This is a genomic window from Pedobacter sp. ASV1-7 (assembly GCF_040203335.1).
Lineage (GTDB): Bacteria > Bacteroidota > Bacteroidia > Sphingobacteriales > Sphingobacteriaceae > Pedobacter.
This window is the reverse complement of sequence record NZ_JBEHBV010000001.1, coordinates 230,686-346,028: the sequence shown is the minus strand read 5'-3', so window position 1 is coordinate 346,028 and position 115,343 is coordinate 230,686. Positions and strand designations below refer to the sequence as shown.

The following is a 115,343-nucleotide window of genomic DNA, read 5'->3' as shown; positions in this document are numbered from 1 at the left end:
CGCGGCATTAACTCTGGAACTATCTGTAATACTCACTTTTTTTTGTGCACCATATCCTACAACTACTACTTCATTCAAAGTTAAAGAATCTATACTTCTTGTTTGTAATGGTGCTGCTGCAACAGACAATGACTCAACAAAAGCCTTGCGTTTGACTGGATCAACAGAAACAACAGTTTCGTTTAGCTGATCCGCAGCCGCAGGGGGCAAGCTTGCCCTTGGTTTAACCCGTGCAGCATAACTGTTCGTTTTTGCCACTTTAACAGCTTTTTCAATTTCCTTTTCTCTTATTTCATCAGCAGATTCACTAGCTATAACTGGTGCAGATTGAACAGCAGGAGGCACAACTTCTGGTGTAACGGGCGCAATAGTCACATCAACCTTTTTAGCCCTGCCAGCCAACTCTTTCTGATAGTTATTTTCTTTCATCCAGAACATCACACTAACTGCTACAAACATAACCGCAGCAGCAGCAGCAATACTTAAGCGCTGCCAGGTAATTACGGAAGTCTTCTTAAAATTCTTATGTTCAGCAACCCTTTCATGCAATTGCTTCTGAAGTAAAGAAATAGACTGCAAAGAGCGTTTTGGCGATGCACTTAAACCCGCTAAGGCTTCTGCGACAAAAGGATCTTCTAAAGCTTCACGCTCAACTCTATTCATGGTTTTTGCATCAAGTTTACCATCAAGGTAATCCTCTAAAACGTCTATATCTAACCAATCTTTATTCACCGTTATTCTTTTCTATACAAATTTTAAGATTTCTTTTTCCGTTCTGAATATAACTCTTCACTTTCAACAACTCATAACCTGTGATATCTGCAACTTCCTTATAGCATTTTTCCTGCAAATAAAACAAGTCAACGCTCACGCGCTGCTCTTCCGTAAGTGTTTCCATACACTTTTCCATAACGGTTAGCTTCTTCTCTTTTGTATCATCAATATCAAGATGCACAAAATCTGTGTTTTCCACAAAAGTATCATCTATAGAAACCGTAGTATGTTTAGATTGTTTACGTAATGCCATTAAACAGTGGTTGCGCGTAAGTACATGAAGCCAACTTTTAAAATTCTGAACCTCATGAACCCTTAGCTTTAGTACAAGCTCCTCAAATATCTGCATTACCGCATCCTTACTTTGCTCCTCATCTTTCAAATAATTTAAGCAAACCCCAAAAACAAGGTGCATATACTTATTATAAAGTGTACCCAATACCTCCAGATTGCCACTACTCTTATAGTGTGCAATTAAAGCAGCATCATCCTGCTCCTGTTTAGCGCTATTATTTTTTATAAACTTCAATGGGTATTTAAGGCATAATCTGCTCAAGTATAAAAATATTTTCTGACACTGGTATGGAAATTCTTCAAAGCAGGCATCATTTGAAAAACAGAATGATTATGAAAAGATTATTGCTACCCTTAGTTCTACTCATATTTATGAGCTTCCAGGAAAGTCATGCTTCAGTGAAAGTAATTACCGGAACAGTTATAGACAAAATATCCAGACACCCCATCCCGGGAGTACAAGTCAGTACAAGGAACAGCAAAAAACATGTAGTAACCGATAAGGATGGAAAATATAGCATAACCATAGAAAATGAAAATAGCCAACTTAAGTTTACTTATATCGGTTACAAAACTCAGACTATAAAAATCGGCAACTCATTAATCATAAATATCGAGCTCGAAGCCACAAACCTTAGGCTTAAAGAAATGGTCATTAAAAGTCAGGAACCACAATATGAGATGCAAAAAGCAGATCCCGCCCAAAGATCTGCTCAAAACATAGTTATTAGGGGAATGTCTTCCGTGCATAAGGGTATTTATATCCAACAAAACACTGAAAGCTATGCAACAGTTAAAGAAAACGGCTTCCAAAACCCCTTCAAAAATCCATTATCAACTTTTTCCATTGATGTTGATGCAGCATCCTATAGTAATGTACGTCGCTTTATAAACAATGGCTCATTACCACCTAAAGATGCGGTAAGGGTAGAAGAGATGATCAATTATTTTGATTATGAATATCCACAACCCAAAGGAAATGCACCTGTAAACATTATAACAGAAATTTCAACAGCACCATGGAACACAAAGCATAAACTAGTACAAATCGGCTTGCAGGGCAAGAAAATTGCGACAGACAATCTTCCCGCCTCTAACCTTGTATTTCTAATTGATGTTTCCGGCTCTATGAATGTGCCAAACAAACTGCCTTTATTAGTTTCTTCTTTTAAACTTTTGGCCGATCAGCTTCGCGCTAAAGATAAAGTAGCTATAGTTGTTTATGCTGGAAGATCTGGATTAGTCCTTCCAGCTACGGCAGGCTCCGATAAATCAAAAATTAAAGAAGCCTTGAATGCCTTAAGTGCAGGTGGTTCAACAGCAGGTGGTGCTGGTATTGAACTTGCATATAAAGTGGCTGGACAAAACTTTATTAAAGGAGGAAACAACAGAGTCATTCTTGCTACAGATGGCGATTTTAATGTAGGAGCTTCAAGCGATAAAGACATGCAAACTTTGATTGAGGAAAAACGTAAAACAGGTATCTATTTAACCGTACTTGGTTACGGCATGGGCAATATAAAAGATAGCAAAATGGAAACACTGGCCAACAAAGGCAATGGAAATTATGCCTATATCGATAACATAAGTGAAGCCCGAAAAGTGTTAATCAACGAATTTGGCGGCACCTTGTTTACGATTGCAAAAGATGTCAAGTTACAGGTTGAATTTAATCCTGAAAAAGTACAGGCTTACCGTTTAGTTGGCTATGAAAATAGATTATTGGAAGACCGTGATTTTAATGACGACACAAAAGACGCTGGAGAAATGGGCTCTGGCCATACAGTAACTGCTTTATATGAAATAATCCCAACAGGTGTTAAAAGTAGTTTCGCAGGTACTATTGATGATTTAAAATATCAGGAAAACAAAAAAACCAAAACCAATGGCAATAGCAGGGAGATGTTAACTGTAAAACTAAGGTATAAAGATCCCAATGGCCATACCAGCAAAATGATACAGGAAGCCGTTGTTGATCGTTCTTCTCCTCTTATCAATACCAGTAATAACTTCCGATTTGCAGCAAGTGTTGCCGAATTTGGAATGTTAATCAGGCAGTCAGATTTTAAACAGAATGCTTCATTTGAGCGTGTTATACAAACAGCTTCGGGAGCAATGGGTAAGGATAAAGAAGGTTATCGTTCTGAATTTATTAAACTAGTAAAATCTGCCAGATTAATGGCCGGAGATTTGCTATCTTCGATCGAAAAATAACCAGCATACAAAATGAAACACATTAAACTTGCTTACACTACCTTTCTAGCTTGCTTACTGGCGATCAACTTACCGGCACAAGCTCAATTGAAAATTGGAGATATCTTTAAAAAAATAACTGGGAGTGGAACATCAGCAAGTGGAAACCCAAGCACATTAGAGATTGCTTCAGGTATTAAACAGGCGCTTGAAATAGGCACATCTCGTGGGGCAGATTTGCTTTCAGCAAAAGATGGATTTATGGGAAATATGGCTGTAAAAATCCTATTTCCTCCGGAGGCGCAAAAGGTAGAAAAGACACTTCGTAGCATTGGCATGGGCAAACTTGCCGACAATGTAATTTTGAGTCTGAACCGTGCAGCTGAAGATGCAGCAAAAGAAGCAAAGCCTATTTTTGTATCTGCAATTAAACAAATGACTATTACTGATGCAACCAACATATTATTAGGTAAACAAGATGCTGCAACCAATTATTTTAAAAGAGTAACTACAGCACAGCTGATGGAAAAGTTTAAACCAGTAATCAATACTAGTTTAGCAAAAGTTGGAGCAACGAAGTATTGGGGGGATGCAACTGGACAGTACAACAAACTTCCATTGGTAAAACCTCTAAATACAGATTTGTCAGATTACGTAGCACAAAAAGCTATTGACGGTATGTTTATACAGGTTGCACAAGAAGAACTTAAAATCCGAGATCAACTCGGAGCAAGGTCTACTCCTCTCTTACAAAAGGTGTTTGGTTACGCAGATAAGAATAAGTAAAATAAATAGTTTACTTTTATAGGGTAAATACTAACAACATAAAAGTATATTGGATTTTAAAGATTTTAATTTTAACCCTGAACTACTAGAAGGGTTATTAGCAATGGGGTTCCGTAATGCAACTCCAATCCAGCAACAGGCAATTCCACTTATCTCAGCTAAGAAAGATTTAATTGCCTGTGCACAGACGGGAACAGGAAAAACAGGGGCATACCTTCTGCCTATCATGAATATGATTGCAGGAACGGAAGAGCGTCATAATAACACATTGATATTAGCACCAACAAGAGAGCTTGCACAGCAGATAGACCTGCAGGTGGAAGCTCTTTCTTATTTCACAAATATAAGCTCACTAACCGTTTACGGTGGTGGTGATGGAATTGCTTATGAACAGCAAAAAAGATCAATGCGTGAGGGTGTCGATATTATTATCGCCACACCGGGACGCTTGATATCTCATCTTTCTTCCGGTGTTTTGAAACTTGATCAATTACAACACCTGGTACTTGACGAGGCTGACAGGATGTTGGACATGGGTTTTTACGATGACATTGTGAAAATTGTAAGTTACCTGCCAAAAGTAAGACAAACAGTAATGTTCTCTGCCACCATGCCTCCAAAAATCAGAAAGCTTGCTGCGAGCCTGTTGCATCACCCGGAACAAATCAGCCTTGCTATTTCGAAGCCTGCTGAGGGGATTTCACAACAGGTATACATGGTTCATGATGAACAAAAAGTCTCATTGCTTACCAGCCTGCTAAAAACAGATGAATATAAAAGCATTATAGTCTTTGCTTCTACTAAGGAAAAAGTTAAAAATCTTGGCAAAGTGTTTAGGAAATTGGGCCTAAAAGCAGAATCTTTCCACTCTGATCTTGGACAAAAAGAAAGGGAAGCCATCTTACTACAATTTAAAAACAGGCAATTGCCCATCATAATCGGGACTGATGTATTAAGCAGAGGTATTGATGTAGAGGGCATAGATCTGGTCGTTAACTTTGACGTTCCTCATGATGCAGAAGATTATGTTCACCGCATTGGACGTACAGCAAGAGCGGCGACTAAAGGTACTGCCATTACTTTGGTTAATCATAGGGATAAACGCAAACTGGCTCTTATTGAAAAGTTGATAGAGAAACAGATAGACAGGATGCCATTACCAGAACATATTGGCGAAGCTCCGATTGAGAAAGCGGGAGACTCAGCCGCATTAAAATCTGAGAAGAAGCCTGGCTCAGTTAAAGGAAAACCAAAACGCAAATTCTGGAAAAAGAAACCAAAAGCAGAATAAGATAAACGGGTTTCTGCGTATCTTTACTTTTATGCAAAACCTCCCTCCTTTAGCCGAACGTATGCGCCCACAGAATCTGGATGAGTATGTGGGGCAACAACATCTGGTAGGACCTGATGCAGTTTTAAGAAAGGCCATACAAAGTGGACAACTTCCGTCAATGATTTTTTGGGGGCCTCCAGGAGTTGGCAAAACAACACTTGCCTATATCATTTCCCAAACATTAGACCGTCCTTTCTTTAACCTTAGTGCAATTAACTCTGGAGTAAAAGACATTAGAGATGTGATAGATAGAGCAGCGGCACTTAAAGACAGCTTTATGGGTCTACCCATTTTATTTATTGATGAGATTCACCGCTTCAGCAAATCACAACAAGACAGCTTGCTTGGCGCTGTAGAAAGGGGCTTAGTAACATTGATCGGCGCTACTACTGAGAACCCATCCTTTGAAGTAATCTCAGCTTTACTATCCCGATGCCAGGTTTACATCTTAAAAGCATTGAATGAAGAAGACCTATCAGGGCTATTGCAAACGGCAATTAAAGAAGATGTTATTCTTAAAGAAAAGAAAATCAACATCAAAGAGCATGAGGCTTTAATTCGTTTATCTGGTGGGGACGCAAGGAAATTGCTAAATGTTTTAGAAATTGCTATCAATGGTATAGGTGGCAGCAAAATAACACTAACCAATGAAAGTGTGTTAGCTCATGCGCAGCAAAATCTAGCCTTATACGATAAAGCCGGGGAACAACATTACGACATCATCTCTGCATTTATAAAGTCCATCAGGGGCAGTGACCCTAATGGTGCAGTTTATTGGCTTGCCCGAATGATTGAAGGCGGTGAAGATCCATTGTTTATTGCTAGACGATTGGTTATACTCGCTTCTGAGGATATTGGGAATGCAAATCCAAATGCATTATTATTAGCAAATAATTGCTTTCAGGCTGTTAACGTAATCGGCTTTCCTGAATCAAGGATTATTTTATCTCAAGCTGTAACCTATATGGCTTCATCTGTAAAAAGTAATGCTGCTTACGAAGCGATAAATAAAGCGCAAATGTTGGTTAAGCAAACCGGAAACTTACCTGTCCCTTTACATATTCGCAATGCGCCCACTAAATTGATGAAGAACATTGGTTATGGGAAGGACTATAAGTATTCACATGGTTATGAAGGCAATTTTGCTCCACAGGAATACCTGCCAGAGGAATTAAGTGGAACTAAATTGTATGACCCAGGGAGTAATCCCGCTGAAGAAAAACTAAGAGAACAGCTGAGAAAAAACTGGAAAACCAAATACAACTACTAATTCTATAATATATGCTCGCAGTCTTTTTAGATCATCAATGGAAAGCTTTCTGGCGTTCAAGAAATAAAGGAAGCAGTATCGCTGCAAATATTTTTATTGGACTCGCTGTATTATATCTCCTTGTTTTGGCTATCGGTATTGGCGTAAGTATGGAAATAATTATTGAAAAAGTCTTTCCAGATAAAGATACCATCTCTGTATTTAATGGTTTTATACTTTACTATTTTGCGGTTGATTTTGTAATGCGCATGCAATTACAAGAATTACCAACATTGAGTGTCGCACCATATCTGCATTTAAAAATCTCAAGAAACAATCTGGTGAATTTTCTAAATATCCGCTCTTCATTTACTGCTTTTAATATTTTACCTCTATTTATATTTATTCCCTTTTGCTGTACCGCCATAGCTGATATTCATGGTTATTTTGCTGCTGTCATGTATATCGTTACCATATTATCCCTCTGCATATTTAATAATTATGCGGTCATGTATATCAAACGGCTAACTACCCTCAGTATTAAGGCAATCTTACTTGTTGTACTGGCTATTTCGACTTTAGCAGCAATGGAATATTTTAAAATCTTTTCTATCTCAGCAATATCAAATACTGTATTCGAAATTATTGCCTTATATCCCATAACTGGTTTTGCTTTTACCATTGCAGCAATACTTGTCCTGATGCTAAATAAGGCATACCTAAAAAGTAACATGTACATAGAAGAATTAAGTGCTGCCGAGGTAAAAAAAATGAGTACAGATTATCCTTTTCTGGACAGGTTTGGTCCTGTTGGAGTCTTAACAGCACTGGAGCTTAAACTTATTTTAAGACATAAAAGGACGCGTACTATGTTATTCATGACTCTATTTTTCCTGTTTTATGGCTTAATCTTTTACAGACAGGATCTAATAGAACAGGATAGAATAAATTCAATCATTTTTGCTGCAGTATTTATGACAGGTACTAGTATTTCTATGTATGGGCAGTTTATGTTTGGCTGGCAGGCAGCACATTTTGATGGTTTGATGGCGAATAAAATCAGCCTTAAGGATTTTATTACCTCAAAGCTTTTGTTCTTCACAGCAATATCTTCCATTGTAATGGTAATCACCTGCCTCTATGGACTCATCAGCTGGAAAGTATTGTACATTCAACTCGCTACGTATTTATATAATATTGGAATAGGTACCATAATCATTCTTTATTTTGCAACAAGAAATTCAAAAGCCATAGACTTAAATAAACGGGCAGCATTTAATAATCAGGGTGTGGGTGCTAGTCAGTTTATAATGGTAATCCCATACTTTGTGCTACCGTATGTGTTTTACTGGCCATTTTCTTATTATGGCCATCCTTATTGGGGTATAGCGTGTTTAGGCTTGGTCGGAATAATCTTCTTATCTACCAGAAACTTCTGGATAACATTCCTGGTTAAAGAATTGAATAAAAGAAAATATAAAATCGGAGAAGGATTTAGACAACGTTAACATTCAAGAACTTTAAAATATTAAGGCCTATAAAAAAATTATGATCTTAGAAATCTCAGACTTAAAAAAAGTTTACGGAAACAGAACAGTTGTCGACATTAGTGATTTAAAAATCAATGTTGGAGAGACAATTGGTCTTGTTGGTAATAATGGTGCTGGAAAAACCACACTATTCAGAATGCTACTCGATTTAATCCGACCTACTCATGGACATATATTATCAAAAGGGAAAGATGTGTCTATCCATGATGCATGGAAAGACTATACTGCTTCTTATCTGGATGAGGGTTTTTTAATAGACTACCTGACCCCGGAAGAGTATTTTATATTTATCGGTAGTTTACATAATCTAACTGCAGCACAAGTAATGGACTATCTGAAACAATATGAAGAGTTTTTTAATGGAGAAATCGTTAACAGAGGCAAATACATCCGGGATTTCTCAAAAGGTAATCAAAACAAAATTGGAATAGCCACTGCCATCATGCAAAAACCGGAGTTACTGATACTAGATGAACCATTTGCCAATTTAGACCCCACTACACAAATCCGCCTTATCACATTGATCAGATCACTAAAAACCGAACAGGCAATTACTACAATCATATCCAGTCACGATCTGAACCATGTTACCGATGTATGTGATAGAATTATTCTTTTAGAAAAGGGATTAATCATAAAAGATTTCAATAAAGACGAAAATACATTAGAAGAGTTAAAAGAATATTTTTCGGAATAAACTCAACGTGTCTAGAAAAACAGTCACACAAAAATCACACAACCTTAGTTTTGGGTCATTCTCGCATTAATCATAACCATTTTAAGGATTTCGCATCCCATATTTTCAAATCAACCGCTTTTTATACAGAAACAAAAAATCTTGGCATTAGGTTTGACTAATCGAATTTATAACAAATGAATACAATTATGATGACTTCAAAATTTAAAATAGCAACATTTAGTATAGCATTATCTCTTGGTGCGATGGCATTTCAAGGTTGTGATAGTTTAACAAAAACACAAAAAGGAGCAGGTATTGGTGCTGCTACGGGTGGTGTCATCGGTGCAATTATTGGCAAAAAAGCTGGTAATACTGCTGTTGGTGCTATTATTGGTGCTGCGGTTGGTGGTACTGCCGGTGGTTTTATCGGTAAAAGGATGGATAAACAAGCTGCAGAAATACAAAATGCTATTCCTAATGCAGAGGTAATCCGTGAGGGAGAAGGTATCATTGTTAAGTTTGATAGTGGTATTTTATTCGGTTTTGATAAATCTGACTTAACTGCTCAAGCCAAAACAAACGTTAAATCATTAGCTAGTTCGATTAACCAATACCCAGGAACAGATATTAAAGTAATTGGCCATACTGACAATAAAGGTACTGAGGCATACAATATGGGGCTTTCGGAAAGAAGAGCTGCAGCTGTTAAAGCTTATGCAGTTTCTCAAGGTGTACCAGCATCTCGTCTGATCACTTTAGGAAAGGGTTTTTCTGAGCCAATCGAAGATAATTCAACGGAAGCTGGAAGAGCTGCAAACCGTAGAGTTGAGGTAGTTATCGTTGCCAATGACCAATTGAAAAACGAAGCTAAGGCTCAAGGAAAATAATTCATCTTACTTACATCTACCTATAAAAATAAAAGCCCGTTGTACTAAGTACACGGGCTTTTTACATTTACAATTTGTGTATCTATGATCCGTAGATATCTTCGAAATAATGAATGGCAAGAGATTTTAACAATAACTCTTGTTCCATCATTGCAAAAGAGGGAACAGGTTTTACCAGTTTCCAATGGGGCCAACCATCCTGATCTAAGCCTTCCAGTTCATAGAATCCCATCTCGCTTAACAAGCGACAGGTAGCAATATGCATGAGTTCTTCCTTTTGACGTTTACTGTATTTGCCAGGTCCTTTACCAAGCTCCTGTACACCAATTAAAAACAGTACTACCTTCAAGTCAGGAACATCAGAGTCAAACTCCTGTGCTATCTTTTGTTGCAAAACTTTCCATTTTGCATGTGTTTCTGCAGGCTTCATGGTACAAAGATACAATTTCGAAGTCCAGCTTTGTGATAATAAATGAATGAGAATTGAAACCTTATTGCTAATTTTAGAGCTATGGAGAAAGCAATAGTAACAGGCTTATTGGCCTTTGGTATGTCGGGAAAAGTGTTTCATGCACCATTTATTGATGCACACCCCGGATTCAAATTTCATGCAGTATTAGAACGTAATCAGAAAAATGCAGCACAAGAATATCCAGGTGTAAAAAGCTATGATAGTTTTGATGAGTTGATTGCAGATCCAATAATAGAGCTCGTGATTGTGAACACACCAAATTTCACTCATGTTGATTATACCCGCAAATGTCTCCAGGCAGGAAAACATGTTTTGGTCGAAAAACCATTTACACCAACATCAGCAGAAGCAAAAGAACTATTTGACCTTGCTAGAAGTGTAGGAAAAAAGATCTTTATTTACCATAACAGAAGATGGGATAGTGATTGTACCTCTATTCAAAAAGTTGTTGAAAGTGGACAATTGGGCCAAATCAATGAAGTGCATTACAGATACGACCGCTATAGAAAAGCCATTGGCCCCAAAACCTTTAAAGAAGAACCAAATCCGGCAAGTGGTCTATTGTATGATCTTGGGCCTCATCTGTTAGACCAGGCAATCAGCCTGTTTGGCAAGCCGATCTCCTTCTATAAAGTACTTGGGAAACATAGAGAAAATACTAAGGTAGACGATTATTTCATGATACACCTGGCATATCCAAACGATCTGAATATTTTCCTAACTTCAAGTTTATTGGTAGCTGATCCACAAAAAGCATTTGTATTACATGGCTCTGCGGGTTCTTTTGTTAAAGGCCGCTCTGATGTTCAGGAAGAACAATTGCTAAAGGGCATGAAACTTAATAATCCAGTTTATGGAATAGAGCCGGTTGAAAGTAAAGGCCGCCTAACCATTATAGATGATCAGGGAAATCCTCAAGTGAGCTATGTAGACTCTGAAGATGGCAATTATATTGGATTGTTTGAAGCTGTTTATCAGGCTATCGTAAATGATGTCCCTTATCCGGTTACAGAAGATCAAATCATAACGCAATTAGAGATCCTTGAAGCATAGCCAATGCTTACTACTCTTATTTTACTCATTCCAATATTTATAATTATAGTTTATACTATTTTAAGAGCACGTACGCCCAAAATAGCTGCAATAATTTCACTCAGCGACCAGGAACGCGACCTGCTAATTAATCATGTCCAATATTATCAGCAGCTGAATGCTGCTGATAAACAAAAATTTGAACAAAGGATAGTTGCTTTTTTATCATATACGCGTATTGAAGGAGTCGGTACAATAGTTGAACCTTTAGATAGGATGCTAATTGCTTCCAGTGCCATTATACCAGTGTTTGGCTTTGAAGATTGGAAGTATAAAAATCTATCCACGGTACTTCTATACCCCGACACTTTTAACAAAGATTTTCAATTTGAGGGTACCGAGAGAAGTATTTTGGGAATGGTTGGTGAGGGATATATGAATGGTCAGATGATCTTATCGCGTGCAGCACTATTCCACGGATTTTCTAATGCCACAGATAAAGAAAATACAGCAATCCATGAATTTGTTCATCTGCTGGATAAATCAGATGGTTCAATTGACGGAGTACCAGACTACCTAATGAAACATGAATACACCATACCCTGGGTAAAAATGATTCATCAGGAAATGCAGAATATAGAAAATGGCAAATCGGACATTAATCCTTATGCAATTACAAATGAAGCTGAGTTTTTTGCTGTGGTGTCTGAATATTTTTTCGAAAAACCAACACAATTAAAAGCGAAACATCCAGAGTTATATGAGATCCTGTCAAAAACCTTTTTACAAGACCGGGCAAATAAATAGCTTACAAACTACCTAAAAGGGCAACACCAAACTCTGCTGGTATTTCAATATGCGGAATGTGTCCACAACCATCAAATTCAATAATTTTAGCGCCTGGAATTTTAGTAGCTGTTTGCTTCCCTAAAAACCTGTATTGACCATATAAAGCTTGCTGATCAGGGCTTAAAAAGCCTTTGCCCACAATCGTTTTATCTTCCTTTCCAATAAATAAAACAGTTGGCACCCTTACATTGATAAATTCATAAACAACTGGTTGCTCATATATCATCGTATAAGTCATCGCTGCAACCTTTGCTGCTCTTGGAAAATCTGCACTATTTGTAACTCCAGCAGCAATACGAACCAACTCCTCATACTCCGGCTTCCATACCGTGAAATAAGAGTTCTGGTAATACTTTCTTACACTTTCCGCTGTAGCTTTCAATTCATTTGAATACTGCTGCTCCGTGGAAACATAAGGTACAAATCTGCGATAATCCTCAAGTCCGATCGGATTCTCAAGCAGTAGTTTCTCAGTATGTTCCGGATACATCAATGCAAATCTTGTAGCCAACATCCCCCCCATTGAATGGCCCAATACACTGGCTTTCTGAATACCTAAAGCATCAAGCAACGCTTTATTCCATGCTGCCATCTGATGAAAGCTATAATGTATAAAAGGTTTAGATGATTTCCCAAAACCAATCTGATCTGGTACAATTACTCTGAACCCTCTTGAAGTTAAAGACTTTATTACTCCTGACCAGTAATAGCCTGCAAAATTTTTACCATGAAATAGCATTACTGTTCTGCCATTAGACAATTGAGTAGGTGCAACATCCATATAAGCCATCCGCACATCCTGCCCCTCAACAGAAATCGGGAAGTATTTTACCGGATAAGCATAAGGAACATTCTCTAATGTTATAGATAAGGTATCTGTTTTTTGTGCTAATACTGCTAAAGTAGACGTACAAATTACAAATAGAGCCAGGGTTATTCTTTTAATAAACATAGGTATTTTTTAAATCAATGATGATTTTTGAAAGATCTAAACTTACACATAATTTATATTTAGAGTGTAATTTAAACCAAAGATTACAATTAAAGCATCTAAAAAAAGAATATAAAATAAGATTTGTAAAGGGATGTAAACCGTTTAGAAAAGACATACATATAAGAGGGTGATAACAGGGTGACAACTATATAAATGACCCTGTTTGCACCCTGTTCAGATATAGTGTGATTCAATCGCTATTCAATACCTGAACAAGGACTAATTCTAGGATAAAGATCCTATAAAAATGGAACAGCAATACCAAAAGTAATATTGCGCCCTGGATTATAAATCCCCACTGGCTTATATCTGCTTAGATGATTGTAGTATACTTTATTTAATAGATTTTGACCCGTTATCCAAATGTTAAATGATCCTTTCTTAGTTGCAATACTTGTTCCAATACCAGCATCTAACAGCGTATAACCATTTGTTTGTGTTTCAAAATTATCAAATCTAGCCTGTTTAAAGGTATTGGTTATACCAACTTTAATGTAGCTATCTTCCAATCCTTTAATACTTGGCTCGAAACGTACCTCATTATTGATACTTGCTGCAGGAATAAAAGGTAAGGGCTTGTCTGTAGCACGATTAATTCCTTTAGTGTAAGAGAATGAATTTTCGAAATGCAGAGATTTTATCAAGTGAAAATCTACTGATGCCTCGCCACCTAGCAGGTCAGCATTGGTTTGAACATATCTATAAATGGGCAGTACATCAATACTCCCATCCTCATTTTCAAAAGGTTTTGTCTCGTCATTAAAATTACCTGCGTAAATATAATTAAAGATACGATTGGCATAAGCATTTAGGCCGAAACTTACATTTTCGCCTGTGTATTCTAAACCAAGATCAACCTGCATACTGGTTTCCTGCTTTAAATTACTATTCCCAATTTCATAACGGAAGGTTCCTTCATGCCTACCATTAGATGCTAACTCCGCAATATTCGGGGCTCTGAAACCAGAACCAACATTTCCCTTTATCACCAGTTCTTTTGCAATTTCAAAAGCAAAACCCATCGATCCTGAAAGGTTAGAAAACTTATTGTTAAAACTTGTAAAAATCTCTTCTCCCTCAAAGTTTAAAGCTTCACCATTCATCTTCTTATAGTCGTAACGCAAACCTGCATTAATAGCTCCTTTATTAAAACTACGTTTCAGATAAGCAAAAGCACCAATATTATTACTTGTATAATCAGGTATCAAGAATTCATCTCCCCTATTAGTATTGTTCTGATACATGCCCTGAACACCAACTGCCGGTTGCCACGGGCCTAAACTTGGGAAGTTATATTTTACATCATACGTATAGGATTTAAGGTTTAAATCTAAACCCGGTTCTTGCAGACTTTCTTCAAACTCTTTCCTTATGTTACTTTGATAAGCAAATACTGTTTTCAATTGTCCTTGCCCTAAAATGAAATTACTATTTAATGCAGTGCGATAGTGCGTAATATCCTGATATGGAAGGTCAAGCTTCCTCTTCCTGGCTTCAGACTGCGTAATCACATGACCATCCTCATTCAGGTAATCTCCATTTTGATCTGGCCCATCCTCTACCAAACCTACATTGGTATGAAAACGCGAGAAGGTAAGATGGGAGTAGCCCCAACTTTTATTTAAACCTAGCATGCCATTAAAATTAAGCTCATTAAATCCGGAATTTGGCACTGTAGTATCCTTGTAACCAAATCCATATGCATTCTTATAAGATACACGGCCACGATACACAAATCCATCATCGTTACCTTGCAACATCAAGGAAGAAGCAGTAAGGCCATTATTAGTACTATATGTGGAATTAAAGGTTCCATTATGTGCTCCTGGAGCAGGAACAAGATCGTCGATTACATTAATTACCCCACCAAGAGCATCGGATCCATAAAGTAAACTTGCAGGCCCCTTTAATATTTCTACCCTCGCAGCTGCAAATTGATCTACTTCTATACCGTGCTCATCACCCCATTGCTGGGATTCTTCTCTTGCACCATCAACCATAGTTAAGACCCTATTGTAACCTAATCCCCTAATAATAGGCTTAGAAATTGCTCCTCCGGTACTTACTTGTGATACCCCAGGGACTTTTGAAATGGCCTCAACCAAATTTGAACCTCCTGATTGTAATAAATTCGTTTTACCTATAGTAACAACTGATAAGCTGTTCGTTTTATTTTTTGAGCTAAATGGCGATCCAGTAATTACCACTTCTGCACTCTCAATTATAGAGGGATACAAGGAAATGGTCAGGCTAGTTTGTCCAGACAAATCAATCGCCTCGGAATGGGTTTTATAGCCAACAAAACGTACTTCTAGTAGGAATTTCCCCTTTGAAGGAATATTTTTCAGAATAAATTCACCTTGATTATTGGTCGTAGTATAAGCTTTTAAATCTGTAATGTAAATGGTTGCTCCACTTAGTGGATTATGTGTAGATGCATCGATGACTTTTCCACGTACCTCAGCAAGACTTGATGCTGAACTCATAAATGGAAAAAACAGAAACAATGCTATGTATAATAAAAGATGTGGTCTTTTCATTTGAAAAAAATTGTTTAAATGACATGACCGGCCCATAGATGTATATGGAACCGCCCTAATGATAATTAAGAATTAACAGGTAACACCCTGATATGAGATTTAAACAACAGGAGGACCGCGAAGCGCAAGATTGATTAGTCTTGTATATGAATTACTTACTTCGCCATAAAACTTTTGCACCGGCCTACTAATCAGATAAATCCGAAAATAGGATTTTGAAGTAGTATAATTTTTTTCGAAATGGGCTTCGCAGATTAAACAGTGATCTGTTTGTGTAGTAACATGGAGTTTATGTCCACAGTTCTTACTATTTAAGGAACAAGTATGTTCGTGAGTATGATGATCGTGATGATGAAATCCTCCAAAAGGAGTCAGTGCAATGGCAAATACCCATAGCAATAAAACCGAAATGATACGATGTATATATAATCTCCTTTTCTCCAATTCACTACAAAACTAATTAATTCTGTAAAAGTAGATTGATTTGATTTACAAGATTGCCTTTAAATGACTGCCGGTGGGGGAAAAATTTAGATTTTTTTAAAAAAAAGAGGAGCAACCGCCACAATTGCTCCCCTTATTTACCTAAAACTAAAAACTAATATTATGACAGTAAAAATGGCAAAAGGTTTCATCTCTAAAACCTTTTTTTGTCATTTGTAAATAATATTTTACAAACAAAAGATTAACGCCTTAATTGCTTCCTATTTAGTAGATTTAATAAAAAGGCCAAGATTATGAATAGCAACGAACAACTGATTCATCATTTCTACACCAGCTTTAAAAATAAAAATGTAAAGGCCATGCAAGACCTCTATGCTGAAAATGCTAGTTTTAACGACCCCATATTTACAAATTTAAATTCCCAAGAGGTAAAGTCTATGTGGGCAATGTTAATAAAGAATGGGAAAGATATGCGCCTTGAGTTTAAGGATATTAAAGGAGATCAAAATGGTGCGACAGCAGTTTGGGACGCATGGTATACTTTTTCTGCTACAGGCAAAAAAGTGCATAACCATATAAATGCATCATTCTTGATTGAAAATGGAAAAATAGTAAAACACAGAGATCACTTCAGTTTCTACCAATGGGCAAGTCAAGCCCTTGGCCTGACAGGGATATTACTGGGATGGACTAGCTTCCTTAGAAACAAAATCAGCACCACAGCGAAAAAAAATCTGCAAAGATATATGGATAAAGCTGGTTAATCGACTTTTAAAATTGCCACAATTTCATCGACTGATAACTTTTGTTGTTCCCCGCTATGCATATTCTTTAAAGTAAGCTGCCCAGTTTGCATTTCATCACTTCCAATTAATATTACATATGGGATATGCTTGTCATCTGCATAGCTCATTTGCTTTTTAAGCTTCGCTGATGACGGATATAACTCGGCAGCAATATTTGACACGCGTAACTGCTGTAAGATCGGCAGCGCGTATAATTCAGCCTCCTTATCAAAATTACTGATCAGCACCTTAGTTCCCGTAGCGACAGATTCAGGGAAAAGATTTAATTCCTGCAATACATCATAAATTCTATCAGCTCCAAAGGAAACACCTACACCAGTTAATCCTTTTAAACCAAACATACCAGTAAGGTCGTCATATCTACCACCGCCACCAATACTTCCCATAGTAGCTTCATTTGTTTTAACCTCAAAAATACAACCAGTATAATAGTTTAAACCACGAGCAAGGGTAATATCCAATTCTACATCTGGATTCAATGATTGATCTGCTTTCATCAGTTCTTTTACATATTCAAATACTGCTTCAATTTCTGATATACCTGTTAATCCAGTAACTGAAGTAGCCAGTACCATTTTTAAACTTGCTAACTTTTGTTCATTAGAACCTTCTAATAAAATAACTGGTTTTAACTTATCGATATCCTCAGCAGTAAAACCACGTTCCATCAATTCCTTGGTTACCCCATCCAAACCAATTTTATCAAGTTTATCAATGGCTACTGTCATGTCGATAATCAGTTCCGGTTTACCAATCACTTCAGCTATACCCGATAATATCTTACGGTTATTGATTTTAATGGTGAAATCTTTTAAACCCAGGTTACTTAAAGCCTCCTGATAAATTAAGATAAACTCAGCCTCGTTAAGTAAACTATCAGAACCTACTACATCCACATCACACTGATAAAACTCTCTGTAACGCCCCTTTTGAGGTCTATCGGCACGCCAAACCGGCTGCACCTGGAAACGTTTAAATGGAAGAGTAATATCATTCTGATGCATCACTACATAACGCGCAAAAGGTACAGTCAAATCATACCTTAAAGCTTTCTCACTAATGGAGGAAATCATGGCATTTGAATTAGCTTGGGCCAATAGATCTGGCTTTACCTTAGATAAGTAATCTCCACTATTCAGAATTTTAAATATCAATTTATCTCCTTCATCCCCATACTTCCCTGTTAGTGTGGAAAGGTTTTCCATTGACGGGGTCTGTATTTCGGCATAACCATATTTACGGAAAACCGTTTTAACAGTATCAAAAATAAAGTTACGTTTTACCATCTCCTGAGGGGAGAAATCTCTGGTTCCTTTTGCTAAAGAAGGTTTGATATTTGACATAAGCGCAAAAGTACAAAACTAAGACGCATAAAAAAAGGTTGTCTGCTTTACACAGACAACCTTTTATATATTTAATGTATTTTGATTAAACCAACAATCTAATTGGCTCTTCAAGTAATCCTTTTAAAGTTTGCAGGAAAGCAGCACCCGTAGCGCCATCAACCACACGGTGATCACAGCCCAGGCTTAACTTCATCACATTACCCGGAACAACAGCTCCGTTTTTAACAACTGGTATTTGTTGTATTGCACCTACTGATAAAATTGCACCATCAGGAGAGTTAATAATTGATGTAAACTCATCAATTCCAAACATACCTAAGTTAGAAACAGTGAAAGTAGAACCTTCCCAATCTGAAGGTTGTAACTTTTTAGCTTTTGCTTTTTGTCCGTATTCTTTAACTTCTGCAGAGATATGAGATAGTGATTTACCATCCGCAAAACGAACCACAGGAACCAATAAGCCATCTTCTACAGCCATTGCTACACCTATGTTTGTGTGCTCATTGAAGCGGATTTTATCACCTAACCATGAAGAGTTAACCGCTGGATGTTGTTTTAATGCAACTGCAACAGCTTTAATAATGATATCGTTGAATGAAACTTTAACTGGTGATACTGAATTGATAGCTGTACGTGCAGTCATTGCATTGTCCATATCAATACTAATATTTAAGTAGAAATGTGGAGCAGTAAACAAGCTTTCCGCTAAACGCTTGGCAATCACCTTACGCATTTGCGATACTGGTTTCTCAGTAAACCTTTCTTCACCTACGTATTGAGGAATAACAGGTGCAGCGCTTTGGGCCGGAGCGGCAGCAGCTGGAGCAGTAGCAGCGGCAGGTTTAAAGTTCTCGATATCTTTTTTAATGATACGACCACCATCTGCGCTACCAGCAACCTGTGCAAGGTCAATTCCTTTATCCTTCGCAATTCTTTTTGCTAATGGAGATGCTTTTACGCGATCGCCACTACCAGATGAAACAGGAGCCTCTTCATTAGCTACAGCAGCTTTTTCAACTATTGGAGCATCAGCACTCTTATCTGCAGCAGGTTTAGCCGGAGCATCACCTTGAGCAAGAATGCCACTTATATCTGTTCCTTCAGGGCCAACAATAGCGATAATGCCATTTACTTTAGCAGCCTGACCTTTTTCTACACCTATATGTAATAAAGTACCAGCAGCATAACCCATCACTTCCATAGTAGCCTTATCGGTTTCTACATCAGCCAGGATATCATCATCTTTAACTTTATCACCAACTTTCTTATGCCATTCAGCAATTACGCCTTCAGTCATGGTATCACTTAGCAAAGGCATACGTACTACTGTAACGCCCATTTTCTCAAGATCTGCTTCAGATAAAGCAGCACCAGCAGTTTCAGTTTTGCTTTCCGCAGGTTTCTCTACTGATTCAGCAACTTTTTCTTCTGTAACCGGAGCTGTTGCAGCACCTTCTTCAGCAGCTAAAGCAGCTTTATAATCTTCACCATCCTTACCTACAACAGCAATAATAGCATCAACAGGAACAGCTTTACCTTCTTCTACACCAATGTATAAAACGGTACCATCCCAATATGATTCTAAATCCATGGTCGCCTTATCGGTCTCCACTTCAGCCATTACATCGCCACTCTTAACTTTATCGCCAACTTTCTTATGCCATTTAGCCATCACACCTTCAGTCATGGTGTCGCTCATTTTGGGCATTCTAACTATTTCAGCCATTCTATAATATCTATTGAAATGCGTTCTTTAATTAATCTTTTACGTATGGATAATCCTGTTGCACATACACATCATTATATAATTCTGATGCATCAGGGAATGGAGATTCTTCAGCAAATTTCACCGCTTGATCAACAATATCCTTTACTTTAGCTTCAATTTCTTCAATCCAGGCCTGATCTGCATATTTCTCTTTCAGAACAACTTCTCTTACTGCCTCAATTGGATCCTGAGCTTTATATTCTTCTAACTCGTCTTTTGTACGATATTTAGCAGGGTCAGACATTGAATGTCCACGATATCTGTATGTTCTCATTTCAAGGAAAGTCGGACCTTCACCTGATCTTGCACGTTGAATAGCTTCGTCCATAGCATTGTGAACAGCAACCGGATCCATACCATCAACAGGAGCACATGGCATATCAAACCCTAAACCTATTTTGTAAATATCAGTCATGTTTGTAGTACGCTCTACAGAAGTTCCCATTGCGTAAAAGTTGTTCTCACAAACAAAAACTACAGGAAGCTTCCAAAGCATAGCCATATTAAATGCTTCATTTAAAGCACCCTGACGAACTGCTCCATCACCCATGTAACAAATATTTACTTTATCGGTACCTTTATATTTTTCAGCAAATGCAATACCAGCTCCCAATGGAATTTGTCCGCCAACAATACCATGTCCACCATAAAAATGGTGTTCCTTACTAAATATGTGCATTGAACCACCTTTTCCTTTCGAACAACCAGTTACCTTGCCATACATCTCTGCCATGATGCTGTCTGCACTTACACCCAAAGCCAGTGCATGAGCATGATCACGATAAGTAGTAATCATAGAGTCTCCTTGCTGCATTGCAGAAATAGCTCCTGCTACCACCGCTTCCTGACCGATATATAAATGACAAAATCCACGAATTTTTTGTTGTCCGTAAAGTTGACCGGTTTTCTCTTCGAACTTGCGCATCAGCAACATCGACTCAAACCACTTCAGATAGGTATCTTTATTTATTTCTACTGCACTCATTTTTTGGGTGTTGATTTTTTTACGAGAGCAAATCTACTTTTTTATTGCAATATATAGAAGTAATTGATGTAAAATGAACACTATGGTTACATTATTTAACAAGCATAATATAACCTCTAACAAGGTCAATATTAGCACATATTGTCAAGTTAACAAATTAAAAGCAAACGGATCATCTAGAATGCAATCATATGTTGCAGATAAAACCCCGCGAACAGAAAGTTATATGGCACCACATTTTAATCGCTAATTGTTAAAATGTTAATAACTTTCAATATAAATGTTTACACATTTGGATAACATTTGTAAAATGTATATGTTTGCCATCCAAACAATAAGCCCGTAGTGGTGTACGTTTAAGTGTAAGTGTTCAATACCCAAACTTAACAGTATAACATGATTAAAAAGTTTTTGTTTTCTACTTTAATTGGTCTGTGCAGCCTTACGGCACTCAATGCGCAGACAAAGACAAAAGAATCCAACAAATTAGCAGACCCTGATAATTTAGCTTCACAATACTTTTCTCAAGTTATGGGTGTTGCCGTAGATGCAACATCGAATGTAAAGTTGTATAAATTTATTTACGAATGGATTGGCACTCCTTACAGGTTTGGTGGAAATACTCAGAAAGGGATTGACTGTTCTGCTTTCACAAAAGCAATTTATGATAAAGTTTTCAACACTACCATATTACGTAATTCACGTGATATTTTTAGTATGGTTGATCCTTTACCTAAAGATGAGCTAAAAGAAGGTGACCTTGTATTCTTTAAAATAAAAAGCAGAAGCATTACGCATATCGGTATTTATCTTGGAGATAATCGTTTTGCTCACGCATCATCAAGCCGAGGTGTAGTAATCAGCAACTTAAATGAACCTTATTACTCAAGATATTTTTATAAAGGCGGCCGTATTTTAGACGGGGTTAAAGATGACCTGATCCAGGAATAGCTTCTTAACATTTAACCTTTAATAGTACCGGTCCTTCTAAGCTTTAGAAGGACTTTTTTTATCTCTACCGTAAAATGAAATCACCAATTACAACCCTTTTAATTGCCACAAGCCTCTTTATACAGCTTAGCTGTACCAATAATGCAGGCAGTGTACCAGTAAGAATCACACAAGAAGTACCAACCGATACATCCAAATTTAAAATACCGGATACCCTTTCAATTACAGCAGTTGGTGATATCATGATTGGATCTGCCTATCCTCAAAAAACTAACCTACCTCCTGATGATGGAGTGAACAGTTTTAAAAAGGTTGAATCATTTTTAAAAGGTGATATTGTATTTGGGAACCTTGAAGGTTGCTTTCTAAATAATGGGAAATCGACTAAATGTAAAGACCCCAACAGCAATAGCTGCTTTGCTTTCCGAATGCCTGAACGTTATGCTGGCATCATCAAGAGTGCAGGCTTTAATGTTTTGAGCATAGCAAATAATCATGTTGGTGATTTTGGCCTTGCCGGAAGAAACAAAACGGTAGCTATCCTGGATTCTTTAAATATTGTATATGCCGGACTACAGTCACATCCTTTTAATATTTTTGAAAAGGACAGTGTGAAATACGCTTTCTGTGCTTTTGCACCAAATGAAAACACCGTTTCTATTAATAAAGTAGATAGTGCAAAACAATTAGTAATGCGTTTAAAGGCTCAGGCTGATATTGTGATTGTTTCTTTTCATGGCGGTGCAGAGGGTGCAAAACATGAACATGTCCCAAAAAGAAAGGAAATCTTTTATGGAGAGAACCGCGGCGACGTGCATGCTTTTGCACATGCTGTAATTGATGCCGGAGCGGATGTCGTATTGGGTCATGGCCCACATGTAACAAGAGCTGTTGAAGTTTATAAAAACAAGTTTATTGCATATAGCCTTGGCAACTTTAATACTTATGGTATGTTTAGCCTGAAAGGCCCGAATGGGATTGCTCCTTTGTTACAACTTAAAATAAATAGTAAAGGAGATTTTCTGTTTGCCGACATTATTTCTGTAAAACAGGATAAGATTAACCGTTTGCAATTGGATCCTGAAAACGCTGCATTCCATAAAATTAAATTATTAACGAATACAGATTTCCCCGGACATCGTTTGGATTTCTCTGAAGCAAATCGAATCAAAGTAAAAGATTAAGAATTGTTTGTATCTTAAAGGACATATATTTTAAACCATAAACACATATCATGTATACAACTTACATAATTCTCTTTATTCTGCTGGTAATTTTATTGAGCTCATTTGTGACTGTTAAACAGGGAACAATTGCAGTAATTACCATTTTTGGTAAGTACAGAAGATTGTTAAGACCAGGCTTAAGCTTAAAGATACCACTTATAGAAATGATTCATTCCCGTATCTCTATACAAAACAGATCTGTGGAATTATCTTTTCAGGCAGTTACACAAGATCAGGCAAATGTATATTTTAAAGCGATGTTGCTTTATTCTGTAATCAACCATGACGAGGAAACCATTAAAAACGTAGCGTTTAAGTTTGTTGATTCAAACAACTTAATGCAAGCCCTCATCCGTACCATTGAAGGTTCAATCAGAGCTTATGTAGCCACCCAAAAGCAAGCGAATGTATTAGCACAACGCAATGAGATTGTGGAGCATGTAAAACACCAGATTGACCAGGTATTAGAGTCATGGGGTTACCACTTACAGGATCTGCAATTAAATGACATTACATTCGATGAAGAAATTATGAGGTCAATGAGCCGTGTTGTAGCTTCTAATAACTTAAAAGCGGCTGCAGAGAATGAAGGTCAGGCTTTATTAATCACTAAAACTAAAGGTGCAGAAGCTGATGGTAATGCTATTAAAATTGCGGCGGCAGCAGAACGTGAAGCAGCACAACTCCGGGGTCAGGGTATCGCTTTATTTAGAGCTGAAGTTGCTCATGGTATGACTAAAGCGGCTCAGGAAATGGAAGCTGCTGACCTGGACGTCTCTGTAATTCTATTTACGATGTGGACAGAATCTATCAAACAATTTGCTGAGAATAGCGAGGGCAATGTGATCTTCCTCGATGGTTCCACTGAAGGCATGAACAGAACCATGAAAGAAATGATGGCTATGCAGATGCAAAAAACTACAGACAACAAAAAACAGCAATAAGACGTTCAATAATTGCGACACAAAAAAAGGGGCGAAATCATTTACGATTAAGCCCTTTTTTTTATGTCTAACTATATTAAAATTCTGCCTTGGTCTTTACAACTACGTTCCCTTTAGTTTTTGTAAGATTCATCAGGTCTGCAATAATCTTCAGACTCTCATCTTGTATAAAATCGTAGTTTTCTTCCTTCTTAACTTTATCACCTTTCTTAATTGGAGCAAGTCCTCTGGAGGCTCTTAAAGTATTTATTTTAGCAAGATTCTTCGCTTCAACACTATCTCTTTCAGCTTTCAGCTTAACTTCATTTAAAGAAATTGAATTATCATCTCCACTTTTCTTAGCCTCAGCAAGGTCTTCTTGTAACATTTTATAATCCAAAGATTTATCCATTCTTTCATTATGCAATCTTACCAGATCTGCTTTAATTGGAGTAAGATTGGCAACTGGAGTAAAATTAGATTTTCTCACCTCATCCCAAGGTAAAGCCGAAGGCTCTGTGTCTTCACCTATTTTATCCATTGGATACAACGAAGGGAACTCAACATCAGGCATTACGCCTTTATGCTGCGTACTACTTCCTGTTACACGATAGAACTTAGCCATTGTCAGATTGATCTGTCCTAATTTAACTCCATTGTCCGTTTTAAGTGTTACACCTGCCTTGTTAACCAATGCAGCTAATCTTTGAAGAATAGATGGGTTAACCAACCTGTTCATGTCAATAGAAGACTGTACTGTTCCTTTACCATAAGTCTGTGTGCCCATAATAATTCCCCTTCCATAATCCTGAATTGCACCTGCAAAGATTTCAGAAGCAGATGCACTTAATCTATCTACCATTACGCCTAAAGGGCCACTCCATACTACTCCAGCATTATTATCTTCACTAACCTCTACATCTCCTTTAAGATCTTTTACTTGTACCACAGGTCCCTTGTCTATAAAGAGGCCGGTAAGATCGATGGCTTCAACTAAAGACCCACCGCCATTTGCACGAAGATCCATAACAATTGCGTCTACCTTATCTTTATTTTTAAGAGTATCTATCAACAATCTGACATCCCGGGTTGTACTCTTATAGTTAGGATCGCCGGCATTAGCCGCTTTAAAGTCAGCATAAAATGCGGGAACTGTTATTATGCCAATTTTATATGGCTTACCATCAGATAAAACTGTCTGAACTTTCTTTTTGGCCGATTGTTCTTCCATTACAATCTTCTCTCGGGTCAGCTCAACAATTACAGGTTTAGAAGACATCTCTTTTCCAGCTGGGATAATTTTCAAACGGACTTTAGTCCCTTTTGGCCCCTTAATTTTAGAGACTGAATTGTCAATTCTCCAACCAATGATATCTTCAAAATCAGCACTACCTTGTGCTACAGCAATAATTCTATCTCCAGCACTTAAAAGCTTACTTTTAAAAGCAGGCCCTCCAGGGATTACTTCTGCAATCTTTAATATTTCATTTTCCAGTTGAAGTTTAGCTCCAATTCCTTCAAAAGATCTGGCCATATCTTCATTAAAAGCCTGCGCATTACTTGGATTAAAATAGTTAGTATGCGGATCTATAGTCTCTGTAAAGGCATCCATAACAGTTTGAAAAACATCCTGACTATTTAGTTTTGAAGTCTGAGTTTGAAGAGCTCCATAACGCTTCGTCAACGTTTCAATGTTTTTGGCATCTGCTGTTCCAGCAATCTTAAGATTTACAAGGTCATATTTAACTCTTTTTTTCCAAAGGTTGTCCAACTCAGTTTTAGATTTAGCCCAAGGCATTTTCTCCCTATCAAAAACATAAGTGTCGTTAGCATTATAATTCTGCTTTGCCTTGATCTCTGTAGAAGCAAAACTTAAGAACTCATTATATCTTTTTAAATATACATTGAATATATAAAATGGGGCGTTTAGGTCTCCGATACGAAAATCATCATCCAAAGTAAATCTGAATTTTTCAAACTCCTTAATATCAGAAGCAAGGAAATAATTCTTATAAGGATCCAGTTCTTTGATATATTTATCTAATACCAAAGAAGAGATCGAGTCATTAACCTTAATCTTTTTATAATTATAATTCTCAATTAGCGCTACAATTTCTTTACATACGAGTGCCTGCTTTTCATCAGGGACAATATTACTTATACCCAGTACCATTGGCTGTGGTTTTGGGGAAGCATGGCAAGCAAGAACGGCGGCAGTAAAGGTTACCAGTAATATCTTTTTCAACATCTCTTTAACTATTTTAAAATCCATTTTTATATATAGCACTAATATGGTACCAATTTCAGAAATAAACAGAAAAGAGACAGTAATAATACTGTCTCTTTTCTGTAAACATACTAAAAGTTTTAATTTACTATAGTGTCAGTTATATTAAAAACTGTTTTAATATTCAATTTATTGTATTGAATATTATTTTTTAGCCATTGCTTTGGCAGGAATCTGAGCCCTGGCTTCTCTGATCTGATTTTTAAAGCGGCTTAGATTTGAAGATTTCGCTAACAACTCCGCCCTATTTATGTCTTTGATAGCTAATGTATATTCTTTTTTCTTTGTTTTTACTTGTGCTAATCCCAATATAGAATCGATATAGGCATTATTATCGCCAATCTGCTTAGCTAATATACCTTGTTGCGTATAAAACCATAACGATTGGGTTAGCTTGTCAGATGCAAAATATATTTTACCAAGCTGTGCATACGATTCCATTTGCCCTATTTTACTACCTATTTTTGAATAGTTTTTTAAGGCTACATTTAATGTTACCTGTTCTGCTTCCGAATAATGAGATAGTAAATAATGGACATTTGCCAGACGTAATAAGGCAGAACCATATTGAGTGAACCTTTTTGAACTATTGTACTCAAATGCTGCCTTTCCAAATAAGGTAATTGCATCATTCAAATCACCCCTTCGTTCATTTTTCTCCGCATCAGCAAAATAAACATCCCCTTCATTTATATTAGACGTAACAATATTTACCGCTCCATTATATGGAGGGGTTTCCTGGGACAAAAAAGGCCCGGTCTGACCTTTAGCCAGATTAAAAAAAAACAGGCTAATTACTAATAAGCAGATTTTGTTCATCCCCACAAAGATATAACAAATTTAGTCAAACGGCTGTATACTAAATAAAACGAAGAAAAATCAGACCTTACTTAAAGGCAAATAGCCAAGATGCAACACATCTTCATGGCCATTACTCAAAAAATCTATATGTATGCGAAATTTACTTTTAACTGTAGCGGGAAGTACATCTGCAATATCGAACAGGTCGTCGACATCAACACCATACTTATCATCAATATGAGAAACTGCACCCTCAAAACCTGTATGTTTATAAAAAGCAGTTTCCTTAGCCTTTTTACTCGCTTCACCTAAAGTATCGGCTACAACAAGCATTTTATAATGGAGCTCATCAAACTCGCCCTTCTTATAGCCTCCAAGGTTTATAAAGAACAATTTATTAGAATCAGCCTCTGAAGTTTGTTCAGAAGGCAGGATATTGAGACTGTATCCATCCACCATTGTAACCTCCCTCCAGGCATCAATATGTATTTTTCCTTTTGCCTCTGGCCAGAAAGCCGCAATATCATCTTTCAGCTCTACAATAGATCTACCTATTGCAAAAAACACATCATGTTGCTCGATATGCCTACCCGGAGGCTTACAACCAAGCAACATCATAAATAACTTAAATGGTGCTGTCTGCTCCATCTTCAACGATCATTTAAAATCCTCTATCAATTGTTTACACCTTTCTTCAATTTTCAAAAAAACCGGTTCAAACAAGCGGTCGTCGAAGTAAGGATCTGTAACTTCCATTTCATCTGATAAAAACAATCGTACTTTATTGCGTTGCTCATTATCAGCAGCCATACTTAATACATCCTTAAGGTTATTTTTATCCATTACCAGGATATGATCATAGAGTTCAAACATTGTTGTATTAAAGTGCCTCGCCCTTTGTTTTGAAATGTCATACCCAAAGTTCCTGGCTACCGCAATGCTCCTATGATCAGCAGGTTTATTTATATGCCAATCCCCGGTGCCGGCAGATGCAATCTCCCAGTTTAACTTTTCATCATTTACAAGATGCCTCATAATACCTTCGGCCAGTGGCGAGCGACAAATATTACCAAGACAAACCATTAGTATTTTCATCTGTATATAATTTGTTTTTCATTTGTGATGAAGCTATCAGATTTATTCACCCCAAGTGTGTTTTGAAAAATCATGATGGTTTCATTTTTTTATTTATAAATATCGTTAAGAATATTTGCCAAACAAATTCCACCTTTTAATAGTTGCTCATTTAATAGGTCTACAAAATCAAAATTGTATTTATAACTTAACCTCTCATCAGGTTTAATATTTGCATAGATACGATTACTAGCCTGGTAAGATCCATATACAAAATCTTTTAATGAACTACTTTTCCAGGTATTCAACTGGCTATCCGTTGGAAAGTTTATGGCATTGGCATATTCTGTATAACTTAACTGTTGATATGCAATCAGCGATTCATCCCAGACCCTATGCAGGTTAGACTTTTCTCCAAACCAAAGTACAGAAGCTCTATTTCCACCCAGATCTTCTTTCCTACCAGTATGCATCGGTTGATTTAAGTCTCCTACCAAATGAATAAGCAAACGCATAGCCAGTTTTTTCTGATCAGGCGTACTTTGTTTATTCTTTAAGATGGAAATCATCTCGGGAATCTTATTGTAAACATTGGCTTCTTTTTCAGTATCCAGTAAATCAAATATACCTTGTTTATCTAAACCCGCAGGTAGATTTACAAAATGCCAGCTATATAGATAATCGTATGCCGGATCGGATTTTATAAAATCGCCCCAGTTGCTTGCCATCGCCAGACTCTCGTTACCAAGTACTAACTTCACACCCTTTGCTGCTTTTCCAGTCAGGTGCTTTTCTGCAATTTGTCCGACTATACGATGCCCAAGCATCCCCCATGCACTGGCATTTAGGGGTAGATATAAAGCAATTGTTAAAGTAAGTACAACTTTATAACTCCTTTTAATTATTTTTCTCTTTACTTCCATTGACTATATAATATTTATAAAAACAGGCTGTACCACTCAATGACACAGCCTATTTTTATAACGCCTTAGGTTCACAAATTATATGTTCTTTTAGAACCAGATGGCACTCCCGCTGGTTTCCTAAACTTTCCAGATTCAATTGATCTGCTGATGAAGATTTGATATAAAAAATCTTTTCATATCTACCTATCTGGTAACAACCTGACACTTTCTGCTTATAATTTTTCTTAGTATAAGTACCTGATAAAAATAAGCTGTCACCCTTAACTTTATACACTCCTTTTGCATACTCTTTCCAGATTCCATTATTAAAACAGGAATCAGTATAATAGTTTACTTTAGAATGCGTGGTAAGATCAACGTAAAATGAATCGCAGGTAAACTTAAATTTATGTTGCGTATAGTTTAACAAGTTAACAGCATTTGCTATACTGTCCTGATTCCATACCCCTTGTAAAAAAGCCTCTCCCTTTCCTTGTACATTCGGTAATCTTCTACATGACGCTGACACAAATAAAAAAAGAAGCAAATAAACCATCAATCTCAACATAACCATACAGTGCTCTATTCAGCTATTACTTTAAACTGCCAACCATATCTTCAGGACGAACCCACTGGTCAAATTGTTCACCAGTTAGTAACCCTAGTTCTATAGCTGCATTTCTTAAAGTCTTATTTTCTTTATGTGCTTTCTTTGCGATTTTCGCTGCATTCTCATAACCAACATGTGGATTAAGTGCCGTAACCAGCATTAATGAGTTTTCAAGATGCTTTTTAATTTCAGGAAGATTTGGTAAAATCCCTGTAGCACAATGATCATTAAATGATACACAAGCATCTCCAATTAGACGACCAGATTGCAAAACATTCGCTGCCATTACCGGTTTAAAGACATTCAGTTCAAAATGACCTGTCGCACCACCTATGCTCACAGCAACATCATTTCCAATTACCTGAGCACATACCATAGTCAACGCCTCTGGTTGCGTAGGATTAACCTTTCCTGGCATAATAGATGAACCAGGCTCATTGTCTGGAATGATAATCTCACCAATACCAGAACGAGGTCCAGAGCTTAACATCCTTACATCATTAGCCACTTTCATTAATGAAACAGCTATACGTTTGTAAGCACCAGAAAGTTCCACCATTGCATCATGTGCAGCTAAAGCCTCGAACTTATTCGGTGCAGTTACAAAAGGCAAACCTGTTAATTCAGCTATTGTTTTAGCTACCAACACATCATAACCTTTAGGTGTGTTTAAACCTGTTCCTACAGCAGTGCCACCTAAGGCCAACTCACTAATCATAACTAAAGCATTTTTTATCGCCCTTATGCCATTAGCTACCTGTTGTGCATAACCAGAAAATTCCTGCCCAAGCGTTAATGGTGTCGCATCCATAAAGTGGGTACGCCCGGTCTTAACGATATCAGCAAACTCTTCAGATTTTGCGACAAGCGTTTTATATAGTTTTTCCAAACCTGGAAGCGTAACTTCTACAGCTTGTTTATATGCTGCAATGTGCATTGCAGTTGGATATGTATCATTTGAAGATTGAGACTTATTCACATCATCATTAGGGTGCAAGACTTTCTTCTCATCACTTAATGCGCCTCCATTTAAAACATGAGCACGATAAGCAATAACTTCGTTTGCATTCATGTTGCTTTGTGTACCAGAACCAGTCTGCCAGATTACTAAAGGAAACTGATCATCCAGACTTCCGGCTATGACCTCATCACAAGCCTTTGCAATTAAGGCGGCCTTATCTTGTGTTAGTACACCAAGTTCAGCATTGGTCAATGCAGCAGCTTTTTTTAAGTATCCAAATGCATGAATGATCTCTTTAGGCATTGAAGCCTCAGGACCAATTTTAAAATTATTTCTTGAACGTTCAGTTTGAGCACCCCAATATTTATCTGCAGGCACCTGAACTTCACCCATCGTATCGTGTTCGGTTCTAAAATTCATTTTGTTCTAAATTTAATCTGTACAAACTTAATATTTTTATACTTTTTAATGATGTCTTTATTGTCAGATGTTGAATACAAGTCAGAGAAAATAGAAAAACTAACAATGTTTAAAACTCTTTTACGTTTTAAGGGGTAAATTTCCTTATTTTTCGGCTTTTAACCTGTATTATATTTCATGAAGTTTCGTCAGCTAACTATAGCCTTATCACTAACCATTTTATCCCTCTCGTTACTCTCATCTTGTTCAAGTACTGAAGAAAAAGCAAAAAAAGCTGAAGCCGATAAAAAGGTAAGAGTTCCCGAAGACGATAAAGCCGACAGCCTATATCTGGCTTACAATCCTGCAAAAGGTGACAAATGGATTGCAGGATTTGTACAGAACCTACATAAAAAATATGGTTTCAATGGAAATATGCTAGTTGCCAAAAACGGTAAAATCATATATGAAAAAGCTGTAGGGTGGGCAAACTACCTACTTCGGGATAGCCTGAAGATAAATTCTGAATTTGAACTGGCATCAATTACTAAAACTTTTACAGGTGTTGCCATTATGCAATTAGTAGAAGCAGGAAAATTAAACCTGACCGATGATGTAAAGAAGTTCTATCCTGATTTCCCTTATGATGGAATCACTGTAGAATTGTTGTTATCTCACCGCAGTGGAATGATGAATTATGTTTATTTTATTGACGATATCTGGCGCAAGGAAAAACGGGATATGAAAAAAGGAGTTTCTAATCAGGAAGCAATGCAGGTGATTATTGATAGAAAACCCAATCCTTATACAAAGCCTAATAATCGTTTCCACTACAACAATTCTAATTTCATGGTGCTTGGTGCAATCATTGAAAAGGTTACAGGTCAGCGTTATTCACAATACTTAGCTGAACATGTATTTAAACCTGCTGGAATGAAAAATACACATGTTTATTCTAAATCAGAATATGAAAAAATCCCTGTTGATGTAATTGGTCATGATAGAACCTGGCGCTATTCTGTAGCACAGAATTTTTTAGACGGCCCGGTGGGTGATAAAGGCATTTACAGCACATTACATGATCTGGTATTGTACGACAAATATTTAAGGAACGGCAGGCTTCTGACTGAAAAAAGTCTTGACTCAGCTTACAAAGGTCGAAACAAGCCAGTAAAAGGGCATTTCAATTATGGGTATGGATGGCGCATATTTGATGGCGACAAAGGTAAAAAGGTCGTATATCATACCGGTTGGTGGCATGGATTCAGACACATTTACGTGCGAGATCTTGAAAAGAATATTGTAATCATATTCCTGGGTAATTTAACCAATGGAAGTTTAATGCAACTGGACGATTTGTACAAACATCTGGGAGTGCCTGTTATCCGTAAAGGGGCCTACTCAGGAGCTGGCTCTTTACCTGGTAGCGATGAAGATTAATTAAGAAATCTTATCGAAAGCAATGCCACTCCGTCTTTTAGACAGGTAGGTTTTCAACACACTATTTTCCGGCAGTTCCAGATGTGGATCTGCCGAGATAATATCAATTACTGTATTTCGGGCTTCTTGTAAAATCCGCTGATCGGTTGCAAGGTCAGCTATTTTTAAATCTAATACTCCACTTTGTTGTGTTCCTGAAATATCACCAGGTCCACGTAACTTAAGGTCTATTTCTGAAATCTCGAAACCATTATTCGTTTTAACCATCGTTTCCAATCGTAATCTTCCATCTGCACTCAATTTATTACCTGACATCAAAATACAAAACGACTGCTCCGCTCCACGCCCAACTCTTCCTCTTAGCTGGTGCAATTGCGAAAGCCCAAAACGTTCTGCATTTTCGATAATCATAACAGAAGCATTAGGAACATTCACACCAACCTCAATTACCGTAGTTGCTACCATGATCTGGCTCTTACCATCAATAAACTGCTGCATCTCATATTGCTTGTCTGCATTGCTCATCTTCCCATGAACAATACTAATCTGGTAATCTGGCCTTGGAAATTGATAGCCCATCTGCTCAATTCCAGCTTCCAAATGCAAAAGATCCAACTTTTCGCTCTCCTTGATTAAAGGATAAACCACATAAACCTGTCGGCCTTTAGCAATCTCCTGCTTCATAAAGCCAAACATTCTTAACCGTTGCCCTTCAAATAAGTGTTTTGTTTCAATCGGTTTCCTACCTGCAGGAAGCTCATCAATAACCGACACATCTAAATCACCATATAAAGTCATAGCTAATGTTCGCGGTATTGGAGTTGCCGTCATCACCAGTATATGTGGGGGTACTGTATTCTTTCTCCACAGTTTGGCCCTTTGTTCCACACCAAAACGATGCTGTTCATCAATCACAACCAGACCGAGGTTTTTAAAGACTACCTTATCTTCAATCAGTGCATGAGTTCCAACCAGAATATCTATTTCTCCTGCTTCCAGTTCAGCATGTAAAACAGTCCGTTGTTTTTTTGTTGTACTGCCTGTAAGAATTGATACTTTAGCCAGACGACCTTTTAATAGCGAACTAATGGATTCATAGTGCTGCCGGGCTAATATCTCTGTGGGAGCCATCATACAAGCCTGATAGCCATTATCACTAGCTAACAACATACTCATTAATGCTACCACGGTTTTACCACTTCCTACATCGCCCTGCACCAATCTGTTCATTTGGATTCCACGCTGAGTATCAACTCTGATCTCTTTGATTACCCGTTTCTGTGCACCTGTTAGTTCAAAAGGAAGCACTTCATTATAAAAGGTATTTACATGCTCTCCAACAATAGGAAACAGATGCCCCTTAAACTTTAACTCTCTAAGTTGCTTATTATGCAGCATCTGCAGTTGAATAAAAAACAGCTCTTCAAATTTTAGTCTGTTCTCTGCTTTCTTTAAGGCGACTACATCTTTCGGGAAATGAATATTTAAAACCGCCTCCCTTCTTGAAATCATTTGGTACTTTTCAAGAATATAAGGAGGGATTGTTTCACGAATTTCAGAAAGATGCTGTTCGATTAATAAAGTCTGCAACTTCTGAATCCCCTTACTATCCAGGAAAAACTTCTTTAATTTTTCAGTAGAATTATAGACAGGTTGTAACCTAAGATTCCCAGTCATTGTTGATGGTCTTGGGTATGTTTCCAACTCAGGATGAGAAATACTAAAACTCCCATTGAAAACTGCAGGTTTACCAAATACGATATAAACCTTCCCTTTCATTACGTGTTCATCAACCCATTTCAAACTCTGAAACCAAACCAATTCAATTGAGCCTGTTTCATCAGTTAATCTTGCAACGATTCTTTTTTTATGCTTTTCTCCAATTTGCTCCTTATTGGTAATTCTTCCTAAAATCTGTACATAAGGTAGATCAGAGCTTAGCTCATTAATTTTATAGAACCGCGTTCGGTCAATATAACGAAATGGAAAATGATTTAGGAGTTGATTATATGTAAAGATACCCAGTTCTTTTTGCAAGAGTTCTGCACGCTTAGGGCCTACGCCCTTTAGAAATTCAATAGTAGTATCTAAGGTAGAAGCAAACAAATCTTTATGGTTTTCTCTTAAAGGTAAAGATATCTTTTATTATCCTCCAATTAAATACAATTACAGAGATAAGAAGCAGTGAATAAGCGAATAATTTATGTACGTCAACTTCTTCACCAAAATAAAATATAGCAACAGCAAAAGCAATAATGGGGTTAGAATAAATGATTATCCCAAGTGTTGATGAGGGGATGCCTATTAAAGCATACAAACTCAGAAACAATGGAATAAGGGTAAAGAATACAGCGATTACAGATATATTACCCCAAAACCATATATCCTGAGGTATTCCTTCGTGTTTCATCAGGAACAATGGCAGCATTAATAATACAGCTATGCCTATCTGTACCGCCAGTACATTAAGTTTATCCAAATGCTGCATCTTACGTTGTATAATAAGATAAAATGCATATAAGGTAGCAATAACTACAGACCAGATCACTTCAACCAATGAACCAGTGGCCAGTAGTAAAATACTGAGTAAAGCAATTCCAAGAGATATCAACTTTAAACGAGATAGGGATTCCTTTAAAATTAAATATCCACCAAAGGCAGTGATTAGAGGACAAACCATATAGGCAAAAGCAGCGGACTGCAAGCTAACATTGTTAACTGCATAAATATATGTATACCAATTGGAAGTAAGAAGTAAAGTGGAGCCTACAAGTTGATATAAAATATTACGTTTAGCTTTAGCACCAATAGATGAGAAGTATTCCAAATCAGCTTTCAAATACTTTCTCCTAAACATAAGAATAGCAATCCAAATGAAAACAAGAGAAGTAAAAATACGATAATACAGAATTTCTTCCGAAGGATATGCCTGCAGATTTCTTAAAGGAATAGAAAAAAAGCCCCATAATGCAAATGAGAGAATCCCTGCAAAGAAATACCTTAAATTAGATTTTGGCAAAACTTAGCCTTTAAACGCGGTAACAGAAATCTCCACATTCACTCCTTTTGGCAATCCTTTTACAGCAACAGTTTCACGAGCAGGAAAATCCTTTTCAAAATAAGAATCATATACTTCATTAACTGCTGCAAAAAGATCCATATCAGACAAAAAAATGGTCGTTTTAACAATATCTTCAAAACCATAAGAGGCCTCAAGTAATACCGACTTAATATTTCTCATAACCTGGTGTGTTTCCTCTGCAATGGTTGATTGCACCAACTCTCCTGAAGCAGGATTGATAGCTATCTGTCCAGACAAGAATAGAAATCCTCCAGCCAATACAGCTTGATTATAAGGTCCAATAGGAGATGGAGCATTGGTTGTGTTAATGATCTTTTTCATGAGTATAAGTAGTTTATTAGTTTCCATAGAATCCCGCCTATAAACATAATAATGGCAATCGCATTTATGATATGCATAATTTTAATATTGGTATTAATAGGTCTATCGGGATTTTTTTTCCTAAACAAGTACATAACACAAAGGTATGGAATAAGAGTTAACCACTCCAATTATAAGAAGCAATTAAATAAAAAAAGAGGGCCTCATTTCTGAAGCCCTCTTTTTCGTATTATAAATTAGAAATAATTAGTTTCTAGCTGATTCAACACGACGGTTTTGGATACGACCTTCTTCAGTATCGTTAGAAGCAATTGGATTAGCTTCACCAAATCCTTTAGTTACAACTTGACTAGAGTTAACACCAGAGTTAACTAAGTAAGTTTTAACAGAGTTAGCTCTGTCTTTAGATAATTTCAGGTTGTATGCAGCAGTACCTTCGCTTGAAGCGTAACCGTTAACAGTTACTTTACCACCGTTTTCACGCAATACTGAAGATAATTTATCTAAAGTAGGGTAAGACTCAGTTTTTAAAACTGAAGAGTTGAATTCAAAGTTGATAGTTTCAAAACCAGTTAAGTTACCTTGGTTTAAAGCAGTAGGCTCTGGTGCTTTAGGTAGAGGACATCCTGAACCATCAACAGCAGTACCAGCTGGAGTACCTGGGCATTTATCAAACTGATCAGCTACACCGTCACCATCGCTATCTTTTTTCAAATCTTCAACAGATTTTTCAACAGCAGATACACGAGTTTTTAAAGCTTCAACTTCATTACGTAAAGATGGATCTTTCAATTCATCATACATTAAAGCTAATGGGTTAACCCAATCAAGGTTTGGTTTAGAGCTAGAACCTAATGAGAATTCTAATCCAGCATATCCGTAAGAGAATTTATCTTTGTTAGAAGATCCATTTGCCCAAGTACCATCTAAGTTATCTGTATCCATGAAGTGCATAGTATAACCTAAGTTAAATGACACACGATCAGACACTTTAAATTTGATACCAGCACCTACAGGAATGTAAGCTTCTTTGATATTATCTTTATCACCATCATCACCAAATGTACCTTTTTTGTCAACACCGTCAACAATTGGATTGTAAGCAGCAATACCGTAACCAGCAGTTATAAAAAAGTTAACTGAGTTCTCACGACGTAAAAAATCTACAGTAGCGACATTAACAACACCTCTTAAATCAGCTGCATAAGCAAGCTCTGTAGAGAATTCTTTAATCGGTCTTGCAGGGTAATCCTTATTAGTTCCTGATATTTTACCACGGAAAATGTTACCTTCTAAACCAAAAGCATGACCTAATTGTTTTCTCAATGAGATGCCATAACCTAAGTTAACATCAAAGTTACTAAAGTCGTTTGTACCACCAATAGCAACAAATGGTGATAAAACACCTGCGTTAACTCCTAATGACCAAGTTCTGTACTGGCCTCTTCCACCAAATACCTTGGCTGAAGATGCAGTCTCTTGAGCTTCAGCAAGAGTCGTAACTCCTAATAACGCTACAAAAGAGGCTGCTAGACCCTTTTTTAAAGTAGAATAATTCATAATTTTCTTTTTTAAGGTTAAACAAATCTAAGAAATGTATAATTTTTTTGTGTAGCAAAATTAAACAAATTTTTAAATTCTCAAAACTGTTGTACAAACACCGTTCCAAACTTCAAAAATTGCCATTAAATAACCACATCCGTAACTCTCAAAGCCATTTTATTCCATTTAAAGCAAATATTACCTATCATTTTAAACTTTACAAAAATAAAACTCTAAATCTAATGGTGTTCAAAATACACTTCATGAATGTTTCCTTTTTTCGTCAAATCGTCAGGAGAACTACAATTATTGTCCTAATCAGTTATACAAACAAGTCCTGTTTTTAAGACAACAAAGAATCTATCGCTAAAAGACACCATTTCAAGTCCAGTCATCAGTAAAACGATAGATATTAAAATTAATATTTTCCATCGCTGATCTGATTGCTTCATGCAATCTTTGCCGGTCAACATCTTTCATACGATTATGCTGGATAATTTTAAATGCCTTTTCCGTAAGCAGAAATGATTTGCGTTTGTTCTCAATTAATACAGGCTCAAGTAGCCAGTTACACAACTCTGTTACACCCTCATTTTTATCTGCTACAGTTTTAAAAATCGGAATCTGCTGATGTTGCTGATGAACCAATTTCTTTAGATTATTAGCAAACGAATCAGCTCCCTCTCTGTCAGCCTTATTCACGACAAATCCTTGTGCAACCTCCATCAATCCTGATTTTATATGCTGAATTTCATCTCCAGACTCAGGCACAAGTACAACAACTGTTTTATCGGCCAATCCAGCAATCTCGACTTCTGATTGCCCAACGCCCACTGTTTCTACAAGAATCAGATCGAATCCAGCTGACTTCATCACATCCACAATTTCAATTGTTTTTGCTGAAATCCCCCCAAGAGCTCCACGCGTTGCAAGCGATCTGATATAAACATTAGGGTTGTTAAATTGCTGAGACATCCTGATTCTATCTCCCAATAATGAACCAAAGTTAAATGGTGAAGTCGGGTCAACAGCAAGAATGGCAATTCTTTTACCTTCATTTACAAAATGACTTGTAATTGCATTTACTAAGGTGCTTTTACCTGCACCTGGAGGCCCTGTAATTCCGATCACTGGAATCATTTTCTCAACAGAAATCTTCCTTAATAGCTGAGCTGCTGGTGGGATATCATTTTCAACAAGAGTAATTACCCTTGCTAAAGCGGTGAAGCTCCCTTCCTGCATTCCTTTTATAAGAGAATCTTCGTTTTGCATCAATTAAATTATCTTTGCTACAAAGAAATACATTTTATTCAACATTTATTAAACGCTTTCTCCAAAAACACCTGATCAATATCGACAATGCCTACTATAAAACCAAGCCTTCCAATGAAAGTCACCGGCTTTACCTTTATCAGAAATGCGATAATAAATGATTACCCAATAGCCGAAGCTATTCGTTCAGTTTTACCCTTGTGCGACGAGTTTATTGTTGCATTAGGTAATTCGACAGATGACACTTCAGAACTAATCAAATCCATTTCGCCGGATAAAATCAAAATAATCGATACGATTTGGGATGATTCACTACAGGTAGGGGGGCAAGCCTTCGCAGAAGAAACAAACAAAGCCATTAAAGCAATTTCACCTGACACCAATTGGATGATTTATATACAAGGTGATGAATGCATACATGAAAAGTACCATGATGTGATTAAACAGGAAATGAGAGATAGCCTGGATGATCAAAAAATAGAAGGTTTACTTTTAAAATACACACACTTTTATGGTTCTTACGATTACTATGCGGAGTCCAGACGTTGGTATAGACGAGAAATCCGTATCTTAAAAAACCTGCCGGGTATTCATTCTTACAGAGATGCACAAGGTTTCAGGATTAATGAAAGAAAACTGAATGTTAAACTGATTGACGCCTATGTTTATCATTATGGATGGGTAAAAACACCGCAAGCAATGCAAGGAAAGGTCCGAAACTTTAATCAGTACTATCAAACACAGGACTGGATTGAACAAACCTTCCCTGTTCAGGAAGCTTTTGATATGCAAAATGCAGATCGTCTGGTTAAATTTAAAGGTACTCACCCAAAAGTTCTTCAAGACAGAATCATGGCTACTAATTGGACTTTTGATGACGATCTCACCAAAAAAACACCAAAGATGTCATTTAGAAGACGTCTTTTACAAAAAATAGAAGACCTAACCGGAGTAAGACTATTCGAATATCGTAATTATAAGATTGTTAAATAATGCGTACTGTTACCTTATTAATTTCTACCTACAATTGGCCCGAAGCACTTGAACTAATTTTACTTAGTGTCAAATCTCAAACAAGTATGCCCGATGAAATCGTTATTGCAGACGATGGTTCGGATCAACGTACAAAATCTATCATAGAGAAATACCAATCCATATTTAAAATTCCATTAAAACATGTTTGGCATGAGGATAAGGGATTTAGAAAAACAATTATCTTAAATATGGCAATAGCAAAAGCGACGAGTGATTATATTGTTCAAATAGATGGCGACATTATTATTCATAAACGTTTTATTGAAGATCATTTAAAGTTTGCGAAAGAGAATTCCTTTGTTAGAGCAAGCAGAGCTTATATTGATGAAAGGACTACAAAAGGAATCATGAAAAGGAAACAGTTTAATCTCCATGCTTTTAGTAAGGGTATAACAAATGTTTTCAGTGTATTAAGAATCCCTTTGATGTGGCCGGTATTTGAAACAAGTTACAAAAACAAAGGAAATGAAGTTTATGAAATACATGGGTGTAACATGGCTTATTGGAGAAAAGATATCATTAAGGTAAATGGTTATAATGAATTATTTAATGGATGGGGTCCGGAAGACAAAGAACTTATTGCCAGAATGATGAACGCAGGAATTCAAAAACGTTTTATAAAACTTGGCGCCCTTGCTTTCCACCTGTATCATAAAGAAAACTCCAGGAAAATGCTGGAAAAGAATACTGAGCTCTTTGAAGAAACAATAGCAAAAAAATTAGTTTACTGCGAAAAAGGAATCAATCAATACCTATAAACCATGTCCGCCAATTCTACATCCCTACTAATTTCCACCTACAACTGGCCGGAAGCCCTAGAACTTGTACTTAAAAGCATTTTGCATCAAACTGTAGAAGTAAACGAGATTCTAATTGCAGATGATGGTTCTGATGATCGTACAAAATCTGTTATAGATGCTTTCAAGAAAAATACAAGTATTCCGATTAAGCACTTCTGGCATGAAGATAAGGGTTTCAGGAAAACGATTATCATGAATGAAGCCTTAACTAATGCTGATAGCGATTATATCATTCAAATAGATGGAGATATTATCATGCATCCTAATTTTATTGCAGATCATATCAGTGACGCAAAAAAAGGCTTATATATCAAGGGAAGTCGCTCAATGTTATCAGATGACCGGACAAAGCAGATTATAGCTACAAAAAATATTAATATTCACCCCTTAACCGAAGGTGTTGGCAGCAAAATTAACGCAAGCCGCATTCCAATGTTATCATTCCTATTTAGGGGAGACAAGCACAGATCGAATAACCTTCGTGGCTGCAATTTTTCATTCTGGAAGAAAGATTTCCTTGCTGTAAATGGGTACAACAATGACCTTGAGGGTTGGGGTCATGAAGATATAGAACTTGCTGCGAGATTAACTAATCTGGGCATCAAACAAAGACAGTTGAAATTAAAAGCAGTCTGCTTTCATTTGTATCATAAGATAAACCCAAGACATAACGAGGACTTGAACTATAAAAAATATTTGGCAGTAGCTAAAAATGGGACTGTAAAATGTAAAAATGGCATTAAACACTTATAACTAGTAAGCCAATTCCTATTAAACATGTTTTTATAATTTTCCATTTATTCAATCTGAACCAGCTAGGATTCTTTTTTGAAAAACTAGTTTCTATTCTTTCAGCAAAACCAGTAAATCGTCCGCTTTTTATACTTTCAAATAAATAACCTACCTCATAGCAGTTTTTTAACCAGAACATATTAACAGCTAGTCCAAAAGAAATTTTTTTTACTTTAAATACTGTCTTAATACAATTTGTTAAAAATTCTGAGATTAGAACAATTAAACAAAGGCTAAAAAAGACAGAGAACAATCCATTCAAAATCATATAAGGCAGTGCTAAAACAAGCAATAACAACGTTTCACATGTATTAGTAAAATCATGGTATGTATAACTTTTTATTACAGGAAGATCCGCAATCTGAGCAGCACCAACTCCATATCGAAATTGCCTTTCAGTTTGAATTGTTCCATTATTCCACCAAGGATGAGTAACTATGGCATCAGGTACCGCAATATATCTTTCCCCGAATAAAGTCGCATTTCTGACTAAAAACTCAATATCTTCACCGCCCTTTTTTAAGTCTTCATTAAACAGGTCTTGATCCATTTTATCTCTGTTTAACATCACATTAGCGGTTGGTACCCACATCAATTCGTCAATTGTTTTTGCAGACTTGAAATGCCCAGTAAGCCCATTCAGTTCCATCGCCATAGTGGGTGAATTAAAAGGGTCTGGGAAATTGGTTACACCCGCAAATCCAATTGCATTTGAGTTCTTAGAAATTGCATCTGCATAAGCAAGAAGTAATCCTTCAGAAGGAACAATATCATCGTCCAATAACAGGAGCCATTTACCATTACCTAATCTGATTCCATTATTCCTTGTTCGGGAAAACCCAAGGTTAACTTCATTTTGAATCAAATTAATCTTTTGGATAATGGCTAATTGTTTTACTTTTTCTGGAATATCCACTATTGGATTATCCGCAACTAAATAATAGTTTACTAAAAAAGATTCAGGTTTGGGAAGATTAAAAATATTTAAAAGTATCTCCTCATCTAATCGGAATGAAGGGATAACAACATCTATCGAATTCGCATCGTGCATAGAGGGCAAATATACTAAAAACCAGTATTCTATTGACCTAACTATAAAAAGCTAAATTTCCGTACATTTGCCGTTTAGATTCTGTCCATATATAACACTAAACAGATAAAATATAAATATATTTTAATGAAGATTTATTTTAGATTACTATCGTTCGCAAAACCAATAGAAAAATTTGCGATACCATATATCATAACCACCCTACTTGCTGTTTTTTTTGGAGTACTAAACCTTACCCTTCTTTCACCATTATTTAGTGTAATGATGTCAGATGGAGAGCAAAAAGTACCGGCCACTCCCGTGGCCTCTTCGAGTCTAAATCTTGTTGCAAGATTTCAGGAGTTTGTTGATTATTCCATCGTTAATTATGGCCCGGAAAGAACATTAAGCTATATGTGTTTAGTTATTCTTATTTCAGTGCTGTTGTCTAACATCTTCAGGTACTTTTCTCAAAGAACTATGGAAGATTTAAGGGTACATACCCTACTTAATCTTCGTAAAACTGTTTTTAATAATGTGATGAATCTTCATGTTGGTTATTTTAACAATGAACGTAAAGGAGATATCATTTCAAAAGTGTCGTCAGATGTTCAGGTAGTTCAATTTACGGTTACAAACACTTTACAAGTAGTATTTAAAGAACCTGTAACACTTATTTTCTATGTTATTGCTCTATTAATGATATCAGTAAAACTTACACTTTTCTCATTATTAGTGATTCCAATTTCGGCCTTTATTATCAGCAAAATTGTAAAAAGACTCAAGCGCCAGGCTAAACAGTCTCATGAGTCTTTTGCTAAGATGATTGGCTTTTTAGATGAAGCCTTAGGTGGTATAAAAATCATTAAAGCTTTTAATGCATCAGAAAGAATTAAAGACAAATTCCATAATGAAAATGTTTTCTATTCTAATTTAAATAGGAAAATGGTAAGGAGACAGCAACTAGCCTCACCAGTATCCGAATTTCTAGGCGTTGTAATGGTCACATTCATAGTTTGGTATGGCGGCTCATTGATTATGAGTAAGCAGCCAGATGCGCTTTCAGTCGGACAATTTATTGCTTACGTTGCATTATTTTCACAGGTAATGCGACCTGCAAAAGCACTTACTGATGCTTTTGCAGGAATTCACACCGGAATAGCTGCAGGTGAGCGTGTCCTGGAGCTAATAGACACCAAACCAGAGCAAGTAAATAAACCTGATGCAATAGCCATTTCATCTTTCGATAAATCTTTGGTTCTAGAGAACATTTCATTCTCTTACGGCAGCAAAGATGTACTAAAGAACATCAATGTAACTATTGAGAAAGGGAAAACCGTTGCTTTAGTTGGACCTTCCGGTGGAGGAAAAAGTACTCTTATGGATCTAATACCACGTTTTCACGATCCAAAATCCGGGGTTATTAGAATTGATGGACATAAATATCAGGATGTAACAATTGAAAGCCTCCGCTCACAAATGGGATTGGTAAATCAAGAATCCGTCTTATTTAATGATACTATATATAATAACATCGCCTTTGGAAAACCTGATGCAACTGAAGAAGAGATTATCGCTGCAGCCAGAGTAGCGAATGCACACGAGTTTATTTTACAATCAGAGGAAGGCTATCAAACCTATGTGGGTGACAGAGGCAATAAGTTATCCGGTGGTCAAAAACAACGTATATGTATTGCCAGAGCGGTGTTATCAAATCCACCTATCATGCTACTTGACGAGGCAACATCAGCATTAGATACTGAATCAGAAAAACTTGTACAAGACGCGCTGAATAAACTGACTAAAAATAGAACATCTATTGTGATTGCGCATAGATTAAGTACTATTCATGGTGCTGATCTTATTCTTGTAATTGACAAGGGAGAGATCATTGAAAAGGGTACTCATCAAGAGTTGATAGATCATAATGGACTATACAACAAGCTAATTCAGTTACAAACGTTTAGTTAATTAGAAAGCAGAAATATAGCTAAATGAATGATTCATGAAAAAAGGCATCACTGTTATTCTTTGCACTTTCAATGGAGCAGCACGACTTCCCAAAACAATTGATCACCTTGCGGCGCAAAAAGTAAGCGGTGATCTAAATTGGGAGCTGATTGTCGTCGACAACGCGTCAACTGATAGATCATCCGAAGTTGTAAAAACCTTATGGGAGCAACATAATAATAACCCACGGGTTTCTTTAAACCTTGCCCTGGAAAATACTCCAGGAAAGCTCTTTGCTTTTCAGAAAGGAATTGCCCTGGCGAAATATGAGTACTTTATCATCTGTGATGATGACAATTGGCTAAAAGCTGACTACGTGCAGACTGCTTTTGATATCCTGGAAAAAAACATGCGAATCGGCGCCTTAGGTGGGCAAGCTTTGGCAGCAACAACTTCAATCCTGCCCTATTGGTTTAAGGCCGTTCAGGAAGGCTATGCAGTAGGTACGCAAGCTAAGAACACAGGAGATGTAACCTCAAAAGGGATGCTTTGGGGAGCTGGCCTAAGCTCAAGAACACAGCTTTACAAGGATATGTACGATGACTTCCCTTCTCTGCTGATTGATAAAAACGATCATCGGATATTAACTGCAGAAGACTCTGAATATTGTCTAAGGCTGGTACTTAAAGGCTATCAACTATACTATGATTCAAGACTATCATTGCACCACTACATACCTGATGGTCGATTAACCTTAACCTATAAAAACAGCTTGTTTGATAATTTCAAGAAGGCAAACCTGATTATAGACAATTATTTTATAGCCATAAAATACAAGCTTAATATTAGTTTACTAAATAGAATAAGATTAACACTTATTACACCAATCAGGTATTTTCTGGCGTCTAATAAACAGAAGAAATACAGACAGAGAATAATCATGTGTTATTTATTCCCTTTTATTAAACCAGACCCTACTACAGCAAAGATAAAAGCATTCATGAACAAATAGATAGTAGTAAATTATGTTTAAGAAAATTAAAAGACTAGCAGATAATGTTAAAGCCTTGGCTAAATATGGTCAGATTAAAGCTGAACTTGCAAAGGAAAGAAACCAATACTTTTTCTTTCCTTCATGGTCTTTTGGAGGTGCAGAACGTGTCCATGTGGATATCATGAATCTTTTTAATAATCCTAAACCTATTTGTTTTATTACAGAGAAGTCAATTACTAATGGATTTCAAAAAGAGTTTGAAACAGCAGCAGATACGATAGAATTAGGCAGATGGGCTGAAAAGAAAGAGCTGAAACGTCATCTTTTTAAAATGTTGGCAAAGTCGATAAACGCCCAGAAACATCCTGTTGTTTCAGGTTGGTGCAATAAGTTTATGTACGATTTGATACCTTTTCTGGCACCACATGTTCAGGTAATTGACATCATTCATAATTTTCAGGATGATGATAAAGGCGTAGAATGGTATACCCTCCCACTTGTACCTAGAATCAATCAAAGAATCGTAGTAGGAAATGTACTGACCGAACAATTTAAAGCACTTTACCGTCTAAATCAAGTTCCTGAAAAATATTTAGATAGATTAACGGTAATTCAGAACAAAATAGCTTTTGATGGAGTTTTCCCTGAGAAAAACTATAATGGAGCTTTGCAGATTCTTTTTGTTGGCAGAAACAGCCCAGAAAAAAGACCAGAGGTATTTATTCGTACTGCGGAAATCGCAGAACAGTTAAATTTACCCGTTCAATTTAAACTGATCGGAGATTTTGATAAGGAAAAAACAATTGTCCCGATCAACACGCTTATTGTTGGCCAGGTATATGATAAGGCTATTTTAAATAACATCTATAAAGAAGCCCATTTACTATTGCTTACCTCATACCGGGAGAGTTGGGGGCTGGTGGTTTTTGAAGGAATGAATATGGGGGTAGTTCCAATCTCAACAAATGTTGGTGAGCTCTCCAATTACATATCCGACAAAAAAGAAAATGGGATTCTGATTGAAAACCTTGAAGATACAGAGACTCTTTCTCGGTTATTTATAAATGAAATCAAACACTTTTTAGCAGATAGATCGAAATTAAAGTTGTTTAGCAGAAAAGGATTCGAAACAGTGAAGGAATTAGCAGAGGCTTGTGATTTTAATGAGGCTTATAAGCGTATCTTATCAGGTAAGTAATCATTATTCCTATTTTTTAAACAGCCCTTTTATAAAACTTTTTATTTTAACATACTTCCTAACTTTACGAAGTTGTTCTTTGGTTCTTTTATGCACTTCATAATCCTCAATAAAATAAGGAAAATGTTTCTTTAGGATCGTTTCCCGCTCAGCAAGAAGTTTCTTATAATTATTAGGATCTCCGCTTATTCCATCCAAATAAAATTGAGCTATCATTAAATTGATATGCTTATAGCTACAATTATACTTACAAGTAGCTAATAAAAAAAACTCCCAATCAGACACAATTTTATACTCCTCACTATATAAACCAACCAAATCAAATAAGCTCTTTTTTATAAAAGTACCCGGATGAGGTATGGTATGATCGTAGAAAGTCTGAAAAGTCAACACATTAGCTGCAACCCAATCTGTCCTCTCTTCACCATTCACATAAACAATATCACCATAAACCAAATCTTCTTCCATTCCATAACCTACTGCTTTTTCAATCACCAGATGATCTATTAAATTATCCCCGCTATTAAGAAACAACAAATAATCACCAGATGCTGCCTTTATCCCTTTATTCATAGCATTATAAATGCCAAGATCGGGCTCACTTACAGCATGGGAAATTTGGTCTCTATAAAGCGCTAAAACATCTCTGCTCCCATCTGTAGAATTTCCATCAATTACAATATACTCGATATTGGAGTATGACTGATTGACCACAGATTGAATAGTTTTATCTAAACCTGTCTTATTATTATAATTAATAGTTATAATTGATATTTTTGGTGAAATATTAAGCATTTATTCATTTAATAGATTCCAGCAAAAGTAATGATAAAAGTCCTCTTTGACCATCAAATATTTAGTCTTCAGGTTTACGGTGGTATATCTAGATACTTTGCCAATATCATAGAAAAATGTGAAACAAATCTGGAGTTAACAGTTACCTGCGAGCTGCTCTATTCTATAAACTATTACTATAAAGATGATTTACCCTCGTTCAAAAAGAGCATCTTTAAACTGCTGACAAGAAAAAAATCTGGAATTTATCAGAAAAACAAAAAATATTCTAAACATCTGATAAAACAGGGAAATTATGATGTATTCCATCCAACCTATTATGATACATATTACCTCTCTTATCTAAAAAAACCTTTGGTAATTACAATTCATGATATGATTCATGAACGTTTTCCTCAATTTTTTCCTATAGATGACCCAATATCTGAACAAAAGAAAACACTAGCTAATGCCGCAGATCGGATTATTGCAATTTCAGAAACAACAAAGGCTGATATTATAAAGTATTTAGGTATAGCTGAGGAAAAAATAAAAGTAATACCCCACGGTATAGACAATGACGTTTTAGAATATGAAGAGGCTAAAGGGCTTCCTGAAAGGTATCTTCTATTTGTAGGAAGTAGGGCTGGCTACAAAAACTTCTCTTTAGTTATGGAAGCTTTTGCTCAACTAATTAAAACAGATAAGTCTCTACATTTAGTCGTTGCCGGTAGTTCCTTCACAGAAGAAGAAACAGCATTACTGAATGAACAAAACATTCTTGGTAACACCATCCAATTAGCCGCTACAGACAAGCAACTTAATACACTGTATAAAAATGCAATTTGTTTTATTTTCCCTTCCAAATATGAAGGCTTCGGAATTCCTATACTTGAAGCTTTTAAAAATAATTGTCCCGTACTTTTAAGTAATTGCAGCTGCTTTCCAGAAATCGCAGGTGATGCCGCACTTTATTTCGACGCAGAGTCCAAACAATCTCTTATAGACAAGGTAAGTCTCATACAGGAGAGTGTATCTTTAAAAAAAGATTTAATTGCTGCAGGGGTTTTAAAACTACAATCTTACACACTCGACAAATGCATGGAAGCAACAATCGATTTGTATAAAGAAATAATTCAACACAGGACGCATTAATTTTAACGCCATAGCCCTTTAAACTTTTTCCACGATCTTGACAAAAGACCTTTCTTTTTTATTGGTGGTTGGTAGTACTCAATATGTTGAGTAAAAAGGTCCGCTTCAACATCTGTTATAAAAAACACAGGATGAGTTATTGTTTCCATTTCCTCTGTTTTCAAATTTGCGAATGGATGATTTTCGATTGTATGTGTAGCTCCTTCACCAAAGCCAATATTTCTAATAAGGTTCTGATTAGGAATGATGCTTAGATAATTATTTACTATATTAAAATATGACAGCTGATAATCCCAAGTATTTATTTCCCCATCATAAGTACTTTTAAGATTATTATACCAGATTTCTTTGAAAGGGGCGTGCCCAGGAAGATTCTGCAAGTCATCAGCTTTAAAATAAGGAAAAGTACTCATATTAACATCATACTTCTTCCACGCTCTACGCCAACCAGCCCAACCCCAAACATGTGTAAGCCGGGAAAAATAATAGCTCCCATCCCCTCTCTGAATATTATTTTGAAAGTTTGATCCTCCTATGTGGCCAACTCTCTCATCGTCTTTATATTTGTGCAAAAGAACTGAACAAAATCCAAAAAAACTGGAAGACGGCAAACAATCATCCTCTAAAATTATTCCGAACTCTTCTTGCTCAAAAAACCAATCAATAGCACCACTTACTGCATCCTTACAGCCAAGATTATTTTCTCTAAACAAAGTCTTAAGTTCACAATCCCAGTCAATATTGGTAGCAATTTCTCTAACTGTTTTACACTTTTTATATTCATCAACATTTCTAGGTCCATCTGCTGCAACATACAGCTTTTTAGGAGCAGCCTTTTTAATCGCCTCGAAAACCTCAGATGTCGTATCAACCCTGTTAAAAACTAAAAATAAAATTGCATCTTCCGGATTATATTCTAGCATATTATTAAATAGAAAAGTTCAAAATTAGTTCTTTAATTCAATTCCAATTTACTTAAAACCCACTTAACACTCTTAGGAATAGGGTGTCCCGTTACATTATATACATCGCAATTTCCAGCAATATATTTTATAAACTCCAACTGCTTTCTGGGGTTTTTCTTAATTGAGAATTTAAAATATTTTTTAACTACAGTTTTCGAAAATTCAGATGGCTTTATCGCTATTTCTTGAACCATTTGTTTATGCTCTGGAAACACCTCAACCAATAAAGAGCAATAGCATGAGCCCGCTCCATAATTTAGACGTTTTAAATAATCATACTTGGTACGCTTTCCAGGTATCATATGTGTCATTTTTAAATCTGGAGAAACACCCGCTGCATATCCTTGTTTTATACAAAAAAGAACGACTTGAGTATCTCCTCCGCTAGTCATCTGATTACCAGTTCTATCTTTCATTGAAAACACACCTCGTCTGAACAGATCAAGGTACATACGTAATAAATCAGCTCTAACACACAAGCCTGTTCCAAATGGATAACATTCCTGCCATGATTTTAGATTAGAATAAGCTATATAATCAGTATTTCTTTCCTGAAAAGATTTTCTGGCAAATGTTTCTAGTGATTTATCTTCAATTCCATCTATAAAATCCACTGCTACTCTTCCTGGCCCCCAAGCTGCTACATGAACAAAATCACTATTAAGCTTATGCAACACCTGCAGATAGTCAATGTCAGGCTCATTATCATCATCAAAAAATATTACATTTTTTCCCTGAGAAGTTTCTATCCCCTTATTACGTGCATGCGTAAGTCCTTGTTCCTTTACAAGAATTGATCTGCTTGATGGCTCCTTTAAAAAGAGGCGTTTCACACAATTTAGCGTATCAACAGGAACAGAGCTATTATTATCAATTAATAAAATCTCTACTTTTAGTCCTTCCTTGTTAAGATTCCCTACCGCATTCAAACATCTTGAAAAAATTCTTTCATCAGGATTATAAGTGCAAATAACTATTGAATAATCTAACATCATCATTATGGCTTCAGCTTTAAAACAGTGAAGATACGCTATAAAACTGCAATATTTAGACTTCTTTAGCATACAAATATTTTTTCCGAATGTGTACCTTGATAGGCTTTTATTCCGAGTCTAGCTATTAGATAATGTCTATCCATATTCTTTAAGAATTTCTTCACCCCCCACTCTATCGGGTCTATGGTGTTCTTAGAATAGTCAAGCGATTCAATTATTTCAAGGAATCTACCCTTTCTTGCACAATACAGAAATGTATGATAGCCTAAACCTTCATAAATATCGCTATCATCCTTAAAAATACTATCGTAATCGGAAGCCAATAACTTAATTTTATTAAAAAAAGAATTATCCTCAAGCATATATCTGCCTGTGAGTTTTATAATGAGATCGTCTGCTTGAAACGAGGATTGGTTAATAAATCCTTTTAAATGTTGCATTTCATTAAGCCCTTTTTCCGGATATACATTTAGAACTCTGCTGTAATAAACATTTAAATCATTTAGGTATTCCTCATTTGAAGAAAAACATTCTAAAATTGTATAGGAATCAAAAAGATAGTGGAACTGTAATGCTCTTTCAATTGATTGCATATACTGTTCTTTCCTATTCTGATAACGATCTACAATATTTGCTGTTGTAATTACTAAATGAGTCTTCAAATTTTATTAGATTAATTAATAATTTATATAAAAAGCTACTCTATCTCATCCCTATAGACGATTTAAAACTAGTATATCTAATTAGCATTACTAAACCAAAGCTTATACTATAGGCAACCAAAAACCTGAATATACTATAAGATGCGGCGTCAATAAGTGTTATGGTATTCATATTATAATCAAATGGCCTAAATACCTCAGTAACGACATGTGTAATTATAATCTGATGGACTAAATATATGCCAAAAGTAGTCGTCCTAGGATCAAAACATTTATTAACAAAATGAATTGATCCTAATTTTAATAGCAATAAAAAAAAAGAGAGCGAATATAAAATATTAGTAAAACGCAAAGTATTATAAGCATCATTAGACCATAAATTCTTCAGATAGACCGATTCCAAAACAGCCAATAAAAAGAAAACACTTGTAAAGCCGATGATAACCCAAATTGAAATTCTACTAATCCATATTTTAAATTGGTTATAATATTTATTCATCATAACACCTAGCCACAAATAAAATATAAAGCCAAAAAAAGCAGTAGTATGATTAGTTACTATCCAATTAAAGTATAAATTAACACTATAAAAAAGAGAAATAATCGCTAATACGCCCCCAAACCATCGCTTATATAGGTATCTCTTAAAGATCAACAAAATCGCAATACAAATCAAAAAATTAAGGACAAACCAGAAGCTTGAGAAAAATACTGTCCGAAAATATAGGTTCCCTAAATAAGAGAAAAAATCATTTGTCATCAAAGATGATCCACGACGAAAATATTGCTCAAGTTCACTGCCAATGTTGACTAAAATTAATATGTTGAGCCAAATAAACCATGGTTTAATTGTATTGTTAAATCTATTCTTTAAATATTCCCAAGCTGTATACTCTGTAAACTTATGATTTATTAAAAAACCACCTATCAAGAAAAATATGATTGTCGCAAATTTAAAAAACTGCATAAAAGAAGCTTGAAACGCACTAGAATAAAAGTTCTCATAATAAGGTTCACCTATCATTGTACAGTGCTCAAAAACTATCCCTACCATTGAAATACACCGTATCGTATCTACAAAATCAAAATTCTTCTTTTCTTTAACTTTTGTTCCCTTTTTTTCAATATACTTCGCATCTGCTTTATTCAATAATTGTAGTTCCATAAATTTCTTGTCAGTATAAACGTTCAAACACACTCCAACGCTACTGTTTTTATATTTATTTATTCTAATGTGTAATGATCATTTTCTTTGTAAAGAAGTTATTTAAAAACTCATAATACAATATATAAACGCCAGGGGGATATTTTATTGTTGAGATCTCTTCTACATGATAACCCGCATTCCTATAATCTTCAAATACGACACCCAAATTATTACCCAGAATATTATACAGGCTGACCTTAACCGATGATGCTGAAGATAATGTATATCCTATCTTAGTATAAGTGTTCGCTGGATTCGGATAATTCTGTACAACTGCTGTCTTTAGGTGATTTTCAACGATCTCCTGATTCAATGCATCAAACCAAATCATTGCCATTACATAATATCCCCTTCTATTGGGATGTACATCGTCAGAATATAAGCTATTGCTCCTCATCACAGAATTAATATCAGCAACTTTAAGCCCCTTCGAATTGGCCAATGCTCTATATTGTATATTTATCTGATTAATGAGCGCATTTATTTTCCTTATCCGATTGGATTGAGGTCCCCTTCCTCCAGGTTCCAGAAAGAATTGCAATGTCCCTATTATTACATTCAATTTAGCTGCCTGAGCCTTTTCAATCATTAACTGCAAATTTTGTGTCGTAGCTACAACACTACCTCCTTTACCATCTGCTATTTGCACAGCATCATTTACTCCCATCAGTAGCAATATAAAGCCTGTCTTATTGGCAATAGCAGCATCAAATCTAATCAGCCCCTGCTTGGTTGTTTCCCCTGCAACACCATAATTGTATACATTAACAGCTTTTCCGCTATAGCAATTTTCAATAAAAGATTTTAGGGGTTGTTGAAAGTTAAGCGGCGCAGGAACACCTTCTACAGTACTTGCACCAAAAGTTATTACATTGATACTGTCAGCCTTATAAAACTGTGAAGAACTGCTACATGCAGGCATCCTTACCTGCCCCAATGTAGAGAAACAAATAAAAAAGAGTAAAGTCAAACTACAGAAGCTAATTAATCTAATAACTATTTTTACTCTCATACCGCATTTAAAACAACTAATATATGCAACCTATTATAATTCCAATAAAAAAGCGCATTGAAGTTGACCTCCAATGCGCTTTACAATATAATTATCTGAAGTTTTACAGCTTCCTTTTCACTTCAACTTGTTCGTAAGCTTCAACAATATCACCTACTTCAATGTTGTTAAAGTTCTGTATGTTCAATCCACACTCGTAACCTCTTGACACTTCTTTCACGTCATCTTTATAACGTTTCAATGAAGCTAGTTCACCTGTATAAATTACCACACCGTCTCTAACAATACGGATCTTACTATTACGGGTAATCGTACCGTCTAACACCATACAACCAGCAATAGTACCAACCTTGGTGATTTTAAAGGTCTCTCTGATCTCCACATTAGCCATGATCTTCTCTTCGAACTCAGGAGCCAACATACCCTCCATTGCAGCTTTGATCTCATTGATCGCGTCATAGATGATAGAATATAATCGAATATCTATTTGTTCAGCCTCGGCTAACTTACGAGCACCTGAAGATGGGCGTACCTGGAAACCGATAATAATTGCATCCGAAGCAGAAGCCAACAATACATCAGATTCAGAAATCTGACCTACTGCTTTACTAATAATATTGATTTGTATCTCTTCTGTAGAAAGTTTAAGTAATGAATCAGACAAAGCCTCAATAGAACCATCCACATCACCTTTAACGATCAAATTAAGCTCTTTAAAGTTACCTATAGCTAAACGACGACCAATCTCATCCAAAGTAATGTGTTTCTGAGTACGAAGTCCCTGCTCACGCATCAATTGTAATCGCTTATTTGCAATATCTCTGGCTTCTACTTCACTTTCCAACGCATTAAATCTATCACCTGCAGTCGGAGCACCTTGCATACCCAATACCTGTACTGGCACCGATGGTCCTGCCTTATCTACCTTTTGACCACGCTCATTAAATAACGCTTTTACTTTACCACTGTAACTACCAGCAAGGATAGGATCTCCAACTCTTAAAGTACCTGCTTGTACTAAAACAGTAGTTACAATACCTCGTCCTTTATCAAGGGTAGCTTCAATTACACTACCTGTAGCACGTTTGTTTGGATTAGCTTTAAGGTCGAGCAATTCAGCCTCTAATAAAACTTTTTCTAAAAGTAAGTCCACGTTCAAACCACTCTTACCAGAAATCTCCTGAGACTGGAAGTTACCTCCCCAATCCTCAACCAGGATATTCATAATTGATAGTTGTTCACGTATTTTATCAGAGTTTGCACCTGGTTTATCAATTTTTGTGAAAGCAAATACCAATGGTACGCCTGCTGCTTGTGCATGATTAATCGCCTCTTTTGTTTGAGGCATCACGGCATCATCCGCAGCAACCACAATAATTGCAATATCCGCAACCTTCGCACCACGAGCACGCATCGCCGTAAAGGCCTCGTGACCCGGAGTATCCAGGAAAGTAACTTTTTTACCTGTTGCAGTAGTTACCATATAAGCACCAATGTGCTGTGTAATACCACCAGCCTCACCTGCTACCACATTCGCTTTACGAATATAATCTAGTAATGATGTTTTACCATGATCCACGTGTCCCATAATGGTAACAACAGGAGCTCTTGGTAATAAATCCTCTTCAGAATCTTCCTCTTCAATAAGTATGTCACTTTCATCATCTGGTTTAACGAATTGAATTTCGTAACCAAACTCATCAGCAACGATAGTTAGTGTTTCAGCATCCAAACGTTGGTTGATCGATACAAACATACCCAGACTCATACAAGTCGCGATAATTTTTGTAACCGGCTCATCCATCATTGTTGCCAGCTCATTTGCCGTAACAAACTCCGTAACCTTAAGTACACGTGATTGTAATTCTTGCTCCATTGCCGCCTCATCAGCAGAATGAGCTACATCATCACGTTTCTGACGACGTAATTTAGCACGTTGAGCAAATTTACCAGATTTACCTGCTCCACTTAAGCGTGCAAGTGTTGCCTTAATCTGATCTTGTATTTCTTTTTCCGTAGGCTCCTCTTTTGGTCCAGAAGAATGTCCTCCTGGCTTATTGTTCCTAAAGTTAGGCCTGTTGGCTGCATTGTTAGTATTATTTCTAAAATCTGGCCTGTTCGTAAAAGTTGGCGCAGGCTTAGCTGCTCCAGGCTGTCCTCCATGTGCAGGCGCTTGTCCCTGTCCTTGACCTTGATTCTGACCACCATGTTGCTGCTGACCAGGGTGTCCACCCGGAGTTTTCTTGCGTTTACGTTTTCTTTTCGCATCAGCACTCTCTCCCGAAGAAGCTACTGGCTGTGATTTGCGATCAGGTGTTACAGGCAATGTAATTTTCCCGATGATATTTGGCCCTGATAATTTTACTGAACGCGCTTTGATCACTTCAGTTTCTTCAGGCTTTTCAACTTTAGGAGGTTCAGTAGTTACTTTTGGTGTAACTACAGGTTCAGGAGCTTTAACCACTGGTGCCTCAACAACGGGTTTAGGCTGCTCTTCGGCTTTAGGTGTTTCCACAGGCTTAACAGGTTCAGGTTTTATTTCTGCAACAGGCTGTTCAACCGGCTTCTCTACTTCCTTAACCGGCTCAGGTGCTTTTTCAACCGGAGCTACAGGAACTACAGGCGTTTCTGCCTTAGGTGCTGGCGCAGGAGTTTCCTCTCTCTTAACAGGGCGTGTTTTAGCATTTAAATCATCAAGATTGATCTTTCCTACTATTTTCACACCAGGTAAAGAACCTTCATCAACTTTTTCTTCTTCCTTCTCAGGAGCAGGAGTTTCAGCTACTGCTTTCTCAGCAGGAGGTGTATAAGAGTGAAGGTTTTTAATTAAAATCCCCTCATTTTCAAAATCAACATTTTTTTTAGGTGCCTCAGCAACTTTATCAACTACTTCAGGCTCATCACGACGAATTTTACCAATAACGATCTGATTGGCTTCTTCTTTTACGATCTTATCGCCCTGAAACTCTTTCAACAATGCGTTATACATGTCGCGGGAGAGCTTAGTAGTGGGTTTATTCTCAACAGAAAAGCCTTTCTTTTCTAAAAACTCAACGGCCGTAGCAATACCTACGTTAAGTTCCTTAACTGCTTTAAATAAAATTATTGGTTTGTCGTCTGACATTGATATCCTATTTTTTTCTTAATTCTTATACAAAAGTAACGTTTATTCTTCTTTATTTCATGAGTATGTCATTTGTTTTATTCAAACTCTGATTTTAATATACTCATAACTTCTCTGATGGTCTCTTCTTCCAAATCGGTACGCTTCACCAACTCATCAACAGAAAGTGCTAATACACTCTTAGCTGTATCACAACCAATCGACTTCAACTCATCAATGATCCAGCTATCAATTTCGTCCGAGAACTCTTCGATATCCACATCCTCATCTTCTTCACCTGCTTCGCGGTAAACATCAATTTCATAACCGGTCAATTTACCCGCAAGTTTAATGTTATGTCCACCACGCCCAATTGCCAGTGAAACCTGATCCGGTTTCAAGTAAACTGAAGCATGTTTAGTTTCATCATCTAACTTAATAGATGTGATTTTTGCAGGGCTTAATGCCCTTGTAATGTATAGTGAGATGTTGTTTGTAAAGTTAATTACATCAATATTCTCATTTTTAAGCTCTCTAACGATACCATGGATACGTGAGCCTTTCATACCAACACACGCTCCTACCGGATCAATTCTGTCGTCATAAGACTCAACCGCAACCTTAGCGCGCTCTCCTGGTTCACGAACAATTTTCTTAATAGTAATTAGCCCGTCGAAAATCTCAGGAACCTCGATTTCAAATAAGCGTTGTAAAAATTCAGGAGCAATCCTTGAAATGATAATTTTTGGAGTTGCATTTACCATATCAACTTTCAAAATCACAGCACGTACAGAATCACCTTTCTTGAAATAATCAGCAGGAATCTGCTCTGTTTTCGGCATCATCAACTCATTACCCTCATCATCAAGAACCAAAGTTTCTTTTTTCCAAACCTGGTAAACTTCGCCGGTAACAATTTCTCCAACCCTATCCTTATATTTTTTAAAGATTTCGTCTTTCTCTAATTCCAATACTTTAGAAACCAGTGTCTGACGGGCAGCTAAAATAGCTCTGCGGCCAAAGCTTTCCAAAGTGATCTGCTCAATGTAGTCGTCTCCAACTTCCATATCCGCATCCAATTGTTTCACTTCTGCCAATTCAATTTCTAAATCATCGTCCTCAGAAAAGCCATCTTCCATAACTTTTCTAGTACGCCAGATCTCTAAATCTCCATTATCAGGGTTAACAATTACGTCACAATTCTCATCTGTTCCATACTTTTTCCGCAGCATACTGCGAAACACCTCTTCCAGCACACTGATCACTGTAGGACGGTCGATGTTCTTGAAGTCCTTAAACTCCTGGAATGAATCGATTAAATTAATATTACTCATTTTTATTTAAATGAAATTAAAACCTTTGTTTCTGTTATATTATCAAAGTCAATGCTGGTTTCAACCAACTGAACTTTTTTACCTTTTTCTTTAACCTTAGCAGCTATGGTTATGCTGTTGTCATCAGCACTTAACAATTGTCCTTCTTTGACTTCACCACCAGCAAGCTTTACACTTAACTCCCGGCCAACATTTTTAACATATTGCCTTTTCAATCGTAATGGTTCGCCAACACCTGGAGAAGAAACCTCAAGGTTGTACGCTTTCTCAATTGTATTCTCCTCTTCTAAATGAAAGCCTACGTGTCTGCTAATAGCTGCACAATCCTGAATACTAATCCCTTCGTCGCCGTCAACATGGATAATAAGCTTATTGTTCGGCAGCATTTTTACTTCAACTAAAAAAAGTTCCGGTCTGTCCGAAATCTTCTCTTCAACTAATTCTGTTACTCTTTTTTCTACCTGCATAACCAATTTGCCAATAATAGAAAAAAGGGGACTCCTGTCCCCTCCTACCTCTAATACAGCACAAATGTATGAAATATTTTTGAAAATTAAAAATGCTAGTACACAATGAGTTCTATTCCTGCACGTGTCCGATCTGAGATTTTTACCTTATGAGCGTTTTCTGTAAAGGTTTAACACCAGTTTTTAATTCAGCTTTTAAAAGCATGCTTATATCGCCAAATTTGCTATTCAAATGAGTAATTACCAGATACTCGCGTCCTTTTACAAAAGGTTGCTCTGGAATAAAAATAAGATTACTATCCGTCAACTTAAACTTTCCATTAATATTATGCTCCTTAAAAGTAGTATCCAATTCAGTCGGTATTTCCAAAATCGAAACCAAACTTTTGAAAACAGAATTATCAGCATCATCCTCTTTCAACTGGTTTAATCCAACTCGATCAATATGATTAAAAACGATTGAAGAACTATCAGCAGAAAAATCGATCAAAAGTGGCTTATTATTTGTTGAAGAACAGCCAAACAGCACACAAGCAAATAATAAAACCATAAAATGCTGTAAAAAACGTCTATTCATATCACTAAATTAATCATTATGAAACTAATTATTGAAATCTTACTCATGGGACTAGTTGTTTTTATCGGCGCCCGGCTTGTTCCCGGAGTATCTATCGATGGATACGGGACTGCAATTATTGCCGCCATCTTAATTGCACTGGCAAATGCTACTATCGGATTTATTTTAAGGATACTTACATTTCCGGTTAACTTTTTAACCCTTGGCCTCGTTTCCTTTATTATTTCCGTGCTTATGATATTGTTAGTATCCAATATCATGAGTGGATTTCATGTCAACGGTTTTTGGGCAGCAGCATTTCTTGCAATTGTATTAGCAATCATAAAAGCAATATTTGGAGCTATTGCGGGGACGGATAAAGACTAAATATAGAGAAATTTGTTCCGTATTTCTTTTGCTATTCTTTTGCAATCCTTTTGCTATTGTTTTGCTATGCCTTTTGCTCAGACCAATAAAAACGCAATAATTAGCCATATTAAAAGCAAATACAAAGAACCACCAAACCCGAATTTTCCCCTTGGGAACTTGGCCAAAATAAAAGGCGTATGTCCAGTCCAAACTGTATATACGCCTTTAATCAATTCAACAATATATTCTTATCTTATAATCTCCCTTGAGATCACCATTTTCTGAATCTCAGAAGTTCCTTCATAAATCTGAGTAATCTTTGCATCACGCATCAAACGCTCCACATGGTATTCTTTAACGAACCCATACCCCCCATGAATCTGAACTGCTTCAACAGTAACATCCATTGCCACTTTAGATGCATAAAGTTTTGCCATAGATCCCGCAAGCGTGTAAGGCTGCCCCTGATCCTTTAACCACGCTGCTTTATAAACCAACATCCTCGCTGCCTCAATTTGTGTAGCCATATCAGCCAGCTTAAAAGCAATTGCCTGATGTTCAGCAATTGGCTTCCCAAATGATTTCCTTTGTTTTGCATATTCAAGCGCAAGCTCGTAAGCACCTGCAGCAATACCTAAAGCCTGAGCTGCAATACCAATACGACCTCCTTCAAGTGTCTTCATCGCAAACTTAAACCCAAAGCCATTCTCTCCAATACGATTCTCTTTTGGAACTTTAACATCATTAAACATCAAAGAATGGGTATCAGAACCACGAATACCCAACTTGTTTTCTTTAGGGCCCACTGTAAAACCTTCCATATCTTTTTCAACGATAAAAGCATTAATGCCTTTATGCCTTAAAGATTTATCTGTCTGTGCAATAACCAGATAAGTTGAGGCCGTACCACCATTTGTAATCCAGTTTTTCGTACCGTTTAACAGGTAATAATCCCCCATATCTTCAGCTGTTGTCTGCTGTGAAGTTGCATCGGAACCAGCTTCGGGTTCTGATAAACAGAAAGCACCAATCTTTTCTCCAGCCGCCAGGGGTTTTAAATATTTTTCCTTTTGAAATTCAGAACCGTAAGACTCTAAACCATAGCAAACAAGAGAATTGTTTACTGACACTACCACAGAAGCAGAGGCGTCGATTTTAGATAGTTCTTCCATTACCAAAACATACGAAAGTGCATCAAGGCCGCTTCCGTTATATTTTTCTGACACCATCATTCCCAGAAACCCGAGTTCACCAAGCTTTTTCACCTGTTCTGCTGGAAATTTCTGATGCTCATCTCTCTCAATAACCCCAGGCTTTAGCTCATTCTGCGCGAAATCTCTTGCAGCCTGCTGGATCATCAATTGTTCTTCACTTAATTGAAATAGCATAATAATATTGTAAAATAATAAGTTATGCCAAATTTATATATTATCAAGCAGATTACTATGGCTGCATAACAATTATTTCAATAAATGATTGTTATCATCAGGGAATACAAGAATAGGATGGTATTTCTTAGCCTCTTCAATAGGCAAAGCCCCGTAAGACATAATAATCAGGATGTCGCCAACCTGAACTTTTCTAGCTGTAGCACCATTTAAACAAACCGTACCGCTACCGCGAGCTCCTTTAATCACATATGTCTCAAACCGTTCGCCATTATTATTGTTTACGATCTGGACTTTCTCATTTGGAATAATATTGGCTGCATCCATTAAATCTTCATCAATGGTGATGCTTCCAACATAATTCAGTTCCGCTTGTGTTACTCTAACGCGGTGTATTTTCGATTTTAATATCTCGATAATCATGTTGCAAAGTTAACTAATTTTATGAATGGGTAGTTTTATCTATTTTCAATTGAGTATCATATTGTCGATAAGACGGGTCTCACCAACCTTTGCCGCAACCAAAGCAACAATGTCATGATGACTTTTATCATTTTCAGGCAGTAAAGTTTCACCATTAGCAACAATGAAATAGTCAAGTTCTACACCAGGGGTCTCATCAATCAATACTTTTGCTTTCTCGACCAATTCAACAATACTTAATTTTGAGAAGTTATCTTTTACAAAGGATAACGCCCTACTTAATACAAGTGCATTTTTTCGATCTGCAGCAGAAAGATGAATATTCCTTGAACTCATTGCCAGACCATCATCTTCTCTTATAATCGGACAAGATATAATCTGAATAGGCAAATTGAAGTGAGCCACCATATTCTTGATCATTAACACTTGCTGAAAATCCTTTTGTCCAAAAAAAGCCAGATCAGGGCTCACATAATCGAAAAGCTTCTTTACCACCTGGGTCACTCCTTGATAATGCCCCTTTCTAAATTCTCCTTCCAACAGGAATTCAGCTGGACCAAGATCTATATGCCACACTTCTGGCTCAGGATACATTTCAGTAACCGAGGGCATAAATACCACATCACAACCGGCTTCTTCAAGGGTCTTCAAATCGTCCTCCAACGGACGAGGATACTTCTCCAGATCTTTAGGATCCGTAAACTGTGTTGGGTTCACAAAAATACTGCATACCACCACATCAGCTTGCTGCTGCGCTATGTTAATCAGCGATACATGTCCTTTATGCAAGGCGCCCATGGTAGGCACTAAGGCAACTTTCTGTTGATCCAATTTAATGGGCTCAAGCAACGACTTTAATGCCGCTATGGTATTTATTACTTTCAAACCAGCGTATAAAATTTCAGGGTGCAAAGTTGGTTATTTATACATTCCCAACAAAACATCTTGCGTATAATCTTGATAAATGTTATTATTTTGCTTACCTTTGCCCCTTGATAATCTTTTCTTTAACATAAATTTTTATTTAGAATATGGAGATGGCAAAAACGAAGCTACTGATTGTTACACACGAGATGTCGCCTTTCCTTGAACTCACAAAGATTTCTGAAATTACCCGTCAATTACCACAGGCAATGCAGGATAAAGGATTTGAGATCCGCATTTTGATGCCGAGGTTTGGGAACATTAATGAAAGAAGGAACAGATTGCACGAAGTTATCCGTTTGTCAGGAATGAATATCATTATCGACGACAATGACAACCCATTAATCATTAAAGTTGCTTCTATTCCAGCTGCACGTATGCAGGTATACTTCCTTGACAATGAAGACTATTTTCAACGCAAGTATGTATTTAGGGACAAAGAAGACAAATTCTATGCAGATAATGATGAAAGAACAATATTCTTCTGTAAAGGTGCATTAGAGACGGTTAAGAAATTAGGATGGGCTCCTGACATTGTTCATTGCCACGGCTGGATGACATCATTGGTACCTGCTTACATCAAAACCACCTATAAAAACGATCCTACTTTTAAGAATTCAAAAGTTGTTTACTCTATTTATGAAAACTGCTTCACTGAAACCTTAAATGCTGATATGCATAAAAAAGCAATCATGAGTTCTATGACTGCTGATGACACTAAAATGTTTGAAAATGCAGACTGCAACACTTTACACACTGGAGCAATAACTTACTCTGACGCAGTAGTATTAGCAGCAGAAAACATAGATAGCAATGTGTTAAAATTTGTTAAAGATTCTAATAAACCAACTTTAGCTTTTAATTTAACAGAAAATTTTGAAAACTTCTACACTTTATACGAGGAGATTTCAAGTGAAGAATTGGCTTCAATAGCATAAACTAAGGCATTATTAAATCATATATGAAATTTACAAAACAAGACTTATTAACCATGTTGATAGGTCTTTTTCTTTTTGCATCCTGTAAAGATTCCAACACTATAGGTTTGGATCTGGATAGCGAGTTCGAAATCAAAGGTGTCAAAATGGATACAACAACAGTGACATCAAAAACACTCAAAGACGACCCAACATCAGGAGTTGGACTGCTTAGACATCCATTAGGTTTTTTGAATGACGACACTTTTGGCACTTCGAGCGCTAGTATTTCAATGGCAGTAGGTATTCCGGGTAATACATATTATGATTTTGGCACAAATCCGACTATTGACTCTGCAGTTCTTGTATTGCCATATTCCACTCAATTTTATGGAGATACTACAACCTCTAATTTCACAATCAGGGTTAATCAACTTACAAATGACATCTCTAAAGAGACTTCATACCTGACTAGTAAGGACTGGCCAGCTGAAACGAATGTTTTAGGAAGCTATGTCGGAAAAGTAAAGCCAAATACCAAATTCAAAGTTACTGATATTGTAACCGGTGGGCCAGATACGCTGAAATCAGTAATTCCTCAAATCAGAATTCCACTGGAAAAAAACTATATCCAGAATAATATAATTAATCTGGATTCTATAACAAGGTCAACTGCCAACAACTTCTTTAAATCATTTAGAGGTCTTAAAGTTAGTCCAACATTAACCGCTGGTAAGGGTGGAATTATGTTCATGGATCTTTATGGCACAGAAGGGAAACTGGAAATTTATTATAAAAAACAAAATAAAACTACCGTAACTGAAAAAGATACAGTAATGGTAGCTTTCCCGATTGGAAGGAACTCTGGTCCTGTTACTACAACCATAGCACATAATTACATAGGAGATGTAAAAACTCAAGTAGAAGACAACAACCCTAACTCCAGCTATAGTGTAACATATTTACAAGCATTAGCAGGATTAAAAAACAAAATTTCTTTCCCTTATTTAAAAAACTTTCTGGCTGATTTGAAGAAACCAGAAAAAGGTGGGACTCCAAATACCAGAGTTATTGTTAACAAAGCAGAATTGGTGGTCGACTTGAGCAATGGCTCAGATGTTTTACCTTTTAGCGCTTCACAACGTCTTGCTTTATACAGGTTTGATATAGCCGGACAGAGAGCAAACGTACCTGACAATGACAACAGTATTCAGGGTGTTTATAACGGAGACCCCAGAGCACTTGGAAATGAATTATTGTTTGGTGGCTACTTCGATTCTGTAAACAGAAGATATATATTTACCATTACGAGTTATGTACAGGATTTACTGGACGGAAAAACTGAAGATTACGGAACTTTCTTAGCTCCAAGTTCATTAACTGAATTTAATATTAGTCCCTCGGTCACTTCAGCATCTCGCTCTGTTATAAATGCTTACAAGAAAGACGCTCTTCCAGCAGACAAGAGATTGAGATTAAACATTTATTATACACAGATCAATTAAAATACGTCTGTATATGTAGTCAAATCCCCCGAGATTAATTAATTTCGGGGGATTATTTTTTTATACTAAATATAAATCTATCGTATGTGTGGAATAGTTGGTTACATAGGTCACAGAGAAGCTTGGCCTATTGTCATTAAAGGACTTAAAAGATTAGAATACCGTGGCTATGACAGTGCTGGTATTGCCTTAATTAATAACACTGGATTAAACATCTATAAGAAAGCCGGCAAGGTACAAGAACTTGAAAACTTTGCGGAAGGGAAAAACTTATCAGGGACAATCGGAATCGGACATACAAGGTGGGCAACCCATGGAGCACCATCTGATCGAAATTCACACCCTCACACTTCAAATAATGGCAAGTTGACAATTATCCATAATGGTATTATTGAAAACTATGCTACTTTGAAAGAAGAACTATTAACCAGGGGTCACGAATTTAAAAGTGATACAGATACTGAAGTTCTTGTTCATCTGATTGAAGAAATTTATAAAAATGACAACACTGATCTTTTAGAAGCTGTCAGGTTAGCGCTGAATGGGGTTAGTGGCGCCTATGCAATAGTGATAATGGATGAAGAACAACCAGATCAATTGATTGCAGCAAGAAAAGGTAGTCCAATGGTGATTGGTGTTGGCGAAGGAGAATACTTCATTGCTTCTGACGCTACGCCGATTGTAGAATATACAAAAAATGTAATCTATCTAAACGATAATGAGATCGCTTATTTAAAACGTGATGAATTATTGATCAAACGTCTGGATAATGTCATCCAAAGTCCATATATCCAGGAACTGGAGCTAAAACTGGAAATGCTTGAAAAAGGTGGATTTGAACATTTCATGTTGAAAGAGATTTTCGAGCAATCTCGCTCTATTAGAGACTGCATGCGTGGTCGCATCTATCCAAATGAAGGATTGGTTCAACTTGGTGGAATCAAAGAATATGCCGAAAAACTAAAGAACATAGACCGCATCATTATAGTGGCATGTGGAACGTCATGGCATGCTGGATTAGTTGGTGAATATCTGATCGAGGAATATGCACGAATCCCTGTTGAAGTTGAATATGCTTCTGAATTCAGATATCGCAATCCTATTATAACCGAAAAGGATGTGGTAATTGCCATCTCACAGTCTGGTGAAACTGCAGATACTATGGCTGCTATAGAAATGGCCAAAGAAAGGGGAGCTACTATTTTCGGAGTATGTAATGTAGTTGGAGCATCTATTCCAAGATTAACTGACGCAGGTGTTTATACCCATGCGGGACCGGAAATAGGTGTAGCCTCTACTAAGGCTTTTACAGCCCAAGTTACTGTCCTTACGTTAATGGCATTCTACATGGCTCAACAAAAAGGCACTATCACTCGTTCTAAAATGGTAGAGTTGCTAACAGAACTGGACACTATCCCTGAAAAGATAGAAATGGCACTACAATCCAACGAAATGATTATGGAAATTTCTGAGAAATTCAAGAACTCAAGAAACTGCCTTTTCCTTGGAAGGGGAAGCGGCTTTCCAGTAGCACTAGAAGGCGCATTAAAGCTCAAGGAGATCTCATACATTCACGCTGAAGGTTACCCTGCTGCTGAGATGAAGCATGGCCCTATCGCCTTAATTGACGAGGAAATGCCCGTTGTTGTAATCGCCACTAAAAATTCATCTTATGAAAAGGTAATCAGCAATATTCAAGAGGTAAAAGCAAGAAAAGGAATTGTTCTCGCTATTGTTACCCATGGTGACGTTGAGGTTAGAAAAATGGCTGATTATTGTATAGAAATACCTGATGCAAGTGAAGCGTTTTTACCTTTAATAGCGACTATACCATTACAGTTATTGTCTTATCATATTGCTGTACTTCGCGGCTGTAACGTTGATCAGCCACGAAATCTGGCAAAATCTGTTACTGTAGAATAAAAGCATTAAGGCTGTATCCGATCTGATCAGATACAGCCTTTTACTATCGTAGTCAAAATGGCAAATCTCCGGATGGATCTGTAACATCCGTATACTCAGTTTCACTTTTAGGTGTAGTGTTCTCTGTACTAACAGGTGTTTGCTCAAAATCACTTTTCCTACCCAGGATCGTAAAGTTCTCGGCTACAACCTCTGTTACATATTTTTTCACCTTTTCTCTATCTTCAAATGAGCGTGTACGTAATTTACCTTCAATATAAACCAGTTTACCCTTTGACAAATACTTAGAGGCAACTTCAGCAAGACCTCTCCACAAAACGATATTGTGCCACTCCGTTTGCTCTATTCTTTTGCCATCCTTATTATAGGTTTCGGATGTTGCCAATGGAAAACTTGCAACCGTTACGCCTCCGTCTAAATGTCGGACTTCAGGATCTTTGCCCAGATGTCCAACTAAAATAACTTTGTTAATGCCTGACATGAATTATAGTTTTTCTAAATAATTAAAATTAGTACTTATAAAATTGGCAATCACTTTGGGATGTGGCAATTCATTAAACTCTTGCAGTGAAACCCATTTTATATCTGCATCCTCATTAAAGTTAATGATATAATTATCTAAACCAAAAAATTGAACATATATAGTTTGGTGTGTCAATAAATGTTTTTGCTGAGTTAAGGCTGTGATTTTACTATTTTCACCAAATAGCTTCTGTAATTGTTCTGAAAAATCTGCTGATGCCTCCTGATAATTTTTATCAGTTTCAATCAATGGAAAATCATAAAGCTCCTGCCAAATGTCCCCAGGATTTCTCTTTTTCACAAGAACTCTGTCTTCTTCAGTAATAACAAAATAGTTGAAATAACGTATCCGCTTCTTTAGCTTATTCAATTTAACAGGCAATATATTTACCATGTTTTGTTGATAAGCATTACATTCTGCTTTTAATGGGCAAACACTACAATCAGGAGATTTTGGTTTACATTGTAACGCACCAAACTCCATGATAGCCTGATTATATACCGAAGCATCCTGATCCTCAATGAGTGTCTGTGCCAATGTCAAAAATTGCTTTTTGCCATTACTGGAGTTTATAGGCTCTATTATACCAAAAAAACGAGACAGCACCCTGAACACATTTCCATCTAGTACAGCTTTACGTTCATTAGCTGAAAATGAAGCAATAGCTGCTGCTGTATAATCGCCTATTCCTTTTAATTTTATCAGCTCATCGTAATTTGTCGGAAACACACCATTATGCTGGTCGCGTACCTGAATAGCTGTAAAAAGCATATTTCGCCCTCTTGAATAATAACCTAATCCTTGCCACAGTTTCAAAATCTGGGTTTCTGTTGCTGCAGCAAAATCCGCAATTGTAGGATAGTTTTCCAGAAACCTGTTGAAATAAGGAAGTCCTTGTTCAACTCTTGTTTGCTGTAAAATAACTTCAGATAACCAGATCACATAGGCGTCATTTGTACCTCTCCAAGGCAGATCCCTTTTATATTTTAAATACCAGTTTACGACTTCAGATTGAAAACTCATGCTGGTAAAATTACGGCGTAAATATTTGATTTTCGTAAAACTTGCAATCCGGTGATCGAAGATCTGACAAATAAATCATCTTTTATTTTCCTATCTCATTAAAAAGCAATACTTTTGCAACCCCAAAACATTTATAAAATACAACACACAGTAAATTAATAAAACAAAAATATGACTAAGGCAGATATTATTTCAGAGATATCAACGAAAACAGGAATAGAAAAGGTAGATGTACAAGAAACCGTTGAGGCATTTTTCAAGGTCATCAAAAACAGTATGATCGGTGGCGAGAATGTGTATGTTAGAGGTTTTGGTAGCTTTGTTGTAAAAAAGAGAGCACAAAAAACAGCTAGAAATATTTCTAAAAATACCGCTATTATTATCCCAGAACATTTTGTACCAAGCTTTAAGCCAGCAAAAGTATTTGTTGACAAGGTAAAAAACAGCACTAAAAAACTTAGCGTAGAAGCTTAATAGCCATGATAAAAAGTATCCGTTCCAAACAAATTGTATTAATAGGCGCTATATTGATGCTTGTAGCATTTTTGTTCACGAGGGATATTAAAGGTTTGGTAAAACCAAAAGAAGACACTTCTGCAGCTGTTCCTGCAGGCGGCGAAATGGCCCCGGCAGAAACAGCTGTTATTGATTTAACAGAGGTATCTACTTCAGGTAAAAACATGTTAAGCACTAACCTTTCTACAGAGATCACCTCATTAGAAAATGCCTTTAAAACGGCCTCAGAGAGCAAAAAAGTTTCTGCGGCAAAATTACTGGCCCAAAAATGGGATGATCTGGAACAAGCAGTTCCAAGTGCTTTGTATCTGGAAATCATTGCAGATAAAGAGCCTACCTTGAACAACTGGTTGTTAACTGGTGAAAGGTTCATGAAAGCTTTCGAGAATACCCGTGACAGTTTATTGCAACCTGCATTGTTGCAGAAAGCAAATACGGCCTATAAACATGCTATGGCAATAGATTCAACCAGTGCAGACGCTAAAAGCGGTTTGGGTGTAACCATTGTTAATGGTATGGGAATGCCTATGCAGGGTATAGCAATGCTGATGGATGTAGTGAAAAAAGACCCTAAAAACTTAAAAGCAAATATGAGTTTAGGAACTTTCGCTATGAAATCAGGCCAGTTTGACAAAGCAATCATAAGATTTAATGACATTATTGCCATCAAGCCTTCTCCAGAAGCTTACTTCTATCTGGGTACTTCCTATGAGAATCTTGGAAAAAATAATGAAGCAATTAATGCTTATTTAGAAAGCAAGAAATTAGCTGCGAATGCAACTTTATCAAAATTCATTGATGATAAAGTAAGTGCATTACAAAACAAAAAATAATAAACAGATTTAAAATATTTAAAATTTAAAACTATGCCAAGCGGTAAAAAAAGAAAAAGACATAAAATGGCTACTCACAAACGCAAAAAACGTCTAAGAAAAAACAGACATAAGAAAAAATAATTTTTCTTAATGTAATTGCTCAACAACTAAGGCTAGGATATAATTCGTAGCCTTAGTTGTTGGTAGCAATGTTTTTTTTTATTGTCCAATGTGTTAATAAAGCAGAAATGCTTTAAAATCTGTAGCTTTTGGTAAAAGAACTAATTATAGATTCATCTCCTTCGGGAGTAACCATAGCTTTAGTTGAAGACAAACAACTTGTAGAACTTCATAAGGAGCAGATCAATAACAATTACGCTGTTGGCGACATTTATTTAGGCCGCATAAAAAAAATTATGCCGGGCTTAAACGCTGCGTTCGTTGATGTTGGTTACGAAAAAGATGCATTTTTGCATTATTTCGATCTTGGTCCTCAAGTTCAATCTTTAATAAAGCTTACTAAAATTAAGCGTAACGGCTCTGTTAATGGCACACTATTAGATAATTTCAAATTAGAAGAGGACATTAACAAAGCGGGCAAAATATCAGAGGTAGTAAACAAAAACCTCATATTGCCTGTCCAGATCGCTAAAGAACCTATCTCAACAAAAGGACCCCGTTTAAGTTCTGATCTCTCTATTGCAGGAAGATATATTGTATTGGTACCCTTCTCTAATGTAATCTCTATATCCAAAAAGATTAAAAGCAATACTGAACGTAATCGTTTAAAAAAGATTATTGAAAGTATTAAACCTAAGAATTTTGGTGTAATCATTAGAACAGTTTCTGAAGGAAAAGGTGTTGCAGAATTACAAAAAGACCTTACTGATTCTGTAGCAAAATGGGAAAACTTTATTAAGAAGTTACCTGATGCAGAACCTTCAAAACGCGTCTGGGGTGAGATGGACCGTACTTCCACGCTTATCCGTGATATTTTAAGTACAGACTTCACAAATGTGTATGTAAATGATAACAGTCTTTTTGAAGATATCCGCTCTTATGTACATGAGATATCCCCAGAAATGGAAAAGATCGTTAAACAATACAAGCATAAGGAGCCTATATTTGAACATTTCGGTATAGAAAAGCAAATTAAAAATGCTTTTGGTAAAACGGTAAATCTGGCTGGTGGGGCATACCTTGTGGTAGAACATACTGAGGCCCTACATGTTGTTGATGTGAACAGCGGTAATAGAACTGCAAGTAAAGAAAATCAGGAAGAGAATGCACTTCAGGTAAACAAAGAGGCCGCTAAAGAAATTGCTCGTCAACTGCGTTTACGTGATATGGGTGGTATAGTAGTTGTCGATTTTATTGACATGCACAAGCCGGCAAACAGAAAAATATTATTCGATCACTTAAGAGATCTGATGATGTTGGACCGCGCCAAACACACCATACTCCCTCCAAGTAAATTCGGACTTGTTCAAATTACCCGTCAACGTGTGAGACCGGAGATGAACATCGTAACCAGCGAGAAATGCCCTACCTGTGATGGTACGGGAGAAATCAAGGCCAGCATTGTTTTAATGGATGACATTGAAAACAATCTGACCTATATTTTGCAGGAGCAAAACGAAAAAAATATTACGCTTTGTGTACACCCTTACATTGAAGCATACATTAAAAAAGGATTGATTTCTTTACAGTGGAAATGGTTCTTTAAATTTGGGCAGCGTATAAAGGTTAAGGCTGTGCCATCTTATCACCTCACTGAATTCCATTTTATTTCTTCAAAGGACGAAGAGATCAAATTATAATAACAATACATTTTTGTTTAAACGGGCCTGAATTCTTTAATGAAATCAGGCCTGTTTTTTTTTACTCGTTTTTTATCTTCTGCATATTTCTGAATTTTAGTCTAAATTCGTCTGTCCTTACGGAACGTCCCGTCACCTTGGCACGAACCTCTTCTGTAAGACAGTTCAATTCTAACCTTAAAAGTTAAATCGATTTGGCTAAAACGAAATCAGCATATTTTTGTCAGAGTTGTGGATATGAATCCGCAAAATGGCTGGGTAAATGCCCCTCATGTAATGCGTGGAATACTTTTGTTGAAGAAGTAATTGAAAAATCTACCAGTAAGGTTCCTAGCTGGCAAACCAGTTCAGAAAGCAAAAGAGTAAGCAAACCTAATAAAGTAGATCAAATCCTATCTATTACTGAAGAACGTATACTAACCGGCGATATTGAGTTAGACCGTGTTCTGGGCGGTGGACTTGTACCAGGTTCGGTAATTTTAATAGGTGGAGAGCCCGGAATTGGGAAATCTACTCTCATGTTACAACTTGCATTAAACGTTTCAGGTAAAAAGATTCTATATATATCTGGTGAAGAAAGTGAGCAGCAAATTAAAATGCGTGCTGAGCGAATAACAGATCAGCCAACAGCCGATTGTTATATTCTTACAGAAACCTCTACCCAAAATATATTCAAGCAAATAGAAGCGTTAGAGCCAGATATCATTATTGTAGACTCAATACAAACATTATATTCAGCACACATTGAATCTACTCCTGGAAGTGTCTCACAAGTACGAGAATGCACAGCAGAATTATTACGTTTTGCAAAAGAAACGGATACACCTGTTTTTCTAATTGGCCACATCACAAAGGATGGTACCATTGCTGGCCCAAAGATATTAGAGCACATGGTGGATACTGTTTTACAATTTGAAGGCGATAGACATCATGTGTATAGAATATTACGCTCTATTAAAAACAGATTTGGAGCTGCAGCAGAATTGGGTATCTACGCAATGCACAGTACCGGATTAAGGCAAGTTTCAAATCCATCAGAAATCTTACTTTCACAACGTGAGGAAGAGCTGAGTGGGATTGCTATCTCAGCCACTTTAGAGGGCGCCAGACCAATGTTAATAGAAACACAGGCCTTGGTTAGCACCGCTGCCTACGGAACACCTCAACGCTCTTCAAATGGCTTTGATACCAGACGGATGAACATGTTGCTTGCTGTATTGGAAAAAAGATGTGGATTCAGATTGAGTACACGAGATGTATTTCTAAATATTGCAGGAGGTATTAAAGTAGAAGATCCAGCAATTGATCTGGCCGTTATGGTCGCTATTATTTCTTCACATGAGGAAATTTCAATCTCATCGAAAATATGTTTTGCGGCCGAAGTTGGATTATCAGGGGAAATAAGAGCAGTGAATAAAATAGAACAGCGAATTTCTGAAGCCGAAAAACTAGGTTTTGAACGTATTTTCATCTCGAACTATAATATGAAAGGCTTAGTTACTGAAAAATATAAAATTGAATTAACTGCTGTAAGAAAAATAGAAGATGTCTTTTCTATTTTATTCGGATAAATTGGGGAAAATTGAGTCTTGACAACCTCAATTTTCCCCGCAATGAGCATTTACTTACCCAATCGTATCAGCAAATAAAAAAAGACCCTTCTCATATAATGCTGTTTAACAGTCGATTATCTTATAAAGAGAAATCTTTTTAAAAACGGCCTATTAATTGCCTAAGTATTCACGTTAGCGTTCATTTATGAATTTTAACAAAACAATAGGGATGATTATCCTCGTTATCGTCAGGTAACGAGGATTTTTTTTTGCTCCAAAGTTTTGAGCGCGTATTGAAGATTTTTTCACAAGTATATGTGCGTGGCAAGTAGAAATTAGCACATACTACTATGTACTAATCACTTAACCAAATTAAACCCTATGCACAAGACCCTAAAACACTTCAGTTACTTATGTGTTGCTGTATTAAACATACATTGTACGGCACTTGAAAAAGAAATACTTAATAAACCTGTAACTACATCTCTGGCAGCTAATCAAACTTTAACAGGTCTGGTTAATTTAGGCCCACAAGTATTTGAGTCCTCCATCAATGGAAGTACTCATGCAAAAGACAGCGCCAACAACTCTTGGTTTTATACCATTCAAACCGGATCTCCTGCAAGACTGATTGGCTACAACGAAACGACAGCTAACCTTGCAATAAACATCCCCTTAACCGGCATTACTGGTTCATGGTCAATGACAGTCGCGACAGACAATAGTGTATATATTGCGAGTAATCAGGGAATTCTGCTCCGTTATAACCAGACAACTCAAACTGTAACTACTATTGGAAAACCTGCAGCCACAGAAACTTATTTATGGGATCTTGCTACAGGTAAAAATGGAGAAATCTTTATAGGAACCTATCCGGGATGCAGAGTGTATCGTTACCATCCAAATAAAGGGTTCACAGATGTAGGGTCAGGGGCATTAATAACCGGAGAGAATTACGTAAGAAGTGTAGAATACCATGAACCAACAGATATGGTCTATGCAGGAGTCGGTTCACATACTGGCTTGATCGAGTTAAACCCAAGAACCGGACAAAAGCGAGAAATGCTTCCAACACAAGATAAGGGTCTCACAGGTTTTGTTTATTATTTAAAAGTAATTACAGGCTTAACAGGTGGTGACCGCTTATTGGCCTCTATAACTGGAACACCAAGTAACAATAAAACTTTGGTTTATAATATTCAAACAGGCCTATTTGAAAAAAATATTCCTACTGCAATAGCAAACACTGCCGTTAAATCACCAATTAACCAGAAAATATACTATAGCACAGCATCAAGTTTATTTTCCTATGAAATTACACAGCCTACTGCAGTTCCAGTTCTTGTAAGCAGTACTAAGAATTCCCTGGCCAGATATTGGTCTGGCAATCAAGAATTAACTTTGTTAAACCCCGAATTAAAAATTGTAAAAGTTAATGTAAGCAATGGCCAATCTACATCTACAAATTTAAACATTCCTCCTTTACCTATTCAAATCCAAACTACTGCTGCCGGACCAGATGGGAAAGTATGGACAAGTGGCTATCCGATTGGAAGCAATGGAGTATACAATCCTGTAACCGGAACTACAGTTAACTACATCGGACTACCACAAGCAGAGAGTATAAGTTTTCAAGGAGATCAGGTATTTTTTGGCATATATGGCGGTGCAAAAATCTATCGTTACAATAGCAATAACTCATGGTCCATGACAAGCGCTAACCCTAAATTAATTGGAAGTGTTACAGGTCAGGATAGGCCATTTGGCAACGTAAGTATCCCTGCACTTGGAAAAATGTTCTTTGGCACTGTCCCCGGATACGGTATTTTGGGAGGTTCATTAATAGAATATAATTCCAGTGATGACAAAATCATCAGTTATGCCAGCATTGTGCTGGATCAATCTATAGTCAGCCTGAATTATGCGGACAGTACACTTATAGGAGGAACATCTGTCTGGGGAGGATTAGGTATTCAGCCCACTCAAACACAAGCGAAGCTATTTGGATGGGATCCTGTCACCAAAACCAAGACATTTGAAATCACACCAGTAACCGGAGCTAAAGCAGTAACAGCATTGATGCTAGGACCAAATGGCAAAATCTGGGGTATGGCTGATGGCACACTTTTTATCTTTGATCCGCTTACCGGCTTGATAGACTCTACTCATGATTTGTTTCAAGTTAGTCAGGCCACAAAAAATACCACCGTTTGGAGAAATGCCTCTATGGTAATGCACCCTACTGGAAGAATATTTGGACTGGCATATGGGGAATTATTTGAACTGGATCCTACAACAAAAGCCAAAACTACCATTTCAAGTGGAGGAGGGGCTTGTTTATCTTTGGGAACAAATGGAGAACTGTATTTTCAAAGAGGGATAAATCTATGGAGTTATAATCTATAACCCGATTAAAATCAACAAGACAGAAATGTCTTTTAAGGAGCCGCGGAGATACTTTAAAGCATAGGTAATTTGATTTTCTACAGCCCGTTTAGAAATCCCTAATTGTAGTGCAATTTCCTCATTGTTTAATAAATTCTTCCGGCTCATTAAAAAAATCTCTCTGCATCTTTTGGGAAGTTTATCAAGATGCTGATGCAATTCCTGCTCAAGATCTGTATAAGCTAAATTATAGTATCCTGTATTTTCGGCAGAAGGGCCGGAATATACAGACAGATCTTCTTCGTAACTGAGATTTGATTTTCGGTTGGCCACAATATGCTTATACACTATATATCTGCTTGCAGAAATTGTATAAGCTTTAAATGATTTTATAATCAGCGTTTTCCGGTTTTTCCAGAGTGATAAAAATACATCATGAACAATTTGTTCACAGACCTCTCTATCTTGCAGGTAGGAATAAACATTATTGAATATTATAGATGAATAACGCGAAAAAAGGATAGCAAATGATTTTTCGTCATCATTTTTAATCTTTAGCCAAAGGTTTTCATCTGTGATCATTCTGAAACGATTTGAGCCTAAATTACATTTTAAAATGATTAAAAGAAATATAAGAGGGTTTAAATAGGTCTATTAAACACAAAATCAATTCTGATCTATTTACAATAACCTAAGTAATTTCACTAACATAGTTTTTTTAAAAAAGTATGTGTGTAGCCGATTAAAAATAGCACTACTCTTATAGCACAACAAAATGCTCCCAAACTTATTAAATAAAATTTAGCCATGACGAAAGAAGAATATATTTTGCTTTATGAAAAATACCTAAAAGGTATTTGCACAACTGAAGAGCAAAAGCTTCTGGACACATTCCAGGATAATTATTCTTTAAACTTTCATTTTCTTGAAATTCATGATAGTCCTCAAGACAAAGAGAGAAATGAACGCATTTATCAACAGCTTAAGAAAAGTATTGATAATACTAAGTCTCATAAGCTAAGTTGGTATAAACATCCTTTCACAGCTGCCGCAGCACTTATTGGTATTTTATCTATTGGTGCCTACATATTCTTGACTTCACCTAAAACAAATAAACAAGAGAAAGTATTTGCCTCACATTCAAAGATGAATCCTGGCAGCAATAAAGCTATACTGACACTTGGTGATGGCTCTCAACTCATTCTTGACAATGCTACTAATGGTGTACTAACCAATCAGGGGCAGTCAGTAATCTCCAAAGAGTCAAACGGGAAGCTGGTATACAATACGAGTGGAGTATTTCAAAATTATGCTGTTGAACAAAACTTAATTACGATACCCAGAGGAGGCGAATATCAAATTGTATTACCTGATGGAACAAAAGTATGGCTAAACTCCGAATCATCATTAAGTTTCCCTGTAGCATTTAGAGGAAATACACGCAAAGTGATACTATCTGGTGAAGCATATTTCGAGGTTGCTAAAAATAAAAATAGTCCCTTCAGCATTTCTGTGAAAGGAACAGAAATAAAGGTGTTAGGTACACATTTCAACGTAGAAGCTTATAATGATGTAAATACAACCTTAGTTGAAGGCTCTGTACAACTGAAAAATAAAACTGAATCAGTAATTCTGAAACCAGGTGAATCGGGATCAACACAAACTGATGGAAAGTTCAAAATAGAACAGGCAGACCTAGAATCTGTTACAGGTTGGAAAAATGGCTACTTTGTTTTTCATAACAAGGAGCTGAAAAGCATTATGGAGCAAGTTCAACGATGGTACGATGTAGATATTGAATACGCAGGAGAGATTCAAGATAAGAAGTTTTATGGTAAAGTTTCCCGTTCAGACGATTTATCAGAATTACTAAAGAATATGGAATTAACCGGAATTGTTCATTTTAAAATCCAAACAGACGACAAGACAAAGAGAAAAAAAATCATAGTAACGACTTAATAGCGCGCTCTAATTAACTAAACCCTAACCATTATACTAACCGCGTATGAGAAGAATCTTGACATTATTTTTATCAGGAGTAGCTTTATCCACCACCTCCTGCAATAAAGAAATTGAATTTATTTCCTTGGCAATGCCGACACCAAAAGAAGAGGTTGCTGGCAATTTTGAACCTTTTAATGTAAAAATTAGCAAAACCACTTACCAAACAGGAGAACAAGTAAAATTTACCTTTACCGGAGACGCAGAGTCAATCAACTTCTTTTCGGGTGAAATTTATCGTCAATATGAATACAAAGACAGCAGAATTGTTGACGTATTTAATCCTGTGATATCATTCAATACACTAGTGAATGTCTTACCCATTGTGAGAAACTTCCAATTTCTGGTATCCAACGATTATAATCCAAGTAGTACACCTATCTATTCCGATCTAACTAACTCAACCTGGCATTCCATTGATTTCCCAATTACAACAGTTGCCAATAACTGGAAAGCTACAGGAGATTTGGATTTATCAGCATATGTAGTTCCCGGGAAGCCTATATACTTTGCATTTAAATACATAAACAGCTTCAGTAATGCTACCCCACCTGTCCATTTAGCATACTATTGGTATGTAAGGGGGCTAAGTTTGAAAAACAAGATTACTGCTGACCAAAGCGTTGAACTCAGCAATCAGACTAATTCAGGTTTTGTAGAAATTCAAGGCAATCTAACTACAAAAGGCACTTATTACTGGGGTGCAGATCGTTTCTATTTACTTGGTAATAAAAGTGCACCTGCAGGTTCGGAACATTGGGTAGTTAGCAAAGCAATCCACCCATCACAGGTTGAAACAGGTGGTGATATCCCACTGCCTATCAAGTCACCTGGAGCAAGCAAACTAATTTCTTATAACCAGGTATACTCAAAATCAGGCATATATAAAGCATATTTTGTTGTAAAGCAGAAGAACCCTGACGGAACATTTTCAAATATAATCAAATCCGTTGACGTAACCGTAAATAATTAACCTCTAATATTAAGTTATTGCCATAAAAAACTCCTGGTACTAGAGATACCAGGAGCAGTATAATGGTCTTTATGAATCGATCTGTACAAACCAAAAAAACCAAAGTTTAAATGTATAAAATTTATACCGCACTGCATTATTGCAATGATGCTTGCATAAAAAAATATTTCCTCATCATGAGACTAATAGTCCTGATTTTGATTACTACTGTAATGCAGGTTTCTGCTGAAACATACGCGCAAAAGGTAACTTTCAATAAAAAGAATGCCAGCCTTCAGGAGGTCATAAAATTGATAGAAGCTCAAACAGGGTATAACTTCCTTTTGAGTTCTGAATTACTGAAAGAAGCTTGGCCTATTCATGCGGATTTGAAAAATGTTTCGTTGAAAGAAGCCCTGAATGTTTGTTTCAGCAATCAACCATTTAACTATGTCATAAATAATAAAACAATAGTTGTTAGCAGAAAACCATTATCATCAAATCCTGTCACCCAACAGACAATTGCAATAAACGGTAAAATAACTGACGAGAATAGCCTTCCTATACCTGGGGTGTCTATCCGTATAAAAAATGCTTCGGGGGGTACATCATCTGATGTTCGAGGTAATTATAGCATAACCGTTCCTAATAAAGAGGCTACACTCGTATTCAGCTCAATCGGATATATTACTGTAGAATCTAAAGTGGCTGATAGGAAACAGATCAACATCAGTCTTAAGCAACAAGCCCAATCTCTAGAAGAAACAGTTGTTATTGCCTATGGAACGGTAAATAAAAAAGATTTAACCGGATCAGTTGGACAAGTGAACCTTGAGGACCTTAGCAAAGCTCCTGTAACAACTTTTGGACAAGCCCTAGCAGGCCGTGTGGCTGGTTTACATGTCTCTTCAAGCGACGGACAACCAGGTGTTGTACAAAGTATAATAATCAGAGGTCCAGGTTCTCTATCACAAGATCCCTCTCCACTTTATGTTATTGATGGCTACCCTGTTGAGGATTTTGACCCGGCCAGTATAAACACTAATGAAATAGCAACATTCAACATACTAAAAGATGCATCCTCAGCAGCCCTTTATGGCTCAAGAGCGGCAAATGGCGTCATTATCATTGAAACTAAGAGAGGTCTGATTGGTAAACCTAAATTTAGCTTTAACAGTAGTTTCGGTTTTCAGAAAATCAGAAAGAAAATTGATGTTATGGATCCCTACGAGTTTGTAAAATATCAGGCTGAATTTAACCCTGGAGTTGCAAACATCAGATACTTTACCAACAATAGAAATGTAGAATCCTACAGTGGTGTCGAAGGAATTAATTGGCAAGACCGCCTTTTTCAAAACAGTCCAACACAAATGTACGATATGGCTATCAGAGGTGGCAATGCAGACACCAGATATTCATTATCAGGTTCCATTTTCAACCAAAAGGGCATCATTATAAATACAGGATCTAAAAGGAAACAAGCAAGAATTTCATTAGATCACAGCCTGAGTAATAAACTGAGAGTAGGCGTAACGGCAAACTATGCTTCCACAGAAACCTATGGTGCTCAAGCTGCTACATTAGCTGGAGGGGCATCAACCAATTCTAACTCTATATTTTATCCTGCATTTGGTTACCGTCCAATCTCAGGAAGGGAGGACATAGATTTGACAAGAGACGACCTAGATGATCAAACAGATCCCAATAATCCTAATGAAGTTCGTGTTAACCCAGTTAAGCAAGCGAAAAATACTTACCTAGTTTCTGGAATAAGATCCCTTAATGCAAATTCATTTTTAAGCTATAACATTGACCCTTATCTGGTACTTAGGGTCACGGGGAATACAAGTACAGTGAATAGAGACGTAGAGAGTTTCTTTAGTAGCAAAACACCACGTGGTTTAAAGATACCTCAAAATCAAAATGGTGTACAGGCTACTGTTATGAATTATAATACAGAAATGTGGTCCAATGAAAACACCTTAACATATACCAGAACCTTTAAAAAGGTGCATAAGGCGAATGGATTATTAGGTTTCTCTTCTCAAAAATCCAAATCTAAAAACTACGGATTGAGTGTAAAGAATATTCCAAATGAAAACCTGGGTATGTCTGGATTAGATGAAGGCGTACCTCTTGAAAATTTTTCCGGCAGTACAAACTATACTATGGCTTCATTTTTTGGCCGAGCCAACTATAGTTATAACTCTAAATATTATTTAACCGCAACTTTTCGAATGGATGGATCCTCAAAATTCCCGCCTGGAAACAAATGGGGTTACTTCCCTTCAGGTGCATTAGCTTGGAATATTAGTGAAGAAGAGTTCATGAAAAAAATAAAAATCATTTCAAACGCGAAGCTGAGAACAAGTTATGGTGTAACCGGTAATAACCGTGTGACTGATTTTGCCTACCTTCCAAAGCTAGGTTTTCCACCCATAAGTGCTTATTCATTTAATGCCAGCACACCAACAAAGGGCGTTGTTATTTCGGAAATGGGTAATGACCAACTGAAATGGGAATCAGTTCATCAGGCTGATATTGGCGTAGATTTAGGTTTTTTTAAAAACCGGATTGAACTGGTTGTAGACGTTTATAGACGTACTACAGTAGACATGTTACTTAATGCTGAAAAACCATATGCAACAGGTTATCCTAACGTATTTGAAAACATAGGAAAACTACAAAACGATGGATTAGAAATCAGCATAAACACAAAGAATATCAAAACCAGAAACTTCTCATGGGAAAGTAGTTTTAATATCAGTTTCAATAGGAACAAAATACTAGCCTTAACAAGAAACCAAAATGAAATGTTCAAGAACAATGGTTTCCACTTCTCTTACACTGAGTCATTATACCTTTCTAAGGTCGGAATGCCGGCAGGTATGTTCTATGGTTATCAATGGTTAGGCAATTATCAATATGCTGATTTCAAGGAAACCTCTCCAGGGGTATATGTACTTAAGGATGAAATTGCTGATAACGGTAGTGGAAGAGCCAATGTTAAGCCTGGCGACATCAAATACAAAGATGTGAATGGTGATGGAACCGTAAATGACCTAGATAAAGGTCTTATGGGTAGATCACTTCCAATTCACTCAGGTGGCTTTAACAATAATTTCAATTACAAAAATTTCGATTTGAATGTATTTTTGCAATGGAATTATGGAAATACTATTTACAATGCTAACCGCTTAATATTTGAAGGGAATGGTATAAACGTGTTTGACCTTAACCAATTTGCTTCTTATAGCAACAGGTGGACACCAGAAAATCAAAACAACACCTATTTCAGAACTTCGGGTGCTGGGCCTGTTGGTCGGAACTCTACCCGTGTACTTGAAGATGGCTCATACTTAAGGTTAAAAACGGTATCCTTAGGATATAATTTACCTACCAACATTATTAAAAACCTATCATTAAGTAAATTAAGGGTAAATCTATCCGCACAAAACCTTTTTACCTTAACTGATTATACCGGTTTTGATCCTGAGGTTGCAGTAAGAAATTCTGTATTAACACCGGGATTAGACTATTCCGCCTACCCCCATACCAGAAGTTTTGTTTTCGGAATCAATGCCACATTTTAATCAACCATAACTTTTAGATAATGAGATTTATATATTTTTTTCTAACCTTACTTGTTTTAACTACTGCAAGTTCGTGTAAAAAGTTCTTAGATACAGAACCTACAGATTTTTTCTCGCCAACAACCTATTACACAGACGAAGAACATTTAAATTTTGGATTGGCAGGAGTTTACGATATGTTAGGCTCTACGAAATTATATGGTGCACAATTACATACCAGGCATAACTTTGAAGCCGACGAGGGCTTTTACAACTCTTCTGCTCAACTTAACGGACCTTCAATACATAACTATACAGCGAACGACCCTGAAATCAGAGATTTTTGGCGGTACCTCTACATTGGTGTTACCCGGGCAAATGCATTTCTACAAGCTATAGATCGCAATACTGAAATTCCCCAAACTTTCAGAGATCGTGTTCGTGGAGAAACCTTATTTCTAAGAGGATATTATTACTTTTTGTTAGTTCAAAATTTCGGCGGTGTGCCTTTGGTACTCACACCAACAACCAGTCCGGATGACATTGACATCCCTAAGAGTACTGAAAAAGAGGTATATAATCAGATCATAGAAGATATGGAAAAAGCCGAAGAACTGGTTGATCCTATTCAGAAAATAGGATTTGGTGGCAGGGTAAGTAAATCCGCCGTACGCGGAATATTAGCGAGAGTCTGTTTAAATATGGCAGGAGAACCTGTTAAAGATATCAGCAAATTTGAAAGAGCATCCTACTGGGCAAAAAAAGTAATAGATGATACAGAAGCAGGACATACTTTAAATCCAGATTTTCGTAATATCTTCATTAATTATGCGGCTGACAAGTACGACTACAAGGAAAGCATCTGGGAAGTAGAGTTTTTTGGCAATAATACCGATGCCAACCAAGAATCAGGCTATGTAGGTTCATGGATTGGAATTCGCAACACCGGCAACAATACTGTAGGTTATGGATTTGGCCGTATCCTTGTGACAGGAAAACTTTATAGAACTTATGAAAAGGAAGATCTGAGAAAGGACTGGAGCATTACTAATTTCTACTACAATGCAGCAGGCGATGAAATCCCATATCCGATCGACCCAGCTCCCGAGAATCAGTACAACCGATATCCAGCTAAGTATAGAAGACAGTACGAGATTGTACTGCCCAAAGCATCTCAACAAACTCCGATCAATTTTCCACTTTTACGCTACGCTGATGTCTTATTGATGTATGCAGAAGCAGAAAACGAAGTAAAATCAGGACCAACAACTCAGGCTTATGATGCTATAAATAAGGTAAGAAGAAGAGCCTTTGGTTATTTATTGAATAATGATTCTGGCAATACTACTCATGATATTCCACCTGGGATGGGAAAATTCGATTTCTTTAAAGCCATAGTAGATGAAAGATCAAGAGAACTATGCTTCGAAGCATTACGCAGACCGGATCTGATTCGTTGGGGAATGTTTGTAGAGACAATGAAAGAAACGCTTGCCTTGATGAATAATGATTTACTACCTACGGAAAGCTGGAAAAGCTTAACTTTTAGAAATGCGTCCAGTAGACATGTGGTTTATCCTACACCTACTTATGAATTAGAATTGAACAAAATGTTAATCCAACATCCATTATGGAGATAAACAGAACATTTGTTTTAAAATATATTTTAGGAACCCTCCTGCTCCTGTCTGTAAGTTTATTTACGACAGGCCAGGACAAAACACAGTTGCTCAGTAACGGCCAGTGGATTAACAGGATTAGCAAAAGTCATCCAAGGATGTTTCTGAATAAAACATCATTAAACATTTTAAAACAACGTGTTAAAACAGATTTAAAAACAGAATTCGAAGCGCTCTGTAAATATGTTGATGGGTTACCGGCAGAAGCGCCGGTAACCTTAAAAACAGAGTTGTTTACAAACTATGGTTCTGACAGCAAATTAAAACCTATAAAAGCCAGCTTGCAAGCAAGGAATGCCTTTACTTATAGTGGAGGAGATGAAGCTGTCCAGGCAGCATTAGCTTTCCTTATAACCAGAAAACCTGAATACTTAGAAAAATCTAAAAGTTATTTAAAGCTTGCTAACTATATTTTTTCCTGGAGTGCCGACAATGAAATATGGGTGGATTTAACAGGGAATACAAGAATCAATGCTTTAACCGCATATGATTGGCTGTATAATGATCTTAGTGAAACAGAACGCAAAGAAATACTCTTACCAATCTTAAACTATATAAAACTGGCACAACCCAGTGGCGGATTCAAGTTTAGAAGAACCCTTGGAAATCATAAAGACGGCAACTACGGAGAAGGTGCTTTAGAATGGTTTGCAGGTTTAGCCGCATATGGCGATGATATTGATGATGTACTGGCTGAAAAAATGTTACGACGTGGAGCCGGTCTGTTTGTAGATATGATGGACTGGCGCGATAATATCTCTGCAGGATCAGGGCTTTTGTCTACCATCACTCCTACTTATTCTTTTATCAATTATCCCTATACTACTTTCAACTTTCTTCATACCTGGCAATCTGCATTCAATGAAGATATTACCGGACGTTGGACACAGATGCTGGATTTTGGAAACTGGTTTGACTGGGCTGCGATTAAAGTGACCAAAAACAACAAAATGATATTTCATGGCATTGGGGATGTTGAGCACCGCAATAATAGCATGTTTGTGGATGAAATGTATACGCACCTTGCACAAACCATCCATTTCTACAGCAAGAAGCAACCAGAAAAAATGAAGATATGTTATGAACTTCAATCCAGGCTCGCCAAAGAAAAAAGAATCATCAATAAACAACTTTTCCCATTTTTACCCTTTCTGCTTAGCAATTTTAACCCGGAAAAATTCAATACAATAAAAGCTGAACCAATTATAGGAAACCGTTATTTCTATAACAAAAGCTTTGGTGTTTTACTCATGAGATCAGGGAAAACCGAACAAGACACCTATGCAAGTTTTAGATTTGGTTCCAAATATGCCAACCACCAACATTACGACGAATTAAGTTTTATTATTTACAAAAACAATTTCCTGGCTCTTGATGCAGGAAGCAGAACTGAAACCGATCATCATCACAATTTTGCGCCTCAGAGCGTGGCACATAATACCATACTTATCCATGAGCCTAAAGAAGAAATGCCACATTTCTGGAAAGCATGGAGCTATAAGCCTGATGGTAAAATTTATTATAATCATGGCGGACAAAACAACAACACCAATACTAGGGCAATTGCCTTACAAAGCACAAAAGATTTTATTTATGCCGCAGGTGATGCTACAAAAGCCTATTCTGCAATAAAGTCTAAAGAAGTTACCCGTCAGTTTGTATACCTTAAGCCTGACCTTTTTGTTATTTATGACCGTGTAGCTTCTGTTAAAGAAGATCAAACCAAAGAGTTTATCCTTCATTTTCAAAATAAACCACTGCAAATAGATTCAAAAACCTGGTATGCCGAACATGACGGGCATTTATTTATTCGCACTTTATTACCAGAAAAAGCAAATACCAATGTCATTGGTGGCCCGGGAAAAGAATTTGAAGCCTCAGGCCGCAACTGGGAATTACCTGGAGGTAGCAATTGGGATAAAGAACAAAAACTGACCGGAAAATGGAGGATAGAAGTTAGTCCGCCCGGCCCTATTCAAGAAACAAGGTTTCTACACGTCCTTCAGGCAGCCTCTAGCAAGCCTGCCAATATGATAGACACCAGGTTAGTCAAAGCCCCTGATGAAGATATTGTAGTATTAACAGACCAGGCTGGCACAAAATGGGAACTTAAATTTAACCGGCATAACAACCTCAGCTTGAAATTAAAACAAACCCTTGCAAACGGTACTATTAAATTTGACGGAGAGCTAAAAAACAGTATTGAACCACAACCATAAAACACACCATATTAAACAATGAAACCCGAATCTATAAAATACCACCTCACTTTATGTTTCGTATTAATTGCGTCAGCTCTGTTTGCTCAGGACTACACACGTTATATAAGCAAAGATGACGAATTATTACGTCAGAATAATTACGAAAAGAAACTAGAATCTTATCTAAGAAACTACCTGATCAACGAATATACTGAACGTTCTGCCAAAGCATGGAATAAGGACTATAGTAGCCAATATGCTTTTGAAAGAAGTGTAGACCCAAATAGAGAGAGATGGAGAAATAAAGTATTGAAACCACCGGTTTTACGGAAAACTGGGCCATTAATAAGAAAGCCCTATAAACTTGGTGATCTTGATGCAGAATGGGTGGAGTTACCATTAGGTGGTATATCCGCTGAAGCTATCTTTGCTTTACCAAAAGGAGCAAAAAAAAACAAACCAGTACCGCTTATTATCGTACAACATGGTAATGGTAGCTACCCGGAAACTACCTTCGAAAATGGCCCAAACTATCATGCTTATGCTACAGAACTTGTTAAAGCAGGTTATGCCGTTATTGCTCTCTTCAACTTAAGAAGTATAGAAAAACGTAATAATATTGAACGCTTATCACGTCTGGCGGATATCAGTCTGCCAGGAATAGAATTTTCAAGAATGCAAAATTTGCTTGATGTAATTCTTGAAGAACCGGGAATTGATAAAGAGCGTGTTGGTATGTGGGGACTATCCTATGGTGGTATGGCTACTATGTTCTGGATGCCTCTTGAACCAAGAATTAAAACCGGAATAATTGCCGGGTGGTTTAATCATCGTCTGGAAAAAATGGCCGTCAACGACCCAAAATCCTATAGCAGCTTCGCATTGCTTAAAGAAGAAAATGCTTTTTTTACAGGATGGCTAACAGAGTTTACAGATTATGACGCCATATCTATGCTCTGTCCAAGACCTATACAGATACAGCATGGTAAGAAAGACAACATTTCCAATTGGCCGAAAATGCTGGAAGAATACAACAAATCAAAAACGGATTATATCAAGCTTAATATTCCAGATAAAATAGATCTGGTACTCCATGAAGGGGGGCATGAATCTATGCCGGAACAAGGAATCAAATTTTTAAACAAATGGCTTAAATAATATATAAAATGACTAAAACGTTTAAATCGGCTATCAAATTTGTCATTGTACTTATTTGCATAGCAACCAAAACACATTCACAGGAAGCCTCAAAACAAGCCTCTGTTAATCCAATAAATTTAGGCCCCCAGCTTTTTCAGTCCTCCCTTAACGGAAGTACTTTTATGAATGATAAATCAGGTAAAGTATGGCTTTATACGGTCCAAACGGGGACTCCCTCAAAGCTGTTGGGTTACGACCAGAAAACAGGAAAATTAGAAACCAACCTGAATTTACCTGGTGTGACAGGCTCTTGGGCCATAACCGGATCAACTGACGGCATTTTATATATTGCTTCAAATCAAGGGATAATTTATAAACATGAGCCAGGAACAAACAAAGCAACATCACTGGGAAAAACATTGGCTACGGAATCATATACCTGGGATATCGTAGCTGGCAAAAATGGGGAAGTTTTTATCGCAACTTATCCAGGATGCAGAGTAATGCGTTACCATCCGAGTGATGGTTTTAAAGATGTAGGGAATGGCCCTTTGATTCCTTCAGAAAATTATGTACGTGGCTTAGCATACTATGCTGAAAATGATAAAATTTATGCTGGTATAGGTTCTCATACTGGTTTAATAGAACTTGATGTCAGGACTGGTCAGAAAAAAGAAATATTACCTGTTGAAGATCGTGGACTTACGGGATTTGTATCTACACTTAGTATCATTTCAGGATTGAATGATGGGGATCGACTGTTAGCCAGTATGACAGGAAAAACGTTGGTTTATAATCTTAAAACGGCTCAGTATGAAAACCCGATAAAGAATGCTGGTGCTAGAACAGCAACTAAATCTTCAGCTGATCAAAAGATTTATTTCAGTACAGCATCATCATTGTGGTCCTATGAAATTACAAAGACAGGAGCTACGCCTGTATTGGCAGGAAATTACAAAAGCTCTCTAGCCAGATATTGGGCATCCGATGAAGAATTAAACTTGCTGACATCAGATATGAAGTTTGTAAAGCTAAATGTCGCCACAAAAAAAGCAAATGTAATTAACCTCGAAGTTCCTCCACTGCCTATTCACATCCAGACAACCTCTAAAGGTGGCGATGGTAGAATATGGACAAGTGGTTACCCAATTGGAAGTAATGGAGCCTACGATCCTAAAACAGGCAAAACCGAGAACTATCTGGGCCTTCCCCAGGCAGAGAGCATCAGCTATCAAAATGACCAGATCTTTTTTGGAATTTATGGTGGTGCAAAAATTTATCGCTTTGATACAAAAAAAGCATGGTCGATGGCCGATGGTAACCCTAAATTAATTGGGAACGTAGCAGGACAGGATCGTCCATTCGGAAATCTAAGCATTCCAACATTGGGCAAAATGTATTTCGGTACAGTTCCTGGCTATGGAAAAAATGGTGGTGCTTTAATTGAATACGATTCCAGTACCGATAAGCTAACCCCATACATAAACCTGATCGAGGATCATTCAATTGTTAGTTTGACCTATACGGGTAAAGATATTATAGGAGGAACTTCTATCTGGGGAGGCCTTGGTATAAAACCCATTGCAACAGAAGCAAAACTATTTGGCTGGGATCCAATAAAAAAAACTAAAACTTTTGAAATTGTCCCTGTTTCTGATGCAAAAGCTATAACATGTGTAATGAAAGGACCTGATGGAAACATTTGGGGAATAGCAGATGGAACCTTATTTATTTTTAATCCATCAACAAAGAAAGTCATCAGTAAACATGAACTTTTCGAGGTCCCTGAAACCAGAAAAGCAAACCATGTATGGAAAAATGCATACTTAACCATACATCCCTCCGGGAGAATTTTTGGTGTAGGCTATGGCGAACTGTTTGAATTAAATGTAAAAACCAAAGCAAAAACCGTCCTGAATAAAGGAGCAGGCTTCTCTCTTGCGACAGATGATAATGGGCATCTATATTACAATTCCGGCATCAACCTTTTTAAATACACCCCGTAAAATAAACACACATCATAAATCAATTTAACACTAACCAAAAAACAAAAATTATGAAAACACTATTCACAATTCTATTACTTTCAGTTTGCATGCTTGGAAATGCCCAGACTAAAATTAAATTCAGCTACTATTCTCTTGAAACACTAGACGCTATAGGCGCCACACAGGAACAAAAAGACAAAATTGCTGTGATCAGAGTAGAAAATGAAACGAAAATCAGGGCAGTAAAAAATGACGCAACTTTAAATGAAGAACAAAAAAAGGCTGCATATGCTGACATTTATAAGGCTGGAGGCACAAGATATTTTGAGGTACTTACCAAAGAGCAGAAACAAAACTTGAATGCTTATATTGCTAAGTTAAAAAGTGAAAATAAATAATCAATAACAACACCAATGCCCCCAGATCATATCTGGGGGATACTTTAATTTTTATGAAATACATATACATTATCTTAGCCTTATTTATTGGATTTACTGGCAGTGCCCAAAATAAGGTTTCTCTAAATTATTATTCGCAAGAAACACTAGACGCCTTAGGCACAACTAAAGAGCAGCAAAAGAGCCTTTTAGATGTAAAAATCAATACAGATACTAAACTCAGGGAAGCAAGAAACAATCCATCTTTGTCTGAGGAACAGAAAAAAGCTGCTTACGCAGAAGCATATAAGACCGGGGGCCAGCAATACAGTAACATCCTTAATCCAGAGCAAAAAACCAGACTCTCGGCATTGCATCAAAAAATTGCTAAACAAAATGCAGCATTAGGAATCAAGGCGCCTCTGAATACAGGTTACAAAAACCCTTACTATGACGGAAGGATGAACCTGTTTGAAAACCTGCCAGCAACACAAAAGGGAATCGTATTTCTAGGAAACAGCATTACAGAACGAGGAATGTGGAGCGAATTATTTCCTGGAAAAATCATACAAAACAGAGGAATTGGCGGGGATAATACCTTTGGCATATTAGCCCGATTAGACCAGATTGTAAAATATAAACCCGAGAAAGTATTTCTGCTGATTGGCGTAAATGATATTGCCAGAGGAATTCCGGTTGATACCATCTTATCAAATTATCAGAAAATTGTTAAAAGGATTTTAACGGGAAGTCCGGCTACTAAAATCTACATCCAAAGTGTTCTACCTATGAATGATGATTTATTAAAAACTGAACGTTATAAACAAAAAGCAGATACGATCAAAAGATATAATGCTGCACTTTTTCAAATTGCAAAAACCTCTAAATCGACCTATGTAAATATACATGACATCTTTTTGGACGCAAAAGGCGTGCTAAATAAGGACTATACTGATGATGGTATTCATATTAACCCGAAAGCTTATGCTTTATGGGCAGAATATCTTAAAAAACAAAAGCACCTTTAACAGGTGCTTCTTAAAATGAAAACGGGTTGCAGCATTTGCTACAACCCGTTTTTTTATTTAGACAAGTACATCGACTTTTCTCTGTTCAATTGTATGAAGTAAGGATCTTCAGTATTTTTAATAAACCTGATTGCCTCACCAGTAGACTTCATTTCAGGGCCTAATTCTTTAGTTACCTCCGGGAATTTATTGAAAGAGAATACCGGTTCTTTAATGGCATAACCTTCTAGTTTACGCTCGATGGTAAAATCTTTCAGTTTATTTACTCCCAACATCACCTTAGCTGCAATATTGATATAAGGAACATCATAAGCCTTAGCAATGAAAGGAACAGTTCTTGATGCTCTTGGATTAGCCTCAATTACATATACTTTTTCATCTTTAACTGCAAACTGAATGTTTAACAAACCAATTACGTTTAATGCTTTGGCAATCTTCTTAGAGTAAGCCTCCATGTCATTCATTACTTTTTCAGATAAGCTGAATGGTGGCAATACTGCACTAGAATCTCCAGAGTGAATACCTGCAGGCTCAATGTGCTCCATCAATCCTATAATATGAACATCTTCGCCATCACAGATCGAATCTGATTCGGTTTCTTCTGCTCTATCCAGGAAGTGGTCAATCAATACACGGTTACCAGGTAGATCTCCTAATAATTTAACTACTGCTTTTTCAAGATCTTCATCATTTATCACGATGCTCATACCTTGTCCACCCAATACATAACTTGGTCTAACCAATACCGGGTAACCTACTTCATTTGCAACAACTATTGCCTCTTCAGCATTTTCTGCAACACCATATTTAGGATAAGGAATATCAAGCTCTTTTAAAAGATCCGAGAAGCGCCCTCTATCTTCAGCCACATCCATATCATTATATGAAGTTCCGATGATTTTGATACCATTCTCATGTAGCTTTTCTGCCATTTTCAAGGCTGTCTGACCACCCAGCTGAACAATTACACCAACCGGGTTTTCCAATTCGATGATCTCACGGACATGCTCCCAGAACACAGGCTCAAAGTATAACTTATCAGCCATATTAAAGTCTGTAGATACAGTCTCAGGATTACAGTTGATCATGATTGCTTCAAAACCGGTCTCCTTAGCTGCAAGCAAACCATGTACACAAGAATAATCGAACTCAATACCCTGACCAATACGGTTAGGGCCTGATCCCAATACTATTATTTTCTTTTTATCAGAAGCTATAGATTCATTCTCCTCTTCGAAAGTTGAGTAGTAGTATGGCGTTTGTGCAGGGAACTCCGCAGCACAAGTATCAACCATTTTATAAACTCTTCTGATACCTAATGATTTTCTGCGTTCGTAAACCTCATCCTCAGTCACATTACCAAGCAGATAAGCGATCTGAACATCAGAAAACCCTTTTTGTTTCAAGGTAAAGAAGAAATCTTTAGGGATATTGTTTAATGAGTAGCGTTTCAGTTCTACCTCCAGGTTAACCAGCTCCTGAATTTGTGACAAGAACCATTTATCAATACGAGTAACCTTACGGATCGATTCCAAAGGCACACCCATACTCATAGCATCCTTAATCAGGAACAAACGATTCCAGCTCGCATGCTCAAGGCCCTGCATGATTTCGTCAATGTTACGGTTATGTTTACCGTCAGCACCTAAACCAGCTCTGCCAATTTCTAAACTCTGACAAGCTTTTTGTAGTGCCTCTATGAAAGTACGTCCAATGGACATCACCTCACCTACAGATTTCATCTGTAAGCCCAACTCCATGTTAGCGCCTTTAAATTTATCAAAGTTCCAGCGAGGAACTTTTACAATTACATAATCAAGTGTAGGCTCGAAATATGCTGATGTTGTTTTAGTAATTTGATTTTCTAACTCGTCAAGGTTATAACCGATAGCCAGTTTAGCAGCTATTTTTGCAATTGGATAACCTGTTGCTTTACTCGCAAGAGCAGAAGATCGAGAAACCCTTGGATTAATCTCGATTGCGATAATCTCATCATTATCTGGATTTACCGAAAATTGTACGTTACAACCACCCGCGAAGGTGCCAATCGCACGCATCATTTTGATAGCCTGGTTACGCATTTCCTGATAACAACGATCAGACAAAGTCATTGCAGGAGCCACTGTGATTGAATCCCCGGTATGGATACCCATAGGATCAAAGTTTTCGATAGAACAAATAATGATCACATTGTCATTACTATCTCTCAACAGCTCTAATTCATATTCCTTCCATCCTAAAACTGCTTGTTCTACCAATACTTCATGGGTTGGAGAAGCTTCAAGTCCACGTTTTAATGCCTGATCAAATTCTTCTTTCTTATGTACGAAACCACCTCCGTATCCCCCTAACGTGTACGAAGGACGAATTACAAGTGGATAGCCAATATCTTGTGCTGCTTCTTTTCCTTCAAGGAAAGAGTTTGCAATTTTTGAAGTAGCAACCCCCACACCTATATCTACCATTAACTGGCGGAAAGCTTCACGGTTTTCTGTTTTCTCAATTGCAGCAACATCCACACCGATCACTTTAACCCCATACTTTTCCCAAACTCCACGTTCAGATGCTTCTATACAAAGGTTCAATGCCGTTTGTCCACCCATAGTAGGCAATACAGCATCAATTTTGCGTTCTTGTAAGATTTGCTCAATTGAATCTACAGTTAAAGGCCAAAGGTAAACATGATCGCCAATCACCTTGTCGGTCATAATTGTTGCAGGATTAGAGTTGATAATCGATACTTCGATCCCTTCTTCCTTTAATGATAATGCGGCTTGAGATCCTGAATAATCAAATTCACAAGCTTGACCAATGATGATAGGTCCAGATCCGATAATTAGTACTGAGCGTATGGAGGTGTCTTTAGGCATAAGGCTTTAAAAAGTCTAATGTTATAAATAGTGGTAAAAAATGCAGTTTCAGACCAGAAAAGTTGAGAGGTATTCCTGTGATAGGATGTATTGCTCCGACTTATCTGTCGGGATGCAAAGATACAGTTTTGCACATTAAAAATCAGGTATTTTTTAAAAAACCATAACAAATAAAAAAGGAGGCACTAAAAACTTCCTAATACACTAAAAATAAAACCCTTATTGCTGAAGTTTAACCACTCCAACATCCGTAGTTACACTATCAATTACGGCCACATTTTTTATAGACACATCCTTATACGGCGGAATCCCTTTTACAAGGATAGTATATGTTCCTGTTTTAATATTTGGGAAAGTGAAATTTCCATTGTTCACTACTGTTTTTAAGGTATCAGAACCTAATACAGCTAAAACCTCAGCTGCAGCTTCAGCAGGAAGTACTTTCCCACGGATATTTCCTGTTTTAATAAAAGAGAAAGAAAACAGGATAATCGCCAATCCCGTTACCATCAAATAATTTATAGCTGTTCGTTTCATCTATTTATTCATTTTTAATACAACCATTAAGCAATAGTCTATTTGATAACGCAAATTAGCACATTTTAATACATTCAGAAACTTTAAAGTCTCATAAAATCTGATATCTGTTTTTTTAATCAAATCAGGTAGCTACTTTTGACCATGCTATTTGAAGCCCATCAATTTCTTCAATTAATCGTTGATCAGTTTAAACATACTACATGGCCTGAATGGTTGGGAGTAATCACTGGTTTCACTTGTATATATCTCGCTGCGAAAGAAAATATATTAAGTTGGCCCATATCTATCATCAGCGTAATTGCTTATGCTTTCGTTTTTTTTGAAGCAAGGATGTATGGGGATATGGCGCTCCAGTTTTATTTTCTTTTTACCGCATTATACGGATGGTACTATTGGAGAAAAAAAGAGGTAAGTCATGATAAACCCATTGAAAACTTAAGCAGAAAGGGATGGCTGCTGGCAGGACTTTCCATATTGGTCTTATCTGTTTTACTCGGTCTATTTCTTGATCATTATACCAATACAGATGTCCCTTATGAAGATGGATTCTGTACCGCGATGAGCTTTGTTGCCCAAATGTTACTGACCAGGAAGATATTGCAAAACTGGATACTCTGGATTATTGTTGATATTTGCTATATCCCATTATACATTTACAAAAATCTAAACCTTAGCGCAATATTTTACGCGTTTCTGGTTGCCATTGCTATTAAAGGATATTTAGACTGGAGGAGGAACTACCGTGAACAAGCAATTTAAAAAGATAGCAATTGTGGGCCCCGAAAGCACGGGAAAATCAACCATCACTCAGCAACTGGCGGCACATTACAACACTTTGTGGGTACCTGAATATGCCCGCTATTATTGTGCTGCATTGACAGAGCCATGTAATCTGCAGGATGAAATCAATATGTTCCATGGACAAGTTGCACTTGAAGAATCAATACTGGCAGTTGCACAAAAAGAGCTGGTATTTTGCGACACCACGTTCCTTACTGTAAAAATATGGAGCGATGAGGTTTTCGGAGAAACACCAGAAGTTGTCCTGAAAGCACTTCCACAATACCACTATGATTTATACCTGCTAATGGACATCGACCTTCCCTGGCAAGAAGATCCTTTGCGTGATTTTCCCCACAAACGAAATCATTTCATGAAAGTATGGAAGCAGGAACTTGATGCATTAAATGCCCGCTACACCATTATAAGTGGACTTGAAAACAGGTTATCCAATGCTATTGCAGCAGTTGATCAATTTATCGCCACAAAGTAACAAAAACTTCTTTTCTTGTTATTCATCAAATAAGCAAGTACATTTGCGGCATCAAAAGGGGGTGCCTTGTTTTGCAAAAACACAAAAACAGGCTGAGAGCATACCCATTACATCTGCACAAAGATGTATGCACCTGATCCGGATAATGCCGGCGTAGGGATTGGAGTTATGGAGTTTAACTGGACTGTAAGTACCCCTTACTTGCAGTGGTTTTACTAAAAATTAAAAAATTGAAAAGATTAATGATTGCCGTAATGGCGATGTTGCTATTGCCAGTTCTGGCGACAGCTCAGTTCAGTATTTCGGGGACAGTATCCGAAAAATCAGGCAAAGCACTACCGGGAGCATCTATAAGGCTTAAAAATAAAGCTACAGGCATGACTACAGATGTGCAAGGAAAATATCAGTTTGACAATTTAAAAGCAGGGAACTACAGCCTTACCGCAAGTTATATTGGATACAAAACGGTTGAAAAAACGATAAAAATCAATACTGATGAAACCTTAGATTTCACCCTCAATCCTTCCGCTTTCCTCGCTGATGAAGTGATCGTAAAAGCCACAAGAGCAACCGAAAAATCGGCTACCACTTACAAAAACATCGACAAAGCAGAAATTGAAAAAAACAATTTTGGTCAGGACTTACCATTTATTTTAAATAATACTCCCGGTGTAATCGTAACTTCCGACGCTGGTGCAGGTGTGGGTTATACAGGAATCCGTATCCGTGGTAGTGATGCCAGCCGGGTAAATGTGACTGTAAATGGCATTCCTTACAATGATAGTGAAAGTCAAGGTGTTTTCTGGGTAAATATGCCTGATTTCGCATCTTCTGTCGACAATATCCAGATTCAACGAGGTGTTGGTACTTCTACCAACGGTGCTGGCGCATTTGGTGGTAGTGTAAATATCCAAACTACATCCTCTTCTGATGTAGCTTATGCAGAATTGAATAACACTTTCGGCTCCTTTAATACCTTAAAAAACACAGTTAAACTAGGCACGGGATTAATCGACAACAAATGGAGTTTTGACGGCCGTTTATCCAGAATAAAATCTGATGGATTTATTGACCGTGCAGCGGCCGACCTTAAATCCTACTTCTTAAGCGGTGCGTACCACGGAAAAAAGGACTTATTAAGAGTTAACGTATTTGGTGGTTCAGAAAAAACCTATCAGGCATGGAATGGTGTTCCGGAAGCAAAGTTAAAAGGTGATCTAGCTGGAATGCAAGAGCATTACGACAACAATATAGATTACTTATACTATACAGATGCAGATCGGGATAACTTTTTCGGTTCAAACAATAGAACATATAATCAGTTTACTTATAAAGATCAGAACGACAACTATAATCAAACGCATTACCAGGCTATATATGCGCGGCAGTTTAATGAGCAGTTTTCATTTAATGGAGCTTTACATTACACAGATGGTAAAGGTTTTTATGAAGAATACAAAAACCAGCAGAAGTTTGCAAAATACGGTTTGCCTAATGCAAATGCAGGTGGTGTTGATGTAGCAAAGACCGATCTTGTACGCCGTCGCTGGTTAGACAACGATTTTTACGGCGTAACATATGCCTTCAATTATACACCAAAATCTGATTTAAACTTTACACTTGGTGGTGCTTACAACCAATACAGAGGTAAGCACTTTGGTGAAATCATTTGGGCGCAATATGCATCAACTGCTGCGAATAACTACCACTATTACGATGGCGAAGGAAATAAAGATGATTTCAATAGCTATGCAAAAGTAAATTATAGCCCAACTAGTGAATTAAGCTTATTTGCAGATTTACAATACAGAAATGTTAGTTATGATATCACTGGTCTAGACAAAAACCGTAATACACTTGATTTCCATAACACCTATAATTTCTTTAACCCTAAATTCGGTGCTACTTATTTCTTAAACACTGAAAGTAATCTCTATGCTTCATTCAGCGTTGCAAATAAGGAACCTAACCGTGATGATTTTATCAATTTAAAAGCAGGATTAGCAGTACCTAAATCAGAACGTCTGAATAATATTGAAGCAGGATACCGGATTAAAAACACCGATTTCAATGCCGGTATTAATGTATATGGCATGTTCTATAAAGATCAGCTGATTTTTACCGGAGAGGTGAATGACGGTGGCGATCCTTACCGTCAGAATGTAGATAAAAGCTCACGTATGGGTATTGAGCTTGATGCTTCTTATATCATTAGCTCTAAGTTTGCTGTGAATGCCAATGCTGCATTAAGCAGGAATAAAATTAAAGACTACATCGATTATGTTTCCGAATACGATGCTAATTTTGACTTAATCAATGTTCAGGCTACCAACTATGCAAACCCTGACATTTCTTTCTCGCCCAACACTGTACTTTTTGGCGAGTTAGTATACAAGCCCTTATCGGGCCTAGCTGTAGCATGGCAAAGCAAATATGTAAGTAAGCAATACATGGATAACACTCAAAATGATAACCGAAAGTTAGATGCTTATTGGGTAAACAATGCACGCCTGGGTTACGATTTCAATTTAAAAGGGATAAAAAACATTAATATTGGGTTGTTGGTTAACAATATTCTTGACAAAAAATATGAAAGTAATGGATATACCTACAGCTCTATCTATCCATGGGCTACAGTTACAGAAAACTTTTACTTCCCACAGGCCGGAACTAATTTCTTACTTTCGCTTAATCTAAAATTCTAAATCCAACAGCATATAATATCATGAAGAAGTTCATCGAAAAATTACAGTTTATTACACACGATATTCAAAAGCTTAGTCATATTGAACAAGCACAAATCGCCTGCTCTGCTGGTGCAAAATGGATTCAATATCGTTGTTTAACTAAAAATGATGATGAGCTTCTGAAAGATATCAATGCTATTGCAGAAATCTGTGACGACTGGGGGGCTACCCTGATCGTCACAGATCATATACATTTAGCTGGAAAAGCAGACATACAGGGATTTCATATAGAAGACTTTGATGCTGATTTTGTAAGGTTACGTGAACAGTTAGGCGAGGACATGACGATTGGAGGATCAGCCACTACCATAGATAACTTAATTAGAATAGCCAAAGAAGGAGCTGATTATGCCGGGTTCGGACCTTTTTACACCACTCTTACAAAGCCAAATAATGCGCCACTATTAGGGGTTGAAGGATATATGAAAGCCATAACGGTCTTAAAAAACCTGAACATAGACTTTCCTGTACTTGCTGTTGGTGGTATTACCCTCAGCGATGTTGAGCCTCTGATGAACACTGGCATCTTTGGAATAGCTGCATCTTCCTCTATAAATCAGGCAGAGGATATGAGAACAGCTTATCTTGATTTTTATGACCTTGTGAGGTAACCCTTAAGTTCCGGAAAATTAAACAGAAGTCAGCCGCTCCCCGATCTGTTGTCTCCACATTGCGTAGTACAAACCATTCAGGGCAACCAGTTCATTGTGTGTGCCCTGTTCTATTACATTACCTTTTTCAAGCACATAAATCCTGTCTGCGTGTTTAATTGTAGATAGCCTGTGTGCTATTAATATAGTAATGTGGTTGTCTATATCAGATACCTCTCTTATCGTTGCTGTAATCTCTTCCTCGGTCAACGAATCCAACGATGAAGTTGCTTCATCAAACACCAGAATATCAGGTTTACGCAGCAATGCACGCGCGATAGATAAACGTTGCTTCTCGCCACCTGACACTTTCACTCCTCCCTCACCAATCATGGTGTCTAAGCCTTTATCTGCCCTTGCCAAAAGGTTCTGACAAGCCGCTTGTTTCAATACCCGCATACACTCTTCATCTGTAGCATTCGGCCTTACAAATTGTAAGTTCTCTCTGATGGTTCCAGAAAACAATTGAGTATCCTGGGTAACGAAACCAATTTTCTCTCTCAATACATCCAGGTCTATATTTTTTCCAGTAATACCATTGTATTTAATATCACCGGATTTTGGGCCATATAGCCCTACCAATAGCTTAACCAATGTTGTCTTTCCAGAGCCTGACGGACCAACAAAAGCAACGGTCTCTCCAATCCCGGTTTTAAAACTAATTCCATTTAGTGCATTTGTAGTAGCTGATTGATGTTTAAACCCGACATCTTCAAACTCCAACTCGGTAATTTTTGTCAACGTTGCCGGATTGTCTGGTTTCTTATCTTTTGGCATCGACATAATCCGCTCAAAATTATTTAGCGAGACTTCTGTTTCCCTGTAAATATTGATGATATTTCCTAATTCCTGCAGCGGACCAAAAATAAAGAACGAATAGAGAAACAAAGAGAAGAATTCACCCACCGTAATCCGCCCGGCAAAAATCAGATACATCATCAGGAACAATAATCCATTACGTAACAAGTTCACAAAGGTTCCCTGAATAAAGCTCAAGCTACGGATATACTTCACTTTTTTAAGCTCCAGGCCTAAAATCTTAATAGTAGTTGTATTTAAACGGTTGATCTCCTGTTTTGCCAAACCTAAACTTTTCACCAGTTCAATATTGCGCAGTGACTCTGTAGTTGAGCCCGCCAATGAAGTCGTTTCTGCAACAATAGTCTTTTGTACTTTCTTGATTCTCTTACTTAAAACAGAGCTTAAAAAGCCAAGTAAAGGAATAGAAGCAAAATACACTACTGCTATTACCCAATATACCGAGATAGCATACACGGTAACAAAGATGATTCCTACAATACTGGTAAATAAAACATTAATTGCTGCCTGCACCAGCTTTTCTGTATCGATTCTTACCTTTTGCAAGACGCCAAGAGTTTCACCACTGCGCTGATCTTCGAACACTTGATAAGGCAATTCTAACGAATGTGCCAAACCATCGGAATAAATTTGAGCTCCCAACCGTTGCGTAATTACATTTACATAATAATCCTGAAAGTTTTTGGCAATACGAGAAACCATTGCTGCACCCATAGCCAACAAAATAAGTACACCAGCACCTTTTATAAACTCATCTGTAGTAAATTCTTTATAATTTGTTACGTATTTATCAATAATCAGACGAAACACATAAGGATCCAGAAATGAAAATATCTGGTTAACCGCAGCCAGAAAAAGAGCCAGAAAAATCAGTCCCTTATAGTTTTTTAAATAGCTGAATAAAATCTTCATATGTAGATCAGGTTGCAAAGACCGTAAATGATTCAAAAAAATGTTGTCAAAAATAAAGAAAGGGAATGAAGCATTATTTTCATTCCCTTTTATTTACAAGTAGATTATAATCCGTTATTAAACAGTCATAATATCTTTTTCTTTTGCTTCCGCATGTTTATCAACCTTAAGGATGTAAGCATCAGTTATTTTCTGAACTTCTCCTTCTCCTGTTTTAATCTCATCATCAGAAACACTTTCTGCTTTAAGCTTTTTTATTTTCTCATTGGCATCTTTACGGATGTTGCGAACAGTAATTCTACCTCGTTCAGCTTCCTCTTTAACCTTTTTAACCAAATCCTTTCTACGCTCTTCAGTTAGAGGAGGAACAACCAGGCGGATTACAACACCATCATTCTGAGGATTGATACCAATATTTGCTTCCATAATGGCGCGCTCAATCGGTACCAACATATTTTTTTCCCAAGGCTGAACAAGTAAAGTACGTGCATCTGGTGTATTGATAGATGCCACCTGAGATAAAGCAGTAGCACTACCATAATAATCTACAAATATGCCATCTAACATTCCCGCAGAAGCTTTTCCTGCACGGATTTTAGTTAATTCAGATTCACAATGGTCAATCGCCTTGTCCATGTTTGCCTGGGCATCTTGTAATTGTTTCTTTATGAGGTCATTCATTGTTTGTAAAATTTAACCAAAATTATAAAATTTATTTAGCATCAGTTCTTAACAAGTGTTCCAATCTCATCACCATTTGCGATTTTCATGAAATTACCTGTTTTATTCATATCAAAAACGATAATCGGCAATTCATTCTCTTCGCAAAGTGTAAATGCAGTCATGTCCATTACGTTCAATCCTTTAGCATAAACCTCTTTGAAAGAAATCTCTGAATATTTAACAGCAGTAGGATCCTTTTCAGGGTCAGCAGTATATATTCCATCTACACGTGTTCCTTTCAATACCACATCTGCTTTAATTTCGATTGCACGTAAAGCTGCTGCAGAATCCGTAGTAAAATAAGGATTTCCAGTGCCGGCACCGAAAATCACAATACGTCCTTTTTCAAGATGGCGAACTGCTCTTCTACGAATAAAAGGCTCACAGATTTGTTCCATTTTAATCGCAGTAAGCAAACGTGTTTTCAGGCCAACTTTTTCAAGTGCGTCCTGTAATGCCATACTGTTAATTACTGTAGCAAGCATCCCCATATAATCCGCCTGAGCACGATCCATGCCTGATTTTTCAGCACTTAATCCTCTAAAAATATTGCCTCCACCAATAACGATTGCTATTTCAAGGCCTTGTGCATGTACCGCCTTAATATCTTCAGCATACTGTCTTACAACCTCATTATCAATACCATATTGCTTTTCGCCCATCAGCGACTCGCCGCTTAATTTCAGCAGGATCCGTTTATATTTCATGGCTCCAAAAATAACTAATTGTTTTAATTATTGAGTGATCAAATTTGCAAACCATCTGCAAATACTTCCTTAAGCTCAAGTTCAGGTGTCAGTAACAGCAGGTTAGCCCTATTTCCAATTTGCAAAGACCCTATTTCATCCCCCATCCCAATGAGATTTGCGGGATATGAAGAAGCCATATTTAGCGCATCATTCAGCGGAATTCCACAATGTTCCACACAGTTTCGTACAGCCTGCAACAAAGTGATATTAGAGCCAGATAGCGTCCCGTCAGCAGTAATAAACTTATCCCCCAAGAGTTCATGCTGATATGGTCCGGTTTTACATTCTGAGACCGCGTCAGTAATTAAAAACAAACGTTCTTTCATCTGCTTATAACTCATCTTCACTACTTCAAAATCAACATGATTGCCATCAACAATAATACTAGACATTGCAGTGGCATGATTAAATAATGCTACAGGCAAGTTAGGAGTCCTGTGATGAATCGATGGCATTGCATTGAACAAATGTGTCGTTGTCTTAAACCCTTTGTTATACGCCTTCGTAGCCTGTTCAAAGCTAGCATCACTATGCCCTAAAGATAAAAGCACCTCATTATCCAGTAAGTAATTAATAACTTCATCATCCTGAAGCTCCGCTGCGAGGGTCATCATTTTCACTGTACCATCAGCATAATCAAGCAAGCGCTTTACTTCATCAAGTTTTGCTTTGTGAATATAAGCTTCAATATGCGCCCCTCTTTTCTTAGGATTCAGGTAAGGACCTTCCAGATGCAATCCTAAAAACCCCTTTGCCTGGGATCTGTATTCTTTTGCAGCATCCAGACATTGGTAAATAACCTCCATGGTATTTGTCGCTACACAAGCCAGAAAGCTTGTCGTTCCTTTACCCATTAAATCATTATCCATCTTTCGAAGTGATTCTGCACTGGGATAAGCAGAAAAGAGCGCACCACCTCCACCATAAATCTGAAGGTCAACAAATGAAGGAGTTAATAAGTCGCCACCCGCATCAACCTGCTGATAACCTTCAGGAGATTTCTCGTTAGAGATCTTAGCTATCTTTCCATTTTCGATCAGAACTATCTGATCAGAAAGCAATGTGTTTTCTTTGAAGAGCTTACAGTTGGTAATTGCGATCATGATATTTCAATTGTCGTTACCCAAAGATAGGGTAAAGAAAATTTACGCCCAATAATTATCTTAGTGGCTATATTCTCAAAACACGAATAAAATCAACCTTGTAAAAAACAATTTCCCTGATGAAAAGCAACTTCCTTTACCTTTTTAGTTTTCTGTTATCTGCTTCAATACTATCCTGTAAACAAAATTCAACTAGAAATACTGCTTTTATACAGCCTTCAATCTTAACAAAAGGTAGCAGTTTTGACTTTGCAAAAATAACGTTTAATGAAAACACCGAAAAATTAGTCTCTAAACTACTCGACACAACAGAGTCCGGGTTTACCGGAAATAATTATGAAGTATTTCTATATGATAAAAATGCCGATTTTAGCGGGCCTGTCAGAGACCAGCATCATTTCAAGTTTCCAGAAAAAAGATATGTACTCAAAACTAAGATTGCTGACAGTATCGCACAGTTTGACTCCATCTATTTTAATCAGGTGATTTTAGAAACCGATGCTCAGAAAAAACTTACAGCAATAATCGGGAAAACCAAATTCGAACATAAAAACGGACTGGATTCCTTACTGAACAAACTTTTCAAGAAGTATGGAAAAACCTTTGAAATGCAGAAGTATGACCAACATAACGCCAAAGTAGAGGCTGAATTTACCAAAGACATGACGCCAGAACAAAAGGAAATGTCAAGACAAGGCACGCCAGTAATGGACTATGCTACCTATTTATTAGACTATGGCAAGGAAGGTTCTGTAGTCTGGATGTTGAAAGATCGAATCATACAAGTTTCGTTTGACACCGACCGTGAGATATCGATAAGTAGCACAGGAGAATATAAAAATATAGAATATCTGTATGTCGATTTTCTGGTCCTGACAAAGGATGAATACCAAAAAACAGGAGAAGCACAGCTTGAAAATGCTAAGATCACTAAAGCAGGTTTACAACCATTTAAAGTATATAACCTGTATGATTTTGATCCGATAAACCCGGAAAGACTCGAACTTCTGGAAAAGGCATGGGACAAATAACAGCTATTGCTTTTTAATTCTTCCCATAAAAGAAAAGAGGGCATCTAAAGACGCCCTCTTTCAAAAAATTAATTAAATATTAAGCTCCTAATTGTACGCGTTTGAAGGCAACAACAGTTAAGCCATTAGCAACTTCATTTAAGAATTTACGTACATCTTTAGATGAATCTTTAACAAATTCCTGATTCAATAAAGTATTGTCTTTATAGAATTTATTTAATTTACCAGCAGCGATTTTTTCAACCATTTCTTCTGGTTTACCTTCAGCACGGATCTGATCTTTAGCAATCTCAGTTTCACGCTCAATAGTAGTAGCGTCAACATCAGCTTTATCTAAAGCAACAGGGTTCATAGCAGCAATTTGCATAGCTACATCTTTACCAGCTTCTTCAGCACCAGCAACAGACTGGTTTAAAGCAACCAATACACCTAAACGGTAGTTACCGTGAATGTAAGGAACAACTAAATCGCTAGAAACGGTTTCAAATTTAGAAATACCAATTTTCTCGCCGATTTTACCTGTGTTTTCAACAATGATATCAGATACTTTTTGTCCGTCAATTTCAAGGGCTAAAAGTTCTTCTACTGAAGCAGGGTTAGCATCGATAGCCAAATCAGCAAATTTATTAGCTAAAGCTACGAAGTCAGCATTTTTAGCAACGAAGTCAGTTTCGCAGTTTAACTCAACTACAACACCACGCTTACCATCAGCAGTAACTTTAGCGATAACAACTCCCTCATTAGAATCACGATCCTGACGAGATGCAGCTACTTTAGCTCCTTTTTTACGTAAAAAATCAACCGCAGCTTCGAAATCACCGTTAGCTTCGATTAATGCTTTTTTGCAGTCCATCATACCAGCACCAGTTTGTTGGCGCAATTTGTTTACATCAGCTGCAGAAATTTGTACTGTAGACATTTTATTTCCTTTTAAATTATAATCAAAAAATAAGGGTTGTGCACGATTTGTTGTAGTATAAACTGCAACGCACCATACACAACCCTGTTATATTATTTAAGCTTCTTCGCTTGAACCTTCTTCAGTAGTATCAGCTTCAACTTTTTTTCTTCTTGCACCAGGAGCAGCAGCTTCCGGAGCATCAGCAGCAGCTTTAGCAGCTACAGCTTCTTTCTCAGTTTCCTCATCTTTTTCGCGTTTACGCTCATCTAAACCTTCTTCAATTGCTTTGATGATTACATCAGTAATTAAGAAAATAGATTTAGTAGCATCATCATTCGCTGGAATAGGGAAATCGATGTTAGAAGGATCAGAGTTGGTATCAACCATCGCAAAAGTTGGAATGTTTAGTTTCAACGCTTCGCTAACAGCGATGTGCTCTTTTTTAACGTCAATTAAGAAGATAGCAGCTGGTAAACGGTTTAAATCCGCGATACCACCCAATAAGCTTTCTAATTTAATACGCTCGCGTTGAATCATTAAACGCTCTTTCTTAGAAAGAATCGAGTAAGTTCCATCTTTAGTCATTTTATCGATGGTAACCATCTTCTTGATTGACTTGCGTACAGTTGCAAAGTTAGTTAACATACCACCTAACCAACGCTCAGTTACGTAAGGCATGTTTACTTTTTTTGCTTGCTCAGCAACGATTTCTTTAGCTTGTTTCTTAGTAGCTACGAAAAGAATCTTACGACCAGATTTAACAATCTGTTTGATTGCTGAAGCAGCTTCTTCAGTTTTAGTTAAAGTTTTATTTAAATCTATAATGTGGATACCATTGCGCTCCATGAAAATGTATGGTGCCATTTTTGGGTTCCATTTACGGGTAAGGTGACCAAAGTGTACACCTGCATCCAGTAAGTCTTGATATGTAGTTCTTGCCATTGTTTTGTCTCCTTAAGATTAACGTTTACTGAATTGGAATTTCTTACGTGCTTTCTTGCGTCCTGGTTTCTTACGCTCAACCATACGCATATCACGGGTCATTAACCCTTTAGCACGCAATGCTGGTTTTTTCTCAGCATCTAATTCAACAATAGCTTTAGCAATAGCTAAACGAACAGCTTCTGCCTGACCTTTAACGCCACCACCAGCAACATTTACAGTTACATCATACTGACCAACTAATTCAGAAACTGTGAATGATTGGTTAACGATGTATTGTAAAGGCAATGTTGGGAAATATTCTTTGTGATCTTTACCATTTACGGTAATAGTGCCGTTGCCTTCTTTTAAATAGATACGGGCAACTGCAGTTTTTCTTCTTCCTGAAGTGTTAGTAACTGACATCTCTTCTTTAATTAAAGTTTAATGGTTTTTGGTGATTGCGCTGCGTGAGGATGCTCAGCACCAGCATAAACAAAAAGGTTTGTGTACAATTTTGCACCTAATTTAGTTTTAGGCAACATACCGCGCACAGCCTTCTCAAGAACACGTTTAGGATGTTTTGCTAATAACTCCTTTGGAGAAATGAAGCGTTGACCACCTGGATAACCAGTGTAAGAAATATAAACTTTGTCGTTCATTTTATTTCCGGTCAACTTAATCTTGTCTGCATTAATAACGATAACGTTATCACCGCAGTCTACGTGTGGGGTGTAATCAGGCTTGTTTTTACCACGGATGATCATAGCGATCTTCGATGACAAGCGCCCCAAAATCTCGCCTTCAGCATCCACAACAACCCACTGTTTGTTAACAGTTTTTGCATTGGCAGAGACAGTTTTGTAACTTAACGTATTCACTTGCTTGTATTTAATTTGTTAAACAATTATTTATTCCCCCTAATTTTTAGGGACTGCAAAGATAGATAGAAATATTTAATTGTCAAACACTTGGCGATATAAAAATTCTATCAAAATAAACCCGGCTGCCTGACCAACATACCTTCTTTACACAAATACACATATAATCCACCTTGCTTCGCCTCCCTATTTATAGAAAAATCACCTTCTTTTTTCCTTTTGTCATTAGAATGTTTTTATTTTTTGCTCTTCAAACTTTTCCGCAACATTCTCCGTTATAGTTGCAGTTTGTTTGGTTTAGGTTGATCTGTGGTGGATCGACCATCTTTATAGCAGGGACGTGTCGAAAGATAGTCCCTGTTTCCTTTTATATACGCAGCCAGCACTTTTTCTCAATTCTTATTCAGAATTTCTTAAAAAAATCCAGATTATCATTCCCATATAATCATTCGCTTATTTTTTTAATTTACAGACAGTTAAAGACAATATAGATGTTCTACCATATAATCTCTCTTAAAATCACCCACAAATTAGTCTCCTTTGGCATAATTTTTTCTAATGGCTCGTTTAATCATTTTTAACCCTAATCATTTATTATGAAAAAAATTGCAATTCTACCTATTTTATTATTATTCGTTGTACTAGTATCTTCTTGTAGCAAGAAAAAAGAAGAAGTTCAAAACACGGACAAATCAACAGAAGTTCAAGGAACTTACCAGGGAAAACTATCAATTGCCAGCGTTGATTATAATAATGTAAAAGTTAAAGTAACTAGAAAAGCCGCTAATGAAGTTGTTGTTGAACCAATAGGCGGACAAGAATACCCCTCCTTTGCAGCATTAACATTCTCTAATTTCATTTATATTGAAATGAGCAAATCTTATATGTCAACCTCAGGAACTAGCAGAGCACTTTCGTTCTCATTCTTATCTGATTCTAGCATAGAAATGACGTTATTAAACAACTTCCAAGACGCTTTATTTAGTTTTGAAGGAACACTAGTAAAATAACATTTCGTTCAACATTATAAAAGTTGATCATTGATAAAACGATGATCAACTTTTTTTTGTCCTTATTTTTGGGTTTCGACTGCTTAATTAATGACATGACTCCAACTATAATCCAACTATATTCCAAGATCATACCGACTTTTGTGGGGAATAGTTGGAGTCAGGTTAGACTTTAGTCACTTTATACTTTTAATTATTACTATAACTAAGCAAACCGAATTTATGGACATTGCCTATAATATGGATAAAAAAATATTAATAGAATTCTTCTGACCCAAACTATTCGGCTTTATTTTTGTTTATCTTACAAGCACATGTGTATTCATCCCAATGCGTACGCACATTTATAAATTCGATAAACAAAATTGCTATGAAGAAAGAAACAAAGATAATCGCGGGCGTTTTAGCAGGAGCTGCCTTAGGAGCTGCCATTGCATTGATATTAGCTTCTGATAAAAACGAAGAAATGAAAGATAAGGTATCTAACTGGTTTTGTGACCTTATAGATGCATCAAAAGACAGAATAGCAGATGTAACTGATCAAGTAAAAGAAACTATTTCTAAAGTAAGAGCATAATAGAGATTAATGAAAGTCGCTTTCCATGGTGCTGCACGTGCGGTTACAGGTAGCAAACACCTGATCACATTAAATAATGGAACTCAAATCTTGCTCGACTGCGGTCTTTTTCAAGGTATGGGCGATATTACTGAAAGATTAAATGAATCCTTTGGATTTGACCCTAGGAAAGTCACTTATCTTATTTTATCACACGCACATATTGACCATTGTGGACTCCTCCCTCGTTTAGTTGCAGAAGGCTTCAGTGGCTCTATTTTCTGCACTCCTGCAACCAGAGACCTGGCAGAAATTCTTCTACTCGATTCTGCCAAAATACAAATGCAGGATGCGGAATATGCGAACAGGAAAATGAAGACGGTAGAGGATCAGGAAATGCCTCTTTACACTGATAAAGACGTACAACAAACCCTTCGACAATTTAAAACCGTACCATACGAACAGAATTTTCAGATCGAAGAACACATCTCAGTTCGCTTTACAGACGCAGGACATATTGTAGGCAGTGCCGCAGTACATTTACAGTTAGAAGAGAATGGCAAACAAACACGTATCACTTTTAGCGGAGACGTAGGAAGATATAGAGACCTTTTATTAAAAAGTCCCCAAACCTTCCCACAAGCAGACTACATTATTATGGAATCTACCTATGGAGACTCCTTACATATTGACCTTGATCCCATAGAAACGATGCTTGGCAAAATTATTACTCAGACCTGTCTCGAAAAAAAAGGAAAAGTAGTAATTCCTGCATTCAGTGTGGGCCGTACGCAAGAATTACTTTATGCTTTAAATGCATTAGAATTAAAAGGGGTATTACCAAACATCCCATACTATGTAGACAGTCCGCTTTCACTTGAAGCAACTGAGGTACTGAAAAATCATCCTGATGTATATAACAATGGTGTAAAAGAAGTGCTAAAAGTAGATCGTGATATCTTTGGATTTAAAGGTCTACGCTTTATTGAAAGCGTTGATGAGTCCAAAGCTCTTAACAATGATCCGCAGCCCTGCGTTATCATATCTTCATCTGGAATGGCCGAGGGTGGTAGGGTACGACACCATATCAGGAATAACATAAGCGATCCCAAGAATACAATTCTAATGGTAGGTTATGCCAGTCCTGGCTCCTTAGCTGGCCGCTTAATTGCCGGACAAAAACGAGTATGGCTTTTCGGACAAGATTATGATGTACTCGCAGAGGTTCAGTCTATTAAATCAATGAGCGCACATGGAGATTACGAAGATCTTTTACAGTTTTTATCGATTCAGAATCCAAAAAAAGTAAAGCGAGTCTTTTTAGTACATGGCGAATATGATGTCCAGCAAAAATTTGCCCAACGTATTGTTAATGCAGGATTCGAAAAAGTATCCATTCCAGAGTATCATCAGGAATTTGAGCTTTAAAAGCAATCTCTTTTCTATCTTTGCGGCATGGATGTTTTTGGAGAAGCCTTAAAAGATCAGTTTTTAAAACCACCGGCTGAAACCCTGTGGGTACACAATTCATATGATGAACCGGAAGAAATGCCGGTAGACATTTACTTCAGAGACGAGCAGGAAATGCCGGAACTTGAACTTAAGGCACTTGACCTTTGTAAAGGGAAAATACTTGATGTTGGTGCCGGTGTAGGTAGTCATGCATTGATTCTGCAGAGGAGAGGCTTTGACATAACAGGCATGGACATTTCCGCTTCTGCAGTAACTATTATGCAACAAAGAGGCTTAAAAAAAGCAATAGAAGGTAACATTCTTACCTATAAGGTAGCAAATGGTGAAGAAAAATTTGACACCTTGCTTTTTATGATGAACGGGATTGGTCTTACAGGCTCTATCCCTGGCTTAAAAGCCTTTCTCAAACAAGCAAAAAATCTGATTAACAAAGAAGGTCAGCTTGTATTCGATAGTTCTGACTTATCTTATCTGTACCTTGAAATTCCATTTCCTGAAAGCGGTTACTTCGGTGAGATAAACTTTAGATATGAATACAAAAGTGTAAAAGGCAATTGGTTTAAATGGATCTATGTAGATCAGAAAACACTTATTGAAATTGCAAAAGCCACAGGATGGCTTGCTGAGATTATATTTGAGGACGATTCAGATCAGTATTTAGCAAGACTAACGCGTGTTGATTAACACACGTTAGTCTTTACCCATTTAATACACTAAACAAGTGTAAGCTTATGCTCTTTCTTCCCAGATTGCAGCGATATTAACAATTGTTTCAACCGCCTTTTCCATATCCTGAACAGAGGCCCATTCCTGTTTACCATGAAAAGCATGTTCTCCGGCAAATATATTCGGACAAGGTAAACCCATAAACGATAAACGAGAGCCATCTGTACCCCCTCTGATACTTTGCTGCTTAGGAGTAATTCCTGCACGTCTTATCGCCTCAATACCGTATTCAATAACCTGAGGATACTGATCTAACACCTGTTTCATATTGCGGTATTGCTCAGTAATCTTCAATTCATATGTAGAATTTGGGAAGTCTTCTATAATATTTTGCACTGTAGCATCCAGTAACTCTCCATTAGCGCCCAATTCTTCGTCATTAAAGGCACGTAAGATAAAACGGGCCTCAGCCTCTTCTACATTTCCACTAATACTCACCGGATGAATAAAACCCTCTTTCAATTCTGTAGATTCAGGAGAAAGACAATCGGCCGGCAATGAACTGATTACATCAGACAGTATTTTAATAGCACTTTCCATTTTCCCTTTAGCAAACCCCGGATGCGCACTTACACCTTTAATTGTCAGCACAGCTCCATCAGCAGAAAAAGTCTCATCTTCAATAGACCCAAGAGTTTCACCATCAACTGTATAAGCAAAATCTGCACCCAGCTTCTCCAGATTTACCTTATCGACACCACGACCAATCTCTTCATCAGGAGTAAACAAAATCTTAATTACTCCATGCTTAAATTCAGGATTCTGCATTAAAAATGCAGCAGCTTCCATAATCTCCGCCACTCCGGCTTTATTATCTGCTCCTAATAAAGTAGTACCACTTGCAGTGATGATATCATTCCCGATCTGATCTTTAAGATCAGCATGTTCTTTCATTTTCAATACAACAGAATTATCATCAGGCAAAACCAGATCTTGTCCCTGATAATTTTCATGAATAATTGGCTTCACATTTTTACCACTGCAATCTGGTGAAGTATCCATGTGCGAACAGAAACAGATTACTGGAACTTTTTTATCCGTAGTTGAAGGAATCGTTGCATAAACATAACCATGTTCATCAAGGTGTGCATCAGTTATGCCTAGGTCTAATAACTCAGCAACCAGAACTCTGCCCAGATCCTTTTGTTTCTCAGTTGATGGTACAGTTGGCGACATAGGGTCTGACTGCGTATCTATCTGAACATATTTTATGAACCTGTTTTGAAGGGATTTGTTTTTATTTATATATTTTAGCATACTCTTATAAAAGCACAAAGTTATATAAAGATTATAGTTTTGACCACATACTTAAACAAGATCTATCTGAAACTAGTTTTAACTTCTTTACTGACCCTCTTACTTTGCCTTAACACACAGGCACAGTCAAACTTTCACAAAATGACAATTGGTGCAGGAGTAGGAATTACACAGTCTTTTGCAGATGTGGCAAAGAACAACTTTGGTACTGCAGGGTATGGAACCTTTGATTATTATTTCACCCCTTTTCTAAGTTTAGGCTTTGAAGGACAAATGGGGGAAATTAATGGTGGTGATGCCTATACCGACCCCTATAACCGCCAGTTTACCAACCGTTATAAAGCATTTAACTTTAATGGAAAAATAGCTCTTGGCTCATTAATAGATTATGAAAGGACAGGATTTGCAAATGTAATCAAAGGGCTTTACATAGGTGCAGGAGCAGGAGTTATCATGAATGACATGAAATTTATTCAGCGAATAAATACCAGCGATGGCTCTGCATTCCCTGGCCTGAATAAATCAAAAGATTTATATATCCCTTTAAATCTGGGCATCAATTTCAACTTCATGAACAGAGATGGATACTATAAATATGGCATCAATATTAACTACCAGAGCAATATCACCCTTGGTGAAGGTTTAGATGGATATGATGACTCTTCGGTTAATTTTAAAAACGGGAATCCTGATATTTATACCTATTTTTCCCTCGGCTTTAGATTTCACTTCGGATCAATAGGCCTTTCTTCAAAAACTTTATATTAAAAACTGAAATCATTTCAATGGATTACCTTAACCAAACCCCTGTAGCCTCTATTATATTTTTATTTACAGTTGTAACCAGCATTTATGCTTTTAATGATCATAATCTATATGGTAAATTTATGCTACATCCTTACAGCGTTTCAAGAAAGTATAAACTATATACGCTAATTACCAGTGGTTTTATCCATGCAGACTGGATGCACTTGTTATTTAACATGATGACCTTTTACTTCTTCGCTTTTCAGCTTGAAGCAATGATTGGTTCATGGCAATTCGGCATAATCTATTTCCTAAGTTTGATATTAAGTGACATCCCTTCAGTAATGAAGCATAAGAATGATATGTGGTACAATAGCTTAGGCGCATCAGGAGCGATAAGTGGAGTGTTGTTCAGCTATATTCTATTTCAACCTTTTTCTTCCATGATGATATTCCCTCTTCCAATTCCCATCTGGGCAATCATATTTGGACCATTATACCTGGTTTACTGTGTGTACGCCTCTAAGCAATCAAGAGACAGCATCAACCACGATGCACATTTCTTTGGCGCATTAGCAGGCATGATTATCACTATACTAATTGTCCCTGGGGTTATCCCTCACTTCCTAAACCAACTAATGTTTAAAATCGGTTAATTGGTTTCTGGTAAAGCTGCCGGCTCAAAGTAACTAATTGGCTTCGTCGGATCTTTTATGATCTCGAACAAAGTATGCCCCCAAGGTTTCCAGAAATCTTGTAATACCTGTGCATAGGTCTTATGTTGCCAATGATCAAACAACGGCTTATTCAATGTACCTTTCAGCGGCATTGCATCAATATAAATAGCACCTTCAACAGGCATGATTGCATATTCAGGCAAGCGGTTAAACAGGTATGCAGAGTAAAAGAAACGTGCGCAAAGTTCTTCAAACTGAGGAGCAGATAAAGCTTTAGTTCCGATTTGCTCTAACAACTCCTGATGATACTTTTTATTAGTACCATTATCCTGCAAACAAGCAATAATGGCAAAATCTTTCAGCTTTAAAGAGAAAGTAAGGGTATTGATTTCGTCCCTGAAGCTAAAAGCCGTATCATTATCTTCCAAAGGAACAACAATGATTGACCATGGTGTAAAGTTTTCAAATATCACCTCTCTATATATACTCTGAATCATGGTATTCAGGTTACCGAATTTATGCATCAACCCCTGCGACATATTCACACCATCGGCACTTAGCTGTTGTAACTTTACTGCAGCATTCATCTCAATATAGATCAGACTATATATAAATTTACCAATCCATTTAAACAGGTCAGCTTCCTCCAATTGCGAAACACCTTCATATCCTTTAGCAAAAGCATCCGAAATTTTAGACTCCAAAGGCTGGACAAACTGCGTTAATACCTCAGAATTACAAGGAACTTTTAAAGTGTTGTACGACCTTACGCTTTCATCAAGCAGCTTGATCTGCTCTTCCCCGCTAAAGTTTGCAACCTCTAGCAGCCATGCTGGTAATATATTGATTTCTTCAAGTGCTGAAGAGAAAGTATCTCCGCTTAAAAAGCAGTTTTTATATTTAAAATCGAAGTTTTTAAAGGGTTGGTATATGGTGCTGTTCATAACTGGACACAATATTAGGCATATTATTTTTACATTCGCTTTTGTACACTTTTTTTAACTTTTATATTACCAAAAGCCTTTTACCATGAAGATCGCTTGCAATGCTTACAATCTGGAACTGAAACATCCCTTCTCAATCGCCAAATTTTCGCGGACAAGCACTCCGATCATGCTGATCAGGTTGTCTTATGAGCATAATGGAGGCATTGTTGAAGGCTATGGTGAAGCCTCTATGGTACCTTATATGGGTGAAAGTGTTGAAACTTCAAAAGCTTTTTTAAAAAAGATAGATTGGCACAGCTTCACATTCCCATTTAATTTTGAGGAGATAAAGACTTACTTAGATAGCCTTGAAAAAGGCCACCCCGCAATTAAAGCGGCAATTGACATCGCTTTAAATGACATTAATGGAAAAATACTGCATAAACCCTGTTATGAAATTTACGGCGCTGACCCTTTAAAAATGCCCCTGACATCTTATACTATAGGCATTGACAGCCCTGAGATCATCAAAGAAAAAATTGCCGATGCAAAAGGATTTAAGGTTTTAAAAGTGAAACTGGGCAGGAATAATGACCGGGAAATTATCAATACAATAAGAACGGTAAGCGATTTACCATTATATGTGGATGCCAACCAAGGGTGGACAAACAAAAAAGATGCGATAGAACTCATATACTGGCTACATGATCAAGGAGTACAATTGATTGAACAACCAATGGACAAAGCCGATCTGGAAGGCAATGCCTGGCTTACAGGTCGAAGCCCCGTTCCAATATTAGCTGATGAGGCAGCACAACGCTTAGCCGATTTAGATGGATTAAAAGGATCCTATCATGGCATCAATATTAAATTAATGAAAAGCGGCGGCATGTACGAAGCCTATCAAATGATTCTTAAAGCAAGGTCTTTGGGGATGAAAGTATTGATAGGATGCATGAGTGAAACTTCTTGTGCAACACAAGCAGGGATGGCCTTAGCCCCACTATGCGACTGGGCAGATCTGGATGGCCCCTGGCTAACTAAAAACAATCCTTTCATCACACCTATTATGAAAGATGGAAAACACCAGCTAAATAACTTGGCTGGCTTAGGGTTGGAAGGGATAAACCCTTCCTTATTTAATTCCTGTTTTTAAGCGTATTGCGCATCTCCTTTACCAGCTTTATCTTCAGGTAAACAAAAAAAGCACCAGTTACTACAAACAAAGCTATTGGCAAATATTGGGCATTATTATATCCCCATGTTATTCCAAAAATGGAAAGAATGATTCCCAGATTATAAAAAACGTTTAAAGCAATCTTCTTTCCCATAATTAGTATACAGGCATATTAGGATCAAAAGCCTCTTGCCATGCAAGGATTCCACCTTTTAAATTATACAAATTGGTTAAACCTAATTGTTGCTCAAGTTGCATTACAGCTGCAGCGCTTCTCTTACCGCTTCTGCAATGAATAATTACAGGCTTATCTTGTGCTATTTGGTCGGCCTCTATTAAAATACCACCTAAAGGGATATTCAAACCATCAAGATTTGAAGTGTCATACTCAAAAGTTTCCCTTACATCAATCAGTTGAAAATCTTCTTTATTGTCGATTTTTTCTTTCAGCTCCTGAACGGTTATTTCTTTTATCATGTTTATTTCGATTTTTTCAAAGATAATTAAATCACTTGTCATACGGTGCTTTACTACTAGAAAAATACAAAGCCATGGCAATATACAATTAACAGCGAACGATTTTCTGTAACAACTAAGTGGGCTGTGCGTTTAATAGTTAGTCTTTATTTAACTTTGATTTTCTTCCATTATGAACGCGATATCACGTTTCTTCTGGTTCTGCTCCGGGGCGCATATTTCAACTCTTGAAAAACACCATACAGAGCACAACAAATATACAGGCATCGGAGCCACCATATTTTTCACCGGACTGTTCGCAGCACTTTCTGGCGGCTATGCCATGTATTTTGTCTTTAAAGGAGATCCAGGGGCTGTCTGGTTTGCCTTAC

105 protein-coding genes (2 of these 105 only partly in view) are annotated in these 115,343 nt (G+C 37.0%); 52 read left to right on the top strand and 53 right to left on the bottom strand.

Annotation, left to right across the window (positions count from 1 at the left end; translation table 11 throughout):
* Together ABDJ41_RS01595 and ABDJ41_RS01590 are read right to left on the bottom strand one after the other, a co-directional pair.
* Positions 1–732, bottom strand: the 5' portion of a protein-coding gene (locus ABDJ41_RS01595; RefSeq protein ID WP_349783982.1) for an energy transducer TonB. The gene continues 327 nt to the left of window position 1, outside the view; the window shows 732 of its 1,059 coding nt (coding positions 1–732); the start codon lies at positions 730–732; its stop codon lies off the left edge, out of view.
* Positions 725–1,303 (bottom strand): RNA polymerase sigma factor, encoded by a 579-nt coding sequence (locus ABDJ41_RS01590; RefSeq protein ID WP_349783981.1) that lies wholly within the window; start codon positions 1,301–1,303, stop codon positions 725–727. Before ABDJ41_RS01590 ends, ABDJ41_RS01595 begins: the two co-directional genes overlap by 8 nt.
* Positions 1,304–1,401: 98 nt before the next feature.
* Here ABDJ41_RS01590 and ABDJ41_RS01585 point away from each other — a divergent pair, with 98 nt between their 5' ends.
* The 7 genes from ABDJ41_RS01585 to ABDJ41_RS01555 all read left to right on the top strand — a co-directional run bounded on the left by ABDJ41_RS01585 (position 1,402) and on the right by ABDJ41_RS01555 (position 9,745).
* Complete coding sequence (locus ABDJ41_RS01585; protein WP_349783980.1) at positions 1,402–3,282, top strand: YfbK domain-containing protein; 1,881 nt, start codon at positions 1,402–1,404, stop codon at positions 3,280–3,282.
* Between the two features lie 12 nt (positions 3,283–3,294).
* Entirely contained in the window at positions 3,295–4,047 is a 753-nt protein-coding gene (locus tag ABDJ41_RS01580; RefSeq protein ID WP_349783979.1) for a DUF4197 domain-containing protein, read from the top strand.
* Between the two features lie 49 nt (positions 4,048–4,096).
* Positions 4,097–5,338, top strand: a complete 1,242-nt coding sequence (locus ABDJ41_RS01575) for a DEAD/DEAH box helicase (RefSeq protein ID WP_349783978.1) — start codon at positions 4,097–4,099, stop codon at positions 5,336–5,338.
* Between the two features lie 31 nt (positions 5,339–5,369).
* The gene (locus ABDJ41_RS01570; protein WP_349783977.1) at positions 5,370–6,650 is read left to right on the top strand and encodes a replication-associated recombination protein A; all 1,281 of its coding nucleotides are present in this window, start codon (positions 5,370–5,372) and stop codon (positions 6,648–6,650) included.
* An 11-nt stretch (positions 6,651–6,661) separates the two neighbouring features.
* Complete coding sequence (locus tag ABDJ41_RS01565; protein ID WP_349783976.1) at positions 6,662–8,137, top strand: DUF5687 family protein; 1,476 nt, start codon at positions 6,662–6,664, stop codon at positions 8,135–8,137.
* 40 nt (positions 8,138–8,177) lie between these two features.
* Positions 8,178–8,876 (top strand): ABC transporter ATP-binding protein, encoded by a 699-nt coding sequence (locus tag ABDJ41_RS01560; RefSeq protein WP_349783975.1) that lies wholly within the window; start codon positions 8,178–8,180, stop codon positions 8,874–8,876.
* A 188-nt stretch (positions 8,877–9,064) separates the two neighbouring features.
* The gene (locus ABDJ41_RS01555) at positions 9,065–9,745 is read left to right on the top strand and encodes a YiaD family glycine zipper/OmpA-like lipoprotein (protein ID WP_349784723.1); all 681 of its coding nucleotides are present in this window, start codon (positions 9,065–9,067) and stop codon (positions 9,743–9,745) included.
* Positions 9,746–9,827: 82 nt separating this feature from the next.
* On the opposite strand, the gene ABDJ41_RS01550 is transcribed toward ABDJ41_RS01555, so the two are convergent.
* Positions 9,828–10,175, bottom strand: a complete 348-nt coding sequence (locus ABDJ41_RS01550; protein WP_349783974.1) for a hypothetical protein — start codon at positions 10,173–10,175, stop codon at positions 9,828–9,830.
* A gap of 81 nt (positions 10,176–10,256) precedes the next feature.
* On the opposite strand from ABDJ41_RS01550, the gene ABDJ41_RS01545 reads away from it, so the two are divergent.
* On the top strand, positions 10,257–11,270 hold the full coding sequence (locus ABDJ41_RS01545; RefSeq protein ID WP_349783973.1) for a Gfo/Idh/MocA family oxidoreductase: 1,014 nt from the start codon (positions 10,257–10,259) through the stop codon (positions 11,268–11,270).
* 3 nt (positions 11,271–11,273) lie between these two features.
* Entirely contained in the window at positions 11,274–12,056 is a 783-nt protein-coding gene (locus tag ABDJ41_RS01540; RefSeq protein WP_349783972.1) for a M90 family metallopeptidase, read from the top strand.
* A gap of 1 nt (position 12,057) precedes the next feature.
* Here ABDJ41_RS01540 and ABDJ41_RS01535 read toward each other — a convergent pair whose 3' ends face one another.
* The 3 genes from ABDJ41_RS01535 to ABDJ41_RS01525 form a co-directional block, all read right to left on the bottom strand.
* Positions 12,058–13,050, bottom strand: coding sequence for an alpha/beta fold hydrolase (locus ABDJ41_RS01535; RefSeq protein ID WP_349783971.1), 993 nt, complete (start codon positions 13,048–13,050; stop codon positions 12,058–12,060).
* Between the two features lie 281 nt (positions 13,051–13,331).
* Positions 13,332–15,632 carry a TonB-dependent receptor gene (locus tag ABDJ41_RS01530; RefSeq protein WP_349783970.1) on the bottom strand — a complete coding sequence of 767 codons (2,301 nt, stop codon included), beginning with the start codon at positions 15,630–15,632 and terminating at the stop codon, positions 13,332–13,334.
* A 99-nt stretch (positions 15,633–15,731) separates the two neighbouring features.
* Complete coding sequence (locus tag ABDJ41_RS01525; RefSeq protein WP_349783969.1) at positions 15,732–16,076, bottom strand: hypothetical protein; 345 nt, start codon at positions 16,074–16,076, stop codon at positions 15,732–15,734.
* A gap of 293 nt (positions 16,077–16,369) precedes the next feature.
* On the opposite strand from ABDJ41_RS01525, the gene ABDJ41_RS01520 reads away from it, so the two are divergent.
* Positions 16,370–16,840 (top strand): nuclear transport factor 2 family protein, encoded by a 471-nt coding sequence (locus ABDJ41_RS01520; protein ID WP_349783968.1) that lies wholly within the window; start codon positions 16,370–16,372, stop codon positions 16,838–16,840.
* Here the strand turns inward: ABDJ41_RS01520 and hisS are convergent.
* The 3 genes from hisS to pdhA form a co-directional block, all read right to left on the bottom strand.
* Positions 16,837–18,225, bottom strand: coding sequence for a histidine--tRNA ligase (gene hisS / locus ABDJ41_RS01515; protein ID WP_349783967.1), 1,389 nt, complete (start codon positions 18,223–18,225; stop codon positions 16,837–16,839). The two genes, ABDJ41_RS01520 and hisS, sit on opposite strands and share 4 nt — an antisense overlap.
* 85 nt (positions 18,226–18,310) lie before the next feature.
* Complete coding sequence (locus ABDJ41_RS01510) at positions 18,311–19,954, bottom strand: dihydrolipoyl dehydrogenase family protein (RefSeq protein ID WP_349783966.1); 1,644 nt, start codon at positions 19,952–19,954, stop codon at positions 18,311–18,313.
* Positions 19,955–19,985: 31 nt separating this feature from the next.
* Positions 19,986–20,981: a pyruvate dehydrogenase (acetyl-transferring) E1 component subunit alpha gene (pdhA, locus tag ABDJ41_RS01505; RefSeq protein ID WP_349783965.1), complete on the bottom strand. Its 996-nt coding sequence runs from the start codon at positions 20,979–20,981 to the stop codon at positions 19,986–19,988.
* 396 nt (positions 20,982–21,377) lie between these two features.
* Here pdhA and ABDJ41_RS01500 point away from each other — a divergent pair, with 396 nt between their 5' ends.
* From ABDJ41_RS01500 to ABDJ41_RS01490, 3 genes are all read left to right on the top strand, one after another.
* The gene (locus ABDJ41_RS01500) at positions 21,378–21,932 is read left to right on the top strand and encodes a C40 family peptidase (RefSeq protein WP_349783964.1); all 555 of its coding nucleotides are present in this window, start codon (positions 21,378–21,380) and stop codon (positions 21,930–21,932) included.
* 74 nt (positions 21,933–22,006) lie between these two features.
* The gene (locus ABDJ41_RS01495; protein ID WP_349783963.1) at positions 22,007–23,116 is read left to right on the top strand and encodes a CapA family protein; all 1,110 of its coding nucleotides are present in this window, start codon (positions 22,007–22,009) and stop codon (positions 23,114–23,116) included.
* A 50-nt stretch (positions 23,117–23,166) separates the two neighbouring features.
* Positions 23,167–24,102, top strand: coding sequence for an SPFH domain-containing protein (locus tag ABDJ41_RS01490; protein ID WP_349783962.1), 936 nt, complete (start codon positions 23,167–23,169; stop codon positions 24,100–24,102).
* A 76-nt stretch (positions 24,103–24,178) separates the two neighbouring features.
* Here ABDJ41_RS01490 and ABDJ41_RS01485 read toward each other — a convergent pair whose 3' ends face one another.
* The 7 genes from ABDJ41_RS01485 to fumC form a co-directional block, all read right to left on the bottom strand.
* Positions 24,179–26,353, bottom strand: a complete 2,175-nt coding sequence (locus tag ABDJ41_RS01485) for a carboxy terminal-processing peptidase (protein ID WP_349783961.1) — start codon at positions 26,351–26,353, stop codon at positions 24,179–24,181.
* Between the two features lie 159 nt (positions 26,354–26,512).
* A complete protein-coding gene (locus ABDJ41_RS01480; protein ID WP_349783960.1) occupies positions 26,513–27,187 on the bottom strand; it encodes a tetratricopeptide repeat protein in 675 nt (224 codons plus the stop codon).
* Between the two features lie 60 nt (positions 27,188–27,247).
* The gene (locus tag ABDJ41_RS01475; protein WP_349783959.1) at positions 27,248–27,817 is read right to left on the bottom strand and encodes a DUF1543 domain-containing protein; all 570 of its coding nucleotides are present in this window, start codon (positions 27,815–27,817) and stop codon (positions 27,248–27,250) included.
* Positions 27,818–27,826: 9 nt separating this feature from the next.
* Positions 27,827–28,264: a low molecular weight protein-tyrosine-phosphatase gene (locus ABDJ41_RS01470; RefSeq protein WP_349783958.1), complete on the bottom strand. Its 438-nt coding sequence runs from the start codon at positions 28,262–28,264 to the stop codon at positions 27,827–27,829.
* 89 nt (positions 28,265–28,353) lie between these two features.
* Positions 28,354–29,166 (bottom strand): S1/P1 nuclease, encoded by an 813-nt coding sequence (locus ABDJ41_RS01465; protein WP_349783957.1) that lies wholly within the window; start codon positions 29,164–29,166, stop codon positions 28,354–28,356.
* A gap of 55 nt (positions 29,167–29,221) precedes the next feature.
* A complete protein-coding gene (locus ABDJ41_RS01460) occupies positions 29,222–29,677 on the bottom strand; it encodes a fumarate hydratase (RefSeq protein WP_349783956.1) in 456 nt (151 codons plus the stop codon).
* Positions 29,678–29,741: 64 nt separating this feature from the next.
* Positions 29,742–31,139 (bottom strand): class II fumarate hydratase, encoded by a 1,398-nt coding sequence (fumC, locus tag ABDJ41_RS01455; RefSeq protein ID WP_349783955.1) that lies wholly within the window; start codon positions 31,137–31,139, stop codon positions 29,742–29,744.
* A 177-nt stretch (positions 31,140–31,316) separates the two neighbouring features.
* Between fumC and ABDJ41_RS01450 the strand changes: the two genes are divergently transcribed.
* Positions 31,317–32,558 (top strand): serine hydrolase domain-containing protein, encoded by a 1,242-nt coding sequence (locus ABDJ41_RS01450; RefSeq protein ID WP_349783954.1) that lies wholly within the window; start codon positions 31,317–31,319, stop codon positions 32,556–32,558.
* Here ABDJ41_RS01450 and recG read toward each other — a convergent pair whose 3' ends face one another.
* The 6 genes from recG to meaB all read right to left on the bottom strand — a co-directional run bounded on the left by recG (position 32,559) and on the right by meaB (position 38,775).
* Complete coding sequence (recG, locus tag ABDJ41_RS01445) at positions 32,559–34,664, bottom strand: ATP-dependent DNA helicase RecG (protein WP_349783953.1); 2,106 nt, start codon at positions 34,662–34,664, stop codon at positions 32,559–32,561.
* Between the two features lie 4 nt (positions 34,665–34,668).
* Positions 34,669–35,577, bottom strand: a complete 909-nt coding sequence (locus ABDJ41_RS01440; RefSeq protein WP_349783952.1) for an EamA family transporter — start codon at positions 35,575–35,577, stop codon at positions 34,669–34,671.
* Positions 35,578–35,580: 3 nt separating this feature from the next.
* Positions 35,581–35,961, bottom strand: a complete 381-nt coding sequence (locus ABDJ41_RS01435; protein ID WP_349783951.1) for a RidA family protein — start codon at positions 35,959–35,961, stop codon at positions 35,581–35,583.
* Positions 35,958–36,095: a DUF6728 family protein gene (locus tag ABDJ41_RS01430; RefSeq protein WP_349783950.1), complete on the bottom strand. Its 138-nt coding sequence runs from the start codon at positions 36,093–36,095 to the stop codon at positions 35,958–35,960. The genes ABDJ41_RS01435 and ABDJ41_RS01430 overlap by 4 nt, the downstream gene beginning before the upstream one ends.
* Before the next feature lie 112 nt (positions 36,096–36,207).
* On the bottom strand, positions 36,208–37,521 hold the full coding sequence (locus ABDJ41_RS01425) for an OmpA family protein (protein ID WP_349783949.1): 1,314 nt from the start codon (positions 37,519–37,521) through the stop codon (positions 36,208–36,210).
* Between the two features lie 363 nt (positions 37,522–37,884).
* The gene (gene meaB, locus ABDJ41_RS01420; RefSeq protein WP_349783948.1) at positions 37,885–38,775 is read right to left on the bottom strand and encodes a methylmalonyl Co-A mutase-associated GTPase MeaB; all 891 of its coding nucleotides are present in this window, start codon (positions 38,773–38,775) and stop codon (positions 37,885–37,887) included.
* A 114-nt stretch (positions 38,776–38,889) separates the two neighbouring features.
* Here meaB and ABDJ41_RS01415 point away from each other — a divergent pair, with 114 nt between their 5' ends.
* The 3 genes from ABDJ41_RS01415 to ABDJ41_RS01405 are packed head-to-tail and all read left to right on the top strand — an operon-like array spanning position 38,890 to position 41,363.
* Positions 38,890–39,768, top strand: coding sequence for a glycosyltransferase family 2 protein (locus ABDJ41_RS01415; RefSeq protein ID WP_349783947.1), 879 nt, complete (start codon positions 38,890–38,892; stop codon positions 39,766–39,768).
* Positions 39,768–40,568, top strand: coding sequence for a glycosyltransferase family 2 protein (locus ABDJ41_RS01410; protein WP_349783946.1), 801 nt, complete (start codon positions 39,768–39,770; stop codon positions 40,566–40,568). The genes ABDJ41_RS01415 and ABDJ41_RS01410 overlap by 1 nt, the downstream gene beginning before the upstream one ends.
* A 3-nt stretch (positions 40,569–40,571) precedes the next feature.
* Positions 40,572–41,363, top strand: a complete 792-nt coding sequence (locus ABDJ41_RS01405) for a glycosyltransferase family 2 protein (protein ID WP_349783945.1) — start codon at positions 40,572–40,574, stop codon at positions 41,361–41,363.
* Here ABDJ41_RS01405 and ABDJ41_RS01400 read toward each other — a convergent pair.
* Positions 41,350–42,453 carry a glycosyltransferase family 2 protein gene (locus tag ABDJ41_RS01400; RefSeq protein WP_349783944.1) on the bottom strand — a complete coding sequence of 368 codons (1,104 nt, stop codon included), beginning with the start codon at positions 42,451–42,453 and terminating at the stop codon, positions 41,350–41,352. The two genes, ABDJ41_RS01405 and ABDJ41_RS01400, sit on opposite strands and share 14 nt — an antisense overlap.
* 126 nt (positions 42,454–42,579) lie before the next feature.
* On the opposite strand from ABDJ41_RS01400, the gene ABDJ41_RS01395 reads away from it, so the two are divergent.
* The 3 genes from ABDJ41_RS01395 to ABDJ41_RS01385 are packed head-to-tail and all read left to right on the top strand — an operon-like array spanning position 42,580 to position 46,574.
* Complete coding sequence (locus tag ABDJ41_RS01395) at positions 42,580–44,403, top strand: ABC transporter ATP-binding protein (RefSeq protein ID WP_349783943.1); 1,824 nt, start codon at positions 42,580–42,582, stop codon at positions 44,401–44,403.
* Positions 44,404–44,437: 34 nt separating this feature from the next.
* A complete protein-coding gene (locus ABDJ41_RS01390) occupies positions 44,438–45,394 on the top strand; it encodes a glycosyltransferase (RefSeq protein ID WP_349783942.1) in 957 nt (318 codons plus the stop codon).
* Positions 45,395–45,407: 13 nt separating this feature from the next.
* Entirely contained in the window at positions 45,408–46,574 is a 1,167-nt protein-coding gene (locus ABDJ41_RS01385) for a glycosyltransferase family 4 protein (RefSeq protein ID WP_349783941.1), read from the top strand.
* Between the two features lie 9 nt (positions 46,575–46,583).
* Here the strand turns inward: ABDJ41_RS01385 and ABDJ41_RS01380 are convergent, their stop codons facing one another.
* Positions 46,584–47,369, bottom strand: coding sequence for a glycosyltransferase family 2 protein (locus ABDJ41_RS01380; RefSeq protein ID WP_349783940.1), 786 nt, complete (start codon positions 47,367–47,369; stop codon positions 46,584–46,586).
* Positions 47,370–47,399: 30 nt separating this feature from the next.
* Here ABDJ41_RS01380 and ABDJ41_RS01375 point away from each other — a divergent pair, with 30 nt between their 5' ends.
* Complete coding sequence (locus ABDJ41_RS01375) at positions 47,400–48,503, top strand: glycosyltransferase family 4 protein (protein ID WP_349783939.1); 1,104 nt, start codon at positions 47,400–47,402, stop codon at positions 48,501–48,503.
* A 2-nt stretch (positions 48,504–48,505) separates the two neighbouring features.
* Here the strand turns inward: ABDJ41_RS01375 and ABDJ41_RS01370 are convergent, their stop codons facing one another.
* The 9 genes from ABDJ41_RS01370 to ABDJ41_RS01330 all read right to left on the bottom strand — a co-directional run bounded on the left by ABDJ41_RS01370 (position 48,506) and on the right by ABDJ41_RS01330 (position 58,825).
* A complete protein-coding gene (locus ABDJ41_RS01370) occupies positions 48,506–49,426 on the bottom strand; it encodes a nucleotide-diphospho-sugar transferase (protein WP_349783938.1) in 921 nt (306 codons plus the stop codon).
* Positions 49,427–49,458: 32 nt separating this feature from the next.
* Positions 49,459–50,466, bottom strand: coding sequence for a glycosyltransferase (locus tag ABDJ41_RS01365; protein WP_349783937.1), 1,008 nt, complete (start codon positions 50,464–50,466; stop codon positions 49,459–49,461).
* A gap of 59 nt (positions 50,467–50,525) precedes the next feature.
* Complete coding sequence (locus tag ABDJ41_RS01360) at positions 50,526–51,125, bottom strand: hypothetical protein (protein ID WP_349783936.1); 600 nt, start codon at positions 51,123–51,125, stop codon at positions 50,526–50,528.
* Positions 51,126–51,165: 40 nt separating this feature from the next.
* Positions 51,166–52,290: an acyltransferase family protein gene (locus tag ABDJ41_RS01355; protein ID WP_349783935.1), complete on the bottom strand. Its 1,125-nt coding sequence runs from the start codon at positions 52,288–52,290 to the stop codon at positions 51,166–51,168.
* A 64-nt stretch (positions 52,291–52,354) separates the two neighbouring features.
* Positions 52,355–53,344 (bottom strand): SGNH/GDSL hydrolase family protein, encoded by a 990-nt coding sequence (locus ABDJ41_RS01350; RefSeq protein ID WP_349783934.1) that lies wholly within the window; start codon positions 53,342–53,344, stop codon positions 52,355–52,357.
* Positions 53,345–53,447: 103 nt separating this feature from the next.
* Positions 53,448–56,468, bottom strand: a complete 3,021-nt coding sequence (gene infB / locus ABDJ41_RS01345) for a translation initiation factor IF-2 (protein WP_349783933.1) — start codon at positions 56,466–56,468, stop codon at positions 53,448–53,450.
* A 77-nt stretch (positions 56,469–56,545) separates the two neighbouring features.
* Entirely contained in the window at positions 56,546–57,781 is a 1,236-nt protein-coding gene (gene nusA / locus ABDJ41_RS01340; protein WP_349783932.1) for a transcription termination factor NusA, read from the bottom strand.
* Between the two features lie 2 nt (positions 57,782–57,783).
* Positions 57,784–58,248: a ribosome assembly cofactor RimP gene (gene rimP, locus ABDJ41_RS01335; RefSeq protein WP_349783931.1), complete on the bottom strand. Its 465-nt coding sequence runs from the start codon at positions 58,246–58,248 to the stop codon at positions 57,784–57,786.
* Between the two features lie 142 nt (positions 58,249–58,390).
* A complete protein-coding gene (locus ABDJ41_RS01330) occupies positions 58,391–58,825 on the bottom strand; it encodes a hypothetical protein (protein WP_349783930.1) in 435 nt (144 codons plus the stop codon).
* 18 nt (positions 58,826–58,843) lie between these two features.
* On the opposite strand from ABDJ41_RS01330, the gene ABDJ41_RS01325 reads away from it, so the two are divergent.
* Positions 58,844–59,191 (top strand): phage holin family protein, encoded by a 348-nt coding sequence (locus tag ABDJ41_RS01325; RefSeq protein ID WP_349783929.1) that lies wholly within the window; start codon positions 58,844–58,846, stop codon positions 59,189–59,191.
* Positions 59,192–59,421: 230 nt separating this feature from the next.
* Here the strand turns inward: ABDJ41_RS01325 and ABDJ41_RS01320 are convergent, their stop codons facing one another.
* The 3 genes from ABDJ41_RS01320 to panC form a co-directional block, all read right to left on the bottom strand.
* Positions 59,422–60,561, bottom strand: a complete 1,140-nt coding sequence (locus tag ABDJ41_RS01320; RefSeq protein WP_349783928.1) for an acyl-CoA dehydrogenase — start codon at positions 60,559–60,561, stop codon at positions 59,422–59,424.
* A gap of 72 nt (positions 60,562–60,633) precedes the next feature.
* Positions 60,634–60,984 (bottom strand): aspartate 1-decarboxylase, encoded by a 351-nt coding sequence (gene panD / locus ABDJ41_RS01315; RefSeq protein WP_349783927.1) that lies wholly within the window; start codon positions 60,982–60,984, stop codon positions 60,634–60,636.
* A gap of 45 nt (positions 60,985–61,029) precedes the next feature.
* Positions 61,030–61,869 (bottom strand): pantoate--beta-alanine ligase, encoded by an 840-nt coding sequence (panC, locus tag ABDJ41_RS01310; RefSeq protein WP_349783926.1) that lies wholly within the window; start codon positions 61,867–61,869, stop codon positions 61,030–61,032.
* A 152-nt stretch (positions 61,870–62,021) separates the two neighbouring features.
* On the opposite strand from panC, the gene ABDJ41_RS01305 reads away from it, so the two are divergent.
* The 3 genes from ABDJ41_RS01305 to glmS all read left to right on the top strand — a co-directional run bounded on the left by ABDJ41_RS01305 (position 62,022) and on the right by glmS (position 66,253).
* The gene (locus ABDJ41_RS01305) at positions 62,022–62,846 is read left to right on the top strand and encodes a glycogen/starch synthase (protein WP_349783925.1); all 825 of its coding nucleotides are present in this window, start codon (positions 62,022–62,024) and stop codon (positions 62,844–62,846) included.
* 23 nt (positions 62,847–62,869) lie between these two features.
* Positions 62,870–64,330: a DUF4270 domain-containing protein gene (locus ABDJ41_RS01300; protein WP_349783924.1), complete on the top strand. Its 1,461-nt coding sequence runs from the start codon at positions 62,870–62,872 to the stop codon at positions 64,328–64,330.
* A gap of 84 nt (positions 64,331–64,414) precedes the next feature.
* On the top strand, positions 64,415–66,253 hold the full coding sequence (gene glmS, locus ABDJ41_RS01295) for a glutamine--fructose-6-phosphate transaminase (isomerizing) (RefSeq protein WP_349783923.1): 1,839 nt from the start codon (positions 64,415–64,417) through the stop codon (positions 66,251–66,253).
* 52 nt (positions 66,254–66,305) lie between these two features.
* On the opposite strand, the gene ABDJ41_RS01290 is transcribed toward glmS, so the two are convergent.
* Positions 66,306–66,734 (bottom strand): single-stranded DNA-binding protein, encoded by a 429-nt coding sequence (locus ABDJ41_RS01290; RefSeq protein ID WP_349783922.1) that lies wholly within the window; start codon positions 66,732–66,734, stop codon positions 66,306–66,308.
* A 3-nt stretch (positions 66,735–66,737) separates the two neighbouring features.
* The gene (gene mutY, locus ABDJ41_RS01285) at positions 66,738–67,799 is read right to left on the bottom strand and encodes an A/G-specific adenine glycosylase (RefSeq protein WP_349783921.1); all 1,062 of its coding nucleotides are present in this window, start codon (positions 67,797–67,799) and stop codon (positions 66,738–66,740) included.
* Positions 67,800–67,970: 171 nt separating this feature from the next.
* Between mutY and ABDJ41_RS01280 the strand changes: the two genes are divergently transcribed.
* The 5 genes from ABDJ41_RS01280 to ABDJ41_RS01255 all read left to right on the top strand — a co-directional run bounded on the left by ABDJ41_RS01280 (position 67,971) and on the right by ABDJ41_RS01255 (position 74,909).
* Positions 67,971–68,273 carry an HU family DNA-binding protein gene (locus ABDJ41_RS01280; protein ID WP_349783920.1) on the top strand — a complete coding sequence of 101 codons (303 nt, stop codon included), beginning with the start codon at positions 67,971–67,973 and terminating at the stop codon, positions 68,271–68,273.
* Positions 68,274–68,278: 5 nt separating this feature from the next.
* Entirely contained in the window at positions 68,279–69,148 is an 870-nt protein-coding gene (locus ABDJ41_RS01275) for a tetratricopeptide repeat protein (RefSeq protein ID WP_349783919.1), read from the top strand.
* Between the two features lie 251 nt (positions 69,149–69,399).
* A complete protein-coding gene (locus ABDJ41_RS01265; RefSeq protein WP_349783918.1) occupies positions 69,400–70,950 on the top strand; it encodes an Rne/Rng family ribonuclease in 1,551 nt (516 codons plus the stop codon).
* 194 nt (positions 70,951–71,144) lie between these two features.
* Positions 71,145–72,521 carry a DNA repair protein RadA gene (gene radA / locus ABDJ41_RS01260; RefSeq protein WP_349783917.1) on the top strand — a complete coding sequence of 459 codons (1,377 nt, stop codon included), beginning with the start codon at positions 71,145–71,147 and terminating at the stop codon, positions 72,519–72,521.
* 363 nt (positions 72,522–72,884) lie between these two features.
* The gene (locus ABDJ41_RS01255) at positions 72,885–74,909 is read left to right on the top strand and encodes an NHL repeat-containing protein (RefSeq protein ID WP_349783916.1); all 2,025 of its coding nucleotides are present in this window, start codon (positions 72,885–72,887) and stop codon (positions 74,907–74,909) included.
* Here the strand turns inward: ABDJ41_RS01255 and ABDJ41_RS01250 are convergent.
* Positions 74,904–75,470 (bottom strand): RNA polymerase sigma factor, encoded by a 567-nt coding sequence (locus ABDJ41_RS01250; RefSeq protein ID WP_349783915.1) that lies wholly within the window; start codon positions 75,468–75,470, stop codon positions 74,904–74,906. The two genes, ABDJ41_RS01255 and ABDJ41_RS01250, sit on opposite strands and share 6 nt — an antisense overlap.
* A 225-nt stretch (positions 75,471–75,695) precedes the next feature.
* On the opposite strand from ABDJ41_RS01250, the gene ABDJ41_RS01245 reads away from it, so the two are divergent.
* The 9 genes from ABDJ41_RS01245 to ABDJ41_RS01205 all read left to right on the top strand — a co-directional run bounded on the left by ABDJ41_RS01245 (position 75,696) and on the right by ABDJ41_RS01205 (position 89,826).
* Complete coding sequence (locus ABDJ41_RS01245) at positions 75,696–76,847, top strand: FecR family protein (RefSeq protein ID WP_349783914.1); 1,152 nt, start codon at positions 75,696–75,698, stop codon at positions 76,845–76,847.
* 46 nt (positions 76,848–76,893) lie between these two features.
* Positions 76,894–77,862 carry a DUF5017 domain-containing protein gene (locus ABDJ41_RS01240; RefSeq protein ID WP_349783913.1) on the top strand — a complete coding sequence of 323 codons (969 nt, stop codon included), beginning with the start codon at positions 76,894–76,896 and terminating at the stop codon, positions 77,860–77,862.
* 176 nt (positions 77,863–78,038) lie between these two features.
* A complete protein-coding gene (locus tag ABDJ41_RS01235) occupies positions 78,039–81,434 on the top strand; it encodes a TonB-dependent receptor (RefSeq protein WP_349783912.1) in 3,396 nt (1,131 codons plus the stop codon).
* 20 nt (positions 81,435–81,454) lie between these two features.
* Positions 81,455–83,053: a RagB/SusD family nutrient uptake outer membrane protein gene (locus ABDJ41_RS01230; protein WP_349783911.1), complete on the top strand. Its 1,599-nt coding sequence runs from the start codon at positions 81,455–81,457 to the stop codon at positions 83,051–83,053.
* A complete protein-coding gene (locus ABDJ41_RS01225) occupies positions 83,044–85,311 on the top strand; it encodes a heparinase II/III domain-containing protein (protein ID WP_349783910.1) in 2,268 nt (755 codons plus the stop codon). The genes ABDJ41_RS01230 and ABDJ41_RS01225 overlap by 10 nt, the downstream gene beginning before the upstream one ends.
* A gap of 18 nt (positions 85,312–85,329) precedes the next feature.
* Positions 85,330–86,451: an alpha/beta hydrolase family protein gene (locus ABDJ41_RS01220; RefSeq protein WP_349783909.1), complete on the top strand. Its 1,122-nt coding sequence runs from the start codon at positions 85,330–85,332 to the stop codon at positions 86,449–86,451.
* Between the two features lie 8 nt (positions 86,452–86,459).
* Positions 86,460–88,439 (top strand): ligand-binding sensor domain-containing protein, encoded by a 1,980-nt coding sequence (locus ABDJ41_RS01215; protein WP_349783908.1) that lies wholly within the window; start codon positions 86,460–86,462, stop codon positions 88,437–88,439.
* 50 nt (positions 88,440–88,489) lie between these two features.
* A complete protein-coding gene (locus ABDJ41_RS01210) occupies positions 88,490–88,819 on the top strand; it encodes a hypothetical protein (RefSeq protein ID WP_349783907.1) in 330 nt (109 codons plus the stop codon).
* Between the two features lie 53 nt (positions 88,820–88,872).
* Positions 88,873–89,826 carry a GDSL-type esterase/lipase family protein gene (locus tag ABDJ41_RS01205; RefSeq protein ID WP_349783906.1) on the top strand — a complete coding sequence of 318 codons (954 nt, stop codon included), beginning with the start codon at positions 88,873–88,875 and terminating at the stop codon, positions 89,824–89,826.
* A gap of 53 nt (positions 89,827–89,879) precedes the next feature.
* On the opposite strand, the gene carB is transcribed toward ABDJ41_RS01205, so the two are convergent.
* Positions 89,880–92,696: a carbamoyl-phosphate synthase large subunit gene (gene carB / locus ABDJ41_RS01200; RefSeq protein WP_349783905.1), complete on the bottom strand. Its 2,817-nt coding sequence runs from the start codon at positions 92,694–92,696 to the stop codon at positions 89,880–89,882.
* 219 nt (positions 92,697–92,915) lie between these two features.
* Positions 92,916–93,233 (bottom strand): carboxypeptidase regulatory-like domain-containing protein, encoded by a 318-nt coding sequence (locus tag ABDJ41_RS01195; RefSeq protein WP_349783904.1) that lies wholly within the window; start codon positions 93,231–93,233, stop codon positions 92,916–92,918.
* 144 nt (positions 93,234–93,377) lie between these two features.
* On the opposite strand from ABDJ41_RS01195, the gene pnuC reads away from it, so the two are divergent.
* The 4 genes from pnuC (at position 93,378) to ABDJ41_RS01175 (ending at position 97,867) form a co-directional block, all read left to right on the top strand.
* Positions 93,378–93,995 carry a nicotinamide riboside transporter PnuC gene (pnuC, locus tag ABDJ41_RS01190; protein ID WP_349783903.1) on the top strand — a complete coding sequence of 206 codons (618 nt, stop codon included), beginning with the start codon at positions 93,378–93,380 and terminating at the stop codon, positions 93,993–93,995.
* Positions 93,979–94,509, top strand: coding sequence for an AAA family ATPase (locus ABDJ41_RS01185; protein WP_349783902.1), 531 nt, complete (start codon positions 93,979–93,981; stop codon positions 94,507–94,509). Before pnuC ends, ABDJ41_RS01185 begins: the two co-directional genes overlap by 17 nt.
* Positions 94,510–94,751: 242 nt before the next feature.
* Complete coding sequence (locus ABDJ41_RS01180; protein ID WP_502930325.1) at positions 94,752–97,214, top strand: TonB-dependent receptor; 2,463 nt, start codon at positions 94,752–94,754, stop codon at positions 97,212–97,214.
* A 20-nt stretch (positions 97,215–97,234) separates the two neighbouring features.
* On the top strand, positions 97,235–97,867 hold the full coding sequence (locus ABDJ41_RS01175; RefSeq protein WP_349783900.1) for a thiamine phosphate synthase: 633 nt from the start codon (positions 97,235–97,237) through the stop codon (positions 97,865–97,867).
* Positions 97,868–97,885: 18 nt separating this feature from the next.
* Here ABDJ41_RS01175 and ABDJ41_RS01170 read toward each other — a convergent pair whose 3' ends face one another.
* From ABDJ41_RS01170 to nagA, 4 genes are all read right to left on the bottom strand, one after another.
* Positions 97,886–99,637, bottom strand: a complete 1,752-nt coding sequence (locus ABDJ41_RS01170) for an ABC transporter ATP-binding protein (RefSeq protein ID WP_349783899.1) — start codon at positions 99,635–99,637, stop codon at positions 97,886–97,888.
* Positions 99,638–99,754: 117 nt separating this feature from the next.
* A complete protein-coding gene (gene frr / locus ABDJ41_RS01165) occupies positions 99,755–100,318 on the bottom strand; it encodes a ribosome recycling factor (protein WP_349783898.1) in 564 nt (187 codons plus the stop codon).
* A gap of 41 nt (positions 100,319–100,359) precedes the next feature.
* Complete coding sequence (gene pyrH / locus ABDJ41_RS01160) at positions 100,360–101,067, bottom strand: UMP kinase (RefSeq protein ID WP_349783897.1); 708 nt, start codon at positions 101,065–101,067, stop codon at positions 100,360–100,362.
* 38 nt (positions 101,068–101,105) lie between these two features.
* The gene (gene nagA, locus ABDJ41_RS01155) at positions 101,106–102,212 is read right to left on the bottom strand and encodes an N-acetylglucosamine-6-phosphate deacetylase (RefSeq protein ID WP_349783896.1); all 1,107 of its coding nucleotides are present in this window, start codon (positions 102,210–102,212) and stop codon (positions 101,106–101,108) included.
* 119 nt (positions 102,213–102,331) lie between these two features.
* On the opposite strand from nagA, the gene ABDJ41_RS01150 reads away from it, so the two are divergent.
* On the top strand, positions 102,332–103,243 hold the full coding sequence (locus ABDJ41_RS01150) for a hypothetical protein (protein ID WP_349783895.1): 912 nt from the start codon (positions 102,332–102,334) through the stop codon (positions 103,241–103,243).
* 79 nt (positions 103,244–103,322) lie between these two features.
* Here ABDJ41_RS01150 and tsf read toward each other — a convergent pair whose 3' ends face one another.
* The 4 genes from tsf to rplM form a co-directional block, all read right to left on the bottom strand.
* Entirely contained in the window at positions 103,323–104,162 is an 840-nt protein-coding gene (gene tsf / locus ABDJ41_RS01145) for a translation elongation factor Ts (protein WP_349783894.1), read from the bottom strand.
* Between the two features lie 96 nt (positions 104,163–104,258).
* Positions 104,259–105,086, bottom strand: a complete 828-nt coding sequence (rpsB, locus tag ABDJ41_RS01140; RefSeq protein WP_349783893.1) for a 30S ribosomal protein S2 — start codon at positions 105,084–105,086, stop codon at positions 104,259–104,261.
* Between the two features lie 18 nt (positions 105,087–105,104).
* A complete protein-coding gene (gene rpsI, locus ABDJ41_RS01135) occupies positions 105,105–105,491 on the bottom strand; it encodes a 30S ribosomal protein S9 (RefSeq protein WP_084288523.1) in 387 nt (128 codons plus the stop codon).
* A gap of 11 nt (positions 105,492–105,502) precedes the next feature.
* The gene (gene rplM / locus ABDJ41_RS01130) at positions 105,503–105,946 is read right to left on the bottom strand and encodes a 50S ribosomal protein L13 (RefSeq protein ID WP_349783892.1); all 444 of its coding nucleotides are present in this window, start codon (positions 105,944–105,946) and stop codon (positions 105,503–105,505) included.
* Between the two features lie 596 nt (positions 105,947–106,542).
* Between rplM and ABDJ41_RS01125 the strand changes: the two genes are divergently transcribed.
* The 4 genes from ABDJ41_RS01125 (at position 106,543) to ABDJ41_RS01110 (ending at position 109,669) form a co-directional block, all read left to right on the top strand.
* Entirely contained in the window at positions 106,543–106,956 is a 414-nt protein-coding gene (locus ABDJ41_RS01125) for a hypothetical protein (protein ID WP_349783891.1), read from the top strand.
* 370 nt (positions 106,957–107,326) lie between these two features.
* Positions 107,327–107,533, top strand: coding sequence for a YtxH domain-containing protein (locus ABDJ41_RS01120; RefSeq protein WP_349783890.1), 207 nt, complete (start codon positions 107,327–107,329; stop codon positions 107,531–107,533).
* 9 nt (positions 107,534–107,542) lie between these two features.
* Complete coding sequence (locus tag ABDJ41_RS01115) at positions 107,543–108,940, top strand: MBL fold metallo-hydrolase RNA specificity domain-containing protein (RefSeq protein WP_349783889.1); 1,398 nt, start codon at positions 107,543–107,545, stop codon at positions 108,938–108,940.
* A 27-nt stretch (positions 108,941–108,967) separates the two neighbouring features.
* Positions 108,968–109,669 carry a class I SAM-dependent methyltransferase gene (locus tag ABDJ41_RS01110; protein ID WP_349783888.1) on the top strand — a complete coding sequence of 234 codons (702 nt, stop codon included), beginning with the start codon at positions 108,968–108,970 and terminating at the stop codon, positions 109,667–109,669.
* 45 nt (positions 109,670–109,714) lie between these two features.
* Here the strand turns inward: ABDJ41_RS01110 and pepT are convergent, their stop codons facing one another.
* On the bottom strand, positions 109,715–110,968 hold the full coding sequence (gene pepT / locus ABDJ41_RS01105) for a peptidase T (RefSeq protein WP_349783887.1): 1,254 nt from the start codon (positions 110,966–110,968) through the stop codon (positions 109,715–109,717).
* A 141-nt stretch (positions 110,969–111,109) separates the two neighbouring features.
* Between pepT and ABDJ41_RS01100 the strand changes: the two genes are divergently transcribed.
* Together ABDJ41_RS01100 and ABDJ41_RS01095 are read left to right on the top strand one after the other, a co-directional pair.
* A complete protein-coding gene (locus tag ABDJ41_RS01100; RefSeq protein ID WP_502930315.1) occupies positions 111,110–111,736 on the top strand; it encodes a hypothetical protein in 627 nt (208 codons plus the stop codon).
* A 17-nt stretch (positions 111,737–111,753) separates the two neighbouring features.
* Positions 111,754–112,371, top strand: a complete 618-nt coding sequence (locus ABDJ41_RS01095) for a rhomboid family intramembrane serine protease (RefSeq protein ID WP_349783885.1) — start codon at positions 111,754–111,756, stop codon at positions 112,369–112,371.
* Here the strand turns inward: ABDJ41_RS01095 and ABDJ41_RS01090 are convergent.
* Positions 112,368–113,336 (bottom strand): hypothetical protein, encoded by a 969-nt coding sequence (locus ABDJ41_RS01090; RefSeq protein ID WP_349783884.1) that lies wholly within the window; start codon positions 113,334–113,336, stop codon positions 112,368–112,370. The genes ABDJ41_RS01095 and ABDJ41_RS01090 overlap by 4 nt on opposite strands.
* Before the next feature lie 85 nt (positions 113,337–113,421).
* Between ABDJ41_RS01090 and ABDJ41_RS01085 the strand changes: the two genes are divergently transcribed.
* Positions 113,422–114,474 (top strand): dipeptide epimerase, encoded by a 1,053-nt coding sequence (locus ABDJ41_RS01085; RefSeq protein WP_349783883.1) that lies wholly within the window; start codon positions 113,422–113,424, stop codon positions 114,472–114,474.
* On the opposite strand, the gene ABDJ41_RS01080 is transcribed toward ABDJ41_RS01085, so the two are convergent.
* Together ABDJ41_RS01080 and ABDJ41_RS01075 are read right to left on the bottom strand one after the other, a co-directional pair.
* Positions 114,458–114,649 carry a DUF6358 family protein gene (locus ABDJ41_RS01080; RefSeq protein WP_349783882.1) on the bottom strand — a complete coding sequence of 64 codons (192 nt, stop codon included), beginning with the start codon at positions 114,647–114,649 and terminating at the stop codon, positions 114,458–114,460. The genes ABDJ41_RS01085 and ABDJ41_RS01080 overlap by 17 nt on opposite strands.
* 2 nt (positions 114,650–114,651) lie before the next feature.
* The gene (locus tag ABDJ41_RS01075; protein ID WP_349784722.1) at positions 114,652–114,969 is read right to left on the bottom strand and encodes a rhodanese-like domain-containing protein; all 318 of its coding nucleotides are present in this window, start codon (positions 114,967–114,969) and stop codon (positions 114,652–114,654) included.
* A 175-nt stretch (positions 114,970–115,144) separates the two neighbouring features.
* On the opposite strand from ABDJ41_RS01075, the gene ABDJ41_RS01070 reads away from it, so the two are divergent.
* Positions 115,145–115,343, top strand: partial view of a DUF4407 domain-containing protein gene (locus tag ABDJ41_RS01070; protein ID WP_349783881.1) — the 5' portion only. It continues 884 nt past the right edge of the window; the window shows 199 of its 1,083 coding nt (coding positions 1–199); its start codon is at positions 115,145–115,147; its stop codon lies off the right edge, out of view.

What these genes read in the sequence shown, in the direction of transcription:
- ABDJ41_RS01195 (WP_349783904.1), bottom strand. Translation starts at nt 93,233, where the DNA reads ATGAAACGAACAGCTATAAATTATTTGATGGTAACGGGATTGGCGATT.
- ABDJ41_RS01245 (WP_349783914.1), top strand. Translation starts at nt 75,696, where the DNA reads ATGACGAAAGAAGAATATATTTTGCTTTATGAAAAATACCTAAAAGGT.
- ABDJ41_RS01305 (WP_349783925.1), top strand. Translation starts at nt 62,022, where the DNA reads ATGGCAAAAACGAAGCTACTGATTGTTACACACGAGATGTCGCCTTTC.
- ABDJ41_RS01495 (WP_349783963.1), top strand. Translation starts at nt 22,007, where the DNA reads ATGAAATCACCAATTACAACCCTTTTAATTGCCACAAGCCTCTTTATA.
- tsf (WP_349783894.1), bottom strand. Translation starts at nt 104,162, where the DNA reads ATGTCTACAGTACAAATTTCTGCAGCTGATGTAAACAAATTGCGCCAA.
- ABDJ41_RS01095 (WP_349783885.1), top strand. Translation starts at nt 111,754, where the DNA reads ATGGATTACCTTAACCAAACCCCTGTAGCCTCTATTATATTTTTATTT.
- carB (WP_349783905.1), bottom strand. Translation starts at nt 92,696, where the DNA reads ATGCCTAAAGACACCTCCATACGCTCAGTACTAATTATCGGATCTGGA.
- ABDJ41_RS01510 (WP_349783966.1), bottom strand. Translation starts at nt 19,954, where the DNA reads ATGGCTGAAATAGTTAGAATGCCCAAAATGAGCGACACCATGACTGAA.
- ABDJ41_RS01490 (WP_349783962.1), top strand. Translation starts at nt 23,167, where the DNA reads ATGTATACAACTTACATAATTCTCTTTATTCTGCTGGTAATTTTATTG.
- rpsB (WP_349783893.1), bottom strand. Translation starts at nt 105,086, where the DNA reads ATGGCAAGAACTACATATCAAGACTTACTGGATGCAGGTGTACACTTT.
- pepT (WP_349783887.1), bottom strand. Translation starts at nt 110,968, where the DNA reads ATGCTAAAATATATAAATAAAAACAAATCCCTTCAAAACAGGTTCATA.
- nusA (WP_349783932.1), bottom strand. Translation starts at nt 57,781, where the DNA reads ATGAGTAATATTAATTTAATCGATTCATTCCAGGAGTTTAAGGACTTC.
- ABDJ41_RS01330 (WP_349783930.1), bottom strand. Translation starts at nt 58,825, where the DNA reads ATGAATAGACGTTTTTTACAGCATTTTATGGTTTTATTATTTGCTTGT.
- ABDJ41_RS01400 (WP_349783944.1), bottom strand. Translation starts at nt 42,453, where the DNA reads ATGCACGATGCGAATTCGATAGATGTTGTTATCCCTTCATTCCGATTA.
- fumC (WP_349783955.1), bottom strand. Translation starts at nt 31,139, where the DNA reads ATGAATTTTAGAACCGAACACGATACGATGGGTGAAGTTCAGGTGCCT.
- rimP (WP_349783931.1), bottom strand. Translation starts at nt 58,248, where the DNA reads ATGCAGGTAGAAAAAAGAGTAACAGAATTAGTTGAAGAGAAGATTTCG.
- ABDJ41_RS01570 (WP_349783977.1), top strand. Translation starts at nt 5,370, where the DNA reads ATGCAAAACCTCCCTCCTTTAGCCGAACGTATGCGCCCACAGAATCTG.
- ABDJ41_RS01425 (WP_349783949.1), bottom strand. Translation starts at nt 37,521, where the DNA reads ATGAATTATTCTACTTTAAAAAAGGGTCTAGCAGCCTCTTTTGTAGCG.
- ABDJ41_RS01390 (WP_349783942.1), top strand. Translation starts at nt 44,438, where the DNA reads ATGAAAAAAGGCATCACTGTTATTCTTTGCACTTTCAATGGAGCAGCA.
- ABDJ41_RS01320 (WP_349783928.1), bottom strand. Translation starts at nt 60,561, where the DNA reads ATGCTATTTCAATTAAGTGAAGAACAATTGATGATCCAGCAGGCTGCA.
- ABDJ41_RS01300 (WP_349783924.1), top strand. Translation starts at nt 62,870, where the DNA reads ATGAAATTTACAAAACAAGACTTATTAACCATGTTGATAGGTCTTTTT.
- ABDJ41_RS01220 (WP_349783909.1), top strand. Translation starts at nt 85,330, where the DNA reads ATGAAACCCGAATCTATAAAATACCACCTCACTTTATGTTTCGTATTA.
- ABDJ41_RS01235 (WP_349783912.1), top strand. Translation starts at nt 78,039, where the DNA reads ATGAGACTAATAGTCCTGATTTTGATTACTACTGTAATGCAGGTTTCT.
- ABDJ41_RS01385 (WP_349783941.1), top strand. Translation starts at nt 45,408, where the DNA reads ATGTTTAAGAAAATTAAAAGACTAGCAGATAATGTTAAAGCCTTGGCT.
- ABDJ41_RS01475 (WP_349783959.1), bottom strand. Translation starts at nt 27,817, where the DNA reads ATGGAGCAGACAGCACCATTTAAGTTATTTATGATGTTGCTTGGTTGT.
- ABDJ41_RS01115 (WP_349783889.1), top strand. Translation starts at nt 107,543, where the DNA reads ATGAAAGTCGCTTTCCATGGTGCTGCACGTGCGGTTACAGGTAGCAAA.
- ABDJ41_RS01540 (WP_349783972.1), top strand. Translation starts at nt 11,274, where the DNA reads ATGCTTACTACTCTTATTTTACTCATTCCAATATTTATAATTATAGTT.
- ABDJ41_RS01290 (WP_349783922.1), bottom strand. Translation starts at nt 66,734, where the DNA reads ATGTCAGGCATTAACAAAGTTATTTTAGTTGGACATCTGGGCAAAGAT.
- ABDJ41_RS01545 (WP_349783973.1), top strand. Translation starts at nt 10,257, where the DNA reads ATGGAGAAAGCAATAGTAACAGGCTTATTGGCCTTTGGTATGTCGGGA.
- ABDJ41_RS01435 (WP_349783951.1), bottom strand. Translation starts at nt 35,961, where the DNA reads ATGAAAAAGATCATTAACACAACCAATGCTCCATCTCCTATTGGACCT.
- ABDJ41_RS01450 (WP_349783954.1), top strand. Translation starts at nt 31,317, where the DNA reads ATGAAGTTTCGTCAGCTAACTATAGCCTTATCACTAACCATTTTATCC.
- ABDJ41_RS01275 (WP_349783919.1), top strand. Translation starts at nt 68,279, where the DNA reads ATGATAAAAAGTATCCGTTCCAAACAAATTGTATTAATAGGCGCTATA.
- ABDJ41_RS01080 (WP_349783882.1), bottom strand. Translation starts at nt 114,649, where the DNA reads ATGGGAAAGAAGATTGCTTTAAACGTTTTTTATAATCTGGGAATCATT.
- ABDJ41_RS01175 (WP_349783900.1), top strand. Translation starts at nt 97,235, where the DNA reads ATGAAGAAGTTCATCGAAAAATTACAGTTTATTACACACGATATTCAA.
- glmS (WP_349783923.1), top strand. Translation starts at nt 64,415, where the DNA reads ATGTGTGGAATAGTTGGTTACATAGGTCACAGAGAAGCTTGGCCTATT.
- ABDJ41_RS01380 (WP_349783940.1), bottom strand. Translation starts at nt 47,369, where the DNA reads ATGCTTAATATTTCACCAAAAATATCAATTATAACTATTAATTATAAT.
- ABDJ41_RS01415 (WP_349783947.1), top strand. Translation starts at nt 38,890, where the DNA reads ATGAAAGTCACCGGCTTTACCTTTATCAGAAATGCGATAATAAATGAT.
- ABDJ41_RS01090 (WP_349783884.1), bottom strand. Translation starts at nt 113,336, where the DNA reads ATGAACAGCACCATATACCAACCCTTTAAAAACTTCGATTTTAAATAT.
- pdhA (WP_349783965.1), bottom strand. Translation starts at nt 20,981, where the DNA reads ATGAGTGCAGTAGAAATAAATAAAGATACCTATCTGAAGTGGTTTGAG.
- ABDJ41_RS01225 (WP_349783910.1), top strand. Translation starts at nt 83,044, where the DNA reads ATGGAGATAAACAGAACATTTGTTTTAAAATATATTTTAGGAACCCTC.
- ABDJ41_RS01150 (WP_349783895.1), top strand. Translation starts at nt 102,332, where the DNA reads ATGAAAAGCAACTTCCTTTACCTTTTTAGTTTTCTGTTATCTGCTTCA.
- hisS (WP_349783967.1), bottom strand. Translation starts at nt 18,225, where the DNA reads ATGTCAAATATCAAACCTTCTTTAGCAAAAGGAACCAGAGATTTCTCC.
- ABDJ41_RS01520 (WP_349783968.1), top strand. Translation starts at nt 16,370, where the DNA reads ATGAATAGCAACGAACAACTGATTCATCATTTCTACACCAGCTTTAAA.
- ABDJ41_RS01085 (WP_349783883.1), top strand. Translation starts at nt 113,422, where the DNA reads ATGAAGATCGCTTGCAATGCTTACAATCTGGAACTGAAACATCCCTTC.
- ABDJ41_RS01350 (WP_349783934.1), bottom strand. Translation starts at nt 53,344, where the DNA reads ATGAGAGTAAAAATAGTTATTAGATTAATTAGCTTCTGTAGTTTGACT.
- ABDJ41_RS01465 (WP_349783957.1), bottom strand. Translation starts at nt 29,166, where the DNA reads ATGGAAGTAAAGAGAAAAATAATTAAAAGGAGTTATAAAGTTGTACTT.
- ABDJ41_RS01355 (WP_349783935.1), bottom strand. Translation starts at nt 52,290, where the DNA reads ATGGAACTACAATTATTGAATAAAGCAGATGCGAAGTATATTGAAAAA.
- nagA (WP_349783896.1), bottom strand. Translation starts at nt 102,212, where the DNA reads ATGATCGCAATTACCAACTGTAAGCTCTTCAAAGAAAACACATTGCTT.
- ABDJ41_RS01110 (WP_349783888.1), top strand. Translation starts at nt 108,968, where the DNA reads ATGGATGTTTTTGGAGAAGCCTTAAAAGATCAGTTTTTAAAACCACCG.
- ABDJ41_RS01555 (WP_349784723.1), top strand. Translation starts at nt 9,065, where the DNA reads ATGATGACTTCAAAATTTAAAATAGCAACATTTAGTATAGCATTATCT.
- ABDJ41_RS01565 (WP_349783976.1), top strand. Translation starts at nt 6,662, where the DNA reads ATGCTCGCAGTCTTTTTAGATCATCAATGGAAAGCTTTCTGGCGTTCA.
- ABDJ41_RS01180 (WP_502930325.1), top strand. Translation starts at nt 94,752, where the DNA reads ATGATTGCCGTAATGGCGATGTTGCTATTGCCAGTTCTGGCGACAGCT.
- ABDJ41_RS01205 (WP_349783906.1), top strand. Translation starts at nt 88,873, where the DNA reads ATGAAATACATATACATTATCTTAGCCTTATTTATTGGATTTACTGGC.
- ABDJ41_RS01485 (WP_349783961.1), bottom strand. Translation starts at nt 26,353, where the DNA reads ATGGATTTTAAAATAGTTAAAGAGATGTTGAAAAAGATATTACTGGTA.
- ABDJ41_RS01280 (WP_349783920.1), top strand. Translation starts at nt 67,971, where the DNA reads ATGACTAAGGCAGATATTATTTCAGAGATATCAACGAAAACAGGAATA.
- ABDJ41_RS01250 (WP_349783915.1), bottom strand. Translation starts at nt 75,470, where the DNA reads ATGATCACAGATGAAAACCTTTGGCTAAAGATTAAAAATGATGACGAA.
- ABDJ41_RS01430 (WP_349783950.1), bottom strand. Translation starts at nt 36,095, where the DNA reads ATGTACTTGTTTAGGAAAAAAAATCCCGATAGACCTATTAATACCAAT.
- ABDJ41_RS01100 (WP_502930315.1), top strand. Translation starts at nt 111,110, where the DNA reads ATGACAATTGGTGCAGGAGTAGGAATTACACAGTCTTTTGCAGATGTG.
- ABDJ41_RS01240 (WP_349783913.1), top strand. Translation starts at nt 76,894, where the DNA reads ATGAGAAGAATCTTGACATTATTTTTATCAGGAGTAGCTTTATCCACC.
- ABDJ41_RS01395 (WP_349783943.1), top strand. Translation starts at nt 42,580, where the DNA reads ATGAAGATTTATTTTAGATTACTATCGTTCGCAAAACCAATAGAAAAA.
- pyrH (WP_349783897.1), bottom strand. Translation starts at nt 101,067, where the DNA reads ATGAAATATAAACGGATCCTGCTGAAATTAAGCGGCGAGTCGCTGATG.
- ABDJ41_RS01120 (WP_349783890.1), top strand. Translation starts at nt 107,327, where the DNA reads ATGAAGAAAGAAACAAAGATAATCGCGGGCGTTTTAGCAGGAGCTGCC.
- panD (WP_349783927.1), bottom strand. Translation starts at nt 60,984, where the DNA reads ATGATTATCGAGATATTAAAATCGAAAATACACCGCGTTAGAGTAACA.
- ABDJ41_RS01480 (WP_349783960.1), bottom strand. Translation starts at nt 27,187, where the DNA reads ATGAACAAAATCTGCTTATTAGTAATTAGCCTGTTTTTTTTTAATCTG.
- ABDJ41_RS01550 (WP_349783974.1), bottom strand. Translation starts at nt 10,175, where the DNA reads ATGAAGCCTGCAGAAACACATGCAAAATGGAAAGTTTTGCAACAAAAG.
- ABDJ41_RS01255 (WP_349783916.1), top strand. Translation starts at nt 72,885, where the DNA reads ATGCACAAGACCCTAAAACACTTCAGTTACTTATGTGTTGCTGTATTA.
- ABDJ41_RS01210 (WP_349783907.1), top strand. Translation starts at nt 88,490, where the DNA reads ATGAAAACACTATTCACAATTCTATTACTTTCAGTTTGCATGCTTGGA.
- frr (WP_349783898.1), bottom strand. Translation starts at nt 100,318, where the DNA reads ATGAATGACCTCATAAAGAAACAATTACAAGATGCCCAGGCAAACATG.
- ABDJ41_RS01470 (WP_349783958.1), bottom strand. Translation starts at nt 28,264, where the DNA reads ATGAAAATACTAATGGTTTGTCTTGGTAATATTTGTCGCTCGCCACTG.
- infB (WP_349783933.1), bottom strand. Translation starts at nt 56,468, where the DNA reads ATGTCAGACGACAAACCAATAATTTTATTTAAAGCAGTTAAGGAACTT.
- ABDJ41_RS01410 (WP_349783946.1), top strand. Translation starts at nt 39,768, where the DNA reads ATGCGTACTGTTACCTTATTAATTTCTACCTACAATTGGCCCGAAGCA.
- ABDJ41_RS01580 (WP_349783979.1), top strand. Translation starts at nt 3,295, where the DNA reads ATGAAACACATTAAACTTGCTTACACTACCTTTCTAGCTTGCTTACTG.
- ABDJ41_RS01560 (WP_349783975.1), top strand. Translation starts at nt 8,178, where the DNA reads ATGATCTTAGAAATCTCAGACTTAAAAAAAGTTTACGGAAACAGAACA.
- ABDJ41_RS01585 (WP_349783980.1), top strand. Translation starts at nt 1,402, where the DNA reads ATGAAAAGATTATTGCTACCCTTAGTTCTACTCATATTTATGAGCTTC.
- pnuC (WP_349783903.1), top strand. Translation starts at nt 93,378, where the DNA reads ATGCTATTTGAAGCCCATCAATTTCTTCAATTAATCGTTGATCAGTTT.
- ABDJ41_RS01405 (WP_349783945.1), top strand. Translation starts at nt 40,572, where the DNA reads ATGTCCGCCAATTCTACATCCCTACTAATTTCCACCTACAACTGGCCG.
- ABDJ41_RS01170 (WP_349783899.1), bottom strand. Translation starts at nt 99,637, where the DNA reads ATGAAGATTTTATTCAGCTATTTAAAAAACTATAAGGGACTGATTTTT.
- ABDJ41_RS01215 (WP_349783908.1), top strand. Translation starts at nt 86,460, where the DNA reads ATGACTAAAACGTTTAAATCGGCTATCAAATTTGTCATTGTACTTATT.
- ABDJ41_RS01230 (WP_349783911.1), top strand. Translation starts at nt 81,455, where the DNA reads ATGAGATTTATATATTTTTTTCTAACCTTACTTGTTTTAACTACTGCA.
- ABDJ41_RS01365 (WP_349783937.1), bottom strand. Translation starts at nt 50,466, where the DNA reads ATGATGATGTTAGATTATTCAATAGTTATTTGCACTTATAATCCTGAT.
- ABDJ41_RS01500 (WP_349783964.1), top strand. Translation starts at nt 21,378, where the DNA reads ATGATTAAAAAGTTTTTGTTTTCTACTTTAATTGGTCTGTGCAGCCTT.
- rpsI (WP_084288523.1), bottom strand. Translation starts at nt 105,491, where the DNA reads ATGTCAGTTACTAACACTTCAGGAAGAAGAAAAACTGCAGTTGCCCGT.
- ABDJ41_RS01530 (WP_349783970.1), bottom strand. Translation starts at nt 15,632, where the DNA reads ATGAAAAGACCACATCTTTTATTATACATAGCATTGTTTCTGTTTTTT.
- mutY (WP_349783921.1), bottom strand. Translation starts at nt 67,799, where the DNA reads ATGAGTTTTCAATCTGAAGTCGTAAACTGGTATTTAAAATATAAAAGG.
- ABDJ41_RS01375 (WP_349783939.1), top strand. Translation starts at nt 47,400, where the DNA reads ATGATAAAAGTCCTCTTTGACCATCAAATATTTAGTCTTCAGGTTTAC.
- ABDJ41_RS01325 (WP_349783929.1), top strand. Translation starts at nt 58,844, where the DNA reads ATGAAACTAATTATTGAAATCTTACTCATGGGACTAGTTGTTTTTATC.
- ABDJ41_RS01370 (WP_349783938.1), bottom strand. Translation starts at nt 49,426, where the DNA reads ATGCTAGAATATAATCCGGAAGATGCAATTTTATTTTTAGTTTTTAAC.
- ABDJ41_RS01125 (WP_349783891.1), top strand. Translation starts at nt 106,543, where the DNA reads ATGAAAAAAATTGCAATTCTACCTATTTTATTATTATTCGTTGTACTA.
- ABDJ41_RS01535 (WP_349783971.1), bottom strand. Translation starts at nt 13,050, where the DNA reads ATGTTTATTAAAAGAATAACCCTGGCTCTATTTGTAATTTGTACGTCT.
- meaB (WP_349783948.1), bottom strand. Translation starts at nt 38,775, where the DNA reads ATGCAAAACGAAGATTCTCTTATAAAAGGAATGCAGGAAGGGAGCTTC.